Annotated in this window: 94 protein-coding genes; 51 read left to right on the plus strand and 43 right to left on the minus strand. The window is 60.2% G+C overall.

Features of this window, described 5'->3' with window-relative positions; all coding sequences use genetic code 11:
- Positions 1–327: transposase (locus QEH57_RS18715; RefSeq protein ID WP_309008305.1), on the plus strand; the 327-nt coding region annotated here is incomplete at its 5' end.
- Between the two features lie 26 nt (positions 328–353).
- Here QEH57_RS18715 and QEH57_RS18720 read toward each other — a convergent pair.
- On the minus strand, positions 354–3566 hold the full coding sequence (locus QEH57_RS18720; RefSeq protein ID WP_309008306.1) for a DEAD/DEAH box helicase: 3213 nt from the start codon (positions 3564–3566) through the stop codon (positions 354–356).
- Between the two features lie 141 nt (positions 3567–3707).
- On the opposite strand from QEH57_RS18720, the gene QEH57_RS18725 reads away from it, so the two are divergent.
- Positions 3708–6959 carry an FG-GAP-like repeat-containing protein gene (locus QEH57_RS18725; protein WP_309008307.1) on the plus strand — a complete coding sequence of 1084 codons (3252 nt, stop codon included), beginning with the start codon at positions 3708–3710 and terminating at the stop codon, positions 6957–6959.
- A 3-nt stretch (positions 6960–6962) separates the two neighbouring features.
- On the opposite strand, the gene QEH57_RS18730 is transcribed toward QEH57_RS18725, so the two are convergent.
- From QEH57_RS18730 to QEH57_RS18750, 5 genes are all read right to left on the minus strand, one after another.
- Positions 6963–8849, minus strand: a complete 1887-nt coding sequence (locus QEH57_RS18730) for an ATP-binding protein (RefSeq protein WP_309008308.1) — start codon at positions 8847–8849, stop codon at positions 6963–6965.
- A 157-nt stretch (positions 8850–9006) separates the two neighbouring features.
- Positions 9007–9708 (minus strand): hypothetical protein, encoded by a 702-nt coding sequence (locus QEH57_RS18735; RefSeq protein ID WP_309008309.1) that lies wholly within the window; start codon positions 9706–9708, stop codon positions 9007–9009.
- Between the two features lie 95 nt (positions 9709–9803).
- The gene (locus QEH57_RS18740) at positions 9804–10724 is read right to left on the minus strand and encodes an SDR family oxidoreductase (protein ID WP_309008310.1); all 921 of its coding nucleotides are present in this window, start codon (positions 10722–10724) and stop codon (positions 9804–9806) included.
- Between the two features lie 54 nt (positions 10725–10778).
- On the minus strand, positions 10779–11267 hold the full coding sequence (gene sixA, locus QEH57_RS18745; protein ID WP_309008311.1) for a phosphohistidine phosphatase SixA: 489 nt from the start codon (positions 11265–11267) through the stop codon (positions 10779–10781).
- Positions 11268–11339: 72 nt separating this feature from the next.
- On the minus strand, positions 11340–12362 hold the full coding sequence (locus tag QEH57_RS18750) for an NAD-dependent epimerase/dehydratase family protein (protein ID WP_309008312.1): 1023 nt from the start codon (positions 12360–12362) through the stop codon (positions 11340–11342).
- A 149-nt stretch (positions 12363–12511) separates the two neighbouring features.
- Between QEH57_RS18750 and QEH57_RS18755 the strand changes: the two genes are divergently transcribed.
- From QEH57_RS18755 to QEH57_RS18765, 3 genes are all read left to right on the plus strand, one after another.
- A complete protein-coding gene (locus tag QEH57_RS18755; protein WP_309008313.1) occupies positions 12512–13204 on the plus strand; it encodes a hypothetical protein in 693 nt (230 codons plus the stop codon).
- A gap of 19 nt (positions 13205–13223) precedes the next feature.
- A complete protein-coding gene (locus QEH57_RS18760; RefSeq protein ID WP_309008314.1) occupies positions 13224–13523 on the plus strand; it encodes a hypothetical protein in 300 nt (99 codons plus the stop codon).
- Between the two features lie 91 nt (positions 13524–13614).
- On the plus strand, positions 13615–16428 hold the full coding sequence (locus QEH57_RS18765; protein WP_309008315.1) for an insulinase family protein: 2814 nt from the start codon (positions 13615–13617) through the stop codon (positions 16426–16428).
- Between the two features lie 153 nt (positions 16429–16581).
- Here QEH57_RS18765 and QEH57_RS18770 read toward each other — a convergent pair whose 3' ends face one another.
- The gene (locus QEH57_RS18770) at positions 16582–18273 is read right to left on the minus strand and encodes a Na/Pi cotransporter family protein (RefSeq protein ID WP_309008316.1); all 1692 of its coding nucleotides are present in this window, start codon (positions 18271–18273) and stop codon (positions 16582–16584) included.
- Between the two features lie 208 nt (positions 18274–18481).
- On the opposite strand from QEH57_RS18770, the gene QEH57_RS18775 reads away from it, so the two are divergent.
- The 7 genes from QEH57_RS18775 (at position 18482) to QEH57_RS18805 (ending at position 29686) form a co-directional block, all read left to right on the plus strand.
- Positions 18482–20632 (plus strand): hypothetical protein, encoded by a 2151-nt coding sequence (locus tag QEH57_RS18775; protein ID WP_309008317.1) that lies wholly within the window; start codon positions 18482–18484, stop codon positions 20630–20632.
- A 167-nt stretch (positions 20633–20799) separates the two neighbouring features.
- On the plus strand, positions 20800–22629 hold the full coding sequence (locus tag QEH57_RS18780) for an assimilatory sulfite reductase (NADPH) flavoprotein subunit (RefSeq protein ID WP_309008318.1): 1830 nt from the start codon (positions 20800–20802) through the stop codon (positions 22627–22629).
- A gap of 290 nt (positions 22630–22919) precedes the next feature.
- Complete coding sequence (locus tag QEH57_RS18785) at positions 22920–25355, plus strand: VIT and VWA domain-containing protein (protein ID WP_309008319.1); 2436 nt, start codon at positions 22920–22922, stop codon at positions 25353–25355.
- A 60-nt stretch (positions 25356–25415) separates the two neighbouring features.
- Positions 25416–26027, plus strand: a complete 612-nt coding sequence (gene rrtA, locus QEH57_RS18790; RefSeq protein WP_309008320.1) for a rhombosortase — start codon at positions 25416–25418, stop codon at positions 26025–26027.
- 48 nt (positions 26028–26075) lie between these two features.
- Positions 26076–26930, plus strand: coding sequence for a hypothetical protein (locus tag QEH57_RS18795; RefSeq protein WP_309008321.1), 855 nt, complete (start codon positions 26076–26078; stop codon positions 26928–26930).
- Positions 26931–26940: 10 nt separating this feature from the next.
- Positions 26941–28053 (plus strand): HRDC domain-containing protein, encoded by a 1113-nt coding sequence (locus QEH57_RS18800; RefSeq protein WP_309008322.1) that lies wholly within the window; start codon positions 26941–26943, stop codon positions 28051–28053.
- Between the two features lie 10 nt (positions 28054–28063).
- Positions 28064–29686, plus strand: a complete 1623-nt coding sequence (locus QEH57_RS18805) for a fatty acid CoA ligase family protein (RefSeq protein WP_309008323.1) — start codon at positions 28064–28066, stop codon at positions 29684–29686.
- Positions 29687–29724: 38 nt separating this feature from the next.
- On the opposite strand, the gene QEH57_RS18810 is transcribed toward QEH57_RS18805, so the two are convergent.
- The 4 genes from QEH57_RS18810 to QEH57_RS18825 form a co-directional block, all read right to left on the minus strand.
- Positions 29725–30924: a GAF domain-containing sensor histidine kinase gene (locus QEH57_RS18810; RefSeq protein ID WP_309008324.1), complete on the minus strand. Its 1200-nt coding sequence runs from the start codon at positions 30922–30924 to the stop codon at positions 29725–29727.
- Positions 30925–31022: 98 nt separating this feature from the next.
- A complete protein-coding gene (gene vsr, locus QEH57_RS18815; RefSeq protein ID WP_309008325.1) occupies positions 31023–31523 on the minus strand; it encodes a DNA mismatch endonuclease Vsr in 501 nt (166 codons plus the stop codon).
- An 85-nt stretch (positions 31524–31608) separates the two neighbouring features.
- Positions 31609–32745: a hypothetical protein gene (locus QEH57_RS18820; protein WP_309008326.1), complete on the minus strand. Its 1137-nt coding sequence runs from the start codon at positions 32743–32745 to the stop codon at positions 31609–31611.
- A 140-nt stretch (positions 32746–32885) separates the two neighbouring features.
- Positions 32886–33080 (minus strand): hypothetical protein, encoded by a 195-nt coding sequence (locus tag QEH57_RS18825; RefSeq protein ID WP_309008327.1) that lies wholly within the window; start codon positions 33078–33080, stop codon positions 32886–32888.
- A gap of 209 nt (positions 33081–33289) precedes the next feature.
- On the opposite strand from QEH57_RS18825, the gene QEH57_RS18830 reads away from it, so the two are divergent.
- From QEH57_RS18830 to gmk, 7 genes are all read left to right on the plus strand, one after another.
- The gene (locus QEH57_RS18830; protein WP_309008328.1) at positions 33290–34222 is read left to right on the plus strand and encodes an HDOD domain-containing protein; all 933 of its coding nucleotides are present in this window, start codon (positions 33290–33292) and stop codon (positions 34220–34222) included.
- A gap of 70 nt (positions 34223–34292) precedes the next feature.
- A complete protein-coding gene (locus QEH57_RS18835; protein ID WP_309008329.1) occupies positions 34293–34670 on the plus strand; it encodes an Hpt domain-containing protein in 378 nt (125 codons plus the stop codon).
- A 175-nt stretch (positions 34671–34845) separates the two neighbouring features.
- Positions 34846–35976 (plus strand): hypothetical protein, encoded by a 1131-nt coding sequence (locus tag QEH57_RS18840; RefSeq protein WP_309008330.1) that lies wholly within the window; start codon positions 34846–34848, stop codon positions 35974–35976.
- Positions 35977–36020: 44 nt separating this feature from the next.
- Positions 36021–36185 carry a hypothetical protein gene (locus QEH57_RS18845; protein ID WP_309008331.1) on the plus strand — a complete coding sequence of 55 codons (165 nt, stop codon included), beginning with the start codon at positions 36021–36023 and terminating at the stop codon, positions 36183–36185.
- Positions 36186–36296: 111 nt separating this feature from the next.
- Positions 36297–37658, plus strand: coding sequence for a tRNA (N6-isopentenyl adenosine(37)-C2)-methylthiotransferase MiaB (gene miaB, locus QEH57_RS18850; protein WP_309008332.1), 1362 nt, complete (start codon positions 36297–36299; stop codon positions 37656–37658).
- 18 nt (positions 37659–37676) lie between these two features.
- On the plus strand, positions 37677–38222 hold the full coding sequence (locus QEH57_RS18855) for a hypothetical protein (RefSeq protein ID WP_309008333.1): 546 nt from the start codon (positions 37677–37679) through the stop codon (positions 38220–38222).
- 4 nt (positions 38223–38226) lie between these two features.
- Complete coding sequence (gene gmk, locus QEH57_RS18860; protein ID WP_309008334.1) at positions 38227–38841, plus strand: guanylate kinase; 615 nt, start codon at positions 38227–38229, stop codon at positions 38839–38841.
- A 175-nt stretch (positions 38842–39016) separates the two neighbouring features.
- Here gmk and QEH57_RS18865 read toward each other — a convergent pair whose 3' ends face one another.
- The 4 genes from QEH57_RS18865 to QEH57_RS18880 form a co-directional block, all read right to left on the minus strand.
- The gene (locus QEH57_RS18865; protein ID WP_309008335.1) at positions 39017–40768 is read right to left on the minus strand and encodes a DEAD/DEAH box helicase; all 1752 of its coding nucleotides are present in this window, start codon (positions 40766–40768) and stop codon (positions 39017–39019) included.
- 121 nt (positions 40769–40889) lie between these two features.
- Positions 40890–42014 (minus strand): ATP-binding protein, encoded by a 1125-nt coding sequence (locus tag QEH57_RS18870; protein WP_309008336.1) that lies wholly within the window; start codon positions 42012–42014, stop codon positions 40890–40892.
- A gap of 1 nt (position 42015) precedes the next feature.
- Positions 42016–42867: an HDOD domain-containing protein gene (locus tag QEH57_RS18875; protein ID WP_309008337.1), complete on the minus strand. Its 852-nt coding sequence runs from the start codon at positions 42865–42867 to the stop codon at positions 42016–42018.
- A 91-nt stretch (positions 42868–42958) separates the two neighbouring features.
- Positions 42959–43498, minus strand: a complete 540-nt coding sequence (locus QEH57_RS18880; RefSeq protein WP_309008338.1) for a hypothetical protein — start codon at positions 43496–43498, stop codon at positions 42959–42961.
- 242 nt (positions 43499–43740) lie between these two features.
- Between QEH57_RS18880 and QEH57_RS18885 the strand changes: the two genes are divergently transcribed.
- The 5 genes from QEH57_RS18885 (at position 43741) to QEH57_RS18905 (ending at position 48836) form a co-directional block, all read left to right on the plus strand.
- Positions 43741–44280, plus strand: a complete 540-nt coding sequence (locus QEH57_RS18885) for a YfiR family protein (RefSeq protein ID WP_309008339.1) — start codon at positions 43741–43743, stop codon at positions 44278–44280.
- Positions 44281–44303: 23 nt separating this feature from the next.
- Positions 44304–46637 carry an ATP-binding protein gene (locus tag QEH57_RS18890; RefSeq protein ID WP_309008340.1) on the plus strand — a complete coding sequence of 778 codons (2334 nt, stop codon included), beginning with the start codon at positions 44304–44306 and terminating at the stop codon, positions 46635–46637.
- A gap of 185 nt (positions 46638–46822) precedes the next feature.
- Positions 46823–47314, plus strand: coding sequence for an RNA polymerase sigma factor (locus QEH57_RS18895; RefSeq protein ID WP_309008341.1), 492 nt, complete (start codon positions 46823–46825; stop codon positions 47312–47314).
- Between the two features lie 21 nt (positions 47315–47335).
- Entirely contained in the window at positions 47336–47926 is a 591-nt protein-coding gene (locus QEH57_RS18900; protein WP_309008342.1) for a hypothetical protein, read from the plus strand.
- Between the two features lie 136 nt (positions 47927–48062).
- Complete coding sequence (locus QEH57_RS18905) at positions 48063–48836, plus strand: type 1 glutamine amidotransferase (RefSeq protein WP_309008343.1); 774 nt, start codon at positions 48063–48065, stop codon at positions 48834–48836.
- 29 nt (positions 48837–48865) lie between these two features.
- On the opposite strand, the gene QEH57_RS18910 is transcribed toward QEH57_RS18905, so the two are convergent.
- Positions 48866–50158, minus strand: coding sequence for a UDP-N-acetylglucosamine 1-carboxyvinyltransferase (locus QEH57_RS18910; RefSeq protein WP_309008344.1), 1293 nt, complete (start codon positions 50156–50158; stop codon positions 48866–48868).
- A gap of 220 nt (positions 50159–50378) precedes the next feature.
- Between QEH57_RS18910 and panB the strand changes: the two genes are divergently transcribed.
- The 9 genes from panB to QEH57_RS18955 all read left to right on the plus strand — a co-directional run bounded on the left by panB (position 50379) and on the right by QEH57_RS18955 (position 58814).
- Positions 50379–51191, plus strand: coding sequence for a 3-methyl-2-oxobutanoate hydroxymethyltransferase (gene panB, locus QEH57_RS18915; protein ID WP_309008345.1), 813 nt, complete (start codon positions 50379–50381; stop codon positions 51189–51191).
- A gap of 4 nt (positions 51192–51195) precedes the next feature.
- Positions 51196–51969 carry a pantoate--beta-alanine ligase gene (gene panC, locus QEH57_RS18920; RefSeq protein ID WP_309008346.1) on the plus strand — a complete coding sequence of 258 codons (774 nt, stop codon included), beginning with the start codon at positions 51196–51198 and terminating at the stop codon, positions 51967–51969.
- On the plus strand, positions 51966–52763 hold the full coding sequence (locus QEH57_RS18925; protein WP_309008347.1) for a type III pantothenate kinase: 798 nt from the start codon (positions 51966–51968) through the stop codon (positions 52761–52763). Before panC ends, QEH57_RS18925 begins: the two co-directional genes overlap by 4 nt.
- A gap of 18 nt (positions 52764–52781) precedes the next feature.
- Positions 52782–53153, plus strand: a complete 372-nt coding sequence (gene panD / locus QEH57_RS18930; protein WP_343224815.1) for an aspartate 1-decarboxylase — start codon at positions 52782–52784, stop codon at positions 53151–53153.
- 303 nt (positions 53154–53456) lie between these two features.
- On the plus strand, positions 53457–54539 hold the full coding sequence (gene ribB / locus QEH57_RS18935) for a 3,4-dihydroxy-2-butanone-4-phosphate synthase (RefSeq protein WP_309008349.1): 1083 nt from the start codon (positions 53457–53459) through the stop codon (positions 54537–54539).
- Between the two features lie 130 nt (positions 54540–54669).
- Positions 54670–55140 (plus strand): 6,7-dimethyl-8-ribityllumazine synthase, encoded by a 471-nt coding sequence (gene ribH / locus QEH57_RS18940; RefSeq protein WP_309008350.1) that lies wholly within the window; start codon positions 54670–54672, stop codon positions 55138–55140.
- A gap of 3 nt (positions 55141–55143) precedes the next feature.
- Complete coding sequence (nusB, locus tag QEH57_RS18945; RefSeq protein ID WP_309008351.1) at positions 55144–55593, plus strand: transcription antitermination factor NusB; 450 nt, start codon at positions 55144–55146, stop codon at positions 55591–55593.
- A 43-nt stretch (positions 55594–55636) separates the two neighbouring features.
- Entirely contained in the window at positions 55637–56563 is a 927-nt protein-coding gene (gene ftsY / locus QEH57_RS18950) for a signal recognition particle-docking protein FtsY (RefSeq protein WP_309008352.1), read from the plus strand.
- 331 nt (positions 56564–56894) lie between these two features.
- Complete coding sequence (locus QEH57_RS18955; protein ID WP_309008353.1) at positions 56895–58814, plus strand: TRAP transporter large permease subunit; 1920 nt, start codon at positions 56895–56897, stop codon at positions 58812–58814.
- 12 nt (positions 58815–58826) lie between these two features.
- Here QEH57_RS18955 and QEH57_RS18960 read toward each other — a convergent pair whose 3' ends face one another.
- From QEH57_RS18960 to QEH57_RS18975, 4 genes are all read right to left on the minus strand, one after another.
- On the minus strand, positions 58827–59669 hold the full coding sequence (locus QEH57_RS18960) for a carbohydrate ABC transporter permease (RefSeq protein WP_309008354.1): 843 nt from the start codon (positions 59667–59669) through the stop codon (positions 58827–58829).
- Positions 59670–59807: 138 nt separating this feature from the next.
- Entirely contained in the window at positions 59808–60737 is a 930-nt protein-coding gene (locus QEH57_RS18965; protein ID WP_309008355.1) for a sugar ABC transporter permease, read from the minus strand.
- A gap of 90 nt (positions 60738–60827) precedes the next feature.
- A complete protein-coding gene (locus QEH57_RS18970) occupies positions 60828–62183 on the minus strand; it encodes an extracellular solute-binding protein (protein ID WP_309008356.1) in 1356 nt (451 codons plus the stop codon).
- Positions 62184–62245: 62 nt separating this feature from the next.
- Positions 62246–64435 (minus strand): hypothetical protein, encoded by a 2190-nt coding sequence (locus QEH57_RS18975; RefSeq protein ID WP_309008357.1) that lies wholly within the window; start codon positions 64433–64435, stop codon positions 62246–62248.
- Positions 64436–64606: 171 nt separating this feature from the next.
- Here QEH57_RS18975 and QEH57_RS18980 point away from each other — a divergent pair, with 171 nt between their 5' ends.
- The 3 genes from QEH57_RS18980 (at position 64607) to QEH57_RS18990 (ending at position 67192) form a co-directional block, all read left to right on the plus strand.
- On the plus strand, positions 64607–65566 hold the full coding sequence (locus tag QEH57_RS18980; RefSeq protein ID WP_309008358.1) for an ABC transporter ATP-binding protein: 960 nt from the start codon (positions 64607–64609) through the stop codon (positions 65564–65566).
- Complete coding sequence (locus QEH57_RS18985; RefSeq protein WP_309008359.1) at positions 65563–66390, plus strand: ABC transporter permease; 828 nt, start codon at positions 65563–65565, stop codon at positions 66388–66390. Before QEH57_RS18980 ends, QEH57_RS18985 begins: the two co-directional genes overlap by 4 nt.
- 85 nt (positions 66391–66475) lie before the next feature.
- A complete protein-coding gene (locus tag QEH57_RS18990; protein WP_309008360.1) occupies positions 66476–67192 on the plus strand; it encodes an RsmE family RNA methyltransferase in 717 nt (238 codons plus the stop codon).
- On the opposite strand, the gene QEH57_RS18995 is transcribed toward QEH57_RS18990, so the two are convergent.
- From QEH57_RS18995 to QEH57_RS19040, 10 genes are all read right to left on the minus strand, one after another.
- Entirely contained in the window at positions 67189–67566 is a 378-nt protein-coding gene (locus QEH57_RS18995) for a hypothetical protein (protein WP_309008361.1), read from the minus strand. The genes QEH57_RS18990 and QEH57_RS18995 overlap by 4 nt on opposite strands.
- A gap of 62 nt (positions 67567–67628) precedes the next feature.
- The gene (fusA, locus tag QEH57_RS19000; protein ID WP_309008362.1) at positions 67629–69704 is read right to left on the minus strand and encodes an elongation factor G; all 2076 of its coding nucleotides are present in this window, start codon (positions 69702–69704) and stop codon (positions 67629–67631) included.
- 250 nt (positions 69705–69954) lie between these two features.
- Positions 69955–70512: an RsmD family RNA methyltransferase gene (locus QEH57_RS19005; RefSeq protein WP_309008363.1), complete on the minus strand. Its 558-nt coding sequence runs from the start codon at positions 70510–70512 to the stop codon at positions 69955–69957.
- A 145-nt stretch (positions 70513–70657) separates the two neighbouring features.
- Entirely contained in the window at positions 70658–74362 is a 3705-nt protein-coding gene (locus tag QEH57_RS19010; protein ID WP_309008364.1) for a TonB-dependent receptor plug domain-containing protein, read from the minus strand.
- 430 nt (positions 74363–74792) lie between these two features.
- A complete protein-coding gene (locus QEH57_RS19015) occupies positions 74793–75509 on the minus strand; it encodes a MotA/TolQ/ExbB proton channel family protein (RefSeq protein WP_309008365.1) in 717 nt (238 codons plus the stop codon).
- 58 nt (positions 75510–75567) lie between these two features.
- Positions 75568–76305 (minus strand): hypothetical protein, encoded by a 738-nt coding sequence (locus QEH57_RS19020; RefSeq protein ID WP_309008366.1) that lies wholly within the window; start codon positions 76303–76305, stop codon positions 75568–75570.
- A complete protein-coding gene (locus QEH57_RS19025; protein WP_309008367.1) occupies positions 76302–79082 on the minus strand; it encodes a tetratricopeptide repeat protein in 2781 nt (926 codons plus the stop codon). The genes QEH57_RS19020 and QEH57_RS19025 overlap by 4 nt, the downstream gene beginning before the upstream one ends.
- Positions 79048–79914, minus strand: coding sequence for an HDOD domain-containing protein (locus QEH57_RS19030; RefSeq protein ID WP_309008368.1), 867 nt, complete (start codon positions 79912–79914; stop codon positions 79048–79050). The genes QEH57_RS19025 and QEH57_RS19030 overlap by 35 nt, the downstream gene beginning before the upstream one ends.
- Before the next feature lie 170 nt (positions 79915–80084).
- A complete protein-coding gene (locus QEH57_RS19035; protein ID WP_309008369.1) occupies positions 80085–81821 on the minus strand; it encodes a sodium/solute symporter in 1737 nt (578 codons plus the stop codon).
- Between the two features lie 209 nt (positions 81822–82030).
- Positions 82031–82816 carry an AAA family ATPase gene (locus QEH57_RS19040; protein WP_309008370.1) on the minus strand — a complete coding sequence of 262 codons (786 nt, stop codon included), beginning with the start codon at positions 82814–82816 and terminating at the stop codon, positions 82031–82033.
- Between the two features lie 142 nt (positions 82817–82958).
- Between QEH57_RS19040 and QEH57_RS19045 the strand changes: the two genes are divergently transcribed.
- The 8 genes from QEH57_RS19045 (at position 82959) to QEH57_RS19080 (ending at position 91463) form a co-directional block, all read left to right on the plus strand.
- Complete coding sequence (locus QEH57_RS19045; RefSeq protein ID WP_309008371.1) at positions 82959–85022, plus strand: M3 family metallopeptidase; 2064 nt, start codon at positions 82959–82961, stop codon at positions 85020–85022.
- 96 nt (positions 85023–85118) lie between these two features.
- Positions 85119–86480: an adenosylmethionine--8-amino-7-oxononanoate transaminase gene (gene bioA / locus QEH57_RS19050; RefSeq protein ID WP_309008372.1), complete on the plus strand. Its 1362-nt coding sequence runs from the start codon at positions 85119–85121 to the stop codon at positions 86478–86480.
- Entirely contained in the window at positions 86477–87430 is a 954-nt protein-coding gene (gene bioB, locus QEH57_RS19055; RefSeq protein ID WP_309008373.1) for a biotin synthase BioB, read from the plus strand. The genes bioA and bioB overlap by 4 nt, the downstream gene beginning before the upstream one ends.
- Positions 87431–87448: 18 nt before the next feature.
- Complete coding sequence (gene bioD / locus QEH57_RS19060; RefSeq protein ID WP_309008374.1) at positions 87449–88081, plus strand: dethiobiotin synthase; 633 nt, start codon at positions 87449–87451, stop codon at positions 88079–88081.
- Positions 88078–89220, plus strand: coding sequence for an aminotransferase class I/II-fold pyridoxal phosphate-dependent enzyme (locus tag QEH57_RS19065; protein ID WP_309008375.1), 1143 nt, complete (start codon positions 88078–88080; stop codon positions 89218–89220). Before bioD ends, QEH57_RS19065 begins: the two co-directional genes overlap by 4 nt.
- Positions 89213–89821: a hypothetical protein gene (locus QEH57_RS19070; RefSeq protein ID WP_309008376.1), complete on the plus strand. Its 609-nt coding sequence runs from the start codon at positions 89213–89215 to the stop codon at positions 89819–89821. The genes QEH57_RS19065 and QEH57_RS19070 overlap by 8 nt, the downstream gene beginning before the upstream one ends.
- Positions 89815–90552 carry a methyltransferase domain-containing protein gene (locus tag QEH57_RS19075; protein WP_309008377.1) on the plus strand — a complete coding sequence of 246 codons (738 nt, stop codon included), beginning with the start codon at positions 89815–89817 and terminating at the stop codon, positions 90550–90552. Before QEH57_RS19070 ends, QEH57_RS19075 begins: the two co-directional genes overlap by 7 nt.
- Positions 90553–90776: 224 nt before the next feature.
- A complete protein-coding gene (locus QEH57_RS19080; protein ID WP_343224818.1) occupies positions 90777–91463 on the plus strand; it encodes a zinc metallopeptidase in 687 nt (228 codons plus the stop codon).
- Positions 91464–91594: 131 nt separating this feature from the next.
- Here QEH57_RS19080 and QEH57_RS19085 read toward each other — a convergent pair whose 3' ends face one another.
- Positions 91595–92431: a BadF/BadG/BcrA/BcrD ATPase family protein gene (locus QEH57_RS19085; protein ID WP_309008379.1), complete on the minus strand. Its 837-nt coding sequence runs from the start codon at positions 92429–92431 to the stop codon at positions 91595–91597.
- Positions 92432–92690: 259 nt separating this feature from the next.
- Here QEH57_RS19085 and QEH57_RS19090 point away from each other — a divergent pair, with 259 nt between their 5' ends.
- Positions 92691–93365 (plus strand): hypothetical protein, encoded by a 675-nt coding sequence (locus QEH57_RS19090; protein ID WP_309008380.1) that lies wholly within the window; start codon positions 92691–92693, stop codon positions 93363–93365.
- 105 nt (positions 93366–93470) lie between these two features.
- Here the strand turns inward: QEH57_RS19090 and ispG are convergent, their stop codons facing one another.
- The 5 genes from ispG to QEH57_RS19115 form a co-directional block, all read right to left on the minus strand.
- Entirely contained in the window at positions 93471–95516 is a 2046-nt protein-coding gene (ispG, locus tag QEH57_RS19095; RefSeq protein ID WP_309008381.1) for a (E)-4-hydroxy-3-methylbut-2-enyl-diphosphate synthase, read from the minus strand.
- A 56-nt stretch (positions 95517–95572) separates the two neighbouring features.
- Complete coding sequence (gene rseP / locus QEH57_RS19100; protein ID WP_309008382.1) at positions 95573–97042, minus strand: RIP metalloprotease RseP; 1470 nt, start codon at positions 97040–97042, stop codon at positions 95573–95575.
- Positions 97043–97140: 98 nt separating this feature from the next.
- Positions 97141–98325, minus strand: coding sequence for a 1-deoxy-D-xylulose-5-phosphate reductoisomerase (gene dxr / locus QEH57_RS19105; RefSeq protein ID WP_309008383.1), 1185 nt, complete (start codon positions 98323–98325; stop codon positions 97141–97143).
- Positions 98326–98432: 107 nt separating this feature from the next.
- A complete protein-coding gene (locus QEH57_RS19110; protein ID WP_309008384.1) occupies positions 98433–99266 on the minus strand; it encodes a phosphatidate cytidylyltransferase in 834 nt (277 codons plus the stop codon).
- Positions 99267–99283: 17 nt separating this feature from the next.
- Positions 99284–100042, minus strand: coding sequence for an isoprenyl transferase (locus tag QEH57_RS19115; RefSeq protein WP_309008385.1), 759 nt, complete (start codon positions 100040–100042; stop codon positions 99284–99286).
- 178 nt (positions 100043–100220) lie between these two features.
- Between QEH57_RS19115 and QEH57_RS19120 the strand changes: the two genes are divergently transcribed.
- Positions 100221–101237, plus strand: coding sequence for a hypothetical protein (locus QEH57_RS19120; RefSeq protein WP_309008386.1), 1017 nt, complete (start codon positions 100221–100223; stop codon positions 101235–101237).
- Positions 101238–101367: 130 nt separating this feature from the next.
- Here QEH57_RS19120 and QEH57_RS19125 read toward each other — a convergent pair whose 3' ends face one another.
- The 7 genes from QEH57_RS19125 to QEH57_RS19155 all read right to left on the minus strand — a co-directional run bounded on the left by QEH57_RS19125 (position 101368) and on the right by QEH57_RS19155 (position 106678).
- Positions 101368–102054 carry a VPDSG-CTERM sorting domain-containing protein gene (locus tag QEH57_RS19125; RefSeq protein WP_309008387.1) on the minus strand — a complete coding sequence of 229 codons (687 nt, stop codon included), beginning with the start codon at positions 102052–102054 and terminating at the stop codon, positions 101368–101370.
- Positions 102055–102272: 218 nt separating this feature from the next.
- Positions 102273–103571, minus strand: coding sequence for a dihydroorotase (locus QEH57_RS19130; RefSeq protein WP_309008388.1), 1299 nt, complete (start codon positions 103569–103571; stop codon positions 102273–102275).
- A 46-nt stretch (positions 103572–103617) separates the two neighbouring features.
- A complete protein-coding gene (locus tag QEH57_RS19135) occupies positions 103618–104556 on the minus strand; it encodes an aspartate carbamoyltransferase catalytic subunit (protein ID WP_309008389.1) in 939 nt (312 codons plus the stop codon).
- 49 nt (positions 104557–104605) lie between these two features.
- A complete protein-coding gene (gene pyrR / locus QEH57_RS19140; protein WP_309008390.1) occupies positions 104606–105142 on the minus strand; it encodes a bifunctional pyr operon transcriptional regulator/uracil phosphoribosyltransferase PyrR in 537 nt (178 codons plus the stop codon).
- Positions 105143–105277: 135 nt separating this feature from the next.
- Complete coding sequence (locus QEH57_RS19145) at positions 105278–105703, minus strand: BLUF domain-containing protein (protein WP_309008391.1); 426 nt, start codon at positions 105701–105703, stop codon at positions 105278–105280.
- A 70-nt stretch (positions 105704–105773) separates the two neighbouring features.
- Positions 105774–106250 carry a GNAT family N-acetyltransferase gene (locus tag QEH57_RS19150; protein ID WP_309008392.1) on the minus strand — a complete coding sequence of 159 codons (477 nt, stop codon included), beginning with the start codon at positions 106248–106250 and terminating at the stop codon, positions 105774–105776.
- An 11-nt stretch (positions 106251–106261) separates the two neighbouring features.
- A complete protein-coding gene (locus QEH57_RS19155; RefSeq protein WP_309008393.1) occupies positions 106262–106678 on the minus strand; it encodes a GNAT family N-acetyltransferase in 417 nt (138 codons plus the stop codon).
- A gap of 329 nt (positions 106679–107007) precedes the next feature.
- Between QEH57_RS19155 and QEH57_RS19160 the strand changes: the two genes are divergently transcribed.
- The 5 genes from QEH57_RS19160 (at position 107008) to ahcY (ending at position 115154) form a co-directional block, all read left to right on the plus strand.
- Positions 107008–109881, plus strand: coding sequence for a TonB-dependent receptor (locus QEH57_RS19160; RefSeq protein ID WP_309008394.1), 2874 nt, complete (start codon positions 107008–107010; stop codon positions 109879–109881).
- Positions 109882–109917: 36 nt separating this feature from the next.
- A complete protein-coding gene (locus tag QEH57_RS19165) occupies positions 109918–111762 on the plus strand; it encodes a hypothetical protein (protein ID WP_309008396.1) in 1845 nt (614 codons plus the stop codon).
- Between the two features lie 99 nt (positions 111763–111861).
- Positions 111862–112323 carry a hypothetical protein gene (locus tag QEH57_RS19170; RefSeq protein ID WP_309008397.1) on the plus strand — a complete coding sequence of 154 codons (462 nt, stop codon included), beginning with the start codon at positions 111862–111864 and terminating at the stop codon, positions 112321–112323.
- Between the two features lie 189 nt (positions 112324–112512).
- Positions 112513–113691 carry a methionine adenosyltransferase gene (gene metK / locus QEH57_RS19175; RefSeq protein ID WP_309008398.1) on the plus strand — a complete coding sequence of 393 codons (1179 nt, stop codon included), beginning with the start codon at positions 112513–112515 and terminating at the stop codon, positions 113689–113691.
- A 20-nt stretch (positions 113692–113711) separates the two neighbouring features.
- On the plus strand, positions 113712–115154 hold the full coding sequence (gene ahcY / locus QEH57_RS19180; RefSeq protein WP_309008399.1) for an adenosylhomocysteinase: 1443 nt from the start codon (positions 113712–113714) through the stop codon (positions 115152–115154).
- Positions 115155–115343: the final 189 nt, after the last annotated feature.

The following is a 115343-nucleotide window of genomic DNA, read 5'->3' on the forward strand; positions in this document are numbered from 1 at the left end:
GAGGACCCCTACGAGGTGCACCTGGTGATGGACAACTACGTCACCCACAAGTCGGCGAAGGTGAACGCTTGGCTGGCCAAGCGCCCAAGCTGGCACGTCCACTTCACCCCCACCTACAGTTCCTGGCTCAACCAGGTCGAACGTTTCTTCGGAATCATAACCGAAAAGCGGATACGCCGCGAATCCTTCACCAGCCTGAAGTCGCTGAGGGAAGCGATCCGGGACTTCATCGACGCCTACAACCAGAGCCCGCGCCCGTTCAAGTGGACCGCCGACGCAGACCTGATCCTAGGAAAGGTCCATAAAATATGTAAGGAACTTGGCTGACACCACACTAGCGATTTGGGTTGCAGCTATTGGCTGAGGACGCGCTTGAGGTTGTCGAGGTCGAGGATGTCGGAGAGGGCTTCTTCGCGCACGATTTCGTTGGCGAGGTTTTCCTTCTTAACCTGCAGGCTTTGGATCTTTTGCTCGACGGAGTCCTTGGCGATGAGGCGGTAGGCGTTTACTGTATTCTTTTGGCCGATACGGTGGGTTCGGTCGATGGCCTGGGCTTCCACGGCGGGGTTCCACCAGGGGTCGTAGAGCACGACGTAGCTGGCGGCGGTGAGGTTGAGGCCGGAACCGGCGGCCCGCAGGGAGAGCAGGAAGGCGGTGATGGAGTCGTCGTTTTGGAATTGGTCGACGAGCTCTTCGCGGTTCTTGGTTTGGCCGGTTAGGGTGAGGTGTTTGCAGCCGATGCCGTTGAGGGCTTCCGCGATGATCTTGAGCATTTCCACGAACTGGGAGAAGATGAGGACCTTGTGCCCTTCTTCCTGCAGTTCGGAAACGAGGTCGATGAGGCCTTCCAGCTTGGCGCTTTTGACGGACTTGTATTCGGGACTGACGAGGGCGGGGTGGCAGCAGATCTGTCGCAGGCGCAGGAGGGAGGCGAGGATGTTGAAGCGTTCCTTGGCGAAGGCGGACTGGCTGTCGATGCCGAGGACTTTTTGTTGGGTGAGCTTGAGCTCGGCGAGGTAGAGGTCCTTTTGCTCGCCTTCCATTTGGCAGACGAGGGATTCCTCGATGCGGTCGGGCAGGTCGGTGGCGACTTGTTTCTTGCTGCGGCGTATCATGAAATGGGATACGCGATTGGAGAGGCGGGCTGGGGTTTGCGGATCGTTCTCCTTGTAGTGCTTGGTGAAGGAGGTCTTGCTGCCGAGCAGGCCGGGCATGGCGTAGGAGAAGATGGACCAGAGGTCGGTGGCCTTGTTTTCGACGGGGGTACCGGTAAGGGCGACGCGGTGCTCGGACTTGAGCTCGCGGGCGGCTTTGGCGGTTTGGGAAGTGGGGTTTTTGATGTACTGGGCTTCGTCGAGGATGGTGACGGTCCACTTGACTTGATGGAAGAGGTCTTTGCGGATGCGCAGCTGGGAGTAGTTGGCGACGAGGATGTCGGTCCCGTCGAGCTGCCAGGTGGCGGCGTGGTGGACCTCGGGGTCGAAGATGGCGATCTTGAGGGCGCTGGAGTGGATTTCCACTTCCTTGTGCCAGACGTGCATGACGGACTTGGGGCAGACCACGAGGCAGGAGAAGGGCGGCTCGTCGGTGGGGCGGTTGAGCTTGAGCCAAGTGAGCCAGGTTAGGGTTTGCAGCGTTTTACCCAGACCCATGTCGTCGGCGAGCACGCCGCCGAAATTGTTATGGGCGAGGTAGGCGAGGAACTTGAAGCCTTCGACCTGGTAGGGGCGGAGCTCGGACTTGATGCCTTTGGGGACGGCCGCCGCGGTTTTGGCGGTGAGTTCCTTGGAGCGTTTGCGGATGGCTTCGCGTTGTTCTTCGAAGGCGGTTTCTTCGAGTTTGGCTTCGGCGAGCTGGAGGGTGTGCAGGGAGTGGGATCCGGTGCCGGCTTCGTCGAAGTGGACGCCGAGCTGGTCGAGCAGTTGCTTGTCGGTATCGACCACTTCGGCTTCGAAGCGTTTCCAGCCTTTTCCGGGGAGGTAGGTGTATTCGCCGCGGGCTCGCATGACGAGCTGCTTTTCCTCTTCGGAGAGGTTCGTATCCACGAATTGGGGATCGAGCTTGAGGTTGAACCAGTCGGCGTTGTCGTCGGGGGAGACGGTGAGGGCGTAGCGTCCGGCGGGGCGTCCGTCGACGAGGGTGTCGAGCTCTTCGTCGGGGATGAGTTGGATGTCGTCGGGGATTTCTTGTATCCAATCGATAAATTCGCGAGCGAACCCTTGCTCGATCGTCCGGCTCCAGACGCCTTCGTCCTCTTCTTCTTCGAGGTCGAAGGCTTCGAGGACTTCGGGCACGTAGTCGCTGGGCGGCTGTTCGAAGAGGGTACGCTCGGGGGCGTTGGCGATGGAACCTGGCTCTTCGGGGTTGGCGCAGGGCTTCCAGCCGTCGCTGCCGAGCAGGAACCAGAATTCTTGGTCGGGGGAAACTGAATACAGGCGGCAGTCGAGCCAGGTCTTCTTAGCCCACTTTTCTTCGTTCTTTCGGATCTGGCAGTAGAGGCGGGCCTGCATGGGGATGCAGACGAGGTCGTCGCCTACGGATTCGGGCAGGGGCAGCTTTTGGTTGCGCAGGAAGAGGAGGCCTTCCGGGGCTTCGATGGCGGCGGCGGGGATGGTGAAGAGTTTGTTGGGCCGCTCGTTGGGGCGCAGTAGGGGCGGGCCGTGGTAGAGGGTGTCGCTGCAGAGGTAGAGGGGCGTTTCGCCGGCGAGGTAGATGAGGGGGAAGGGAGCGGCGGTGCCGTCTTCGAGCTCGAGTTGGAGCACGTAGCAGCCGTCGTCGCCGATGCCGTTTTGGATACCGGTCCAGCGTAGGGCGGTTTCGGATACGGCGAAGGGTTGGTCGTTGGTGCCGACGATTTGCTCCTTGGTGATGGGGTGGTGGAGCAGCTTGTTGAGAAAGGCGCAGTCTTCGGGCTTGTCGAGGTCGATGCGGGCTCGCTGGGTGGACTTGTAGTATTCTTGGAAGAGGGCGCAGAGGGTGAGGCTATGGGGGGCGAAGCGTTCCAGGAAGCCGTAGTCTTTGGAGAGCCATTGGCCGAAGTCCTTGGCGGTGATGTTGAAGTAGCTGTCTTCCGCGGAGTGGCGTCCTTCCCACTTGAGGGTTTTGCCGTAGAGCTTGAGGCGGATCTCGAGGGTGGAGACGGGGGTGACGTACTTGCGTTGGGAGAGGTTGCCGAGGCGGTTGCGCCAGAGGCGGGTTTCCTTGACGCGGGCGCGTTCGATGAGGGACTGCTCGATGTGGGTGGTATCGATGAGGGAGCCGAGGAAGGCGGGAACGGGGGAGTCGAAGCGTTGGAGGAGGAAGGCGACGTACTGGAGGAGCTCCAGCTCGGTTTGCGGCTTTTCGACCCAGATGCCGTCGCTGATGGGTTTGCTGGGGTCGGGGACCTTGATCTTGATTTCGGGATCGAAGGGTTCGAGGTCCTTGGCGTAGAGCGCTTCGCGCCAGTCGAATTCGTCGGCGAGGTCGCTGATGACTTGCAGCTGTTGCCGTTCGCTCGTGGTGAAGGAGCGACCGAGTTTGTCTTCGAGTTCAGCTTTCCAGTTGTTTGGTTCTTCGCCAGGCATAGGTCTTAGGAAAAAGGGGACTCCTAAAGGTTGCCGATAATGGGCAGGAGTCGAGCCCAGCTTGCCGAAGGAGGGACGTTTTTTCGCTGACGTGGGGGAGGAAGGAGGGAATGATACGGGCTCACGATGAGGAATTGCCGAATGAGAACGTTGGTCGCGACCCTATTGCTAGGGTTGGGTACGGGGAGTTTCGCTGCCGAGGAGTCCGTTGTTACGTGGAAGGCTTTGGAAGAACCGTCGGCCCGGAGGGGGGCGCCGCTCTTCGAGGAGGTGACTGCTGCGGATTCGGGAATTCACTTCGAGAACCGCTACGACCATCCGCAACGGTGGACGCAGCTGTGGCATCAGTATTTTTTGGGTACGTTTGGTAGCGGCTTGTCGCTGGGCGACGTGAACGGGGACGGGTTGCCGGATATTTTCGCGGTGGGGAAGGATTCGCCGAACGCGTTGTATCTGAATCGTGGAGACTTCCGCTTCGAGGATGTTACGGAGAGGGCGGGGTTGGCTGGGAAAGCGGGGATTGGAGCGGGGAGTTCGATGCTGGATATCGATAACGATGGGGATCTGGATATTTACGTGACCTATACGGGTTTCGCGAACGAGCTTTACCTCAACGAGGGGCAGGGCGTTTTTCGGGAATGCGCGGAGGAGTGGGGGCTGGCGATTGACACCGGCTCGAACGCGCCGTCTTTCGCCGACTACGACCGGGACGGGGACTTGGACCTGTACCTGCAGTGCAACTTTCTGCAGCGGTCCGGGATCCCGGAGGGCATGCCCGACTTGTTGTTCGAGAATCGGGACGGTCGTTTCGTGGAGGTGACGGAGCGGGCGGGCATTTCGGGAGCCGGGCAGGGGCATGCGGCGATTTGGTGGGATTATAACGAGGACGGTTGGCCTGATATCTACGTTGCCAACGATTTCGAGCCAGCGGACAAGCTGTATCGAAATAATCAGGACGGTACCTTTACGAACGTGATCGATGAGGTGATGGTGAGCGCTCCGTATTCGGCGATGGGCGCGGATATCGGGGATTTCAACAACGACGGGCACAGCGACTTTATGGTGTCTGAAATGGCGACCCGCGATCATGTGAAGCATCACAAGACGATCGGGTCCATTTCTACGAAGCTGCTGTATGCGGATACGAAAACGGTGAGCCAGTACATGAAGAACATGGTATCGCTGAAGATTGGTCCGGATCAGTTTGCGGAGGTTTCCTACCTGCTGGGCTTGGATGCGACGGATTGGACCTGGGCCACGCGGTTCGTGGATTTCGACAACGATGGTTTGCTGGACGCGTATTTCGCGAACGGGATGGCGCGGGCCTTCCACGATGGCGATATCGGAAAGCGTTCGACGCGGGCCAAGACGGGGTGGCAGCGCATGGCGTATTTCAAGAATAGTCCGCAGTACGACGAACAGAATTTGGCGTATCGAAATCTTGGTGACTATCGCTTTGAGGACGTAAGCCAGGCTTGGGGTCTTGATTTGCTAGGGGTGAGCTTCGCGGCGGCTTGCGCGGACTTCGATGGGGATGGGGATTTGGACATGGCTCTTAGCAACATGGAGAGCAACTTGACGCTTTATCGAAACAACAGCGACAAGGGGGATCGCCTCTTGGTGGAGCTGGAAGGGGTGGAGAGCAATCGCGGAGGAGTGGGAGCGGTTTTGCGTTTGTTTGTGGGTGACGAGGTGATGACGCGCGAGGTGTCGTTGACGCGTGGATACTTGTCCAATGACGAGGCGGTGGCGCATTTTGGTTTGGGCGAGGGTCGGAGGGTCGATCGTTTGGAAATCCAGTGGCCGAGCGGGGCGCGGCAGACGGTGCGGGATTTGGAGCCCGGCAGGCGGTATCGGATCCGGGAAAGCGACGAGGGAGGGCTGCTTTGGAAGGACGAGGAAACGTTGTTTGTCCGTTCGGATATCGAGGTTTCGGAGGAGTCCGTGAGCAGGGAGGATGCCTACCAGATGTTTCCGATGCAGCTCTTGATTCCTGCGGTGGAGATTCGGGATGGCCCGGAGCTGGCGGTAGGCGACGTGAATGGGGATGGTTTCGCGGATGTCGTCCTAGGGGGAGCGACGGGGCAAGGGACGCGCTTGTTTTTGAATCGCTCCGGCAAGGGCTTGCAGTGGGCGGAGCAGGACGACTTCGAGGACGACTTCGACAGCGAGGACAAGAGCTTGCGGCTTTGGGACTGCGACGGGGACGGGGATTTGGACTTGTTCGTTTCGTCTGGCGGGATCGAGCTCGAGCGGGAGGACGACTTCTACGAGGATCGGCTTTACCTCAACGATGGCACGGGGCTGTTCGAGCGAGCGAGTCGGCGGGCGTTGCGGTCTGAACCGGTGGCCTCCGGGGCGAGCGCGGTGATCGACTACGATGGGGACGGCGATCTGGATTTGCTGGTTGCTGGTGGATCGGTGAAGGGGATGTATCCGCAGTACGAGGACAATCTCGTTTGGCGTCGCGAGGCGGACGGTTTTGTCTTGGACGAGGAAAGTTCCTTCGCGCAGGCGTTTCGACGTTCCGGTAACACGAGCGAGTTGTTGGCGGTGGATTGGGATGGCGATGGCAGGGATGACTTGGTCCAAGCGGTGCTTTGGGACGCTCCGCTGCTTTGGCGTGCGGACGAGGGGACTTTGTCGCGGGTGGAGGACGCTTTTGAAACGGAAGGCATGCGGGGCGTTTGGCGATCGGTGGCGGCTGGAGATTTCGACGGGGACGGGCGTTTAGACCTTGTTTTCGGTAATTATGGATTGAATACGAAGTATCGGGCGAGCGAGTCGGAGCCGGTGCGGCTATTCGCTCCGGACAATCCGTATTTGGAGAATACCTATATCGAAGCGTACGTGCGCGAGGGGAGGGTTTTGCCGATGGAGAATCGGGAGCTGCACGATATCCAGTTTCCCGGTTTGATGGATAAGACGAGCGAGACGATTTCCGCGTTTGCGGAGATGGAGGTGGAGGCGATCTTTACGCCGGAGCTTTTGTCCAAGTATCGGGCCTACGACATGACGGAAACGCGCAGCGTGGTTTTGATGCAAGGGGAGGCGGGGCGCTTCGGAAAGCGGGCTTTGCCGCGATGGGCCCAGAGCGGGGTGGGGATCGACCTGTTGGCTGCGGACGTGGACGCGGATGGGGACTTGGATTTGGTGATGGCTCACGAGATGCATCCGCCGGAGTTGTGGGCGGAGCGTTTCTTGCGCGGGCATGTGAGTCTGTTGCTCAACGACGGCCGCGGGAGTTTCGAGGCCATGCTGCCGTGGAAGAGCGGCTTGAGCGCTTATGGCTATCCGCGCCGCTTGCAGTGGGCGGACTTGGACGGGGACGGCAAGGGGGAGCTGCTCGTTTCGATGAACGAGGGGTCCTTGCTGGTCTTCAGGCTACGCTAGGGCTTAGTCGAAGGCGATGGCCTGCAGCAGGGGGGCGATTTCGTCTACTCCGGCGGGCTTCACGAGGTGGTGGTCGAAGCCTGCGTCGATCGCTTTTTGGCGGTCGGCGTCGCGACCCCAACCGGTGAGGGCGATGAGGGTGGTTTTCTTTCCCCAGGGTTGCTGGCGGATGGCTGCGGCGGTCTCGTAGCCGTTGAGGAGCGGCATGCCGATATCCATGACGATGGCGTGGGGCAGGAAGGTTGCGGCGAGCTCGAGGGTTTCTTCGCCGTTGCCGGCGACTTGGGTTTCGATGCCCAGCAGCTTGATGCTCAGGGCCAGGAGCTTCGCGGTGGCGGGGTTGTCGTCGGCGATGAGAACGCGGCCTTGCTTAGAGAGGCTGGGCGCGGTCTTGGTTGCGGAAAGGGTGGTTTCGCTGGGGGCTTGGGGGGCGATGGGGAGCCGTACGGAGAGGGTCGTCCCCTTGCCGAGGCCGTCGCTTTGGATTTGCACTTCGCCGTCGTGCAGCTCGACCAGCTTCTTGACGAGGTGGAGTCCGACTCCGAGGCCTTGGTGCCCGTCGACCTGGGCGTTGCCGATTTGGGTGAACAGTTCGAAGATCTTCGGTTGGTCCTCGGGGGCGATGCCGATGCCGTCGTCGGCGACTTGGATGTTGGCGAAGGCGCCGTCGGTCTCGACCGAAACGGTTATTCTGCCGCGGGGCGGGGTGTACTTGGCGGCGTTGTTTAGGAGGTTGGAGAAGATTTGGGTGAGGCGGTGGGGGTCGCCGTCGAGCGGTATGCTTTGGGAGGAGGTTTCGAAGACGAACTCGTGCTGGGTGGACTGGAAGAGGGGCTGCGTCGCTACGAGGGCGCAGTTGATGGAGTGGATGAGGTTGGTACGTTCCTTTCGGAGGGTGATCTTTCCGGTGGTGATGCGGGAGACGTCGAGCAGGTCGTTGATGAGGCGGGTGAGCTGGTTGGATTGCTGCTCGAGGGTTTGGCTGAGCTCGGCGATGAATTCGGGGTTGTGGGCCTGGGACTTGAGGAGTGTGATGCCGGAGCAGATGGGGGCGAGTGGGTTGCGCAGCTCGTGGGCGAGGGTGGCGAGGAACTGGTCCTTGCGTCGGTCGGCTTCGCGGAGTTCGGCGTTGGCTCGTTCCACTTCCTTGAGGAGCTGGTGCTCGCGGCGGAGCATGCTGAGCTCGCTTTGCAGGACTTGGGCAACCTGGGCGGAATCGTTTTCCGGATGGCTCAGGATGCAGGTGGCGAGCTCGCTGTTGACATCGATGAGTTCGGAGATGTCGGCTTCGAATTCGAGCTCGGGGTGGGTTTGGGTCCAGTAGTGGGCGGATCGGACGAAAGTGAGGAAGGCGAGCAGGTATTCGAGGTCCGCGGGGGAGAAGTGGGCTTGGAGAGCGGCGAGGCTCTCGACTGCTTCCTGGTTTTGCAGGAAGACGTGGGTGGCGCAGGCGAAGAGGCTTTTTTCGTGGTCCGATTCGGGGAGCGGCGGCGTTTGGTTGGACCACTTCAGGTCAGCCAGCCGCTGGTAGTGCTCCTGCATGGCTTCGCCGCGAGGGAGGGCGCGGGAGATAAGGGTGACGACTTCGTCGACGGTTTGGGTTTTGGATTCTGGGTCGCCGGAGGGGTGTCCGAGGCCGAGCAGGAAGCCGACGTGCCGAGCGATGCAGTAGCGGGCTTGGCAGAATTTCGAGACGTAGACGAAAAGCCTCTCTTTGAAGAGCGAGGGGAGGGGGTTGTCGAGGTAGCCGAGCTGGGCGAAGCCCCAGAGCCGCTCGATGATTTCCGGAGCTTTGCGGGAGAGCTGGAAGAAGTTGGGGAGCAGGCCGAAGCGGTTTTGGATATCTTGGTGCAAGGCGCTGGGTTCCTCGTCATTCGGTTGGTTTTTCATGGTGTCGATCGTTCCGAATGCGGGGGCCCGTTTCGGGCTGGGGCTGGCGGGTGCCAGAGGGTGGGCGTCGGGTCGTAGCCCAAGTTGGATTGTTGAAAGGGTCGCTCTTTAATTTAAATGGGGTTGGCGTTCTGTATTCGTACCTAGGATACGGGCGCTAGCGGCGTTGGTTCCACTCTTCGGAGTCGAACTGGTCCGTGAGGGCGACTTCTTCCTCGGGGCGCCAGGAGGGGGCGCTGACGTATTCGATTTCCGCGTCGAGGAGGGTGGCGAGGCCCATGGAGAAGTCGTTGTAGAACTGTTCCCAGCTGACTTTGCTGGCGAGGGGCTTCCAGATGGAGCCTTGCAGCATGTAGCCGTTCTTGGTGCGCTTTTGGGCGGCGCCGGCGAGTTTGCTGGGAAGGTCTTTGAGGATGACGTCGTAGAGCTCGGCTTTGTTGAAGCAGACGCTAGGGGTGATCGTGTCGGGGGCGGAGAGGTTGAGCTCGCACTGCAGGTCCTGCTTTTCCATGGCGTCGATGATGCATTGGTGGACGGCGCGGTAGGAATCGACGGGTTGGCCTTTGGCGAAGGGGTGGGTGCTGGGGATGACGAGGGTGTAGGTCCAGTCGTTGGTATGGTCGACGAGGCCGCCGCCGGTGGGGCGTCGCACGATCTCGGCGCTGAGGTCGGGCACCTCGGAGGTGATGTAGGAGTAGTGTTGGCTGAGGCCGAAGGTGTAGGCGGTGCGGTTCCACTCGTAGTGGCGGAGGCGGATGGCGTCTTTGGGCTCGTAGCGCTGCAGCAGGAGGGCGTCGAAGGCCATGTGCTGTGCGGCTGATCCAGTGATGTCGGGGATGAGGTGGAGAGAGTGCGCCATGTGTCGGTTGCTACAGTTAGAGAAAGGGCGTCGAGGTCAATTGAAGAGTGACGGGGGCGGTGGTCGGAGGGAGGCCTTGGTTTTGGGGCGCTGGCTTACTGGGAGTGGTACCAGGTCCGGACTGGCTTGGGGACGACGAGGGCGTCGAGCTGGTCGGCGAAGGCTTGGGGGCGGGTCTTGAGCTTGCTGGCCAGGGGGGTGAGGTCGAAGGCGAGCTTGGCTTGGCGGTGGGCGAAGCGGGGATCGTCGCCGCGTTGGGCGGCTTGGACGAGTTGTTCGGCGGGGAGGCCGAAGTGTTGGGCGATGCGCTGGCCCATCTCGTAGCGGGAGAGGATCTTTTCGCCGGCCCAGTGGTAGACGCCTTTGAGGTCGGAGCGTTCGCAGAGCTCGAGCATGGCGGCGGCGGCGTTTTCGACGAGGCAGGGCTGGCGGTATTCGTCGGTGAAGAGGGGGGTGGGCTTGTTTTGGGACCAGCTGAGCAGGAGGCGTTCGTGCAGGCTGCGGGTGCCGGTGAGGCTGTTGCCCATGAGGAGGGGGAGGCGGAGGGTGGTGGTGAATTCGGCGGCGAGCTCGTTGACGCGGTGTTCGGATTCGAGCTTTTGGCGGGCGTATTCGTTGGGTGGGGACGGCGGGGTGTCGCGGTAGTAGAGGTCGGCGGCGCCGTCGAAGACTTGTTCGGAGGAGATGTGGATGAAGGTGGCGAAGAGGTGGCGGGCGAGCAGGGCCAGCTTTTCGGGGAGGGCGACATTGATGAGGCGGGAGGCGGCGGGGTCGGCCTCGCAGGCGCTGGGTTCGGAGATGGCGGCGCAGTTGACGATGGCGTCGGGGAATTGCTCGAGGACGTAGGCTTCGAGGGCGTTGAGGTCGGCGAGGTCGAGCTGCTTGCGTTCGTTGGGGCCGGGCAGGGTGCCGGAGTAGTTTCCGGTGATGCCTAGGACGTGGTGGCCGCGGCGGCGGGCGGCTTGGGCGAAGGCGGATCCGAGGAGGCCGGAGGCTCCGGTGAGGAGGATTTTCATTGGTTGGGTTCTGGGTTCCGGGTGGCAGGGGGTGAATCGCGACCGTTGTAGCGTCTACTTGAAGTGCTTGTGGGAGAGGTGCCAGACGATTTGCCAGGGGGTGGACTGGGGGCCGACTTTCATGCGGCTGAGGCAGAGGATGGAGGCTTTGGGGAAGACGATGCGTTGGAAGCTGTCGTCGCCGGCGAGCAGGAGGGACGCGAGGTAGGAGAGGTTGGGCTCGTGGCCGACGACGAGGCAGTTGTGGTCGAGGGCGTTGAGCTTCGCGGCGACGGGGGTGGGGTCGTCGCAGGGGGCGAGGCCGTCGCGCTGCTGGAGGGGGACTTCGAGCTCGAGGCCGAGGGCTATGTTTTCGGCGGTTTCGTAGGAGCGGACCAGGCCGCTTTGCCAGATGGCGGCGGTTTGCAGCATTTGGTTGCTGGCGAAGGCTTTGGCGAGGCGGGCACACTGGCGGTGCCCTTTGGGGCTGAGGGGGCGAAGGGCGTCGCTGGGGGCGTCGGATTCGGCGTGGGCGTGGCGGAGAAGGTAGAGGTGTTGAATCATGTTGGTGAAAGGTTGAGGGTGGAGGTATGAAGGGGTTGATCCTGCAGCGCGGTCGCGGGCTGAAGCTCCGCGCTAGGAGAGGAGGCGTTTCATGCCTTCTGACATGGAGATGCGGGGTTGGTAGCCGAGGTCGCGGCGGGCGGCCGAGATGTCGAACCAGTGGTCTTTGGCGAGTTCGGAGGCGACGAAGCGGGTCATGGGGGGCTCGCCTTGGAGGCGGAGGAGTTTCCAGGCGGCTTCGAGCGCGGCTCCGAGGCGGCGGGCGGTGGGCAGGCTGACGCGCCGGTGGACGGGCGGGATGTCGTGGTTTTGCAGGAGCTCGTTGATCCAGTCCCAGAGCTTTACGGGTTCGCCGTTGGAGATGAAGTAGGCTTTGCCGCCGGGGTTGTTGTCGCTGCGGTCGAGGGCGATTTCGGCGAGCAGGTGGGCGTCGACGACGTTGTCGACGTGGGTGAGGTCGACGCGGTTGTCGCCGTCGCCGACGATGCGGAGCTTGCCGGCGCGGGCCCGTTCGAGGACGCGGGGGACGAGGTTGGGGTCGTCGTTGCCCCAGATGAGGTGGGGGCGCAGGGCGACGGTCTTGAGGTGGCCGGGCGGCTGGTCGTGGGCGGCGAGCACGGCTTTTTCGGCGATGACCTTGGTGGTGGGGTAGGGACAGGGGATGTTTTCGCCGTAGGGGAGGGATTCGTCTTGGCCGGCGATGCTGCGGCCGTTGAAGACGACGGAGGGGGTGGAGGTGTAGACGAGCTTCTTGACGGCGAAGTCGCGGCAGCCGTTGACGATGGCTTGGGTGCCTTCGACGTTGGTGGCGTGGAAGTCGGCGAAGTTTCCCCAGATGCCGACCTTGGCGGCGACGTGGAAGACGGTGTGCATGCCTTGGCAGGCGGCTCGGATGGCGGGGGTGTCGGCGAGGTCGGCGTAGATGATCTTGATGCCGAGCTGCTCGATGTCGGGGCGCGGCTTGCGGCAGATGCCGGTGACTTGGCAGCCTTGGGCGAGGAGTCGCTTGGCGAGCTGGAGGCCGACGAATCCGCTGACTCCGGTGACGAGCACGGGGCGGGGCGGAAGGGCGGTGGGTTCGGGAATGGAAGGCATGGGGCGGGATGTTGGAGGTTGAGAGGGGAAGGGTGAAGGATGAAGTTTTGGGTTCTGAGGGTGGGGCGGATGGGACGAGGGATTGGGATGCGGTTTGGGAATTGGGTTGCGTGGGGAGGGTGGATTCTTAGCTAGGCGGAACGGTTTCGATGAAGGAAGTGGATGCGAAAGGTTTGGTGAGCTCGCTGGCGATTGTGGGCAGGATGCAGGGAGAGGTGCGGCGCTTGGCGGCCTTCGACAAGAAGCGTCACACGGTGCCGGATCGGGTTTGCGGAGCGACGCAGGCGTTTTTGGAGAAGCTGTGCGAGGAGGAGCTGACGGAGGAGGCGGAGGCGCTTTTTCAGGCGGCTCGGGAGCAGTTTGGCTACAAGCGGAAGGAGATTTCGCTGGAGGTGGGGGCGGGCTTTGCCCGTCTGGAGACGAAGGATTTCGTCTTGGAGTTGCGCTACGAATTGCTGGAGGAGGAACCGAGCGACTATGTGGTGGAGACTTGCGTGAAGGATGTGGCGAGTCGGGACTTGTTGGAGTCGGCCCCGTTTAACGCTGCGGTGGGGCGGAGGTTTGACCGTTTGCGCTGCGGCCTGGCGGGCCGGGTCTCGGTGGAGTCGGTGATCGACGCGGTGGAGGAGGACGAGAGCGGGGAGCGGCGGGTGGACTACCCGTCGGATTGCTCGAGCTGCACGGTGACGATCGAGGGAATCGCGGGGGAGATCTTCGTGGACGGAGCGGTCTTGGAGGTGCGCTACGGGAAGCTGACGACGGCGGGGGAGCTGATGGAGACCTTCGAGCGGATCGGGTCCGCGTTTTTGGCGGCGGCGGGGCTGGAGATTTTTTTGAAGTAAGCAGATGGACGACGAGCAAGTGAAGAGGACGAAAGCTTGGGTGGGGGACGCGGTTTTGGCGTTGTTTGCCCGGGAGTGGATTTTGCGCCAGACGGATATTCCGTTGGGCGAGCGGGCGGCGGTTTTCAAGGCGATGACCTGCAACCAGTTCTTGTCGAGCTTCGGCCAGCCGACCCAGGTGGAAGCGGACATCGGGGTGGTGTACGAGACGCGGGGCTTGCAGGCGGCTTTTGAGTACATGGAGGAGCGATTGCTGCCTGTATTCAAGAAGCAGCGACGCAAGCCGAAGCCCCCGGGCAACTGGAAGCAGCGTCGCTAGTCGGCCCTCGCTGAGGGAACCGGAGCGGATTGGGGATTGTCTTCTCGGGACGATGGACAAGTGTGTCCTTATTAATCCCTTACCCTTTTCCATGCTAAAACGACTTTTTGCTGCACTTCCTCTTTCGGTTTTTCTCTTGGCCCTGTCTCCGCTGGCGAGCGCGGCCAATGTATTCGAGGGGCAGTGGCCTCTGTTGCCGGAGGGGAGCGCTGCGGAAGAGGGCGAAATCTGGGGCGAGCTGCCCAATGGACTGCGCTATGTGGTGGTGCCGATGGATTCGCCTTCGGAGGCGGTGAGCTTGCGGCTGATGGTTGCGGCGGGCCGGGCCCAGGAAGCGAAGGGCAAGGCGGGCGTGTCGGAACTGCTGGCAGCTTTGTCGAGCTTTGGCACGGGAAGCGTTTCTCGGGAGCAGCTGGTGCAGTTCAAGCTTGCGAATGGGATGGATCCTCAGTCGCGGTCCGCTTCGGAGGTCGACGTGAACCACACGGTCTATCGCTTGGACTTGGAGGAACCGAAGGCGGGGGCGGTTGACGTTTCCTTGGGGCTTTTGCGGGAGTTCGCGGGGGCGCCTTTGTTCGACGAGGCGTTTTTTAGGGAGGCGAAGGCCCGTTTGAAGCATCTTGCGGAATTGGGAATTTCAGGGATCGAGCCGAAGCAAGCGGTGGTGGAGCGGGTGCTGTTGCGCTCGAGTCCGTATTCAAAGATGGGTGACGCGGAAATCAGCTCTTCCTTGGAGGGAGTGGCTTTGAGCGATGTCGAGGCGTATTGGTCGAACTGGTACAAGGCGAACCGCATGGTTTTGGTGGTGACGGGAGTCGTCGATTCGGCCGCGGTCGAAGCGGCGATCGAGAGTCGCTTCGCGGACTTGGAAGCGAGCGGGGAGGCGAAGCCTTTGCCGCGCAAGGAAGGCAAGTTCCGCTCGGGCGGCGACCTTGAAATCGTGGATTCGCCTTCGAGCTCGGCGGGCTTGTGGATTACGAAGGTTTCGGAGGTGGGCAACCTCTTCAAGCGGTCTGCGGAGCGCGAGTACTACACCTTGGACTTTATCGGGCGCATTGCCCAATCCTACGCGACGGATAGCGAACGGCTGCCGAGCAGCGTCTTGGAGGTGTACGGAGATCACGTGGCTTTGAGCGTGAACCGGAGAGGCTCGGTGATGGGCTTGCTGGAGCAATTGCTGAGCGCGGACAAGGCGATCCACCGGCTCGCGGAGCATGGGGTGCGGGCTGAGGATTTCGAGTTGGCGAAGAGCGAGTATCTAAATTTGCGATACGGCTACGATATGGAAGTGAGCGCTCGCGAGTGGGCGCCGTTGGTGGCTGATCGTTTGGTACGCTGCGTGACGCAGCAGATTCCGTTTCGCTACGGGGAGAAGCTTTCTGGCTACGTCCAGAGCTTGGTGGCGAGCTTGAGCATCGATAGCGTGCGGGATCGGAGCAAGCAGCTGTTTCGCGAAAAGGATTTGAGCTATTACTTGGAGTTGCCGAAGGGCGTGCCGCTGGGAAACAAGGCGATCAGCAAGCGTTTGAAGGCGATGCGTAAGACCTATGACTTCACGTGGGAGCAGGCGGGCGACGCGAAGCAAAACTGGAATTTCGGTTCCGGGTTCGAGTCGGGCGGCATGGTCAATTCGACCGAGATTATCCAGTTCGAGGAGTATCCAGTTTTGAAGTACGAGTTTTCGAACAGCTTGCGTATGAACTTGGTTCGCAGCGACGCTTTCCAAGGTCGGGTGCAGGTCATGGTTTCCTTTGGCAATGGCACTTCCGATTTGGAGAACGTGAATCCAGCCTTCGACTCGCTGGTGCGGTCCTTGCTGCTGAAGACCAAGATCGGCAACGGGGTGGAGGCGCCTACGGTCAGCGACGTTTTGGAAGCGAAGGGTATCGAGAACGTGGAAGCGGGCGTGAACAAGGACCACCTCTACTGGAGCGGAGTGGGGCGCGACGCCTCGGACGTGGAGGAGTTTCTCTCCGTGGTTTTGCTTTGGATGATTACCGGCAACTTGAATGAGGAGGGCTTCGACGATGAGATCGAGAACCTGGAGTCGGTGGTCGAGCGCAGCATGGAGAAGAACAGTTCGGTGCGTTTGGATACGCTGCTGTACCAAGCGGACAATCGCCTGCAGAGCTACTTTTCGAAGGAGGACGTGGAGGCCTTGGACTTCAAGACGACCCAGGCGTGGCTCGGTTCGGTGCGGGAGAAGGCTTACATCGAGGTGACGGTGGTCGGCGATGTGGCGCCGCGCACGGTTTTGCGGGATGTGAGAAAAACTTTTGGTTCGGCTCCGAACCGTACGGGCAAGGTGTTGCAGCCGCGCCATGGCAAGAAGGTTAAGTGGATCGAGCCGGGCATCGTGCGCGATACGTTCAAGATGTCCGGGGACATGGGCAACGTGACCTTGCTGTTTCCGCAGGTGGTGGACAAGAGCTGCTCGGGCGATCGTTTGGGCTCGGTGTTCTTGCCCTTGTTCGAGGAGCACCTGAAGCGGGCCTTGTCGGAGCATCCGGTTTTGGCGAGCAATCTTTCGGTCGAGACGACGGGGCATCAGATGATTCCGATGTCGAACGCGATCAAGGTGCGGGTCTTTTGTCCGGAGAAGGACGCGGCCTTGGCGGAATCGCTCCTGCTGGAGGCGGCTGCCAGTTTCGAGGCGTCGCTGACGGTCGATTCGGTCGCGGCGGCGGAGCGGAGCGCGATCTTGGGGCTGAAGCGTATCGCCCGTTCGCAGTCCGCCTTGCTGAGCTTGTTCAAGCAGTCGCAGGGCAAGCCTAAGACGCTGGGCTGCGTGTTGGACCTACTGCAGAACGGCTTCGGCGTATCGTTCGACGAATACAAGGATATCGCGAAGCGGCAGTTTTCCGAGGAGAACGTGCGGGGCGTATCCTTGATGCCGGCCAAGTAGGAAGCGCCTTAGGTTATTTCGGTGAAGCTCGTCCGGTTGGGCGGGCTTTTTTGTTGTTGGCGAGTTTGCGCGGCACGTTGCGTGGGGGCATGAAAAAGCCGCCCGGGGTTAGGGGGCGGCTTGTGATTGAAAGTTCGATACGCTGCGCGGGGCCTAGTCGTGTGACTTGGGCAAGCTTTGCATGATGTTGCGGGCGTGGTTGGCGATGCGCTCGCAGGTGTTGACGATATCGATGTAGAGTAGCTCCGGCTTTACGTTTTCCGGCGACTCGATCATGCGGTTGACGGAGCGCTTGCGCAGCTCCTTGCGCTTTTCGTTGATGGCCTTCTCGAAGTCGATGGTGAGCTCCATGTCGGCGGCGGATACCTCGGAGGAGAGCTTGGAGCTGTAGAGGTCGATGAAGCGCTCGACGAGCTTGCCGAACTGGACGACTTCCTTTTCGGCGAGGGAGGTGACGAGGCGGTTCTTCTTGTAGCGGCGCACGGCGCGGTTGGTCATGCGGTGGCAGCAGTCGCCGATTTCCTCGAGCTCGGCCGCGACGCGCAGGTAGGAGTAGGCGGTCTGGCGGGTCTCTTCGGATACTTCGTCAGAGGTACAGCGGATGAGGTATTCGGTGAGCTCGTCGGTGAGGATGTTGCTTTCCTTTTCGAGGGCGTCGATTTCCTTGACCTGCTTGGACATGTCCTGGTCGGGGTGCTCGTAGATCTCGATGAACTTCTGGAACATGGTCTTGGTGAGGTCGCCGAGGCGCTGGAAGGCGTTGGTGGCTTCGCGGAAGTTGAGCTCGCCGGTGCCGAGGGTGAAGGTGCGCAGGTAGCGGAAGGTGGTTTGGCGGGTGGCGTCGGGCCGGTCCTTGACCATCTTGGTGACCAGCTTGGCGATTTGGCCGGTGAAGCCGACGAGCAAGCAGATGTTGAAGAGGTTGAAGAGGGTGTGGAAGAGGGCGAGCTTGGTGGTGAGTTCGTTGCCCTCGAGGATGAGGCCGGGCACGCTTCCGGACACGGTGTCGTAAACGGAGAGGACCAGATTGCTGAAGGGGGTGATGAGGAAGAGCATCCAGGTCACGCCGATGATGTTGAACATGAAGTGGGCGCGGGCGGCTCGCTTGGCGGCGACGTTGGCCGGCAGGGAGGCGAGGAAGGCGGTGATGGTGGTGCCGATGTTTTCGCCGAGGATGATGGCGGCGCTTTGCTCGAAGTTGAGCCAGCCCAGGGAGGCCATGGTGAGGGTGATGGCCATGGCGGCGGAGGAGGACTGCACGATGACGGTGAGGATGGTCCCGAGCAGGATAAAGATGATCAGGGAGAAGAAGCCGTAGTTGGAGAGGTTGGTGATCCACTCCAGCATTTCGACGTTGTTTTTGACGTCGGGAACGGAGCCCTTGAGTTCTCCGAGGCCTAGGAAGAGCAGGCCGAAGCCGGTGAGGAAGTTGCCGAAGTGGCGGGTCTTCTGCCCTTTGAGGAAGGCGAGCACCACGCCGATGCCGATGATGGGGATGGCCACGGAGGCGAGGCTGAACTTGAAGCCGGCGGCTACGATCCAAGCGGTGATGGTGGTGCCGAGGTTCGCTCCCATGATCACGCCGATGGACTGCACGAGGGTGAGCAGTTGGGCGTGCACGAAGCTGACGACCATGACGGTGGTGGCGGAGGAGGACTGTACGAGGCTGGTAATGAAAAGCCCGGTCAGGATCCCCATGAAGCGGTTGGTGGTCATCGAGCTCATGATCGCACGGAGCCTTTCTCCGGCGAACTTGAGGATGGACTCGCTCATCAGCTTCATGCCGAAGATAAAAATACCCAAGGCGCCGAGGACCTGGAGGAGGAGCATCAGTGTGTCGTACATGGTGTGACTTTGTGTTTACGGGAAGTGCGCGAGCCAGAAAGGGGAGGCTCGGTGGGCGAGAGGAGAAGAAAGCTGAGGGCGGGGGGCAACGAGAAATGTTACAAATTCGGCGGAGGCAGGGGGGCGGCTGCGGAGTTGTCCGCATCGGCCTCACGCAACTGTGCTTGCTCTGCCCACGGGTTTGCGCGATGCACCTCCTTTTTCTTGTATGGAAAAGCCAGCTCAGAAATTTGGTACCTTCGGCGGGGTGTTCGTGCCCAACGTGCTTACCATCCTCGGCGTCATCCTCTTCTTGCGTTCCGGTTGGGTCGTGGGGAACGCGGGTTTGGTGGGAGCGATCGTGATGCTGTGTATCGCGAACTTGGTGACGTTTATCTCGGCGCTCTCTCTTTCCGCGATCGCGACCAACACCAAGGCCCAGGGAGGCGGAGCCTACTTCCTGGTTTCGCGTAGCCTGGGCTTGGAGTTTGGCGGGGCGATCGGCCTGCCCTTGTACTTGGCCCAAGCGATCTCGGTGGCGTTTTACGTGGTCGGCTTTACGGAGTCGGTGCAGTATCTCTTTCCGGATTTGGACGCTCGAACCTTTTCCTTGATCACGCTGGGGGCGATTACGGCGGTGGCCTGGATCGGGGCCAGCGTGGCGGTGAAGACGCAGTACATCATCCTAGCCACCTTGGCGGTGTCCTTGATTTCGTTTTTCGTGGGCTTCCAGATCAGCGACGGCTGGGAGGCGCGGTCGGAGCCCGCTTATATAGAAGGGCAGTCCTTCTGGAGCGTTTTCGCGATCTTCTTCCCGGCGGTGACCGGCATCATGTCGGGGGTGAGCATGTCGGGCGACTTGAAGGACCCTACCAAGTCGATCCCGCGGGGAACGCTTTGGGCGGTGGGGTTCACTTTCGTGGTCTACTTGCTGCAGCTGGTTTGGCTGAGCTTGGGGGCGAGCCGGGAGGAACTGATCGGCAACGCCTTGGTGATGCAGGGCATTTCCGTGGCGCCGCCCTTGATCATCGCGGGGCTTTGGGCGGCGACCTTGTCTTCGGCGCTTGCCAGCTTGGTGGCGGCTCCTCGCACCTTGCAGGCTTTGGCCAAGGACCGGGTGATGCCGCGGGTGCTGTCGAAAGGCCACGGTGCCGCCAAGGAACCGCGCATCGCCTTGGTGATCAGCGCCGCCATCAGCGTGGTTTGCGTTTGGGTGGGGGACCTGAACTTGATCGCTCCCCTGATTTCGATGTTTTTCCTAGCGACTTATGGAGCGGTGAACCTGGTGGCGGCCTTGGAGAGCTGGACCAGCAATCCGACCTATCGCCCGACCTTCAAGGTGCACTGGCTGGTCTCCTTGGTCGGGGCGATCGCCTGTTTCGGCATCATGCTGCTGCTCAATCCGCTGGCGACCTTCGCTGCGGTGGTGTTGATCGTGACGGCTTACACGGTGCTGGCGCGTCGCTCCTACCGCACTGCTTGGGGCGATATGCGTAGCGGGTTTTGGTTCGCGGTGGCGCGGATGGGCTTGCTCAAGCTCTACTCCTCGCGGCAGCACCAGCGCAACTGGCGGCCGGCCATCCTAGTGCTCATGAGCAACCTCAAGGAAAACAGCCAGCTACTGCGCTTCGGCCGCTACCTGGAGGCCAACAAGGGAGTGCTTTTCCTTTCCCACATCATCATCGGCGACTGGAAAAACTCCATCGACCGGCAGAAGGCCCTGACGCGGCAGATCGACGACCGGATTCGCGAGGAACGCATGTCCGCCTTTTCCAAAGTGGTGGTGGCCAAGGACTTCGAGCAAGGCGTGACCTCGCTGCTGCAAGGCTCCGGCCTCGGCAACCTACAGCCCAACACCCTCATGATCGAGTGGGGCAGCGGTTGGCTGCGCGACCACGACTTTCCCAGCACCGTGCACCAGGCCCTCGAGATGGAGACCAACTTGCTCGTCTACTCAAAGGCCAAGGAGCCCGATTCGCACCTGTATTCGGTGATCGACGTTTGGTGGTCGGCTCGAGCCAACGGGTCGATGATGATCACGCTGGCTCACTTGATGCAGAGCAATCGCGCCTGGCAGGAGGCTCGCATCCGTATCCTGCGCATCATTCGCGACGAAGACGGCCGCGAGGCGGCGGAGGCCGGCATGGCGGAGCTGCTCAAGGATTCGCGCATCGAGGCGGAGTCGGTCATCGTGGTTTCGCAGGATTCGCCGCTGGAGTCGATCGCCCGCGAGAGCGCTCGCTCGGCGGTGACCTTCGTAGGCGTTTCGGTGCGTACCTTGGAGGAAGAGGCGGGGCCGCTCTCCAGCTACGCTCCTTTGGTGGACGGCATCCAAGGGCACCTCTTTTTGACCAAGAACTGGCACGACTTGGAGTTGTAGGGACTGCTCTCTATTAGAGGCTTGCCAAAAAAGGGCCTCTGGCTTTCTTACTGCCCTCCCTGTCGGTCGATTTTGCCGTTAGAGCCTACACTTGGTAAGGCACCTGCTGATGGGATTTTCCAGTGGCGTCCTTGGCGTCACCGATCTTGACGGACTATTTTACGCTTATGAGCAACACGCCCAATCAATTCATTCCTGCCGACGCTCCTTTTGCTCCGGAGCAAGCAGCTGCGCTGAACGCTGTTCTCGGCTCGGCCAATGCCCAGCAAGCCACATGGCTCAAGGGCTTCTTCGCAGGTCTCGTAGCCGGCGAGCAAGGTTTCGGCCATGGCGCGGGCGCTCCCGCAGCCGCTGCCGGCGGTTCTGCTCCCTTGACCATCCTCTTCGGGTCCGAGTCGGGCAATGCCGAGGGGCTCGCCGATCGCGTGAAGGACTCCGCTTCCGCGGAAGGCTTCAAGTGCAAGGTCGTCGACATGGCGGACGCCAAGCTGGCCGACCTGGCCAAGGCGGAGAACCTGCTCGTGCTCGTGAGCACCTGGGGCGAAGGCGAGCCGCCGTCGCGGGCTAGCGATTTCTACGACGCGATCATGGCCGAAAAGGCGGTCAAGCTCGATGGCGTCAACTTTTCGGTGCTCGGCCTGGGCGACAGCTCCTACACGCAGTTCAACCAGATGGCCAAGGAGTTCGACAAGCGCCTCGAAGACCTCGGCGGTACCCGCATCTACGATCGCGTGGAGTGCGACGTCGATTTCGAAGGTCCCTACGTGGGCTGGGCCAACGGCGCCATCGCCAAGCTCAAGGAGATCGCCAAGCCGGCAGCCGCGGCCGCTCCGGTGGTCGGTTTCGGTTCCGGTCCCGCTATCCTGACTCCGGTCGCTCCGGCCTACAGCAAGGCGAATCCCTTCCAGGCGGAGATGCTGAAGAGCATCAACCTCAACGGAACCGGTTCCGCTAAGGAAACCATCCACGCGGAAATTTCCCTCGAAGGTTCCGGCCTCACCTACGAGCCCGGCGACGCGCTTGGCGTCATTCCCGAAAACGCTCCCGATCTCGTGGAAGCCTTCCTCGAAGCCGCCAAGCTCGACGGCCGCGAGAACGTCTCCTTCAAGGACGAGCTCTCGGTGCCATTCGGCGATTTGCTGCGCAAGCAGCTCGACCTGCGTACCATCAATTCGGTGATCCTCAAGAAGTACGCCAAGGCCTGCGACCACAAGGAGCTGCTCAAGATGTCGGAAGATCGTGAGAAGGTGAAGGACTGGGCTTGGGGCCGCGATATCGTGGACCTCGTCAAGGAGTATCCTTCCTCGCTGCGTGCCGGCGATTGGGTGTCCTTGCTCCGTCCGCTTTCGCCACGTCTCTACTCGATCGCTTCTGCGATTTCGGCTCACCCGAACGAGGTTCACCTCACGGTAGGAGCGGTTCGCTACGAAGCCTTCGGCCGCCAGAAGAAGGGCGTTTGCTCGACTTTCATCGCCGACGCTTGGAAGGAAGGCACCAAGGCAGGCGTCTATTTCCACAGCAACAAGAACTTCAAGCTGCCCGCCGACCCTGCGACTCCCATTATCATGGTCGGTCCCGGCACCGGTATCGCTCCGTTCCGCGCTTTCGTGGAAGAGCGGGCTGCAACGGGCGCGAAGGGCGAGAACTGGCTCTTCTTCGGAGACCAGCGCTACACCTACGACTTCCTCTACCAGACCGAATGGCAGGACTACCTCAAGAAGGGAGTGCTCACCAAGCTCGATCTGGCTTTCAGCCGTGACCAACCCGAGAAGATCTACGTCCAGGATCGCATGCGCGAAAATGGGGCGGAACTCTGGGAGTGGCTCGACAAGGGCGCCTACTTCTACGTTTGCGGCGATGCGACCCGCATGGCCAAGGACGTCAACCAAGCCCTCATCGACATCGTGCAGGAGCACGGCAAGAAGAGCGAGGAAGACGCCATCGCCTACGTGAAGCAGATGACCAAGGAGCGTCGCTACGGACGCGACGTCTACTAGTCGGCTTCAGCTCGAATCCAGAAAACGGATACTATTTCCTCAGAGCCCGTCGCCCGAAATGGCGGCGGGCTTTTTCGTGGGCGGCCGACGAGTTGGGGTGAGCTTGTCTGCCTGAGGTTTGGAGACGTATCCAAAGGTGAGTGCGTTTAATGTAGAGCGTGGGTGGGCGCTAAATGCCCATGGAGCAGCTTTATGCTGCTTTCTATTTTTGTAAGTCGCTGATGGTCAATGTCTGGAAGCGCGATGGCGCTGGCTGTGCGAATAGGTGGGCCATGAAACCTTCATCTATTATGAAAATTAAGACGTACCGCATCGGTCGGGCTCTGGTCGCGGGGCTTGGCATCGTTTTCAGTTCAGCCGCTTTGCAGGCGGCCGGTTTGCTGACTCCAGTCTCGCAGGGAGACCAGCTGCTCGACTTGGAGAGCCACCATGTGCGGGTGGTGATCAACAATGGCTTTGCCCGTACCGAGGTGGAGCAGGTTTTTTCCAATCCGAACGCACATGAGCTGGAGGCCGTTTATACGGCTCCGGTTCCCAAGGCGGGCGCCTTGTCGGAGCTGACCATCTATGCGGGAGAGCGGGTCCTGCAGGGCGAGGTCGTGGCGAAGGCGGAAGCGGAACGCATTTACCAGGAAGAAAAGGAGCAAGGCAACGAAGTGGGGAAGGCGGACAAAAATTCGTATCAGAATTTTGAATTCACCGTTTATCCGGTGCCGGCAAAGGGGAGCGTGCGCATGACCTATGTCTATTACGAGCCTTTGAAGATCGATACTGGGGTGGGGCGCTACCACTATCCGCTCGAGGAAGGGGGAACCGACGATGGGGCAAATTCGTTTTGGACGCAGAACGACGTGGTGAGTTCTCAGTTCAGCGTGGAGGTTAGGCTGAAGTCGAACTATCCGTTGGCTCGCACGCGTATTCCGAACTTCGGCGGATCGGCCCAAGCTCAGGAAGATGGAAGTCTGCTGTACCGATACGAGAGCGAAGGAGCGATCCTGGATCAGGACTTTGTTTTCTACTACATGCTGGAGGAGAACTTGCCGGGTCGCTTGGAGATGCTGACGTATCGAGAAAACGAGGACAAGGCTGGATCGTTCATGATGGTGATGACGCCTGGAGTGGACTTAAAGCCCTTGGCAGGTGGGGCTGACTACGTTTTCGCGATCGACGTTTCCGGCAGCATGCAAGGGAAGCTGCACACTTTGGTTTCGGGCGTAAAGAAGGCGATCGGCCAGCTGAAGCCCGAAGACCGGTTTCGCATCGTTGGCTTTAACGATCGGGCTTTTGAAGTGAATCAAGGTTGGGTGAACGCGTCGGAGCAAGGCGTACGCGACAGTTTGAGTCGCTTGGACCAATTGGTTTCCAACGGGGGAACCAACGTGTACGCGGGGGTGAAGTTGGCGATGGAGAAGCTCGATGCGGATCGAGTGGCGACTCTGATCCTAGTGACGGACGGAGTCACTAATCGCGGGATCGTGGATCCGAAGGAGTTTTATAAGATCATGCACAAGCAAGACCTTCGCTTCTATGGTTTCCTTTTGGGGAACAGCAGCAATTGGCCTTTGATGGAAGTGATGTGCGAAGCGAGTGGCGGAAGCTACCGGGCGGTTTCGAATAGCGATGACATCATTGGAGAAGTATTGATCGCCAAGAACAAGATTGCCTTCGAGAGCATGAGGCAGGCGAGCTTGAGTATTAAGGGAGTGAATACGTTTGACGTAAGCGATTTTAAGATCGGGAAAATCCACTTCGGCGACCAGCTGGTGCTCTTTGGCCGCTACGAAAAAGGGGGCAAGGCGACGGTGACGCTTACTGCTCGCGTCAATGGAGAGGATCGCAGCTACCGTACGGAGGTCGTTTTTCCGGAGCGCGATGTTGCTCACCCCGAGCTGGAGCGGATGTGGGCCATGGACCAGGTGCGGAAGATCGAAGTGAACCAGCTCGCTGGATTCGTCGAAGAAGGGGAGGCGAAGGTCGCGATCCGGGATATCGGTGTCGCCTACCAGATCGTGACCGATGAGACGTCGATGATTGCCTTGGACGACGCCGGCTTCGCTCGCCATGGAGTGGAGCGTCGCAACCAGGAGCGGGTGGCTCGCGAGTTGCAGGCTCGCGTGGCCAACCCAGCGTCGAGCGGGGCTCAGCGAGTCGATGCCCAGCAGCCGATGTATCAACAGCGTTCCCATTCGACGGGCGGTGGCGCGGGGGCGATCGAGCCTTGGTTCGTTCTGCTCGTAGCTGCGGGGGGTGGCGCCCTTGCGTGGCGAAAGTGGCGACGCTCGGGGGCTTCCTTGAGCGCCTTGGCCATAGGCGTGATCGCTGTGGGTGCGGTCGCGGGGTCGAAGCTCGAAGCTTCCGATGGCGAGCGGCCGGGTTGGACGGAGCGTTCAGGAAAGCTTGCTGCAGGAAAGAGCTCGATCGATCACTCGATCGCCAGCTTTTGGGACGTCAGCGAGGAGGAAGCTGCGGTTCCCGTTCGATCCGGCTCACCTGTAGTCGACACGGATGCGGATCGGGGCGATAGGCAATGTGTCGCGACCGTGAATTTACGAAATGGATACGCATCTGAATCGGATTCGCATCAGGTTAAGCAGCGGAGGGATCGAGGGAGTCGTCGCGGTCATTTCGGGCTTAATCTATTTAATGCGATTCCTGTTTTCGATTTCGTGTGGGGAGACGACAACGAAAGGGAGTCGGATGCCTACGAAGGAAAGGTGAGGCGCTAGAATTGGTTTGGGAGGGGCCGCGAGGCGAGCAGCGCTTCGCGGCCCTTTGAGGATAAGGATATGACGTCTAAAATTGGCAGGATTCCGTGGATTAGCCTTTCGGTCGGCGTATTGGCCTTGTTGATACATGCTGGAGGACCGGCGTGCTTCGAGCTTTTCGTTTGGAGAGCGGACTGGCCCGCAAGCGGTGCTTTTTGGCGGATTGCGAGCGGGCATTTGGTCCATGTGGACGGTGGCCATTTGCTTTGGGACCTGTCGGCGTTTCTGCTGTTGGGGTGCTACCTGGAGCGACGGGACCGGAGGGGGCTGGTTTGGACGCTGGCTTTAAGCGTTTTGTTGGCGGAAGCCTTTTTAAGGGCGTCGGGGCGTTTCGAGCTCTACTGCGGTCTGTCGGGAGTCGCGATGGGTTTGTTCGTGGCGGTGGGTTGGCGCTTCGTTGGCCGGGGGCGCCTTTCCAGCGATCCTTGGCTGGTCGGGATGGGGGCGGCTGCTTTGGCGGCGGCGGTGGGGAAGCTTGCTTGGGAGCTGCTTGCGTCGGAGGCCGTGTTTGTGGGGACGCTTGCGGATGGCTATCGCGTGGCGGTGGAGGCCCATGCGGCAGGTTTGCTGGCGGCGACGCTGAGCGGGTGGCGCTGGCGTTGGGTTGGGGCGCCGCGGTCGGCGGTCGGCTAGGGGTGAGCGACCGTTGCAATTGCGGGGATTTTGCACAGGTTTGCTGCCATGCTGATTTTTTCCGACGAGCGTTGCCTAGGGTACGAGTCGCCGGGGCACCCGGAGCGGGCGGCCCGGGTGGCGGAGACGGTTGAGCTTTTGCGGTTGCGGCATGCGGATTGGCAGTGGCCCGCTTTCGAGGCCGCGGTGGAGGCTGACTTGCTGCGGGCCCATTCGGTGGCTCATCTGGAGCGATTGCAGGTGGCGGAGCATTTCGACGCCGACACGGCGTTTCACGAGGGGATCTACGGGATCGCGAGCCTGGCTTGCGGGGCCTCGCTGGCGGCTATGGGCGCGGCCTTGGCAGGGCAAAAGGCGTTTTCCTTGATGCGTCCGCCGGGGCATCATGCGGAGCGGGAGCGGGCGATGGGCTTTTGTTACCTGAACCACGCGGCGGTTTGCGCCTTGGCGGCCTTGGCGAAGGGGGTGTCGCGAGTGGCGGTTTGGGATTTCGACGCGCATCACGGCAACGGGACGGAAGCGATCTTGGCGGGAGTGCCGGGAGCCTTGTACGTTTCGGCCCATCAGGTGCCGTGTTATCCGGGCACGGGCACGGTTTCGCGGGGCAATTGCCAAAATTTTCCGGTGCCTCCGGACTGCGATCCGGAGCGGCATCTCGCAATCCTGGAGGAATCGTGGCGGGTGGTGTTGGGATTTGAGCCAGAACTCGTACTTGTATCTGCGGGCTTCGATGCCTATGAACACGACCCTATTACCCAGATGAGTTTGCGCATGAACGATTTCAGGACAATTGGCCAATGGATGGCGGCGACGAAAACGCCGGCCATGGCCTTGCTTGAAGGCGGTTACAGCGAAGATCTGCCGGAGTTGGTGGACGCGTTTCTCGTGGGTTGGAGCGACTGACTATTCCCCTATGGACGAAAACGGATATATCTACGTAGACAAGCAGATCGACTTGGAAAAGCTATGCGACCACCTCGCTGGCGAAACGGAAGTCGCCCTCGATAGCGAGGCGGACAACCTGCACCACTTCGAGACGAAGCTTTGCCTGTTGCAGCTGCGTTTCGACGAGACGATCTACTTGCTCGACGTGACGGCGGATCTCGATCTGGACCGCTTTTGGAAGATCCTTTCCGGGCTGCACCTGATCATGCACGGCAGCGATTTCGACCTGCGCCTGTTCGAGGAGTTTTGCCAGTTCGAGGCCAAGAGCTTGTTCGACTCCATGCTCGCCTCCCAGTTGCTCGGCATCAAGCGCATCGGCTTGGCGGCGCTTTTGGAGGAGAATTTTGGGGTGAAGATTCCCAAGGACAGCCAGAAGAGCGACTGGTCCCAGCGGCCTTTGACGCCGAAGATGCTCAAGTACGCGGCGACCGATGTGCTCTACTTGCACGAGCTGCGCGACAAGCTGATGGCTCGCATCAACGAGCTGGGCCGCGCGTCATGGTTGGAGCAGCGTTGCAACAACCAGATCCGCATCGCCAAGTCCGGCTTTCCGCGCAACGACGAGAATTCGTGGCGCATTTCCCGTTCCGACCGTCTCGACGAGCGCGGCCAGGCGGCGGTCTATGAGCTGTGGCATTGGCGTCAGAACTTGGCCAAGCGCTTGGATCGACCGCCGTTCAAGGTTTTGGGCAACGACTATATCATCGCTTTGGCGGAAGGCGTTTCCGAGGGGAACTGGGAGTTCGTCTTCGAGGGCTTGCCGCAGGGGATCCAGCGTCGAGCTCGCCAAGGGCTCAAGGATGCGCTCAAGGAAGGGGCTTCGCGCGATGTGAACACTCTGCCGCAGCGGCCTCCGCGTTCGGAGCGTCGGGCTCCGCTATCGCAGCAGGAACTGGATCGGCAGGATACGGTGAAGGCTTTTCGCGACAAGCTCTCCAAGGAGCTAGAGATCGACCCCACCTTGATCGCGACTCGTAGCCAAGTGGCCCAGGTCGCCCGCGATCCGGATGACTTGAGCGGATTTTTGCCGTGGCAGCAGGAGTTGCTGGGGCCTTGCCTCGAGGACTTGAAGGCTCAGTAGTTGAATTCCAATGACGATCGCCAACGTCTCCCGCTTTCTCGACGAGAAGGCGCAGTCTCAGCCTGAGTTTGCGGCGTTGATGGTCCCGCGCGGTCGCACGGCGGAAGGGGCGATCGACTACTTGCGGCTGAGTTTCCGGGAGCTGGCGGCGGAGCAAAACGAATGGGCGCGGCGCCTGCGGGCGAAGGGAATCGGCAAGGGATCGCGGGTTTTGCTGATGGTTAAGCCCGGCTTGCCCTTGATCGCGATTTGTTTCGCCCTGTTCAAGATTGGGGCCGTGCCGGTGGTGATCGATCCCGGCATGGGGTTGAAGAGTTTCCTAAACTGCGTGCGTCGGTCCCGGCCTGAGTTTTTGGTAGGCATTTCGTTGGCGGTTTGGGTTTCGCGTGTATTCAGAAAGTCATTTCGCAGCGTACGGGCCAAGGTGAAGGTGGGCGGGCCTCTGGACCGCGTGGCGAAGGGGTTCCAGGAGGAGGCGGCAGAGGCGACGCGGAGCGACGACTTGGCGGCAGTGCTTTTCACCTCGGGCTCGACGGGAGCTCCGAAGGGGGTCTGCTACGAGCATGGCATGTTCGAGGCGCAGGTGGAGGCTATCCGCTCGCAGTACGGGATCCAGCCGGGGGAGGTGGACCTGCCGATGTTGCCGATTTTCGCGCTTTTCAATCCGGCCCTTGGCATGACGACGGTGGTGCCAGAGATCAATCCCAGCAAGCCGGCGACCGTCGATCCCATGAAGATCGTGCAGGCTATCCAGCAATGCGGAGTGACGAATTCCTTTGGCTCGCCAGCGCTTTGGGCGAAGATCGGTGTGTATTGCGATTCCCGTGACATCGCGTTTCCGAGCTTGAAGCGGATCTTGATGGCGGGCGCTCCAGTTCCGCCTACGATGATGCGGCAGTACAAGCGGATTTTGCCCAATGGCCATGTACATTCGCCCTATGGGGCGACGGAGGTCTTGCCGGTTTCGTCGGTGATCGATGACGAAGTGCTGGATGTGGCAGCGGAGCGCTCGGCTCGTGGCGAAGGGACTTGCGTGGGCAAGGTCTTGCCGGGCGTCGAGGTTCGGATCTTGCCGCTCAAGGAGGAGGCGATGGTCGCTGCTGACCTGGAGCAGGCGCTCCCTGTTGGCGAGATTGGAGAAATCGTGGTGACGGGGCCGAGCGTGACGAAGGCGTACGACCAGTTGCCGGAGGCGACGCGGCTTTCGAAGGTTTTGGATGGCGACCGGGTTTGGCACCGTATAGGAGATCTTGGATACATCGATGCGGAAGGCCGCTTGTGGTTTTGCGGCCGCAAGGTGGAGCGGGTAGAAACGGCGGCTGGCGTTTATTATACGGACCGCTGCGAGGGGGTGGTGAACGTGCACGCGAAGATCTTTCGCTCTGCCTTGATTCGCTACGAGCGAAATGGGGTGGTGATGCCGGCTTTGGTTCTGGAGCCTTTCGCGGAAGCGTATCCGAATACCAAGGACGAAGAGGCCCAGCTCATTTCAGAGGTTCGTGCTTTGGCGGCGGCCTGCGAGGTGACGGCTGGGATCGAGCATTTCTTTTTGCACAAAGGCTTTCCGGTGGACGTGCGGCACAATGCGAAGATCCATCGGCTGAGCTTAGCGAAGGAATTTGCGGGACGATAGGGCAGGCGTATACCAGCATGGTGGCCGCCGAGAGGCTCTTAGCCTTTGGTGGGAACCGTGAGGATGGCGGTGGTTCCTTTTCCGTATTCGGATTCCAATACGAGGTCGCCTCCGAGACGTTGGGCGAACTGCTTGCAGAGGGTGAGGCCCAGTCCGCAACCCTGTTCGCCAGCAGTTCCGCTCGTGCTGTAATGGGAGTTGAGGTCGAAAATGTTGTATAGCGCCTTTTCTTTGATGCCCTGCCCGAAGTCTTGCACGCGGATGCTCACGATTTGGTCTGCTGATTCGGCGCTGAGCATGATTTTTCCCGAGAGGGGGGAGAATTTCAGGGCGTTGGAAAGGAGGTTTTGCAGGATAGACTGCAAAAGTCGCGGGTCGGCCCGGATCACGAGCTCGGGTGGACAGGTGGTCAGGATTTGAATCTTTTTTGTTTCGCAGGTGCCGGAGAGCAGGCTTTCGCAGGAGAGCAAGGATTCGCGTAGCAGGAGGTCGCGGGGATCGAAGGAGAAGTTTCCTTGCTCGAACTGGATAAGTTGAAGCAGGTTTTCCGCGGTTTGGGAGGTGACGCGAGCGTTGGTGAGAAGGTGGCGTTTAAATTCGTCTTGTTCCTGCTCGCTGAAGCCGGAGTCGGGGTCGGCCAGCATTTCCGCGAGGGAGAGCACGGAGTTGATGGGGGAGCGCAGGTCGTGGGAAAGGACGGAGAAGAGCTTGTTTTTCGCTTGGTTGAGTTGCTCGAGCTTCTTGTGGGCGAGCCGCAGCTCGAGGTTGGCGCACACTTGTTTGGAGAGGTGGCGCAAGGCTTCGGCTTGTTTGGCTGAGAGCTCGCGGGTCTTGGTATCGATGACGCAAAGGGTGCCGAGGGCATGGTTGTCGTGGGTTACGAGGGGCGAGCCGGCGTAGAAGCGGATGTCGGGCGCTCCGGTTACTAGCGGATTGTCGCGGAAGCGGGGATCCTTGCTGGTGTCGCTCACGACGAGTAGGTTTTCGGGATCGAGAATGGCGTGGGCGCAGAACGCGTAATCGCGGGAGGTTTCGGATGCGTCGAGACCGACCTTGGCCTTGAACCACTGGCGGTCGTCGTCGATCAGGCTAACGAGGGCGATAGGGGTGTCGCAGATGGTGGCGGCAATCTTCGCGATGCTGTCGAACAGTTCTTCCGCCTCGGTATCGAGAATGTTGTATCGTTTAAGGGCGGCGATGCGGTCGGACTCGTCGTCGGGTTTGCTTGCGATTATCATGCGTTCTAGGGGTGGGACGAGTCGGTTGCCTTAGTGGATACTAGGCGGCTAGTTTCGCAAACGGGATGGCGGGATTAGCGCAAGTTTGATAGGTCGGGCTAGGGCTTTGAGGCGTAGGCGGCTTGGGTTTCGGCGACGAGCTGCTGGTCGTCCAGGTCGTCGGGGAGGTTGAGGGAAGGGAGGCGCGGGAGGGTGTTGATGAGGCGGGCGGCCAGTTCGTCGAGCTGCTTGAGCTCGCATTCCCAGACGGTGACGACTTGCCAGCCTCTTTGGATGAGGGCGGCTTCGGTTTCGCGGTCGCGCTCGATGTTGCGGGCGAACTTGGCGTTCCAGTAGGCGGTGTTGCTTTTGGGGGTGGTGGCGGTTTTGCAGCCGGGATGGCGGTGCCAGAAGCAGCCGTGCACGAAGAGGGCGACTTGGCGGGAGGGGAGGACGATGTCGGGCCGGCCGGGCAGGTTCTTGTTTTTGGGACCGTTGACGGTGAAGCGGTAGCCGAGGCGGTGGAGCAGGCTGCGCACGAGCCGTTCGGGCTTGGTGTGCTTGCTGGCCACGCGGGACATGAGCCAGGAGCGTTTTGCCTTTGTGAGTTTGTCCGCCATGTTCGGGTGGTCCAAGAGGGAGGTTCCGAGGCGGGAGTCTGGGAGTTGGGGGCTCGCCTGACAAGCCCGCGCTCCGGGCCGCCGGTTAAAGCCAGCGTACGATGGCGTGGATGGCGGTGAGGTTGCTGAGGATGAGGGCGGACCAGAAGAAGGGCTTGCTGCGGGAGCTCAGGAGGACGTTGAAGGCGATGGTGAGTGGGAGGGCGATACGGCATCCGGCCCAGTACCCGCGCCAGACGGCGTCGCCGAGGGTGAGAAAGAGGCAGCCGTAGAGGATGCCGAGGGCCCAGAGTCGGTTTCGGGGTTGGGGGCGAGCCAGCAGGTAGGCGAATTGGAAGAGCAGGGCTGGGATGGCGAGCAGGCGGAAGAAGTAGCGGTCGGAGAAGCCGTGGGCGGCGAGCTGCTGGAGGGAGTCGAGGAGGCCGCGGTAGAGGCCGGCGAAGGGGAGGCCGATGTTGTCGGAGGAGTTGACGGTGAGGGGAAAGGCGGAGGAGACGTAGAGCATCCAGAGGCCGAGGCTGCCGAGGGCGAGGGCTCCGGCGAGGTTGGCCTGCAGGAGGCGGCGCCGGAGCGGGGCGGGATTTGGGCTTTCACCGGGGGAGAGGAAGGTGGCGGCGTTGACGAGGGAGGTTTCCTTGCTGAGGGCGGCGAGGGTGTTGGTGAGCAGGGCGAGCTTGTTGCGGCGGTTTTCGAGCAAAGCGAGGGTGGCGAGGGCGAGGGTGAGGGCGGGCAGGTCGGCTAGCGAGTAGCGTACGCTTTCGAGGGCGCCCATGGAGAAGAGGCAGGCAGCCCAGCGGGCGGAGTTCTCCCAGCTGCCGGCAGGGAGCCAGCGCAGGAGGAGGAGGCCGCAGGCGACGAGGCAGGCTACGTTGAGCAGGGAGTGGATTTGCAGGACGAGCTTCGGCTGGCCGAAGCCGAGCGCGTAGGCGAGGGCTGGCTGCAGGATGCGGCGGGCCCGGTAGGAGGGGTGGTCGATGGCCGCGGCGAAGGCGGGGTCGGACAGGGTGGGGTCGAGGGCAATCTGGACGTAGAATTGTCCGTCGTAGCCGGTGGAGTTTGGCTTTTCGTAGACGCTTAGCTCCTCGAGGGCGGCGACTTGGGGGCGCTCGTAGTCTTGGCCGAAGCCGGCGAGTTCGCTGAAGCCGTACTCTGCGTCGTACTTGTTGGCGAGGAGGGCGAGAAAGAGGGCGGTCGCTAGGAAATGGGGAAGGTATCGTTTCACTCCTGTCGGGCTGAGGAGGCGAAACTTTTTACAGGAGGGCTCGCTTGGCGAGTCCAAAGGACGGGCAAATGCGGTCGCGACCTCGCGAAGCGGGGTTTTGGAAGGCGCTGGGCTTTTCGCGACGGATGCCGGGTGGCGGGTCAGTTGAGGGAAAATGCGTGTCCCACGAGGCCGCGGGTGCTGTCGCAAATCTCGTCGTCGACCGACATTACCATGCAGCGTTGCATCAAGGAGATGCGCGCTAGCTCCTCGGGGGAGGATTGGATGCTGTCGGCCGCGGCGTTCAACATGGACCACTCGTCTTCGTCTAACTGGATTTCTATTCGTGCTTTCACGTTTTCAGTAATCGGTAGCTGGGTAGGCGAGTTTAGGCATTGGCCCGTTTTCGGTGAGTATTTTACTCTAGGTTCACATGCGAGCGGGGGCCACGGTAGGATCGCGGGGGAGCTTGTTCTCTTAGAGGGGGTGGAGAAATCCTCGGGGGAATCTCTCAACTTTGGGGGCGAGGGGTCGATGTCACACTACGAACAATTTTCGGCCTACTATGATCAACTACCCTTTAAATGTAGAAGAGCTCGTATGCGACCTCGAGGAGATGTCGGTCGCGCCACAGATTTTGCCTCAGTTGCAGGCGATGGTCTCGGACTGCAATACGAACCCAGACGAAATCCGCGAGATGATCCGCCTCGATGCGGCGCTTAGCTCTATGATCTTGAAGACGGCCAACAGCGCTTACTTCAACCCGGGCTACCACATCGACTCCATCGACGACGCGATCATGCAGCTCGGTTTCAACGACGTGTACCAGATCCTTACGATGCTGGCGTTTTCCGACATCATGGCCAAGCCGCTGGAGACTTACGCTCTCGGGCCGGGGCAGTTCTGGCGTCGCTCGGTCGCTTGCGCCTTGGCGATGGAGCGGCTCGCCCGCAAGTACGGGGAAGATCCAGGGGTGGCCTACACGATCGGCCTCCTGCACGGCATCGGCATGATCTTTATAGAGAAGGAGCTTTCCGAGCGCGGCCAGGAGATCGCCTTCCAGAACGCGCTTCCGGAAGACGTAGCGATCGCAGCGGAGGAAATGGAAATCTTTGGCTTGAACCACGCGAAGGTAGGCGCCGCGGTGATGCGTCGCTGGGGCTTCTCCGACGAGATCGTGGTTCCGGTTTTTAACCAATTCGAGCCCTCGGAAGCGGGCAACCACGAGCGCATGGCTTGCTTGATCTCTTTCGCCAAGCGCATGATCGGCACCATCATCGACGATGGGCTGGGCGGCGTGGCGATGCCGGGGCCGGATCCCTTGCTGATCGCCTTGCTGCACTTGAGCAAGGAGGAGTATCAGAAGGTAGTACTGGCCCTGCGCGAAAATTTCATGAAGGCCCAAGGTCTGGTCGGCGACGTAACGCCCGGCAAGCAAGGGGTGAAGAAAGCGGTGGAGAACAAGCTTGGCTACGGCAATCGCCGCATCGGCAGCTAGCGGTTTCTTGGCCGGCAGCATCCCGCAATTGTGTACTAAAATCCCAACAGCAAATTAGGAAAATAGAGAAATGAGCGACTCAGAACTTATCGACTGGGAACAGTTGGAAATGATCTTTGGCGAAGAGGAAGACGAATTCGACGAGGACATGGCGGAGCTCTTCCACGAGTTCGTGGAAGACGGAAACGGCCAGTTCGGCAAGATCGACGCGGCGGAATTCAGCTCGGACCGGGCGGTCATCGCCAAGGAGTCGCACAAGCTCAAGGGCTCGGCCAGCAACTTTGGGTTTACCCGCGTGGCGAACCTGCTCGCTCACATCGAGGACGACATCGAGACGCTTACCTTCGAGGATTTCACGCAGAGCCTGCAAGCGGCCCGCGCCGACTTCGAGAAGAGCATCGAGACGGTGATGGCTCGCTACCCCGGATTGACCGCGGGCGCGAACTGATCGCCTCGATCTTGGAAGGTTAATCAATTTTTGGAACGGCGAACCGCTTTTCGGGCGGTACGCCGTTTTTTTGCGTGGGCGGGGCGAGGCGTCGCTCCGGCTTGACCCGAAGGTGCGGGAACCGCGAGGGCAGGGAGCTGGACAAAGGGGAGCGGTATCTCTCTTGTTTTTCCTTATGTTTCGGTTTCTAGGCTTGTTGTTGCTGTGGGTCCTCGCGTGCTGCGGGGCGTTGCGGGCGGAGCCGGGCTTGTTTTTGGAGGTGGAGCGATGGCGCATCGAGCGGATCATGGAGATGGGCTACTCCATGGACCCGGGGACGGAAGCGGAGATCGAGGCCTTGGCGGCAGTCTTTCCGGAGTCGCCGGTGCCGGGCGTGCTGGAAGCGGGCTATTTGTATTGGATGCAGAACTACCAGGCTTGGGACGAGGAGCTGAAGACGGAGTTCGAGCAGCGCTCGGAGGAGGCTCTGGAGCGGGCCAAGGAATATTTGAAGGAACGGCCGGAGGATCCGGATGCTCGTTTCGCGGTGGCGATGGTAGAGCTGATGCAAGTGATCTACTACGTGGACCATCATCGTTGGTGGCCGGCGTTTTGGAAGTCGCGCTCCAGCTTGAAGACGATGCGTAAGCTGTTGGCGGAGTATCCGGATTACCACGACGCGAAGCTGCCGTTAGGGATGCAGCACTGCTACTTGTCGCGTACGCCGGCTTACTTGAAGCCGCTGGCGTTCCTAATGCGGTTCAAGGGGGATTGGGAAACGGGCCTGCTTTACATGAAGGAAGCGGGCGAAGGAGGGCTCTTCTGCAAGGTGGACGCGGGGTACTATTTGGCAGCGATTCGCATGGAGTTGGAGGGCGATGCCCAAGCTTCGCGGGACGAGATGGCGAAGCTGGCGGAGCGTTTTCCGGGAAACCTGAAGTTTGCGGCGATGTTGGCGGAGCTGGAGCGGGGGCTGGGCAAGCAGGCGGTGGCGAAGGCCGGAGCCTTGGCGGTGTTGGCTGACGAGCGGGCCGCGGCCTTCGCGGGGATCCGGGGGCGGACCTTGGTGACCTTGCTTTGGAGTTCCTTGGGGGACGGGGATTTCGAGCAGGCCTTGGAAGCGGCGGAAGCGCTGCGGCTTTTGGCGGCGGAGCACGAGGGGTTCGACTACGACTTGGCATGGGTGGACTTCGTGGAGGCGGAGGCGCTTTGGGGACTCGGGAAACGGGACGCGGCCCGCGAAGGGTGGGAGCGGGTGGAAGGCGGTTCGCATGAGGCCGCTGCAGCAGCGGCGCGAAAGCGGCTTTCGCAAGAGGCGGAGCAATAGTTTTCGGTTGAAACCGAGGGGGCTCTGGGCTCTATCCGTTTTGCATGGCGAACAAGAAAAACGGGAAATGGGTGGTTGCAGCGGTGTTGGGCAGCGTCTTGCTGGCGAGCGGAATCGCCTTCGCGGTGCAGCAGATGATCAACGCCAACCAAGGCAAGCCGCCGCGTTCGCTTCCTTACCAGCCGGAGCCGGTCGAGCAGAAGGGCTGATCGAGCCAAGCCGGAGGCGGCTCCGGGAAGATTCGAGGGAGCTGGGCGCCGGATGGGTCTAGGATTGACCTGAATCCCAAGGGCTCTATGGCGTTTGGGTTCTTTTCCACCATGAATCGCGTATACATCAAGACCTACGGCTGCCAGATGAACGAACGGGACAGCGAGCAAGTCGCTTCGGACCTTCGTAATCGCGGGTACAGCATCGTTGATACTGAACATGATGCAGATGTCGTGCTGCTCAACACTTGCAGCGTGCGTGATCAGGCGGAGCAGAAGGCCATCGGCAAGGCCGGCTACCTGAAAAAGAAGAAGAAGGAGAACCCGAACTTCGTGCTCGGAGTGATGGGCTGCATGGCCCAGAACCACGGCTCGACCTTGGTGGACCGTCTCCCGGACCTCGATTTGGTGGTGGGAACCCAGAAGTTTCACCGCGTGCCGGACCATTTGGACAACTTGATCCAGAGCTTGAACGGGCAGGGCCCGCGTCCCAGCTCCATCGTGGATCTCGACGCGGAGGAAGGTTCGCAGAACACCATTCGCGACCACATCGGCAAGGAGGGGCAGGTCAGCGCCTTCGTTTCCATCATGCAGGGCTGCAACATGAACTGCGCCTTTTGCATCGTGCCCAAGACCCGCGGGCGCGAGCGGGCCCGTCCCATCGAGGAGATCGTGGACGAGGTGACGCGGCTGGCGGAGAGCGGCGTGAAGGAAGTGACTTTGCTCGGCCAGATCGTGACCAGCTACGGTCGGCGTGAGTTTCCAGTGGTGGGCGGCAAGTCGCCGTTCGTGCAGCTGCTGGAGCGGATTCAGGACGTGAAGGGGATCGAGCGGATCCGTTTTACATCGCCTCACCCCCGCGGCTTCAAGCAGGACTTGGTGGAGGCGTATCGCGACCTGTCCAAGCTGTGCGAGTACATCCACCTGCCGCTGCAGTCAGGTTGCGACAAGACCTTGCGGGCGATGAACCGTCCCTACACCAAGGACCGCTACCGCGAGATCGTCGACTCGTTGCGCAAGGTGGTGCCGAGCATGTATTTCTCGACCGATATCATCGTAGGCTTTCCTGGGGAAACGGAGGAGGACTTCAACGAGACAGCTGCCTTCTTCGACGAGATCGCCTACGACATGGCCTATATTTTCAAGTACAGCATCCGCACCGGGACGCCGGCCGAAACCATGCCGGACCAGATTCCGCAGGAGGAGAAGGAGCGCCGCAACCAGGTCTTGCTCGACCTCTTGCACAAGCATTCGCTCGCCCGCAACGAAGGATTGGTTGGCACCACGGAGCAGGTGCTGGTGGAGGGGCCCGCCAAGAAGGGCGACAAGTACGTGGGCCACACGCGCGGTTGGCGCAACGCGATTTTCGACGCGAATCCGCGTCTCGTGGGGCAGCTGGTGGATCTCAAGATCAACCGGGCTACTGCGAGCACTGTCTACGGCGACTTGGTGCTTGCCGGGGTGGACGCCTAAACCTTTTCTCATCTCACCGTGCAACTCAGCCTCACCCAATCGTCCCTCTTTTTCGGGCTCATCCTGCTCGCCGCCGGCGCCAGCTTGTTGCTCAAGTATAGCTCCGCTTCCGCGGTGGCTCGCCACTTTCCCCGTTCGGAGCAGGCAGGCAAGGTCCTGATGATCCTGGCTATGGCTTGGACGGGCTGGAAGGTTTGGCATTTGGGCTCCATGGACTATGGGGACTACAAGCAGTATATCTTGATCGGCTTCGGGGTGCTGGGCGCCTTGAGCTTCAAGTACGCGGCAGACTTCCTGTCGGTGCGAGCCAGCACGATCCTGTATTTGTTTTTTGCGGACATGTTGGTGGACAGCGCGTGGATGCGCTACGAGGAGCCGCTGCGTCTGCTGATGGTCGTGCCGGTTTATATCGGTATCGCCTTTTCGCTCTACCTCGCGTACGCGCCCTATCGTCTGCGGGACTTTTTCAATTGGGCCTTCGCTCAGGAATCGCGCGGCAAGACGCTCGCGATGGTTGCCGCGATCTATGGATTGTTGCTCTCGGCGGTCGCGTTCACCTTCTAGGAACATGATTGCTCCGAAGGAAGACGTTTCCCTTTTGTTGGTGCTCGCCGGTCCGGCCGGCAGCGGAAAAACCACTCTCTGCGAGCGCATGGTGGAGGAGCTGGAGAATGTGGAGCGCGTGGTCACGTGCACGACTCGCCAGCCCCGCGAAGGCGAACAGGATGGCGTGGACTACCACTTCCTGGACAATGGCCAGTTCGATCGGGCGATCGAGACCGGCGCCTTTTTGGAGTGGGCGAAGGTTCACACGAATCGCTATGGCGTACTGAAGAAGTCGATACAGGAAAAGCTCGACCAGCACATCGATATCGTGATGAACGTCGACGTGCAAGGGGTGGCGAACATCAAGGCCGCAGCGGAGCAGGACGAGTTGCTCTCGAAGCGTTTGGTGACGGTCTTTATCTTGCCTCCGGACTTGGAGGTCGTGCGCGAGCGTTTGCGCGGTCGCGGCAAGGACGACGAGGCGGAGATCGAGCGCCGCGTGCAAACGGCGAAGGGCGAGGTTAAGCTCTGGCCGGAGTTCGACTATGTGATCACGACCAAGACCAAGGACGAGGACTACGGCTCCTTGCTCAATATTTGGCGGGCCGAAAAGCTGCGCTCGATGCGCCTCGGCTAGGGAGGGAGAAATTGTGCACCAGCACAAAGGGGCGCGATAAAAACCGTGTCCTGGTAGGGCGGACTGGCCCAGTCCGCCGCGGAGAAATGATCTTGCAACGCTGCTGTCTGGGCCAGACAGCCCTACCCTAGCGAATACAGGACACAGTTTTAATCGTTCCCACGAGTCGGTTGTTTCAACACTTCGCGGATCCTAGTTCCTCGCTGAAGATCTTTTCGGTGATCTTCCAGAACTTCCCTTGTTTGCGGCCGATGACGAAGGCGGGCATGCGGAGCTGGGGCTGCATTTGCACGATTTCGTCTACGGAGCTTATATTGAGTTTTAGTTCGGGGCGTTTCAGGTGCGACCTGAGGAAGTTGATATTGAACTTTTTGAGGCTCGTTTGGTTGTTGAGGTAATGGATCTCGGCGAGGAAGCGGGCATCGTAGTCGTAGTATTTGACTTGTAGATACGGGTTGCCGTTCTTGTCGAAGCGTTCTTGCATTTCGATAGAGTCTGGCTTGAGCACGTGAGCGTCCTTGGAAAGCTTTGCTTGCTTGAGCTTTGTGTCCGGATCGATGAGCACGTTTCCGCAGCTGCTGCATTCGCGAGCGGTAATGTCGTTCTGGGCTGAGCATTGTTCGCAGACCTTGAAGCGAAAGCGAAATCCGCAAGGAATGAATTGGTAGGTATCCGGATTTTGCTTACCGCCGCGGCACTTGCGGCCGAAGTGTTCGATTATGTTTCCGTCGTCGTCGACGATGCCCCAGAAGTCGTTTATGAATCCGCATTCGGGGCAGGGAACCTGGACCGCCACGGATTCGGCGGCGGGTTTCTTCTCCCCGATCTCCGGGCTGAAGATGCTGTGCCCCATGCCGGTGTAGTCTAGGACCAGGCAATCCTTTTTGTCTGTATCCAGACGAAGGCCGCGTCCGATGATTTGTTGGTAGAGGCTGATGGATTCGGTGGGGCGCAGGATGGCAATGACGTCGACGTGAGCCGCGTCGAATCCGGTGGTGAGGACCGATACGTTGACTAGGTACTTGAATTCTTTTCGCTTGAAGGACTCGATGATGAGGTCGCGCTCGCTGTCTTCGGTTTCGCCGATTACGAGTCGGGCTTGGCCGGCGGGAAGGCATTCCACGATCTCCTGGGCGTGCTTGACGGTGGAGCTGAAGATCATGACGCCTTGGCGGTGGTAGCTTTCCGTTATATCGACGATGTTTTTGATGATGAGCGGAGTGAGTCGGCGCTGTTGCTGCAGGACTTCCTCCAGTTGGGCCATGGTGTAGTTTTGGCCGCCTTCGGTGAGCTCGGAGAAGTCGTAGGAGGTGACGGGAATGTCGACCTTGACCGGAGGCGTCAGGTAGCGGTTGCGGATCATGTACTCCAGCGGGAGCTCGTAGATGCAGTGCTTGAAGAAGCGCAGCTCGGTGGTCTTCACCTCGCCGCGGAGGGCTATGTTGTAGATCCAGCCCAGTCCAAGTCGGTAGGGCGTGGCGGTGAGGCCTAGGATGCAGATGCGGCTGTTGTTGAGCTTGAGCTGCTTGATGACTTTCGCGTATTGGCTGTCCGGCTCGAGGCCGACGCGATGGCATTCGTCGATGACGAGCAGGGTGAAGTCTTTGAAGAAGGCGTCGTCCGCGTTGGCGACGGATTGGATGCTGCCGAAGATTACCTTCCGATCGCTGTCCTTTTGGTTCAGGCCTGCGGAGTAGATGCCTGCCTGCAGGCCGTAGCTTTCGTACTTGAGGTGGTTTTGCTCTACGAGTTCCTTGACGTGGGCCAGGACGAGCACGCGACCTTTGGCGATCTTGGCCAGCTCGGCGATGACGAGGCTCTTGCCCGCTCCGGTGGGTAGGACGATGACCGCTGGGGTTCGCTTCCTCCTGAAGTGGTTAAGGGTGCTGTCGACAGCTTGCTGCTGGTACGTCCGGAGCTTGTACATAGGACGGGCAAGCTATTTGAAGCGCCGAGCGAAGTATAGGAAATTTGCGAGCTTCTATGCGCCGAGCTTTTGGCTCGCGTCTGTATCCACGAAACAAGCGCAGGACTGCCGGCGGGCAGGCCTATAGTGGAAAGGTGAGCTTGATGGTGGTGCCTTGCTCGGAGGGGTCGCTGGCTGCGGAGGCTTCGGTGGAGCTGATGCTGATGGCTCCGCCGCTTTTCTCGACGTAGCGTTTGACGAGGGGCATGCCGAAGCCGGTGCCGGCCTCGTCGCCGGTTCCCTTGCGGGAGGTTTTGGCTGCGTCCTTGAAAACGTTTTGCAGGATCTCCGGAGGCATGCCGATGCCGTAGTCGCGGACTTCGATGTGGCAGTACTCTTCGCTTTCGTCCTTGCGGGCGGTGATTTCGATGGCGCTGCCTTCGTGGGAGAACTTGATGGCGTTGGTGAGCAGGTTGTTGAGGATGTTGTGCACGAGCACGACGCGCTTGATCTCGACCTGGAGGCTTTCGTCGGCGTCGATTTTTAGAGTGAGCTTTTTCTTGGCGAGTCGTTCGCTAAGGGTGCTGCGGGCTTCTTCGAAGGCTTCGGCGAGCACGACGGTCTCGCTCTTGAATTGCTTGTTGGTTTTGACGAGGCTGTGCTCCTCGCGGACGTGGGTGACGATGTCGAGGGCGCTTTGGCAGCACTTGAGCACGCTTTTGAGGGTAGGTTCCTCGACGGGTTTGCCGAGGCTGAGCTTGAGGTCGAGCAGGCTGTGGGCGGCGAAGATGGGGTTTACCAAGTCGTGGCAGAGGACGCGTAGCAGGGCTTTTTGCTCTGCGATCTGGGCGACGTTTTCCACGCGAAGGCGGTGCATTTGGATGTGTATCCGAACTCTGGTGACGAGTTCCTCTGGGTAGAAGGGTTTGAGGAGGAAGTCGACGCCGCCGGCTTTGAGGGCGGCGACCCTTTTGGTCGGGTCTTTCTTGGCGGATAGGAAGAAGACGGGGATGTTTTTGGAGGCGGGATCCTTCTTGAGCGTTTCGCAGGCGGAAATGCCAAGGTCGTCTTCGGCGTTGTCTTCGAGGAGGATGAGGTCGGGCCTCGCTTGCGGAACCTTGCGGAGCAGCAGGTTCAGGTCGGGGAACAGCTCGACGGAGCAAGGCAGGTTTTGCTCCAAGCTATATTTCGCAATGTTTCGCGTGGATGCGCTGTCATCCAGTATGAAAATATTGAATACGCCTTTCTTTGGATTCGCTTCGCTCATTTTAGCAGTCTTTCAAGCTGGCGTAGACTTCTTCCACGTGGGCTGCTATTTCGTTTACCTCCTTGAGGAGCTGGGCGGCGGGCAGCCTGAGCTTCTTTTGGACGGGGTGGGTGTCCGGCCGGCAAAGCGCTCTGAGGCGCGGCGGGTCGATGAGGTGGTTGGCGAGGGCGCGAGCGTAGTCTAGCAGGGAGACGAGCAAGTCGCTGTTGGCGGACGCGGAAGCGTTTTGGTTTTCCACTCGCTTGCAGAGTTCGGGTGGGAACTCCCAGAGGCGGAGCAGGAGGGCGCCGGCTTTTTGGTTGGTGAAGCCGATCATCATCATTTCCCATTCCTTTTCGGGGATGAAGCGGTCCCAGAATACCTCGACTTGGCGGGTGTAGAGGATCTCGTTGATGACGACGCGTCCGATGCTGTGCAGGAGGCCGAAGAGGTAGGCTTCGTCGCTGTTGAGCCCGAGGGCCTTGGCTTGGCGTTCGAGGAAGACGGCGGTGAAGTAGCTGTAGCGCCAATAGCTGTCGGCGGTGATCCCGTAGGATTCGAGGTCCCGCATGAAGACTTGCTTGGAGAGGGCCATGCCGACGAGCTTGAGGGCTTGGTTGTAGCCCACTTTTTGCAAGGCGGTGGCGATGCTGTCGCTCTTTTCGGTGAAGCCGTAGAGGGGGCTGTTGCTGATCTGCACGATGGTGCCGGAGATGGCGCCGTCCGACTGGATGAGGCGTTCCGGCTCGGAGATGTCTGTATTCAGATCCTTGAGCACGGCGTCGAGCTTGGAGAGCACGGCCATGTTGCCATGCAGGTCCCCGATGCTTTTGACGGTCTCTTCGAAGTCGTGATCGTTTGTGGTGCTGCCCATTTTGTCGCTAGCTTATGGTAACGGCGGTATCTGGTGGGATCCGAAGCTGCTTGTGGAGATTTTATGTTTCGATGGCTGCGGCTGGTGGCCTTCAGTTGTGGGAGGGGGATAGGCCGATGGGCGGCTTGGGCAAGGGGTGTTGCGGCGCTTTCTCGAGTCGGGTGATTTTCAGGCAGTCGGTGGCCGCTCCGAGATAGCGTTCGATGGCGAAGGGGTGTGGGCCGGTGGCGAAGAGAGCGGTTAAGGTTTTTTCGATATGGAGGGCGGTGTGGAAGGAGGCGTTGAATTCGATGTAGTAGGACTGGGCCGAGTCTTGGCGGAAGCTTTGCAGGGTGACGCTTTGCTTGGAGGAGCGGTCGAGGAAGCTCGCCAGCAGGGCTTGCAGGTACTGGAGCGTTTCGGCGTTGGCCTGGGGTGCGGGAGTCTGTTCTTCGTGCTGCACGAAACGGGATATGAGGGCGTGGCCGAGCTCGATGAGGGCTCGGTCCTGTTGGCTGAGTTCGGTTTCGTTTGTCTGCTTCATGTACATGTAAGAGTTGGAAGGGTGAGGGCGGCAGCGCTGTCGCGGCGTATCGAGGGATTCCGAGTCCAAGGAACGACGCTTGGGGCGGCGGTCAATTAGGGGAGGCAAGTTTCGTCTATATTTTAAAGTTGGCGTGCTCGGGGGCGAGGTAGGGTCGCGAAAGGGAGGGGAGCGTTTTTCGGAAGTGGCGGTTTGCTCGCTAAAATTTTGTAAAACCATTCGTTGTGGAATTGCTGGTCGGGGTTGCGGTGTTGTATTAGCTTCGCTCTCGCCTAAGATTCGGTTTTTCCCCGGGCTCTTGTTGCTTGCCCTCTTAATGTCTTTTTTCTGCTACCTTGTTTAAGTCAGTGATGCCTGCCTGCTTTGCGGTCCTGCCGCTCATGTTTGTCGCCTTGTGCACTGCGCAGGGGGCGTCGAGCGATGGGGTGGACGAGCATGAGATGTTTCCGACGCTGGCTTTGAAGGTGCTGAAGTATGTGGAGTGGAATGGAGAGGCGAAGGTGGAGCTGGGGCAGAAAATTCGGGTGGGGGTCTACGATCGGACGCGGGGCCAGGCTTATTTGAAGGTGTTCGCCTCGCTCTGCGAAAAGTATCCGCAGGCCTACGAGCTGGTGGATTTGACGGAAGCGGAGGTATCGGATTTTAATTTCGACATGGTGTACATCGCGGGGAAGTTGAAACTGCCCTTGGATTTGCTGGATTCGCTCGCGGGCAAGCCGGTCTTGATCGTGGGCGAGCACGCCAAGATTTTGGAGAAGGGCGGGATTATCCGCTTGCAGGTTTCTTCCCTGAGGAAGCCTGAGTACGGTATCAATCTGAAGCAGGCGAAGTCTTTGGGAATCAAGATCGAGTCTAGGCTATCGAGGGGAGCGGTGGAGTTGATTCGCTAATGCAGGGGCGCTTTTCAGGAACGTTGGCAGGGGTCGGTCGTCGTATCAGCGACTATCCGCTCAATCGTAAGATCGCTTTGATCTTGGGGCTGTCGGTGGTGGGCTTGGTGCTGGTCACGGTCTTGCTGCTGGCGGTTTTCGATTGGGCGTTTTCGCGGCGGGCGATCACGGCGCAGTACGAGTCCTTGGCCGCGGTTATGGCTTTGGACGCGACGCCGCATCTCGACTTCGAGGACGAAGCGGGGGCGGAGAAGATGTTGAGGGCCTTCTTCAAGAACGAAGGCCTGATCTATGGGGCGGTCTATGACCGGTACAACCTGAAGCTGGCGAGCCACGGCGTCCTCCCGGAGGGCTTCGAACCGCGTTTTTCGTCCGAGAGTTACGTGAAGCTTTCCTACTGGAAGAGCAGGATCGAAGCGCTCGAGCCGGTGGGCTCCCTGGAGACGGGAGAGCAGTTTGGGGTCGGCAGCGAGGAGGGGGAGCTGGGGGCGGATCCGGGTGGCTACATTTATCTGGTGGGCGACTTGGGACCGATTTACCAGGCGTTCGTTGTCAAGTCCTTGCTGTTTGTGCTCTTGCTCGGGGTCGGTGGGGTGTTCGTCATTTGGATCGCCTCGCGTATGAGTCGTTTGATCACGGTTCCGATCCTGGAGTTGGCGGAAACGGCCCACAGGATTTCTTTGGATCGAGACTTCTCGCATCGCCAGACGAAGGTGTTCGACGACGAAACGGGTGTGCTGGTGGACGCCTTCAACGAGATGATGGAGCAGATCGAGGAGCGCGGCGCCATCATCCAGTCCAAGGACGAGCGCTTTCGTGAGTATTTCGAGTTGGGGGTCGCGGGGATGGCGATCCTGGGAGGCGACGGCAGGTTCGTGGAGGCGAACAAGCGTTTGGGCGAGCTTTTGGAGACGGACGAGAAGGCGTTGCTGTCGACGAAGTTCGACGATTGGGTGGTGGCTTCGCCGGAGGACGGGGAGGAAGGTCCTTTCGGTTTGGTGCGCAAGCGTTGCCAGCCCGGTTTCAGCGAGGAGCGCTGGTTGACGGGCAAGGGCGGAAGGCGGATCTACGCGATCATTTCGGTGCGGCGTTTGGCGAAGGTTTTGGGCGAGAGCGACTCGCTCTACTTGACGTTGGTCCAGGACATTTCCGACCGAAAGCGGGCGGAGGAGGAGTTGCTGGCTTCCAAGCAAGCTGCGGAGGAGGCGAACCGATCCAAGGACGAGTTTCTATCGGTGATGAGCCATGAGTTGCGTACGCCGCTCAATCCGATCATCGGATTCGTGGACCTTCTGATGTATTCGGACCAGAGCGAGGAGCAGATGGGGATGCTGCGCTCGATTCGCCGCTCCAGCGAGCACTTGCTTACCTTGATCACGGATATCCTTGAGTTTACGCGGGCTCAAGGGGGACGTCTGGAGTCCGCTCCGGAAGCGTTCGATTTGCCGGATCTATGCCGCAACGCTCTGGATATTACGGAGCGAAGCGGGGTGGCAAACGGAGTGAGCGTGGGCCTGAGGACGCTCGACGACGATTGCGTGCCGGAAGGAGTCCGCCTCTATTCCGATGCGGGAAAGATCAGGCAGGTCGTCATCAATTTGCTCTCGAACGCGGTCAAGTACAACAAGGACGGCGGCAAGGTTTGGCTGGATGCGGAAGTAGTCGAGCTGAGCGAGGGCAAGGTGGAGGTGCGTATTCGCGTGGAAGATACCGGGGTGGGGATCAGCCCGGAGAAGCAGGAATTCATCTTCGAGCCCTTCACCCAGCTCGACATGTCCTTGCAGCGCAAGCACGAGGGAGTCGGCTTGGGCTTGTCCATCTGCCGGCGCATCGCCGAGTGCCTCGGCGGGTCGATTTCGGTAGCGAGCCGAGTGGGCGAGGGCTCTGTCTTTTCGCTGTCGGTTCCCGTTTCCTACGTCCACGACGAACGCGCGGAACCCGCTCCGGCGGAGCAGGAGCTGAAGCTGGTGCCGGGCGAGTTTTCTCTGAACCGCGTCCTGCTGGTGGAGGATGACTTCGAGAATATGAGGGTGGTGGAGGCGAAGCTTCGCAAGCTGGGGGTGGATTTCGAGTGGGCCCGCAATGGGCTCGACGCGACAGAGAAGATTCGCGACAGCCACTATGACTTGGTGCTGATGGATATCCGCATGCCCATGATGGACGGTCTGGAGGCGACGCGGGTGATTCGCAGCTCGGAAGCGGGGAAGTCGGATCGGGTTCCGATCGTGGCGATGACGGCCCATGCTACGGAGCAGATGCAGGACGAGTGCGCTCGGGTGGGGATGGATGGCTACCTGTCCAAGCCGATCCAGTTCGAGCAGCTCGAGAGCTTTCTCAAGCGCTACCTTGCCAGCTAGGCATTTCCGCGGCCGCGGTTGATTTTGGCAATCAGGGGCATTTTCGGGGCGTTTCTCGAGGGTGGGCCGCCGTGCATTGGCCCGCATTTCACTCTTCCACCTGCGAATTTGGCGAATCGAATATCAGAACCCAGTTGAATATGAGCGCCGAAACAGTTAGCTTTTCCGACATATCTAGCGAAACGATGACCTCCTCTAACACTGCTCGTAAGCCCCTCACGGAGACCGAGCTCGTGCAGGCGGGCTATCGCTATGCGCTCTCGATCGCCCGCCACCATCAGGACGCGGAAGATTTGGTGCAGCAGGCGTGGCTCAAACTGATGCGAGCCTACGGTCGCGTAGAAGGCACTCCCGTCCTCTTCAGGACGATCCGCAACCTTTTCTACGACATCAAGCGTCGCGACAAGATCGTGCAGTTCGAGCCGCTGGAAAAGTCGCCCGAACCCGGCAAAGGGGAGTCCAACGGAGTATCCCTCGACATGGAAGTCGTGTTGGAAAAGCTCCGTCCGGAGGAGAGGGAAGCAATTTATCTCAATGTGGTCGAAGGTTTTACGGCTACGGAAATATCAGAACAGACAGGTTCCCCACGGGGAACCATTCTCAGTCACATCCACCGGGCCCGCCAAAAGTTGGCCAAGGCGTTCGGGGGAGAGTTTCGTGACGCGCAAAAGAAGTAAGCGACTTCTCACTTATTTAAGATGACTACTGACGATCAACAGTTAGACCAGAAGATCCGCGAGTGTTTCATGGCGGAGAGCCTTACGGCTGCTTCGGTCCAGACCATACTTGCTCGCGGGAAAAAGGCGAAGGAAGTTCATGACAGAGCGTGGTGGCGGCCTTGGCTGCCGGTGGCGGCTGCGGCTGCTTTCGTGATGCTCGTGTCCTTCCAAATCGGCAAGAACTACGACGTGTCCAAGTTCGCGACCAAGGTAGCGGGCGAAATTGCCATGCGGCACAACGGGGTGCGTCCCTTCGACGTGGAGGCCCATTCCTTCGACGAAGTGCAGAGCAGCTTGAAGGACCTAGCCTTTTCGGTGACGCCGCACGTGAAGCAGGGCTTGCTCTCGGCGTACGAGGTCGTAGGGGCCCGCTACTGTTTCCTGGAAGGCCAGCAAGGCGTCCACATGAGGGTCCGCAACCGCACTACGGGAGTGCTTTGTACCCTGTACGTCGCATCCTTGAACGGTTCCTTGAAGGAGCTGAAGGCCTCGGATCGCGAAGTGCATCTCGCCGCGAACGAGGTGACGATGTGGGAGGATAGCGATCGGTTGTTCGCCTTAGTGGAATGACCCTAGCTGGTCCTAGGTGATTTAAAAGAGTGTGAAAGGGCGATCTGAGCGTTAAGCTAGGTCGCCTTTTTTGTGCCGGTGCGCGTAATGGGTTTCCAGCATAGCGATCCCCTCTGATGCCTACCCCTTTTTCCAGATGGCCAAAATTCTTATCGTAGACCCGCTCGATCTGTTCCTGAAGTCGGAGGACGGCTCTGTTATTTGGAGTTCTCGCTCTTGTTTCGAGGCCTGCCTGCGCGAGGTGGAGGGCTTGGTGTTCGAGTATACGACCCCGAAGGACGGGGACCTTTGCCGTCGCGCCTTGCGAGCGGATGGGGTGATTTTGGGCGGTTCGGAGGCCTCGGCCTGGGAGGACACGGTTTTCAACGACAACCTTCTAGACCTGATCGCGATTTGTAAGAACAACGAGATCCCCTTGTTCGCCATTTGTTACGGGGCGCAGCTATTGGGGCGGGCCTTGGGCGCCCATGTTTCGCGGCATCCGGACGGCATCGAGCTGGGAGCTCCGGCGATTCGGATTTCGGAGAAGGGGAAGCAGCACTTCGCTTTCGACGGCGTGGAAGGCGGTTGTATCTGGTCGGTGGAGACGCACAGCGATGCGGTGATGACCTTGCCGCCGGATTGCGAGTTGCTTGCGTCCACGGCCCACACGCCGGTGCAAGCCTACGCGTACAAGGATTTGCTGACGGGGGTGCAGTTTCACCCCGAGATGAACAGCGACGACTTGCGTTACTTGTGGCAGGCCTTCGAGGGAAGCGGCTATGTGGACGAGGTTCCTTTGTCCTACCGGCAGCGTATCCACGCCTGCGAGTGCGAGCGGCTGGGCTTGATGCTGCAGAACTTTGCCAAACGAGTGCGGGCTGGGAGCCGGCTGAAAAGCCGCTCGAGCTTGGGCTTAGGTCGGAGCTAGGGAGCGTCGCCGCGAGCGTGGCGGCGTTTCTAGCCGTCCCATTCGATCTCGGCCCCGAGCTTGCGCAGGTTTTCCGCGAAGTGCGGATGGGCGCGGCGGATGGGGTCGGCGTTTTTGACGATGCTGCGGCCTTCGATGCTGGCGGCGGTCATGTAGAGGGCCACGGCGGCGCGGATGATGTAGGGCGCTTCGACCTCGGCGGGTCGCATGGGGCGTTGGCCGAAGATAATGACGCGGTGCGGGTCGCTCACGACGGCGTGGGCCCCGAACTTTACCAGCTCGGGTAGCCAGGCGAAGCCGCCTTCGTAGACCTTGTTCCAGAAATGCATGACGCCTTCCGCTCGCGTGGCGAGGGCTACCATGGGCGGAAGCAGGTCGACGGGAAAGTAGGGCCACGGCGCGGCTTCGATCTTGGGCAGCAGGTTGGAGGTGTAGGGCTGCTGGATGCGAAGAGGCTGGTTGGGGCCGCAGATGGCGGTGTCGCCTTCGTAGGTGATATTGACTCCGAGCTTGGCGAAGCTGCGGTTGATCAGGTCGAAGTGCTGCGGAACGGAGTTGCTGGTGCGCACGTCGCCGCCGGTGATGGCTCCCAAGGCGAGGAAGGTGGCGACCTCGTGGTGGTCGGACGAGATGGCGGCGTCGGCTCCGGAGAGGGAATCGACTCCGGTGACGGTGATGACGCTGGTGCCGATGCCTTCGATCTTGGCTCCCATGCTCTGCAGGAAGCGGCAGAGGTCCTGCACGTGCGGCTCGCTGGCGGCGTTGGTGAGGGTGGAAACGCCGCTGCCGGTGGAGGCGGCCATGACGAACGTTTCGGTGGTGGTGACCGACATGTAGTCGGCCCAGTGGGAGGCGGCTTTGAAGCGGTCCGCGATGGTGAGCTTCAGTTCGCCGTTGTGGGCGACCTTGGCTCCGAGGCAGGTGAGGATTTCGAGGTGGGGGTCGAGTTCGCGGATGCCGAGGGCGCAGCCCTTGGGGTTGGAGTCGAGGTGGATTTCCTTGAAGCGCTGGAGGAGGGGGGCGAAGAGCAGGACGGCCGAGCGCATGCCTTGGGGCAAGGTTTGCGGGTCGAAGTCGGACCCGAGGTCGGAGTGGTCCAACCGCATGGTTTTGGCTTCGCGATCCCAATCGATGCGGGAGCCCAGTTCGCGGAAGAAGCTGACCAGCTTTTCGATGTCGGTGATGGCGGGAACGTTGCTCAGGGTGACCGGTTCGTCGGTCAGTAGGGTGGCGCACAAGATCGGCAGGACCGCGTTTTTGTTGCCCGATGGGGTGATGGTTCCAGAGAGGGGTTTGCCGCCGTGTACGATGAGATTAGCCATGAGGGAAGAGTCGTTGCGGAGCTTCGCGGTCCCTTTCGCGCATTTCAACCGGAAATGGGAGTGGAATGTGAATCATTCTATTTTGCATTGAAAAGGGCGGCTTCGTTCGTTTTGTACTTCGCTCTCGAGCGTTGAGACTTTTGCTCCAGCGACCCGAGGCACCAAGAATTCAGTATTAACTCAAATTAGGATCCTGATCCCTGCGACAGGCACCCGAAACATGAAAAGCATACCTGACTTCCAAAAATGGAAGGCGGACGGCAAAGCGATCACCATGGTGACTTGCTACGATGCCGCGACCGCGAAAATCGTTAACGCCACGAGCGTTGACTCGATCCTGATCGGCGATTCCTGCGCCATGGTGGTGCATGGATTTGACAGCACCGTTCACGCAACGGTCGAAATGATTGCCACCCACACCGCTGCCGTGCGTCGCGGCGCTCCGGACAAGGTGATCGTGGCCGACCTCCCCTTCCTTTCCAATCGCAAGGGAATCGACAGCGCCATGGACGCGGTGGACCAGCTCATGAAGGCCGGGGCTAATGCGGTGAAGCTCGAACGTCGCAAGGGTAACATCCAGCTCATCGAGCACATCGTGGACAGCGGCGTACCGGTGATGGGTCACTTGGGTTTGACGCCGCAGTCGGTTAATGAATTTGGCGGTTTCAAGATGCAGGGCAAAAGCGAGGCGGCTGCTCGGGCCTTGATCGAGGATGCCCAGATGCTGGAGCAGGCAGGGTGCTTTTCGGTCGTGCTGGAGTGCATTCCAGGCGATGTCGCCGCCCAGGTGACGCATGCGGTTTCCATCCCAACGATCGGGATCGGCTGCGGCCCGGAGGTTTCGGGCCAAGTGCTGGTGATCAACGACCTGCTCGGCATGGATGCCCATTTCCAACCACGTTTTGCTCGCAAGTACGACAGCTTGAGCGATCGCATCGGCCAGGCCGTAGATCGTTATTGCGCGGATGTGCAGAGCGGGGCGTTCCCAGCGGTGGGCGAATATTCGTCCCGCTTGGCGAAGCTTGGAAACTAGGGCTATGACTCAAGTATTGCGAACGGTAGGGGCCTATCGCTCCTGGCGTAAGGAAAGTGTGGGTACGGCGTCGCTCGGATTCATTCCCACCATGGGCGGCTTGCACGCGGGACATCTCGATCTCGTGAAGCGCGCCCTAGCGGAAAACGAGCGCGTGGCGGTGAGCATTTTTCTCAACCGTACCCAGTTCAACAAGCAGGAGGATTTCGACAAGTATCCAGCTGTATTCGCCGAAGACCTACAAGCCCTGGAAGCCCTAGGGGTGGATGCAGTCTTCGCCCCCGAGTACGATGACATGTATCCGGACGATTATCGCTACAAGGTGAGCGAGTCCCAGCTTTCGGCCGAACTGGAAGGGGAGCACCGTCCGGGACATTTCGATGGAGTGCTGACGGTGGTGATGAAGCTGCTGGTGGTGGGCGACGCGACGCGGGCTTACTTCGGCGAGAAGGATTGGCAGCAGCTCCAGTTGGTGAAGGGGATGGTGAATGCCTTCTTCCTGCCGGTGGAGATCGTGGCATGCCCGACCATTCGCGAAGCGAGCGGGCTGGCTATGAGCTCGCGCAATCGACGTTTGTCGCCGGAAGGTTTGCAGCAAGCGGCCCGCTTTAACCAGATTTTGAATACGGCGGAAAACGAAGCGGCTGCCATGGCTGAACTGAAGGCAGCTGGGTTCGAGCCCGAGTACGTGGCCGACCGCGGTGATCGCCGCCTCGGAGCCGTGGTGCTCGAAGGGGTACGTTTAATTGACAATGTAGAAAGAAAGGTGGCTCGATGAATCTTTGTATCGATGTCGGAAATACGCAAATGCACGGCGCTGTCTACGATGGCGACCGTTTGGTAACGCAGTTTCGTAAGGAAAGCGCCCACTCTTCGCGAGACGAGATCGGGCTGTTCTTGGTCGCGGTACTGCGGGAGCACGGGGTGGACCCCGCTCGCGTGGAGCGCATCGGCATCAGCTGCGTGGTGCCGGACGAGGTGCACTCGCTGCGCAACGCCTGCCGGATCTATTTCGAGCTGGAGCCGCTTTTCCTCGAAGCGGGCGTGAAGACGAAGCTGAAGATCAAGACCCGCAATCCTTTGGAAGTGGGGGCGGACCGTATTGCCAATGCGATCGCGGTGGCTGAAATGTATCCAGAAACGAACGTCGTGGTGGTAGACTTCGGTACCGCTATCACCTTGGACGCGGTGAGCGGTAAGCGCGAGTACTTGGGCGGCTCCATTTGCGCGGGGCTGGGCTTGGCCATGGAAGCCTTGGGCTCGAAGACGGCGAAGCTCCCGTTCGTGGAGATCTACGCGCCGAAGCGGGCTCTGGGGCGTTCGACAACGGAGGCGATCCAGAGTGGCTTGTACTACGGCTATTTGGGAATGGTGCGCCATCTGGTGGAGCGGATTCGCGAGGAGGCCTTTGGCGACGAGCCGACGCGCGTCATCGCGACAGGCGGGTTTTCCCAGCTCTATCGCGATGCCGGCTTGTTCGACGAGATCGTGCCCGATCTCGTATTGCGCGGCGTCAATGCGGTGCTCGCGTGGAACCCGGTCGAGCCGGAAAAGGAAGAGGCGGAAGCCTAAGCGAAGGAATATTTTGTTATGAAGCGACACATGTTAAAGTCGAAGATCCACCGGGCTACGGTCACGGACGCGGATTTGAACTACGAAGGCTCGATCAGCATCGACCCTGTCCTGTGCAAGGCGGCGGATCTGGTAGAGTTTGAAAAGGTGGATGTCTACGACATCGACAACGGAAACCGTCTCACGACCTACGTGATTTGGGGCAAGCCCGGTGAGATTTGCCTCAATGGCGCCGCGGCCCGCTTGGTGCACCGGGGGGACAAGGTGATCATCTGCAGCTTCCAGGAAGTGGAGGACACGGATATCGACGCGTTCAAACCGAAGCTCGTCATGGTGAACGCAGACAATTCCATCAAGCACGTCGGCGAGCCGCCGATTCGCCGTCCGTAGAGAATAGGCTTCTTTGGCTCACCGCCTGATTCGTTTTGAGATGGCCGCCGTGAGCCAGGCCAGCGGCACAGCGAATGCCGCCGGCGAGATCTCATAGTCTCGCAGAACCCGAGGCATGCGAAGAAACCAATGCGGCCCGAGGAAACCGAGGCGGTGCTGGGGCGCGCAAAAAGTATATCAACGTTGATATACTTTTTGCACAGGCGGCGGTGAGGGGGAGCTGCGGGTTGGTGAGGTGGAGCTGTCGATCGCTGCGTTTATCGGGTTGTCAGGATAGGTGGGCGGGGTTTTGCTGGCGGGATTATGGCGGAAAGCGCAGAAGAAGTTGTTTTTGATTCGGTTGAAGATGCGATCGCGGACATCGCGGCGGGCAAGCCGGTGATCGTGACGGATGACGAGGATCGCGAGAACGAGGGCGACCTGGTTTTTGCCGCTTCGAAGGCGTCGGTGGAGAACGTCAACTTGATGATCCAGCATGCTCGCGGGCTTATTTGCGTTCCGTGCACGCCGCACCATTTGCATCGTTTGGGGATCAGCCCCATGGTGCAGGAAAATCGGGAGTCGCATAAGACGGACTTCACGGTTTCGGTGGACGCGGCGGAGGGGATCACTACGGGGATCAGCGCCTACGATCGCTACCACACTATCAAGTTGCTGGCCAATCCGGACACGCGGCCGGACGAGCTGGTGCAGCCGGGGCACGTGTTTCCCTTGAAGGCCAAGTCGGGCGGCGTGCTCGAGCGGGCTGGCCATACGGAAGCGGCGGTGGATTTGGCGTCGCTGGCGGGGCAGTTTCCCTGCGCGGTGATTTGCGAGGTGCTCAACGACGACGGCACCATGGCCCGTACGCCTCAGCTCTTCGAATTTAAGAAGCGCTTCGGGTTGAAGATGATCTCCATCGCTTCCCTGATCGAATACCGCCACGAGCGGGAGAACTTGGTGGAGCTGGTCAGCGAGAAGCCTTATGCGAGCCGCTACGGCCACTTTACCATGAAGGTGTTCCGCAGCTTGCTGGACGGACGGGAGCACGTGGCCTTGGTGGCGGGAGAGATTACTGGCGAACCGACCTTGGTGAGGGTGCATGCGGAGAACGTGATCAAGGACATTTTCCATCCGGAGGGAAGCGTGGCGGATGACTCTATCGGCTTGGCCATGAAGCGGATCGCCGCGGAAGGCAGCGGCGCGATCGTGTACATTCGCCGTCCCGGCGGGGGCTTGGTAGAGACGCCGGAGGACAAGACCATGAGCTTGCGCGAGTACGGGATCGGGGCCCAGATCTTGTCGGCTATCGGCTTGCAGAAGATTCGTTTGCTCTCCCATTCCAGCCGCAACGTGATCGCGCTCGACGGCTACGGCCTGGAGATCGTGGAAACGGTCGGCCTGTAGGAATTGTGTAAGGTGAAGGTGGAGGGGAGGAATCGGAGTTGGATTCGGATTCGCCTTTTGCCTTTACAAGCCTAGGGAGGGAGGCAAGTTGCCCTTCCTCTCACGTAGCTGTTCTTAAATCGTTCTTATCATGAGCCAACTATCGCCATCCGCGCTGAAAATCGACGGGTCCGACTTCCGGATCGGTGTCGTTGCAGCCCGATTCAACGAGGAATACGTCGCGGGCTTGCTCGACGGAGCCCTTGCAACCCTCAAGCAGGCGGGAGTCGCGGACGATGCGATCGTCGTGGAGCGGGTACCGGGCGCCAACGAGCTGCCGGTAGCGGCCAAGTTCTTGGTGGATTCCGGTTCGTTCGACGCGGTGATCGCTCTTGGGGTGGTGATCGCGGGCGGCACGCGCCACTACGAGATGGTTTCCGACTCGGCCAACCATGGTCTGCAACAGGTGGCGGTTTCCTCCGGCATGCCGGTGGTGGCGGGCTTGATCGTAGGGGAGAACGAGGAGCAAGTGCGGGAGCGTTGCATCGGTTCGATTCCCAAGGGATCGGAGTTTGGGCAGTGCGCCCTGGAAATGGCGAAGCTGCGCCGCAAATATTCTTAAGACATGTCCGAGGGAAAAAAATCTCAACGCCGTCAGTGTCGCGTCGCCGCGATGCAGTACATCTACGCCTGGTCGATCAATCGGCCCACCAACCTCGTCGACGACCTGAGCGTTTTCTTCGAAGGCCTCGAGGAGGAGCGCGACTACTACAACTTCGCGGAGGAGCTCGTGCACGGCGTCATCGAATACTCTGCTGAGATCGACGACAAGATCATGGAGTTGGCCAAGAACTGGGACTTCGAGCGTATCGCAAAGATCGACTTGGCAATCCTGCGCCTGGCCGCCTACGAGCTGCTGTATCGCAAGGACATCCCGCCGGTCGTGACCATCAACGAAGCGATCGACTTGAGCAAGGAGTTCTCCACTGCCGAGTCGCGCCGTTTCGTGAACGGGATTTTGGACAAGCTCAAAGGCGGGCTGGATCGACCATCTCGCACGGCGAGCTGGGAGTAGTTGGATAGCGAATACGGTTAGCTTATAAGAGAGGGACGCTCGAATGCTTTCGATTTTCAAGAAATTCAAGGACGGTCTCGCCAAGTCGGCCAAGAGCATCGCTGAAAAGACGGGTGGCATCTTCGGTCGCAAGAAGCTGGACGCTTCCACGATCGAGGAGCTCGAGGAAGCGCTTTTCGCTTCGGACTTCGGCTACGAGACGACGGAGGAGATCGTCGAGGAAACGCAGAAGGCGTACAAGAAGGACAAGGACCTGCGCGGCAAGGACGTGGCGGCGATCGGCTCTTCGGTCTTGAAGCGCGTGCTGGAGGGTTCTGAAGGCCGTATCCAGTTCGTGGAGGGATCGCCAACGGTGATCTGCCTGATCGGAGTCAATGGTTCGGGCAAGACCACGACCACGGCCAAGCTTGGCTACCAGTACAAGCAAGACGGCCGCAACCCGATGGTGGCTGCCTGCGACACCTTTCGCGCGGCCGCGATCGAGCAGCTCAAGGAGTGGTCTTCCCGGCTGGGCTTGGACATCATCGCCGGGCAGCACGGGGCGGATTCGGCAGCGGTCGCTTTCGACGCCTACCAAGCGGCCAAGGCCCGCGGCCACGATACCTTGATCATCGATACGGCGGGCCGCTTGCATACCAAGAGCAATTTGATGGACGAGCTGGCGAAGATTCGCCGCGTGCTGCAGAAGCACGACGAGGCGGCGCCACACTACAGCCTTTTGGTGGTGGACGGTAGCCTCGGTTCTAACTCGATCGAGCAAGCCCGCGTCTTCAACGAAAAGTTTGGCCTCGACGGTTTGGTTGTGACCAAGCTCGACGGGACCAGTCGCGGAGGAGCCTTAGTAGGCATCTATCGCGAGCTCAAGCTGCCCATCTTCTTCCTCGGCTTCGGCGAAAAGCCCGAAGATCTGCAGGAGTATCGAGTCGACAACTACGTGGACGCGATCTTCGGGGCAGACGAGGAAGAGTAGCCCCCGTAGCGCGGAGCTTTAGCCCGCGACCGCAGAGAGTGGATCCCGCAATATTTTGTAGGTCTGTCGCTTGCGGCACGCTGCACTGAAGGTTTGATCCGTTTGATGCGGTGCTAACAAGCGCCGACCTTACTATCGCTCTTGCAATGTGGTCGCGGGCTAAAGCACCGCGCTACGGGGTTACCCCTGCCTGCCGCTGGGACAGCGGGTATTACCTCAGAGTCCTCTCCGAGCTGCGGTGAAGTCTTTTCATCTGGAATGTCACCTTTCCGAGGGACGCGGGCGAAGAATTCACCTTGCTTCGCGGGGGTGGCTGGCTTGCATGGTGGGCGTGTCTGAAGAAAGTGGATCATACGGTTCTGAGGTGAATTCCCGCAAGTGGTGGGATCCTGTTTTGGCGGTGTTCCATCGCTTGGAGAATTGGTCCATCGCGATTGCCTTGGGCGCCATGATGTTGCTGCCGCTTTTCGAGATCGTGATGCGCCAGTTCGACGCCGGGATTTCAGGCAACTCCGCGATCCAGCAGCATTTGGTACTTTTCGTGGCGATGGTGGGCGGAGTGATCGCTGCCCGCGAGGCGCGCCTGCTTTCGCTTTCGACCTTTACCGCGTATTTGAAATCTGGGTATGCGGCGGCTGCCAAGAACATTAGCGGAACGGTTGCGGCATTCGTTTCGGCGTCGCTGTTCGCGGGTAGCTACCGGTATATCTTCAACGACTTTAGCGACATGGAGTCGGAGTTGTTTCCGGGCTTTCCGCTTTGGTGGGCGAAGCTGATTTTGCCGCTCGGGTTCTTGGTGCTGACCTTGCGGCTGATCTGGCAGTCGGGGGATCGCTGGTGGTTGCGCTTGATCCCGATCGTGGTGGGTGCGGGCTTGTTTTACTTTGGATTCTACGAGTTCGACGAGGTGGAAGGCTTCGTTTGGCCGCTGTTGACGGTGGTGCTGATCGCAACGGTTTTGGGCGCTCCGATTTTCGTGACTTTGGCGGGAGCGGCATTGGTGTTGTTTTGGGGTTGGGGCGGCTACTATCCGGAAGAGGTGGGGCCGATCTTGGCCTTGAATCTGTACGACTTGGTAAAGAGTCCGATGCTGGTGACGCTGCCTTTGTTCACCTTGGCCGGTTACCTGTTGGCGCAGGGGGAATCGTCGCAGCGCTTGATTCGCTTGATCAACGCGGTCTTCGGGCGGGTGCGAGGCGGGCCGGCGATTGTTACGGTTTTGGTATGCACGTTTTTCACGGTGTTCACGGGCGCGAGCGGGGTGACTATTTTAGCGCTGGGCGGTTTGTTGATGCCGGTGCTGTTGGCCGCGGGTTACGACGATCGCAGGAGTATCGGATTGTTGACGGGAGCGGGGTCGCTGGGAGTCTTGTTTCCGCCCTGTTTGCCGTTGATTCTTTATAGCGTGGTGGCGTCGTCGGCGCGGGTGAGCATCTCGCTGGAGCAGATCTTTCTCGGAGGCTTGTTGCCGGGTGCTTTGTTGCTTGTATTGACAATTGGATACGGAGTAATGCGGCAGCCGAAGCGGGTGGCCGCTCCGGACGAAGCTCCGTTTGACTTAGGCCTTTGGGTCAAGGAATTGGGCAAGGCAGCGTGGGGCGCGACCGGCGAGATGTTGCTGCCGGTGGTGGCTCTTTTTGCATTGTTTAGTGGATACGCGACTCCGGTGGAGGCGGCAGCGGTATCGGCCTTTTATGCGATGATCCTTTACATCGTTGACGCGAAGCTGGTGCGCAAGGTTTCCATGCTGAGGGAGTTGCCGGGCGTGATGGCGGAGTGCGGACTGCTGGTAGGTGGCGTGCTCTTGATCCTCGGCGTAGCCATGGGCTTCACCAACTACTTGGTAACGGAGATGATTCCTGATCAGCTGGTGATGTGGGCGACGGAGAATATCGAATCGCCTCTCGTGTTCCTGCTGCTGCTGAATCTGTTCCTGATCGTGGTGGGTTGCTTGATGGATATCTTCTCGGCCATCATCGTGATCGTGCCTTTGATCGTGCCGTTGGGGGCGGCGTTCGGGATCGATCCGGTGCACTTGGGCATCATCTTTTTGGCGAACTTGCAGCTTGGATACATCACGCCGCCGATTGGCATGAACCTGTTCCTCGCCAGCTACCGTTTCGAGAAGCCGATGAGCATGGTGATCCGAGCGGCCCTGCCGATGCTGGTCGTTTTCGTGGTCGGCGTGCTGCTGATCACTTATTGGCCGGCCTTGACGACTTGGTTGCCGAGCGTAGTGCTGGGGCGTTAGGGGTTCTTTTTCCTACCCTTTCGAGCCGGTGGCGGTGATGCCTTGGATGAAGGTTTTTTGGGTAAAGAAGAAGAGTACGATCAAGGGTAGGATAATGAGAGTGCTGGCGGCCATGAGGTAGTGCCATTCGGTGCCGCCTTGTCTCGACTGGAAGGCTTGGAGGCCGAGGGCCAGGGTGTAGTTCTCTTGGTCGTTGATGAAGATGAAGGGGGCGAAGAAGTCGTTCCAGCTGTGCATGAAGGTGAAGAGGGCGATCACCAGCAGGGCCGACTTGGAGAGCGGGAGGATGATTTGCCAGAAGATGCGGAGCTCGCTGCAGCCGTCGATGCGGGCGGCTTCTGTAATGGTTTTGGGGATACCGAGGAAGAACTGGCGCAGCAGGAAGATGTTGAAGGCGTTGCCGAGGAAGAAGGGGACGTAGAGGGTCTTGAAGGTGCCGATCCACTCGAGTTCGCGGAAGAGGGCGTAGGTGGGGACCATGATGACGGGGAAGGGGATCATCATGGTGGCGATGCAGAGGTAGAAGACTTTGTCGCGGCCGGGCCAGTCGATGCGGGAGAAGCCGTAGGCGGCGAGGGAACTGGAGAGCACGGAGCCGAGGACGGATAGCAGGGCGACGTAGAGGGTGTTGGCGGCGTAGCGCCAGAAGTTGCCCATGGAGGCGATGGCTTCGCTGAAGTTTTGCCACATGAGCTCGGAGGGAATCCAGACGGGGGGCAGGGCCATGGTTTCCTCGAGCGGCTTGAAGGCGGTGGAGATCATCCAGGCGAAGGGGGCTGCGAACTGGATGGCGAAGAGGACCAGCAGCGCGTAGAGGAGGATCTTTCCGAGGAGGCTGAGTTTGTGGGTAGGCACTGTGTTAAATGAAGAATTAAGAAGTGGGGAGAGGATCGGCTTGTGTCTTTTTTGCCCACTAAGGGCACTAAGGGACACGAAGGTATTTGGGGGATGTGTTTTTTGGTGAACTTCGTGTCCTTAGTGGGAAAACATATTTTACTTGCCGGCGTAGTAGACGCGGCGTTCGGAGAGTTTCATGAGGGTGATGGTGAGGGTGACGACGAGCACGAAGAAGATGAGGGCCATGGCGCAGGCGTAGCCCATCTCCCAGTCTTGGAAGGCCTTGAGGTAGATGTAGGTGGCGGCGAAGAGCATGGAGCCGCCGGGGCCGCCGGGCGGCTCGTTGACGCCGTCCATCATGACGAAGGGGACGGCGAAGACTTGGAAGGCGGCGATGAAGCCCATGATCATGTTGAAGAGGATGTAGGGGGAGACCATGGGGAGGGTGACGTGGGCGAGCTTCCCCCAGAAGCCGGCTCCGTCGAGTTCGGCGGCTTCGTAGAGTTCGACGGGGGCTTCTTGCAGGCCGGCGAGGAAGATGACCATGGCGTGGCCGAGCCCCCAGACGCTGGCGACGACGAGGCCGAGCTTGGTGAAGGCGGGGTCCTCGAGCCAGGCGGGGGTGTCGAAGTGGGTGCCGAGCAGGGCATTGGCGAAGTCGGCGAAGGGGCCGATGGCTTGGTTGATGAGGCCGACTTCACCGTTGAGCAGCCAGCGCCAGATGACGCCGAGACAGACCATGGGGACGAGGGAGGGGAGGAAGAAGGCGGTGCGGAAGAAGCTTTTGCCGAGAACGTTGAAGTTGAGCAGGATGGCGAGGAAGCAGGCCAGGGCGGTGTTGAGGGGGACGGAGAGTGCGGCGAAGAAGACGGTGTTGAAGACGGCCTTCATGAAGTTGCTGTCTTGGGCGAGCTCGGCGTAGTTCTCGGTGCCGATGGGCACGGGCGGGGCGAGTACGGAGTAGTCGGTGAAGGAGAAGTAGAGGGTCGCGACGAGGGGGTAGAGGGCGAAGGCGAGGAAGCCTAGTATCCATGGGGAGATGAATAGGAGGCCTTTGATTGTATTGGTGCGTTGGGTACGAGTCATGTGTTTTTTTGCCCACGAAGGTCACTAAGTTTCACGAAGTAAGAACTAAGATAAGTCTTCGTGTATATTCGTGTCCTTAGTGGGCGAAAATTATTCGATGGTTTCGTCGATCTGCTTTTGCCAGAGGGCTTGGTAGGATTCTTCGACCCGGGACCAGCGGAGCTGCTTTTTGTCGAGGGCCTTTTGTTGGCGTTCTTGGAGTTGGGCGAGGCCTTCTGCGGGGGTGACGAGGCCGTAGAGGAGGGAGTTGGCGGCTTCGTTGACGTCGGTGAAGTAGTTTTGGTATTGGGCGAGCTGGGGGCGGGCTTTGGCGTAGCCGGAGTTGGCGATGTCGAGGTGGACCTGCAGGTAGGGGTGGTCGTGCTTGTCGTAGAAATCTGGAGACACGGCTTTGAGGGAGGTGAGCTTGCCGTGGGCGAGGGCGAGCTTTTCGAGTCCGCCCTGTTCGATTAGGTAGCGCATGAAGGCGAAGGCTTCGGGGACGTGGTCGGCGCCCTTGGGGATGACGGCTTGGTCGACGTCGGCGATGGCGTAGTAGGGGATGCCGGCGTCTTGGGAGGCGGGGAAGGGGGCGCAGCCGTATTCGAAGTCGTCGGGGGCGAAGGTTTCGATGAAGCGGTTCATCCAGATGCCTTGCAGGACCATGGCAACCTTTCCGTCGAAGAAGGGGTTTTGCGGGGAGGAGAAGCGTCCGAAGCCGGAGCGTAGCTTGATGAGCTCGTCTTTGCCGAAGCGTTGGTGGTAGGAGGCGAGCCAGGCGGCGGCTTTTTGCCAGCCCGAGTCGAGGAAGAGCATGCGGTCTTGGCCGTCGTAGGAGCCTAGGCCTAACCAGTTGCTCCACTCGGGTCGCCACCAGCCGGGCTCGAGGGGGAAGTGGCCGATGCGGGAGATGGAGCCGTCGTCGCGTTTTTGCGTAATGAGATCGTTGATACGCTCGAGCTCTTCGAGCGTTTCGGGAGGGCGGTCGTAGCCGACTTCGCGGAAGATCTTCTTGTTGTAATGCAGGGTGGTGACGGAGCAGGTGAGGGGGATGGCCCAGGTGCGTCCGCGGTAGGTGGCGGTTTCCCAGAAGGTTTCGACGAAGCGTTCGGGGGTGATGTCGGCGGTGGAGCAGAGTCCGTCGAGGGGGGTGAGGGCGTTGTTTTCGGCGTAGGGGGCGATGAACTGGTTGTTCATGATGGCGATGTCGGGGGGATTGCCTCCGGCGGTGGCCAGCATGATCTTGGTCTGCGGGTCGGTGATGTTGAGGGTGCGGACGAAGATCTCGCTTTGGGAGCCGTTGAAGTCCTCGACGACGGCGTCGATGCCGGCGCGTTCGGTGCCGGCCCAGCTGGTCCAGAGGGTGACGATGGTGCGGCCGTCTTCGGTGCGGGTACGGTCTCTGGGGGAACAGGAAGCGAGGAGAAGGGCGAGCGCTGCTAAGGGTAGGGAGGCTAATCTGAGCACGCTGCTATTTGTCCACAGATCGCGGGGATTGGCACGGATTTTTTTTGGCAAAGAGCGCTGTCCTAACGAGTGGGATCGGCCATCGTTTCCTCGACGACGGTCTTTTCCTTCCAGGCGGGGGTCCACTTTCCGCTCTGGTAGAGGTAGGCAGCCAGGAAAGTGGCGGCCAGGGCGGCGGTGATGATTACGAACAGGAAAAGGCCGCCCTTGTGTCCGTTTTGGCTAGACAGCTTGGTCGAGCGTTTGGAGTTCTTGGGAAGTTTTCGGATCGTGGTAAGGGTGCGGGCAAGGTGGGTATTGATGCTGATCTGCCCGTTTACGGCCCAGCCGTTGGCGTCGAGGATCGGTCCGAGGGTTCGCTGTCGCAGACGGATCCATGCTAGGAACATGGAGGGCAGCGATATCATGAGAACCACCGCGAGCAGGGCTAGGGGGAGCCAAGGGCCAAGCGAGATTGCTCGTATTAACAGCATGGATACGAATGTGCCGATACTGCCGACGGCGACGCCGATGGCTGCGACGGTACCGACGTTGATTTGCGCGCTTTTCTTCTCCGGGGCCTTCTTGTCGGCTTGGGCGACGGCGCTCGAGGTGGTGGCGAGGCGTTCGGTAACAGCGTTTTCGGCTGCTTCGGCTCGCTTCGATATTTGCGTATCCAAAAACTTGGCGAACTTTTTATAGGGAGACCAGAATGCTTGCCGGATGCTGATCGGGTTTTCGACGATTTTGACAACGCGTGCGTGCCAGTCCTTGCCGTCTCTGTCGTAGAAGACTCCGTTGCGGCCGACCATGAGGTGGTCTGAGCCGCCGTTGCTGAGGACGGCGGCGATATGGATAGGGGTCTCGCCCGCGCGGGCGCACTCGCAGTAGATGAGGTAGCAGCGGCTGAGGGAGGCTAGGGTGGAGTGCGCGATGGGATTGGCGACTCGCACGCAGAGGTTGCAGCCGCGACTGTCGATGTAGAGGGTTCCTGCCTGGAAGATAGCGGATCGCTCGAAGGAGAAAAAGTCTGCGAAGTTGACGAAGTTTCGGGCGATCTGGTGGAGGTCTCGCTGGTAACGGACGAGGCGGTCCAGGTCGTCCACGGCGGCAACTTCGTCGGCGAGTTCTCGGTCCTGGGCGATGAGGGCTTCGAGGCGCGGTCGGTAGTCTTGCTCGAGCAGCTCCTGGATTCGGGTGGCGGGGAGCTGGCGGACGCTGAAGTCGTGAAGTTCTTTGTGGCGGGCTTCCACGGTGGAGAATCGCTCGGAAATCTCTCGCCAACGTTGAAAGCTGAGTCGGGAGCGGTCGGCGTAGTCTAGTTTCTCTAGCACCACGGCTCTGAATCCAGCTAGGTCTTGGCTCCAGGCTGGGTTGATGGGACCGTCTAGGTCGAGCTGGAGATCGGCGGTGGGTGGGGCGAGCGGAAGGGCTCGCAGGGATTCGGGGAGGGAGGATAGGTCATCTTCGCCGATGGCTGCGAATTCGTCGGTATTGTGGTTGAGCGGCTCGGCGGCGCGCGGGTCGTAGGCGACCAGTTGGCAACGCGAGAAGTAGTCGTCTATCTTGTCCTTTATCTTTCGATAGGCTTCGAATCCGACGGGAGTTTCTTCGGGGGAGTCGGTTTGCGACCACTGGGAGTAGCGTTCCAGTTCGTCGTAGAAGGTGGCGAGCGTGGCGTTATCGACGCCCATTTCACCGCCGCGGTCTCGCTTCCCGCCGGTGCAGGCGACGATGTCGGCGATCGCTTGTGAGAGTTTCGGATCTGGAGCGGAGCTTGCGGGTACGATTCCGTCGCCGTTGAAAGCGGCTTTGCTGAAGATCTCGGTGCGTTGGCTGGTTTCGGCGACGCTGATGGTGGTCGAGTCGGCCTTGCCGAGGTTTTGCAAGATGGCCTTGGCGGCGTTGAGGATCGATTTTCCTTGGGCGGTATCGGTGGCGATCTTGTCGAGAGCGAGGTTTTGGTTTCCGTCGACGAGGGCGTCCAGGTCGGTGAGCCGTTTGCTTGCCCAGTCGATGGCGGCGAGCAGTTCCGGGATGCGCACGGTGCCGTCTCGGTCGGTGTCGATGAGGGCGAGGGTGGCTTCGTCGAATTCGAGTCCTTTGACGGGGCAGCTGAGGGCGACCCACAGCTTTTGGTCGAGCTGCGAGAGGTTCTTGAGGTCTTCTCCGGATTGCAGAACGACTTGGTCGACATTGCCGGCGCGGAAAAAGGTCCAGCTCGGTTGGCGTTTGGTGGGGAGTGGTTGGGCTGGTCGGGGCGAGGCGGGCATGCTTGAAAGGTGTCTACGGTTCGGGTGGCGGAATGCAGCAATCCGGAGGGATATTTGCCGCAAGGTAACGTCTTCGCGGATACATGCAAATTGTGCGCCGACAGTTTCGAGAACTAGATTGGGGGTGCTTCGCGCTTGCAGCGGGCGAGTGGAATTCGGTAGCTGGTAGTGATGGCAATGGCAAATGTGGCGGCAGCGATTCGGTTCGAAGGGGTATCGAAGCGCTATGGGGGGCTTGCGGCGTTGGACGCGGTGGACTTGGAAGTGGAGCCGGGGGAGATCTTCGCTCTCTTGGGACCGAATGGGGCGGGCAAGACGACGGCGATCGGCTGTGCCTCCGGCTTGATCCAGGATTTCGAGGGAAGAATCGAGGTGGGGGGCTACGATGTGCGGAAGGACTATCGGGTGACGCGGCGGCTGGTGGGGCTGGTGCCGCAGGAACTGAATTTCGACGGCTTCTTTTGCGCTCGGGACGCGCTCTTTTTTCAGTCGGGGTATTTCGGAGTGAGGCCGGATCGAGCCAAGATCGAGGCCATGCTGCGGAAATTTGCCCTGTATGAGAAAGCGGATACGAATACGCGTCGTTTGTCCGGAGGCATGAAGCGTCGCCTGATGGTGTGCAAGGCGCTGATGCACGATCCGGCGGTGCTGTTCTTGGACGAGCCGACGGCGGGGGTCGACGTGGAGCTGCGGGAGGACTTGTGGAAGGTGGTTCGCGGCTTGCGCGACGAGGGGGTGACGATCGTATTGACGACCCATTATCTGGAGGAGGCGGAGCAGTTGGCGGATCGGATCGGCGTCATCGATGGCGGGAAAATTTTGCGAGTGCAGCCGCGGGAGGAGCTGATGCAGGAGCTGGGGAAGCGTTGGGTGGAGCTGAGCTTTTCGGTTGAGGTGGAGGCGAGCGTTTTTGCATCTTTGCAGGCGGACCGAGTGGAGCAAGTGAGCGGGCGCGTATTGAGAATTGAATACGATCCGGGTGGCGGGATGTCGGAGGAGGAGCATGCGATCGGTGCCATCTTGGATTTTGCTCGATCGCGAGGGCTGGTGGTCGTGGATATCCGAGCGGGGCGGAGTTCTTTGGAGGACATCTTCAAGGGTTTGCTGGCGCGGAAGGGAGGCGCGGCGTGAGCGCTCGATCGGATTTGGCGTTGGAGCGGTTGCGGCGCACGGCGGAAGCGGCGAAGCGGTCTTCGGGCTGGTATGCGGCGTGGATCCTGTTTCGCCGAGAGATCAAGCGGTTCATGATCATCCTCGGGCAGAGCGTGGTGAGTCCGGTGATCACGACCTTGCTCTATTTTTTGGTTTTCGGATTTTCGTTGGGAAGCCGCTTGGACGAGATGGGCGGCATTTCGTATATGGATTTCCTGACGCCGGGATTGATGATGATGTCGCTGATCAACAATTCGTTTATCAATTCTTCGTTTTCGTTCTTTTTGACCAAGGTGCATGGTTCGGTTGTGGATGTCTTGGCGTCGCCGCTTTCGAATCTGCAGATCATGGCGGCCTACACAGCGGCCTCGCTGGTGCGGGGGATGCTGACCTCGGTGATCATTTGGGGAATCGCGGCGGGGTTCGGGGCGAACACCTTGCACGATCCTTTGCTGACGGTTTGCTTCATGGTGCTGGTGTCCTGCGCCTTTAGCTTGTTTGGGCTGGCGACGGCGGTGGTATCGAAGGAGTTCGAGCACGTGAACTTGGTGCCGAATTTCGTGGTGGTGCCGTTCACGTTTTTGGGCGGGGTGTTTTATTCGATCTCCTTGTTGCCGGGCGCGTGGCAGACGGTGGCGTTGTTCAACCCGTTTTTGTACATGGTAAACGGTATCCGTTTGGGCATGACAGGCGTGGGCGATGTTTCGATCGGTAGTTGCTTTTTAGTGAGCGGGGTGTTTCTGGCAGTATCGTTTGCGGCGGCGTGGTACTTGTTGCGGTCGGGGAAGAACTTACGAAGTTGAGGGAGGGGGATGTGTTTTTAACCACAGATTTCTCGGATTTGTTTTTGATGGATCTTCTGAAGAGGGGGGAATGGAATTTTATTTGATGAATATTGTTTTGTTTGAAGAGGAGGAGTTGGAGCGAGAATTGCCTTTGGGCGATGAGCGGGCGGTGCATGTCTTGAAGGTTTTGCGGCGGCAGGTTGGCGACGATTTTGATGTGGGCTTGATTGATGGGCCTAGGGGTAGGGCGACCGTTAAGGAGATTTTGGATACGGGTTTGCTATTGGGTTTTGAATGGGGGGAGGAGGAGCCGGAGTTGTTGCCGATCGATTTGGTGGTGGGGTTGAGCCGTCCGCAGACGATGCGGAAGGTTTTGAATGAGGCGACGACTCTTGGGGTGAGGAGTATCCGATTTGTGGTGACGGATAGAGGGGAGCCGTCCTATGCGGAGTCGAAGCTTTGGTCGACGGGGGAGTGGCGTCGCCATGTGCTGGCAGGGGTGGCTCAGGCTTTTACGACGCGGGTGCCGCAGGTGAGCTGGGGGATGAGCCTGAAGGAAGCGGCTGCCGAGCTGGCGGGACGGGAGTGTCGCCTGGCTTTGGATAACTACGAGGGGACGGTGCGGCTGGCCGAGGCTTGCAGGGGAAGTGGCGATCTTGTCTTGGCGATCGGGAGCGAGCGAGGTTGGACCGCTGCGGAGCGAGATTTCCTGCGGAGCGAGGGGTGGACGCTAGCGGGAATGGGGGATCGGGTTTTGCGAACCGAAACGGCTGTCGTTGCGGCGGTGGCGGTGGCTCGGGAGCTGATGGGGAGGGCTTAGGGCGCGGCTTGTTCTTCAGGCGGTTCCGGAGCTTTGAGGTCCGACTTTTTGTCGAATGCGTTAAATGTTATTTTTGTATCGGGATCTAGGATACGGATCTTGAAGTCGATGCCAGGCTTTGGGGCGAGGGTGAGTATTTTGAAGTCTACGCCGGTCTTGGGAGGGACGATGCGGATCTTGTAGTCGATCCCGCTGGCATTGGCTTCTGTTGCGGCGGGGGCGATGAGGAAGGGCTCTGGCGAAGCAGGATTGAAGGCGTCGGCTTCTGGAGAGAGTGGAAAGCTCAAGTCTGGCGAGACCGGCTCGTCTTGGGCTTTGGCGAAGGGGGCGAGGGAGAGCAGGCTCGCGAGGGGTAGGAAGGAGCGGGAGTTCATCTTTTGGGCGACCGGATTGGATGGCGATTGTTCCTTGTTGGGGGCGCTACCGGATGTTGCGGTTAGTGGGTGGCGGCGAGCTCGGGTTGCTTGAGGACGCGGGTTTCGAGGTTGGAGGGTAGGGGGTCGTAGCGGGCGAAGGTTTCGCTGTGCAGGCCGACGCCGCCGGTGAGGGAGCGGAGGGTGGTGGCGTAGCGGTACATTTCCATTTGGGGAACTTCGGCTTTGATGGTGCGGTACTTGGTTTCGCCTTCGATGCCGTGGATGTGGCCGCGGCGGGCGGAGAGGTCGCTCATGACGTCGCCGAGGTATTGCTCGGGAACCTTGACTTCGATGGAGAGGATGGGCTCGAGGAGGATGGGGCGGGCGTTTTTGAAGGCTTCGGTGAAGGCTTCGCGGCCGGCGGTTTGGAAGGCGATGTCCTTGGAGTCGACGGTGTGCATTTTGCCGTCGTAGAAGTCGATGGCGACGTCGGTGATGGGGTAGCCGGCGTGGATGCCGGCTTCGCAGGCGGCGTGCACGCCTTTTTCGACGGAGGGGACGAAGACGCGGTCGACGTTGTTGCCGGTGAGGGAGTGGGAGAACTGGATGCCGGCGCCGGGTTCGGTGGGGCGGATGCGCAGCCAGACTTCGGCGAATTGGCCGGCGCCGCCGGATTGTTTTTTGTGGCGGTATTTGGCTTCGGCGGGGGATTGGATGGTTTCGCGGAAGGGGACGCGGGGCTCGACGATGTCGACCTCGACGTTGAAGCGGCGGGCGAGGCGGGATTTGATGACTTCGAGGTGGAGTTCGCCTTGGCCGGATACGACGAGTTCGTGAGTTTCGGCGTTGTATCCAAAAAGGAAGGTTGGGTCTTCTTCGTGCAGGGTGGCGAGTCCGGCGGCGAGCTTGTCTTCGTCGCCTTTGTGCAGGGCGACGAGGGCGCCGTGGATGTTGGGGTGTGGATATTGGACGGCGGGGAGTCGGACTTTGCGCTCGAGGGAGGTGAGGGTGTTGCCGGTATGGGTATCTTTGAGCTTGGCCATGACGCCGATGTCGCCGGGGCCGATTTCTGGGATGGCTTGGCGTTGGTGGCCTTGCAGGGTGAAGATTTGGCCGATCTTTTCGGTGGTGCCGTGGAAGGGGTTGAGGAGCTCCATGTTGGGGTGGATGGAGCCGGAGTACATGCGGCAGAAGGAGAGCTCGCCGACGTGGGGTTCGGAGATGGTTTTCCAGATGTAGCAGGCGGGGTTGGAGTCGGAGAGGGCGATGTCTCCGCGGTGGCCTTCTTCGTCGATGGCGGGCACGATTTTTCGGTCGAGGGGGGAGGAGCCGTATTTGGAGATGAGGTCCATGAGGCGGGCGACGCCGACGTTTGTGGTGGCGGAGGTGGCGAAGACGGGGATGAAGGTTTCGGCTTGGATGGCTTTGTGCACGCCGGAGCGGAGCTGCTCTTCGGTGAGGTCGCCTTGGTCGAAGAATTCTTCCATGAGGGTGTCGTCGGCTTCGGCGACGAGTTCGACGAGTTCGGCGTGGAGCTTGCGGACGCGCTCTTTCCAGGGGCCTTGGGCGGGGGTCTCGGTATATTTTCCGGAGGCGTCGCCGGCGTAGTCGACTTCTTCGGAGCGCAGCACGTCGAGGATGCGGCGGCAGCCGGGGCCGGGATCGATGGGCAGGGTCATGGGGAAGACTTTGCGGCCGTAGTGGGCGCGCAGCTCGGCGAGGGTGGCGTCGAAGTCGACGTTGTCCTTGTCGATGCCGTTGACGACGATGAGCTTGGGCAGCTGGAATTGGTTGGCGTAGTCCCAAACTTGGTCGGTGCCGATTTCGGGACCGGAGAGGGCGTTGACCACGACCATGGCGAAATCGCCGACGCGGAGGGCTCCGAGGCCTTCGGAGATGAAGTCGAGGTAGCCGGGGGTGTCGATGATGTTGTACTTGGTGCCTTGCCAGTCGCAGTGGAGGAGGGAGGCGTGCACGGAGATCTGGCGTTCCTTTTCGGTGGCGTGGTAGTCGCTGACGGTGTTGCCGGCCTCGACGGTGCCCATGCGGTCGATGGCTCCGGCGCAGGCGAGCATGGCTTCGGCGAGCGAGGTTTTGCCGGCGGACTGGTGGCCGACGAGGGCGAAGTTGCGGATGCGTTCTGGAGGATAGCTCATAGCGTCTTTTTTGGGTGAGGGGTTGGGCGAGCCGTTTTGGTTCGCTCGGCTTTCTTGGGGCAAAAGACGTATGTTGCTTGGGTGGCGAAGTCGCGTGCGTCTCCGCTGCAGGAAAAGTGGCGCGGCTTGGGGGGCGGGTCAAGAAGGGGAATGGGGAAGCTGGAAAGTCGCCCGCGGTGCGGTCGATCCGCCGGGGATGCGAATGAAGATCCTCCTGTTGGGGACGCGGGCTGAAGCTCCGCGCTACGGCTTAGGCGCGGCGGAGGAGGTTGGCGGTGGGCTGGTCGGTGCCTTTGCCGAGGCGTTTCTTGAGGGTCCAGCCTGGGGCCATGGGCTCGAAGTGGCCGGGGGTTTCGAAGACGACGAGGCCGTCGGAGGCGAGGACTTGCTCGAAGAGGGGGAAGAGCTTGGGGGTGAGGAGCTCGAGCTGGTCGTAGGGCGGGTCGACGAAGATGAGGTCGAAGGGGGCGGCGTCGGCGGGGGGCTGAAACTTGGTGGCGTCGCTGGTGGCGATGTGCGTATCCAGTTTTTGGCGCATGCTTTTGGCGACGATCTCGGCGTTGGCTTGGATCATGGCGGAGGCGCGGCGGTTTAGCTCGACGAAGGTGCAGTGGGCGGCTCCGCGGCTTAGGGCTTCGAGTCCGTAGGAGCCGGTGCCGGCGAAGAGGTCGAGCACGCGGGCGTCTGGGACCCAGGCGGAGGCGGAGGAGAAGATGCTTTGGCGCAGCTTGTCCATGGCAGGGCGGTGCACGGCTTTTTGGTCGACGCGCAGGGTGACGCCGCGGGCTTTTCCTCCGGAGATTCGCATGGGTGGGAGAGTGGAAAGCGAATGGCGAAAAGTGAAGGGGGAAAGCTGGGGGCTTGGGTGGAAAACGGAAAACGCCTCGGCTGGGGGGCCGAGGCGTTTGCTTTGCATCCAGTCCGGATATTTCCGGCCTACTACTGGAAAGCGGTTACATGTCGAAGGAGACGTTGAGGATGAACTGGCGTGGGTCGACGATGCGGTAGGCGTTGGGCGACCCGTCGTAGTTGACGCCGACGGTTTGCAGTCCGCCGTTTTCGAAGGCGTTTACGATGTTGAGCTGCACCTTCATGTTGACCTCGTCCTTCATGATCTTGCGGGTGTAGGAGGCCCAGAGGTCGTAGTAGGACTCGGCTGGGGTGTAGATGGGCCGCAAGGTGTTGGCGATGTCTATGTAGTTGGGGTCTGGATTCGCTCCGCTCGACTTGCCGTAGTAGCCGATGACGGCTTCGTCCTTCCAGCGGAGGCTGCCGCCGATCGCTACGCCCCTGAGCTTGTCGCCTAGGAACTTGTAGTTGGTGATCAAGGACGCGGTGTACTTGCTTTGGCCGGGAGAGACTTGTCCTTCGAGGTCTTTGGCGAGCGAGGCTTGCGGGGTGACGACGGAGTCGAAGTACTGCTGGGCGGAGTCGACGGGGTCGGCGTCTTGGAGGCGAATGTGGGTGACGTAGCCGTAGCTGGAGAGGAAGTTGGTCAGGTTGACTTGGGCTCCTCCTGGCGTGGTGTAGGTGGCTAGGTCTTGGTATTGCGGAAGCAGGTAGTCTGCGGCGCGGGCTGCTTGCCAGACGGGGAGGCGGTGGGCGAGCCAGGCGTCGTATTCCTTGAGCACGTTGTAGTAGCGTGTCTCGGACTTGGCGCCGGTGAGCTTGATGTTCCAGTTCTGGGTGGGGTTGTAGGTGAGCTGGAGTTCGGTACCTTCGGCCTTGGCGGAGCGGGTCGCTGCGATGGAGCCGGGGAGGGTATCGTAGTAGAGGTAGTCTTGTCCCCAGATGGGAGTGGTGGCGGCGCGGATGGATTCTTCCTCGGCGGGGGTGAGCCCTTCTCCGAAACCTTCGAGGCGTGGGTCGTGGCCAGCGTTGATGAGGGCGATGGTGCGACCCCAAGCGCGGAAGGTGTTGGTATCCACGTTTCCGGTGAGGCGACTGATGGGGGTGCCGCCGTTGGTGCGTTCGTTATCGTTGGTCGACTCGTACTTGCTGATGCGGGCGAAGAGCTTGTTCTCGAAGAGGGAGAACTGGATACCGTAGTCCTTGCCTTCGCCTTCGGGGAGGGGGAGGATGGTGCCGAACACGTCGATGTTGGTGGTGGTCGGTGGATTGAAGGTATCCGACTTGTTGTAGCTGAAGCCGAGCGAGTTGATGAACTGGTGGAAGAGGCTGCCGGACTGGGCCTTGTCCTTGATCTTGTCGAAGTTGCTGAGCGGCTTGACGACGACGCCGGTGGTGGCGGTGTCGGCTTCTTCTTCGCTCCATGCGGAGAGACGTTTGAAGACGGTATCCGTTTGGTAGATACCGTTGATCCAGCGCGCTGGGTTGGTCATGGATTCGTGAATGAGGTTTCCGTCGAGGTCCCGGATCTCGTTGGGGGAGGAGAAGCGGTTTTTGGCGACGTCGTTGCGGAAGCCGTAGGTGGCGATGATGCGATCGTTCCAGAAGTAGCTGGTGCCGCCTAGGTTGTAGGACTTGATCTCGGTCTGGGAGCGGTTGGTCGAGGCGGAGTGGTCCTTGAAGGCATGGGTCATGGAAATGTTTTCCCAGGTCTCGTTGCCGAGGTTGTAGGCGGTCAGCGGGCCGGTGTAGCTGGTGTAGTCGATGGCTCCGGCGGTGCTGGTAACGGTGCCGTAGGGGTCGCCGGGCTGGGCTAGGTAGTAGGTGCGGCGAGTGCTGGCTCCTTCGTTTCTCCAACCGGTGGGGGTGCCGTCCGCGTTGTTGTTTTCGTTGGCGAGGTAGCGGATGGTGCCGTTTGCCACTTCGTCGCCGCCGGTGAAGTTGAGGCGTTGGCGTATGAAGTCCCTGGATACGTCTTCCTTGGAAGCGTAGGCGAGGAGCTGGTGCTTGCCGAACCACTTGGTCCAGCCGTCCCGTTCGGTGAAGTCGGGGGTGTAGGCCAGGGCGGCGCGGTATTGGTCGCTGGTGATGCGGTTGACGAAGCGGTCTGGGTCGAAGTCTTCGACGTAGGGGAGACCGAAGTAGGGGTTGGCTTGTCCGTTGGGCAGGGTGAGGTTGGTGTCGACGAAGAGGGTGGCGACGTTGAGCTGCGAGACGGTGTAGCTGGAGTTCGAGTCGAAGTCTTGTCGGAACCAGCCAGCGGTGAGGAAGAGGTCGTCGGTGATCTTCTGTTCGAACTCGAGGTTGTAGGTTTGGTTTTCGTCCTCGCCGAAGTTCATGGAGAGGATGTTGACGGAGGTGTAGTCGTAGATGGAGGTGTCGGTGACTCCGGGGTAGCGATAGCTGCCGATGGATCCGCCGTTTTGGGAGTAGTTGGCGGAGTTGGTCCAGAACTGGTTGTAGGCGGCGGCGGTATCGAGGTCGGCCTGGATGCTGGCGACCGAGGGGATGAGGCTTTGGTTGGCTGCGGGGTTGCTAGCGGTGCCCCAGCCGGCTCGATATTGTCCGGGGGCGGCTTGGAACCAGTTTACGACTTGGCTGTTGGCTACCTGCATGGTGGGGCGGCTGTTGGCGACGCCTAGGCCGGGAACGTAGAGGGCGGAGTCGACGTTGGTCATGGCCTGGGAGCCGACGATGCTGACTCCGTTGTATGAGGTCATGGCGTTGGTACCGGTGGAGTTGGGGGTGTTCCACTTCGTCGCGTCGTAGTTGGGCAGGGCCATGATGTAGGCGCGTACCTCGTCGATATAGGGCGAGTCGGTGCGGCCGACGAAGGGGCCGACGACTTTGCCGCTGTCGAGGAAGGTGACGGTCTGGCTGCTCGGGTCGTAGGCGGGGCGTCCGGCGTCTACCCACTCGCTCACGTAGTCGCGTGGGGTGAGGGTGTTGGGACGGTTGTTCTTGTTGCGGTAGTTTTCGAAGCTGCCTTTGAAGCGGGTGTTTTCGAAGGGCTTGTAGGTGAGGGCGACGTACTCGCGACGGGTGTCGTCGTAGGAGGGCTGGCGCTCAAATTCCTTGTCGTCGTGGAGGGCGGCGAAGTAGATCGCGAGCTTGTCTTCTATCAGTGGTTGGTTTGTGGATACGCTGAAGCGCTTGGATCCGTTGTAGTCGACGCGGAACTTGAGCGAGGTCGACTTGGTGTCGAGCACTGCGGTGGAGCGGCTTTGGTTGACGAAGCCGGCGGGGCTGCCGATGCCGAAGAGCATGGAGCTGGGGCCTCGGCTGATCTCGACGGACTGGACGTTGTAGGTGTCCAGCGGGACGTTGCGGATGGCTCGGTAGAAGTTGATGGAGGCGTCCGGGGTGCCGATGCCGCGGACGCGGTTGGCGCCGGCGTTGGTTTGCGGTTGTCCGTCGCCTCCGTGGGTGTAGCCCGCGTTGACGTCGACGACGCCGTCGTTGCGCAGGGATTGCACGGAAGGGGTGTAGGTGCTGGATCCTTCGGTGTTTGCCTCGTAGCGGAAGAGGTCGTTCACGTCGAGGGAGGCGGTATCTTCCATCTGCTGTTTGGTGATGACGGAGATGGAGGCTCCGAGGTCGGCGACGTTGGTGCTTAGCCGCGAGCCCGCGAGGGTGTTTTGCTGGCGGTATCCGATGTCGTCCTTGGAGGCGGACACTTCGAAGGGCGAGAGTTCGAAGATTTCCTCGGAATCGTTTTGGGCCCAGAGGGCGGGGGCGGTTCCGGTGGCGAGAGCGATGGCGAGTAGCCACTTGGCTCGTTGGGTTTTGCTTTGATTATGGTGTTTCATATCCAGGTAGTGTGAAAGTTGGGGCGATGGGGAGGCCTTTGTATCTGTTATGCAAATACAGGGTTTCCAGGTAGAAGGCTGAGCGGTGGAGGGCTCGGGGTAGGGGCGACCTGTCACGCGGTTTGGGTACGCGTAGGCGCTGGGTGATGCTCTAATCGAGTCGCTCGCTCGCAGTCGTGATTCTCGTTAGCCGCAACCGTCTTTAAGGCGGACTTAACGTAATGAAATCGATTGTCTGTAGATAGTATCGGGTGTAACGAACGGGTACCGCCTCAAGCGATGAACCTGCGAGTTTTCATCCTTCGGCGCCGCGATCAGTTTTAGGGGGATCGCTATTTCGATCAATCGAATCGAAATCTGACAGTACGCAAAGCGGGGCGTGGAAGGAGTTGGGGGGAGGTCGTGGCCTCCTTTGCGGAGGGGAGTCCGCCTAGCTCTCCTGGGAGGGAAGGCTGTCGATGAGGGCGTTGGCCTGGCGTGCGGTTTCGGTGATGGCGTTTTGCAGGCGATTGCTAAAGACGGAGTGGGCGATCATGGCGGGGATGCCGATGCAGAGGCCGGTCGCGGTGGTGATGAGGGCTTCGCCGATGTCGCCGGCGAAGAGTTCCGGTCGGCCCATGCCGCCGGTGGCCATGGTTTGGAAGCCGCCGATCATGCCGCTGACGGTGCCGAGCAATCCGATCATGGGAGCGACGTTGGCGACGACGCTAAGGTAGTGGATCCACTGGGAGATGCTGTTTTCTTCGGAGGCGAGGGCGGCACTGATTTCGGTTTCGAAGGGTTCGAGGTCCTGGGGGGAGGATGCTGCTGAGGCGGGCTTGAGTTTCGGCAGGGCGGAGGCGAGGGAGCGGCCTAGGATGGTGGGGGAGCTCTTGGCTAGGGTTTCGGCTTGGGGAAGGTCGCCGCTGGCGAAGGGCGTCTTGAGGCTCGCGAGAAGGGATGGGGGCGCGAAGTTCAAGCTGCGAGTTTCGCGGTAGCAATGGATGGCGATGTAGAAGAAGGCGAGGGAGCAGGCGGCGAGCGGGTACATGGCCCAGCCGCCTTGCTGGATCATGGTCCAAAGCGAGGAGCTCGCTTGCGCTTGGGCTTGCAGCTTGGAGGTGAGCAGGAGGGCGGCAGCGATGAAGGCTAGGGTGCGGAGTAACATTTTGGGAGGAGTGGGAAAGAGTGGATGTTGTGGGATGGGCGAGGAGGTAATTGTGTTTTTAGGGGCTGCTTTGCGGGTCTAGGACCAAGGGGGACTTGGGAGCGGGATCGGGAGAGGCGTAGGCTTGGGCATGCTCGTCGTATCCTAAGCGTTGATACGCGTGGGAGGCGATTTGCTGGAGCGTTTGGCGATGGGGCGAGAGTTCGCGACTGGCATAGGCGAGCGGGGTGAGGCTGGTCCATAGGGCGGCTTCGAGGTTTTCCGTTTTCAGCTGGTGTTCGGCTTGGACGATCCAGGGAAGGGCGTGGTCGGTGGGAGCGGGAGATCGCTTGATCCAGTTTTGGGCGTGTACGAGGGCTTCTTCAGGTAGGCCAGCGGCGAGGGAGCTATTGATAAGTTGTTCTCGGTAGCTGGGGTCGAGCTGCGGGTAGTTGTTTTTTGGATGCCAGAGCTTGGCGTAGGCCAGAGCGGTGAGCGGGTGGCCTGCGGATTGGAGTTCGTCGAGGTAGTCGAGCAGGATGCGGGCGTCAGCTTCGGAGAGGAGGGATTGGAATTTCGCGCGTTTGAGAGCTTGTTGTTCGAGTGGCGCGTCAGTGTCGGAAAAGGAGAGGGTTTCGATTTGGAGGGGCGCGATGCGGCGAGTCGCTTCGCCTTCGGTTTCCGGGAGGCGCAGGAGGACGAAGTTCGCTTGGGTATCGACGAGTTCGCCTTGGAGCGATTCGCCGTTTTTCAAGGTGAGGCTGTCGGCGTGGCAGAGGGCGAAGCTTGCGAGGAAGGGCAGGAGGCGCGGGATCATTGGGGCTGGGGTGGAGGGGCGACTCGGTTTTGGATCCAGGTTTGCGCCTGTTGGTAGGCTGGCAGGCGCTGGAGATCGTTTTGGGCGAGGAATTCGTTGGCTACGCTTTGGGCGTCGCTTTTTCGATTCGATGAATCGAGGATTTGGATACAGTTGAGGTAGGCGTTGGCGACGTATTCGGTTTCGCCGCGATAGAGGGTGAAGATTCTTTGGTAGTAGGCGTAGGCCTTGTCCGCTTCTTTGTTTTGAATGGCGATGCCGCCGAGGGACTGGAGGGCTTGGGCCTTGTGGGCGGGCTTGGCGTTGCGGTCGGAGAGAATGAGTTCGGCGGTGCGGCGGGCGTTCTGGCTTTGTCCGAGTCGGGTCTCGAGGTCTAGCTTGAGGGCTAGGGTGTCGGTGTCGCGCCGCTCCCTTTGGAGAAGGTGGGCGAGAGCGGTTTCGGGCTTGTCTTGTTGGGAGTAGAAGCGAGCGAGGCCGATGTGGGCGGAGTCGAGCTCAGGAGCGCTGGGGTAGGTTTCGAGGATGCGTTGGAAGTAGGAAGGGGCTTCGAGGGAAGCGATTTCGGTGAGGGCCTTGCCAGCTTCGAGGAGGGCTACGGGCGGGAGCTCGGTCTTTTGGAAGCTGGAAGCGAGTTGCAGGGCTTTGAGCTTTGCTTGGGTTGTTTCGCCTTTCTGGCGGTGTATTTGAATTTCGGCTACGAGGAGCCGACTGGAGAGGGTGGTTTGCTCTTCGCTGGCTGGGGGAGGAGCGTCGAGAAGGTGGATGAGCGCCACGATGCCGGGAATTCCGGGGTCGTTTCCGTGCCGGGAAACGGTTGCTTGGATTTCGGATTGGGCACCATCCGGCGGGAGGCATTGGGAGAGGAGCTGGGTGAAGGAAGCGATCTGGTCTGGCGGGATGGGGCGCTGGCTGCGATGGGTCTGCAGGATGGCGGCGGCTTCTGCGGGCCGACCTGCGAGGAGGATGAGTTCGCAGCGTTTGGAGAGAGCGAGGAAGGCGAGCTGGGGATCCTCGGTTTCGACTAGCGCGTAGGCGTCGATGGCTTCAGGGGCGCGGTTCAGTTCGAGGAGGATGTCGCCTTGGAGGAGGTAGGCTTCGGCGCTGCGGGGGTGAAGTTGGTAGGTGTTTGTCCAGCTTTGGGAGCGGAGGAGGGATTGTTCGAGTTCGCCGAGGGCGTAGAGGCAGGTGGTTTCGCGAAAGGAGGCTTCGGGGTGCAGGAAGCGGGCGTTCTCGTTTTGTTGGATGGCTTGGAAGGTGGCGATGGCGGATTCGAGTTCGTTTGTAGTGAACTGGCAGATACCGATCCAGAGGAGGGCTTGCTGGGCGACGGGAGCGTTGGGGGCGATTTGGATGCAGCTCTGGAAGGCGTTGATCGCGGCGGGAGGGTTCGCTAGGTTGAAGAGGCTGAACCCGAGGTAGTAGTGGGCGGCGGCTGCGATGTGGGGAGGTGGCGACTTGTCGACGAGGGCTTGCAGGGAGGTGGCGGCTTCGGCGAAGTCTTTGCGTTCTATTTGGGAGAGGGCTATCCAGAGCAGGATTTGCGGTACGTCCTTGTCGTCTGGATACTTCTTGAGGAAGCTTTGCGCGATGCGGGCTGCAGCGTTCCAGGCCTGCATACTGCGGGCGGTGGAGATCCATTCGAGGTGGGCTTCGCGAGCGAGATCGCTGGGGATGGTGGCGATGGGTTTGAGGAGGATCCAGGCTTCGAGGGGGCGGTTGATTCGAGCGAAGCAGCGGGCTTTTCTCAGGTTGATGGCTGGGGTGTAGTCGGGGGCTAGGCGGAGGGTTTCGAGCTGCTGGCGGAGTTGGGTGATGGACTGGCGAAATTGGTCGCTCCACATGCTTTGCTCGGTGCGGAGTTCGGGGGCGAGTTCGCTGTACTGGAGCTGGAGCTGTTCGATGCGCTTTTGCTGGGCGGCGAGAAGTTGGTCTTTGGGAGGGACGAGCTGGTAGGCGTGTAGGGCGTCGCTGGGGCGGTCGGCTAGAAGCCGGTCGGCGGTTTGGGTTGCGAGCAGGGCGAGGGTGGCGAGCTCCGGCATAGTGGTTTGGGGCCAGGGCGTATCGAGAAGTTGGATGCGTGCTTGTTCTAGTTGCGCGTTTTCGAGGTGAAGCTGGATGAGGCGTAATCGGGCGAAGGTGGCGAGGCGGGGCGAGTGGGGCGACGCGATGAGGTTTTGCAGGATTTCGATGGCTCTGGGAGGGTCGGAGAGCTGGGCTTCGCGCAGGGAGGCGAGGTCGTGGAAAGGGGAGTTGCCGGCGATTTCTCGAAGCTTGGCGAAGGCGGCGCGTGCGGCGTCGGTTTGGCCGTCGAGCATGAGGCTGGAGGCGAGGGTATAGCGGGCGAAGGCTTCGGAGTCGGGGGAGTCGGCATAGTGGGCGAGGTAGTTCTCGAGGGCGAGAATGGCGTCGCCCTGGAGGTTTGCCTTGTGGGAGGCGAAGCCGGCGAGGGGGAGGATTTTGGCGGGGAGTTGGCCTTCCTGCCAGACAGGTTCCTCGGCGTAGTTTTCGCGGATGGCGTTGAAGGCGAGGGCGGCTTGGGGGAAGTCGCCTCGGACGAGGGCTTGGCTGCCGGCATCGATGAGTTCCGGGAGCGAGCGGTATTCGATTTGCTGAGACGCGGCTTGCGGCGGGGACAGGCAGAGGCAGGCGAAGGCTGTTCCCGCTAGGAAAAGGCGGTGACGGCGGTTCGTTTTTCGGGGCGCCCGAGGGCTAGGGTAACAGGTTAGGGGAGCGCGAGGCGGGTTAGAGGAGCATCGCGAGTTGGTTCTTGCGATCATTGATCTCGAAGCGTGAATCGTCGAGGAGTGAGGGAAGGTCGAGCACGTCGAGGCCGAGCTCCTTGCAGGCTCGCTTGATGTGGGCGGGCGTGGGGGCGTCGGGGTCGAAGCCGCCTAGCTGGTCGGCGAACCAGATGGCGAGGGAAAGGATGCTGGTGCCGCGCAGTTGGGATTGGGCGTGCACAGGGCTGTTCTGGTTTTTGATCGGCTGCCAGATGGCTTGTTCGAACTGCCAGTGGCTGAGCAGTTCGGCGCCGACGCGGTAGTGGGTCATGCCGAGGAGTTCTTGTTCGGCGGCGAGGAGGGTGCGGTCGGCGCAGTGTTCGGTGATGTCGAACAGCTTGTCCAGGCGCTCGAGGTAGAGGTTGATGGCGAGCTTTCCGACCTGGTGGAGGAGGCCGGAGATGTAGGGGGCGTTGGTGTCGAAGCCGCAGCGCTTGGCGATGGCTTCGGAGATGACGCCGACGTCGAGGGATCGGTCGGCGAAGGCGGTGGCGGTCTCGTCGTAGGCGGGGAGGGCTTGGTAGAAGGCTTCCTTGTCCACTACCATCTTGAGGATGCTGCGGAGTTCGTTGAAGCCGATGCGGCTGATGGCGGTGCCGATTTCGTTGACCTTGAGGGTGCCTGCGTAGGCGGCGCTGTTGGTGACGCGCAGGACTTGGGCGGAGAGGCCGGGGTCCATCCTTACGAGGGAGGAAATGTAGTCGAGCGACGCGTCCTCGTTGGCGAGGAGCTGGTCGAGCCGGGCGTAGATGCGGGGCGAGGTCGGCAGGCTCGCTGAGTACTCGATAAGGAGCTCTAGGTTGATCTTTTCGATGGAATTATTGGACATGCGAACGAGGCGTCTCCGTAGGACGTTTATCAGGAAAGCGAGGGAGGCAAGCCCGAGCGAGTAAAAACGAGACGGGGTTGGCGGGGCTTCAGGGCGCGCCGGTGGAAAAGAAAAGAGCTCAGTCCCGCGGGGGACTGAGCTCTCGGACTCGAAAGGTTGGGAGAAGGTTCCTACCAGAAGACGACGTAGAGGGCGATGGTGGCCGCGACTACGACGCAGCCCCAGAACTTGGCGACGGGGGAGGTCTCGAGGGCGATTTCCTTGTTCTCCGGCATGACGACCTTTTCCTTGAGCGGGCTCACTAGGGTGAGGATGGCTCCGGTGGCGATGACGATGAAGAAGCAAATGGCCATGCGGTCGAGGAAGGCCATTTCGCCCGAATACCACCAGCCGTTGTTCACAAGCCAGGGGCCGATCAGCCACTTGAAGGCGGCGTAGGCGATGGCGTTGGTGGCGATGCCGACGGCGCCGAAGTAGCGCGGGGTTCGTGGCGAGAAGAAGCCGAAGATGAAGACGGCTAGCAGGCCGGGGGAAATGAATCCTTGGAACTCCTGGATGTAGGAGAAGATGCTGCCGAGGTCGTTGAGGAAGGGGGCGGTGATGGCCGCCATGATGACGAAGAGTACCACGAACACGCGTCCGACCTTGACCAGCTTGGCGGGGTCCTTTTCGCCGGTGAACTTGGCGTACAGGTCCATGGTGGCGATGGTGGAGGCGGAGTTGAGCATGGAGGCCAGGGAGCTCACCACGGCGCCGCAGAGGGCGGCCAGCACGAACCAGGAAATCCAGGGCGTGGGGCGGACGAGGTTTCTGACGAGCACGGGGAAGGCCTTGTCGTAGTCGTATTCGCCGGTGGCGGGGTTGAGCAGGTCGCCGCTGAAGAGGTTGTAGGCGAGTATGCCCGGAATGACGACCACGAAGGGGATGATCAGCTTGAGGAAGGCGGCGAAGACGATGCCCTTTTGGCCTTCGGCCAGCGACTTGGATCCGAGGGTTCGCTGCACGATGTACTGGTTGAGCCCCCAGTAGAAGAAGTTAGGGATCCAGAGGCCGATGAGCAGGGCGGTCCAAGGGATGTCGGAGTCTTCCTTGGGGCGGATCATGTGGACCTTGCCGCCGCTGCCGTTGGGGCCGTTTTGGGCGACGGCTTCGCCGTCCACGCCGTCGTTGAGCAGCATGAAGCGCTCCCACCCGCTGGCGCCTTCCAGGTCCTGTACGGTGGCTTCGGAGTTCTGCACCTTGGTGAGGATCAGCTCTTCGGCCGGCTTTTCGGCGAGCAGGTTGAAGGCGAAGACCATGACGACCACGCCGCCGAGGACGAGGGCGACGCCCCAGACGAGATCGGTCCAGGCGCAGGCTTTCAGGCCGCCGATGAAGACGTAGACGGCGGCGAAGGCTGCGATGAGCCAGCACATGGCGGTGAGGCTGTTGATGACGGGAACGTCGTTGTAGTACTCGGAGACAAACTTGGCCCCGGAGAAGATGACGGAGGAGGTGGCGACGAAGACCATGGTCACGATGGCGGGGATGGCCATGGCGAGCCGGGCGACTCCATCGAAGCGGTACTCTAGGAATTCGGGGATGGTGTAGAGGCCGGCCTTGAGGAACTTGGGCAGGAACCAGAAAGCGACGACCACGAGGGTGAGGGCGGCCATCCACTCGTAGGAGGCAATGGCCATGCCGAGCCAATTGGCGGCCGATCCGGACATGCCGACGAACTGCTCGGTGGAGATGTTGGCGGCGATGAGGGAGAAGCCGACGAGCCACCAGGTGAGGCCGCGGCCGGCGAGGAAATAGTCGCTGGCGCTGCCGCTGCCTTCAGTGCCGGTGTCGCGGCTTTTCCAGATGCCGAGGGCGATGACGCCTACGACGGCGCCGATGAAGAGGAATACTTCGAGGAATAACATGGTTATAAGGTTTAATTTGGGTCAGTTTCAGGGTCGGGAGCTGAGAGGTGTATTGTCCGCATGTTGGTCGGTCAACCATTCGCTGAGCTCCAGCGGGCTAGGGATTGGAAACGGCTCCTTGGTTAGCTGTTACTCGTTGAATTTCAATTCGTTATTGCTCTATCCCTCTTTTAGGGGAGGGGCTAAATAGGGGCTTATGGGCTGTGGTCTCAGTCCTCTTGCGTGAGCTGTTGCCAGTAGCGTTGCGGAGCTTGGAGGAAGCTTTGGGTGAAGCTGACGTGCTCGAGCTCTTCGTAGCGGGCGCTTTCCAGTCCGCGCTCGTCGAACTTCCAGATCTCCGCGTCCGGCACGCTCAGGATGATGGGGGAGTGGCTGGCGACGATGAATTGGCAGTTTTGCTGGGCCATCTCGTGGAGGAAGAGGGCGAAGGCCAGCTGGCGTTGCGGCGAGAGGGCGGCTTCCGGCTCGTCGATGAGGTAGAGACCGCCCGGGTGGATGCGGGATTTGGCGAACTCGAGGAAGCCTTCCCCGTGGGAGAAGTCGTTCAGGTCGCGGCCGTAGCGGGCGTTGATGGCTCGCTTGTTGCCCTCCATGTAGCCGCGCACGCGAGGGTCGTCCTTGAAGCGCTCGATGTAGCCGTCGAAGGTTTCTTCCAGCTGCTTGTTGCGGCGGATGAAGTTGAAGAAGTCCTCGGCCCGCAGGAAGAATCCTTTGCCGGTGCGTCGGCTCCAGCTGAGGCGGAGTTGTAGGGCGAGGGGACGGATCTCGGCGAGGGTGGGGTCCTGGTCGAGGGAGGAGTCGCCTACGCTGATGCGTTTGGAGGCGATGGCGACCGACTCCAGCAAGCTCGATTTGCCGCTGCCGTTTTCGCCGACGAGGAACAGGATGTCAGAGTGGATCTCTCGTTCTTGCAGGCTGCCGATGAAGGGGAGGGAGAAAGGGAAGGCGGAGTCGTCGGCAGGAGTGGGGCAGTGGATACGCTTGAGGAAGGGCACGGCGGGGGAGAGTGAAGGGTGAGTAGGGAAGAGTGAAATCGATTTTTGGGCGGAGCCGGGGAAATTCGCTGGGAAGAGGGGGATGAACCTTTTGGCGATTCGCGGTTGAAACGCATGCGGTCGGCTCTAGCTTGCTCGGCACATGAATTCAAGCACTCACCCATTTCACAGCCCTGCCAAGTTGGTCGACTGGTCGACCTTGACCCCGGACCATATCGCCGCCGACATCGAAGCCGCCCTGGCTGAGGCCCAAGCCGAGATCGACGCGATCTGCGCGGTGGCGCCGGAGGACGCGACCTTCGAAAATACCTTCTTGGCCCTCGAGGCGGCGGGTGAAACCTTGTGCCGGGCCTGGGGCCGGGTGGATCATTTGACTTCGGTGAAGGACAGCGAAGCGCTGCGGGAGGCCCATCGGGCCATGCTGCCGAAGGTGACGGAGTACTCGTCCCGCATCCCGCTCAACGCCAAGCTTTGGGCGGCGCTCAAGAGCTTCGCGCAAAAGCCGGAAGCGGCGGCGCTCGAGGGCGTGCAGAAGCGTTTCTTCGAGGAGACCTTGGAGGATTTCAAGCAGGCGGGCGCGGACTTGCCGGAGGAAAAGAAAAAGCGTCTGGAAGCTCTCAACCAGGAGCTCGCGGAGAAGACCAAGAGCTTTTCCGACAACGTCTTGGATTCGACGAACGCGTACGAGCTATTGATCGACGACGAGAGTCGGCTCGCGGGTCTTCCCGATTCGGCGAAAGCGGCGGCCCGCCAGAGCGCCAAGAGCAAGGGGCATGGTACGGACGAGAAACCTGTATGGCGATTTACACTACAAGCGCCGTCCTGCATGCCGGTCCTCAAGTACGCGGATGACGCAGAGCTGCGCAAGACCATCTACCAAGAGTCGACTTCGATTGGATTCAAGGACAAGTGGGACAACAGCGACTTGATCCGGGACATCCTGAAGCTGCGCCAGGAGAAGGCGCAGTTGCTCGGCAAGAAGAACTTCGCCGACCAGGTCTTGCAGCGTCGCATGGCGAAGTCGGGCGACGATGCTTTGGCGTTCACCGATGACTTGTATCGGAAGTGCAAGGACGCGTTCGATGCGGAGTTTGACGAGCTGGAGGAATTCGTGGCTGAGCAAACGGGGCAGCCTAAGGATCGCCTCGAGCCTTGGGACGTCAGCTATTGGTCGGAGAAGCTGCGTCTCTCCAAGTACAATTTCGACGATGAGGCCTTACGCCCGTATTTTCCGATCGACGGGGTTCTTAACGGCATGTTCCGTATTGCGGAGCGTATATTCGGATTGCGGATACAGGATCACGAAGGTCCGGAGAATAGCTGGCATCCGGACGTGAAGCTCTACGACCTTTACGACGAAGGCGGGGAATTGCTGGGCTATTTCTACGCGGATTGGCATCCACGCGAGGAGAAGCGCGGCGGTGCTTGGATGAATTATTTGGATACGGGAGCGCCGCAGCCTGACGGCGGCCGCACCCCGCACGTGGGGCTGATCACCGGCAACATGACGGAGCCGGTCGACGGCAAGCCGGCCTTGCTCTTGCACTATGAAGTGGAGACGGTGTTTCACGAGTTCGGGCACCTGCTGCATCACTTGCTGGGCAAGGTCGATATCAAGTCGCTCAATGGGGTGAACGTGGCGTGGGACTTCGTGGAGCTGCCTTCGCAGATCATGGAGAACTGGTGCTGGAACCGCGAAAGCCTCAATGAATTCGCTCGCCACTACGAGACCGGCGAGCCGATCCCGCAGGATCTTTTCGACAAGATGGTGGCGGCCCGGAACTTCCAGAGCGCTTCGTTTATGATGAGGCAGCTCAGCCTTGGAAAGATGGACCTCGAGATGCACGTGCATCCGGAGCGCTACTTGGAGGGCGATTTGGATGCGACGATCCGCGAAGCGCTGGCCGGCTACCTCGCCAACTTGAAGACGACTCCCAAGAGCATGGCGCGGCGCTTCGGTCACCTGTTCTCCAGTCCGGTCGGCTACGCGGCCGGCTACTATTCCTATAAGTGGGCGGAGGTGCTGGACGCGGATGCGTTTACCCGGTTCGAGAAGGAGGGCATCTTCAACGAAGAGACCGGCCGTTCCTTCCGCGAGTGCATCCTCTCCAAGGGCAATTCCGAGGACCCGGCCAAGCTGTTTAAGGATTTCATGGGCCGCGATCCCGATCCGCAGGCTTTGCTGGTCCGCTGCGGTTTGGCGTAGGGCGACTCGGGGGCGGCAGGCCCTCTTCGCGAGGGTCGAGATAGTTTAGGGTTGTGTCGGATTCTTTTGTTAACCAACTAGTATTTTTGGTTAACAATGAGTCGTCGCACCACAGTGGAATCGCAAAAGGGCGTTCTCGATCAATGGGATAGGGAGCACTCGTGGCATCCCTTCGCCCAGATGAGCGAGTACTGCGCCCTGCCCCAGGTGCAAGTGGAGCGGGCCCAGGGCTGTTGGCTGTGGGACGTGGAGGGCAGGCGTTACTTGGACGGGAACGCCTCGATTTGGACGAACGTGCATGGGCACAACGACCCGGATTTGAATGCGGCTTTGCTGGAGCAGGCCTCCAAGGTGGCCCACTCTACCTACCTCGGCTTGAGTCATCCGGCGGGGGCGGAGTTGGGGCGGCGGCTGGTGGAGCTATCGCCGCCCGGCTTGCAGCGGGTGATGTTCAGCGACAACGGTTCGAACGCGATCGAGATCGCTTTGAAGCAGTCCTTCCAGTTCTGGCAGCTGCAGGGGGAGAGCGATCGCGTCTTGGCGGTGGGCATGGAGGACGCCTACCACGGCGATACCTTTGGGACGATGGCGGTGGGCGATTCGCCGGGCTTCCATGGGCGTTTTTCGCGGTGGTGTTTCGAGTCGCGGGTATTCGAGCGTCCGCGGGACGAGTCCGTGGCGGAAGCGCGGCGAAGTTTGCGGAGTTTGGAGGCGGTGCTCGAGGCGGAGCAAGGCAAGGTGGCCTGCGTGGTTTTGGAGCCATGGGTGCAAGGGGCGGCCGGGATGCGGCTGCAGGCGCGGGGCTTCGTGAAGTCGTTGGAGGCGCTGTGTCGCCGTTTTGGGGCGCATCTCATTCTCGACGAGGTATTCGTGGGCTTTGGGCGTATGGGCAACTTTTTCGTCTGCCGGCAGGAGGGGGTGGAGCCCGACTTTCTATGCTTGGCGAAGGGATTGTCGGCGGGGTATCTGCCGCTGGCGGCGACTTTGACGCGAGTCGAGATCTACGAAGCGTTTCTCGGGACCATGGATAGCGGGCGGGCGTTTATCCATGGGCATACCTTTACTGGAAACCCTTTGGCTGCTGCGGTGGCCTTGGCAAGTATCCAGAAATTGGAACGTTTGATCGAGTCCGGCGAACTGGAGCAGTGGATCGCCTCGTTTGGGAGGCAGGTGAGGGAGGCGTTCGAGGGGCATGCTAACGTGTCGGAGCTGCGGGTGCGCGGGATGGCGGCGGCGGTCGACCTGTGTCCAGCGGAGGGTGAAAGCGAGTGGTCGGTGAACGATCGCGTGGGGATGCAGGTTTGCGTGGCGGCTCGGTCGGAAGGGGTGCTTTTGCGGCCCTTGAGGGATAGTCTTTTGATTGTTCCTCCTTTGGTGATCTCCGAGGAGGAAATCGCGTTTCTGATCCGCGGAATTTTGTCCGCGATTGATCGAGTCATTAAAGAACGAATACGATGAGCTATACGAAGGAAGAAATCCGGGCGATCCATGATCTGCCGTTGACGACTCTGATCTATCGCGCCCAGCAGGCGCATCAAGAGCATCAGGATCCGGCGGGGGTACAGCTTTGCACGCTGAAGTCCATCAAGACGGGGGCCTGCCCGGAGGACTGCGCCTATTGTCCGCAATCGGCTCATCACGGCTCCGATTTGAAGCCGGAGCCCTTGCTGGATACGGATACGATCTTGAAGGACGCGAGAGCGGCCAAGGAAGGCGGGGCTTCGCGTTTTTGCATGGGGGCGGCGTGGCGTCGCGTGCCGCGCGGTAAGCAGTTCGACTCCTTGCTGGAAACGGTGAGCGAGGTGAGCGCGTTAGGTTTGGAGGTCTGCTGTACCTTGGGGACGATCGAGGAGGATCAGGCGACCGCCTTGAAGGATGCAGGTTGCTCGGTGTATAACCATAATATCGATACGTCGCGCGAATACTATGGGAAGATCATCACGACTCGTACCTTTGACGAGCGCTTGGACAATTTGCGGACGGTGCGGGAGGTGGGCCTGCAGGTTTGCAGCGGGGGAATTATTGGCATGGGCGAGACGAAGGAGGATCGTATCGCATTCCTGCACGAGCTGTCTAACATGGCACCTTATCCGGACTCGGTGCCGATCAACGCTTTGATTCCGTGCAAGGGGACTCCGCTGGAGGAGCAGAAGTTCGTGGATCCGATCGAGTTCGTGCGAGTGATCGCGACGGCGCGCATATTGATGCCTAAGAGCATGGTGCGGCTCTCGGCGGGTCGCGCGGAGATGAGCGAGGAGCTGCAAGCGATGTGCTTCGTGGCGGGAGCGAACAGTATTTTTCTGGGAGACAAGTTGTTGACGACCGAGAACCCGGATCGGGATGCGGATTTCAGGTTGCTGGAAAAGCTCGGGCTTCATGCCTGGGAGCCGGCGGGAGTAGAGGTCTAGCGCGAGGCTCTTGATTGTATGAGGATTTTGGTGACAGGGAGCGATACGGATGTGGGAAAGACGGAGCTTTGCCGCGTCTTGCTGGCACAGTGGAAGGCGCGGGGACGCTCTGTCTCTTACGTGAAGCCGGTGCAATGCGGGGTGGACGCCTTGGGGCGCGGGGATCGGGAGCGAGTCGGGGCGGGCGTGTGCTTGCAACATTTCGAGCGACCGATCGCTCCCTTGGCGGCCGCTCGAGCGGAAGGGAAGCGCTTGGATTGGGATGCATGGCTCGAGTCGCTGGAGGGAATTTCGGGGACCGGTGATATCGTGCTCGTGGAGGGAGCGGGGGGAATCGCGGTTCCGCTCGACGAAGCGGGTCGAGATTGGGCGGATTTTGCCCGAGCTTTTTCTGCGGACTGGGTTTTAGTGGTGGTGTCGCTCAAGTTGGGGGGAGTGAACCAGTCGCGGCTGGCGGAATCGTACGCACGTAGCCGAGGTTTGAATACGATTGTGATCTTTAGCGAATCGAAGCCTTGCGAGGAGGAGGTGGCGGCGAGCACGCTATCGGGGGCGAGGGAAAGCGGAGTACGGGTGGGCGCGGTCCTGGCTCAAGGGGCGGGGAGCTTGCGGGTTTTGGACAAGAGTTTGGAAAGGAGTTTGGGATTGTGAATTGGAAAACTCGGGTGGATCTGGCCTTGGAAGTGCGGCGTCGGGGCGGGCGCTTGCGCGAGCTTTCGGTGTCGACGGGAGAGGGAGCGAACTTTTGGGACAACGATTATCTAGGCTTGGCGACTCACCCGGAGGTGCTGGCTGCAGCGGCGAGGGCGTTGGCGCGAAGCGGGAGTTCGGCGTCGCCGTTGATCAGCGGTTATCAGCAGGAGCATGCGGAGCTGGAGGAGTGCTTGGCAGGGTTGTACGGGGATCGATCGGTACTGGTATGGAATAGTGGATACGCTGCGAATTCTGCGGTGTTGGGAGCATTGCCGGCTCGAGGGGACGTGGTCTTGGCGGATCGCTTGATACATCGCAGCATGATCGAGGGCATCTTGAGAAGCGGGGCCCGTCTGGTGCGATGGGACCACAACGATGCGGAGCATTTAGAGTCCTTGCTGAGTCGGTTCTGCGAACAGGATCGGGATGTTTTCGTGGTTTGCGAGAGCGTGTACAGCATGGATGGCGACTTGGCTCCGTTGAGGGAGATAGCGGAGCTGAAGCGGCGGTTTCCGTTCTTTTGGCTGGTCGACGAGGCGCATGCTCTGGGCTGGTACGGAGGGAGTGGCGAGGGGCTATGCGGGGAGCTGGGGGTGTTGGATGCGGTCGATTTGCTGGTGGGCACCTTGGGCAAGGCTTGGGCTGGGCTGGGAGCGTTTACGGTTTTTAGGGATGCGGTCTTGCGGGATTTTTTCGTGAACTTTGGTAGCGAGTTTATCTATTCGACTTACTTGCCTCCGGCGTGCGCGGCGGCGGCCCGGGAGGCGATTTCTGTTTCCCAAGGCATGAGGGAGGAGCTTGGAAATGCGCGGCGGCGGTCCCGATTTTTTCGAGATGCTCTTCGTCGCGAAGGTTTGGATACATGGGAGGGGGATTCGCCGATCGTGCCGATCGTGGTCGGAGAGGATCGGGTGGCGGTGGAGCTGGCTCGACGCTTGGCGTTGGCGGGGTTGCGAGTGGGCTGCGTGCGTCCGCCTACGGTGCCGGAGGGGGAGGCGCGCCTGAGGGTGTCGCTCAAGGTGAACTGGGACGAAGTATCTTTGTGGAAGGTAGCGTGCTTGATCGCGGCGACCTTAAGGGAGGTGCGTCGTGCCTAGGAGCGTGTGCTGGCTGGGAGGATGGGCGGTGCCGGCGGAGAGCTTGCGAGCGTTTGCTCAGTGGAGTTGGCCGGAGGTTTCGCATCGGATCGTATTGCCGAGAGCCGGCTGGGAGGCGGAGCTCGAGGCGGAGGACTGCGACGCGTTGGTGGCGTATTCGCTGGGGGCTCAGCTTTGGTTTTCCTGTCCGGACTTGTGGGGGCGCTTTGAGCGGGTGGTGTTGCTGGCGCCGTTTTGCGATTTTCGGAGGGAAGCGGGGCTGGGTGGAAAGGTGGGACAGGCTCAGTTGCTGTACTTGCGGCGTTGGCTGCAGCGGGATGCCTTGGGGGCGGTGCGGGACTTTTACGCGCGGGCGGATCTGCAGATGGAGGAGATGGATGCCTTGCCGTATGGGGAGGAGGACTTGCTTTGGGGAGTGGAGCGTCTGTTGGAAGGGAACGGCACGTTGGGGGCGGCTCCGTGGGAGTCGTGGGAGGCGAGAGTGGGGGGAGAGGATCGTTTGCTGGATGTGGAGGGGATTTCGAAATGGTGCCGCAGGCTGGAGGTGGTGCCCGGTCGCGGGCACGATTGGCGAGACTTGATGGAGGGATTGCGATGGTGAGGCCTTGCGAGCTGGGGTTCGGCGCCAAGGCGGAGCAGTACGACGCGCGAGCTCAAGTGCAGGCGAGGGTGGCGGGTTGGACGGCGGAGTGGCTCGATCCGGCTCTGGCGGGCCTGGATGCTCTGGAGTTCGGGGCGGGCACGGGCTTGTTTACGAGGTATGCGGCGCGGCTGCACGGAAGGCGCTTGTGGGCGACGGACGTGGCGGAGCCGATGTTGGAAGTGGGGCGTCGGGCGAGCCTTGGCTGTCGCTGGCTGGAGCAGGACGCTTGGAATCCGAGCTTGGAGGGGCCCTTTGGGGCTCTTTATACGACGAGCTTGCTGCAGTGGTGTCCGGACCCGCTGGATACGCTGAGGAAGTGGCGTGGTTTGGCGGAGGCAGGCTCCCGGCTGCTGGGAGCCGTATTCGTGGCGGGCACGATGCGGGAGTGGGAGTCTTGCGAGGGGGCGTTGGGTCAGGTCGCTTGGCGTGCGGAGGCGGATTGGCTGGTGGCTTTGGAAGGCAGTTGCTGGAGCTTGGTTCGAAGCGAGGTGGCCAGCTGGGTCGAGTATGCGGAGTCGGCTCGGGAAGCGGCTCGGAGCTGGCATGGGATCGGGGCGGTGGTTTCGGGGGGGGAGAGGCGAGTGGGGGAATTCCTTCGCTCGATGCGTCGCTACCAGCGGGAGTGGGGTGGCGGGCGTGGAGTGCCTTGCACTTGGCGGGTCTTGCGTTTCGAGGCGGAGGGACGCTGAGGGCGAAATGGGTCTCCGGGCGATGCGTGTCGCATCGTACTGTCCCAGAGCGCGACGCGGTGTCGCGCTTTATTTAGGTCATGGATTTCGCGAAAAGTTTTTCATGGATTGTAACTGCTTGGTTGGGAGCGTGTAGCATTCGGCTTGAGGGGAACGAGCATCGCATTCAGGAACTTGGAACGCTCGTTGCTATCATTGAACCCGAACACTACGAAAGAACTCAAATGTTTGCATTTCTCATTCTCATTATCCCGACCTTCATTCTCGCTTTCTGGGCGCAGAACAAGGTCCGCTCGGCTTACGGCAAGTATGTGCAGGTCCCGTCGCGGGGAAACATCACCGGTCGGGAAGCTGCGGCAGCTGTGATGCAAAAGGCTGGTATTTATGACGTGGAGATCGTGCAGGTGCGCGGCGAATTGACCGACCACTACGATCCGATCAACAAGCGCCTCGCCCTGAGCGAGCACAACTACAATGGCACGAGCCTTGCGGCGCTCGGCGTGGCGGCCCACGAAGCGGGTCACGCGGTGCAGCACAAGATCGGCTATTCGATGTTGAAGGCCCGCATGGCCATGATCCCGGTGACGAACATTGCGTCGAGCTTGATGCCGTTCGTGATGTTTGGCCCGATGATCCTTTTCGGAGCGGGCCTGGGCACGCTGTTCCTGAAGATCGGCGTCGGCTGTTACCTGGTGATGACCGCCTTCCATCTGGTGACCTTGCCGGTGGAGTTCGACGCGAGCCGTCGGGCGAAGCAGGAGCTGGTTTCCCTGGGAATTTTGGGGCAGGACGAGCTGGTTGGCGTAAATAAAACCTTGGATGCTGCAGCCTGGACGTACGTTGCTGCGTTTGTTTCATCGCTGGGCTATTTGATCTACCTGCTGATGATGCTCAGCGGTCGCCGCGACTAGGGTCGGCTGATCAGAAAAAACCAATTTGAATTTTTGCTATGCGACTCAGTCGCTTAGCAGGAGGGAAGAGAAACAGAGGAGGGAGCCGTCTCGGAAACGAGGCGGCTCTTTTGTGCTTCGGCGTCTCGAGCTCAAGCCAGCTGTTTGGCCATTGCGGCGGCTGCTTTTTCGGGGGGAGTATCGACGTCGACGAGCTTGACGCCCGGCAGGGTGGATTGGAGCTCGAAGCGGGCGGTGTAGCGATAGAGGGAGTCAGCGGTGAGGATGCTGCCGGCCAGGGCGAGGGTGGGAAAGGGCTCCGTCTGGGCGAAGTCGTGGTAGACCAGGAGGGCAAGCTTGGCGAGCTGTTCGGCTTCGATGCGGAGGATGTCGAGCGCCTTGAGGTCGCCCGCGGCGGCGAGCTCGATGACGCGGGGGGCGAGGGCGGCGATCGCTGGGCGGGAATCGGCGGCGGGCAGCAAGCGGGTGTCGATGGCCCGCTTTCCGATGGCGTATCCACTTCCTGGATCGTCGTAGGGGAAGTCGCGGCCGCTGGCGCGGTAGGTGGTGCCGTCATTGTCGCGGGCGAAGCAGGCGGATCCGGTGCCGGCGATGAGGACGATCCCGGGTTTGCCGCGGAAAGCGGCGAAGTGGGCGATGTCTAGGTCGTGGGTGAGGTGGAGCTTGGCTTTTGCGAGTTCGGGAAAGGCAGCGGTGAGGTGGTGGCGGAGCTTCTCGCGTTGCTCTTCGGTGGCCAGTCCGGCGATGCCCATGCAGAGGGAGCTGCGCTCGGTGAGGCTGACGCGAGTGGCTCTGATGGCGTCCAGGATGTTTTGGGCGGCTTGGGGGAAGCCGATGTTGTTGGGATTGCATCCGGCGGCGGAGCCGGTGCCGCGGACTTTGCCGGCTGTATCCAGGGCGATGGCGCGGGTATGGGTGCCTCCGCCGTCGACGCCGATTTGGAAGCTAGCTGGATTGGGTGAGGACATAGGAGAGGAGTGTCGAGAATGGCGTAGGAGGATAGGACTGGCGATTGGATTTTTTGCGCATCGTGGGAGCTGGTTGGAGTAGGCAGGCCCAGGGCGAATCGCGGTCTAAGGGGTTTGAGGGAAAGTCTGGCGGGCGAGTCGGAGAGTTACGTGTCTGGGCTTAGGTAGGGGGTCTTAGTCTGTACTTCTCGGCTATTTCGAGGCTTTGTGGATACGTTCGTAGGGCGGGACATTACTAATCCAACTAATAGATACGCTTATGAAAACGATACTTGGGGCATTGCTTGTTGTGGGAAGCAGCTGGACTGCTTTGGCAGAGGAAGAAGAGAAATCGCCGTTTTTCGCCGTGGGGCTGGAAGGCGGTACGACGGGGCTAGGAGCTTCGGTTTGGCTGACTGCGTCGAAGCAGTTCACGATCAATGGAGGGTTTGGTTCCTTCGATACGGACGAGGAGTACTCGACGGATGGAGTGGACTACGAGGGCAACGTTGATTTGTCCAATGGGTTCGCGACCTTGAACTGGCATCCGGGCGGGGGCAACTTTCACCTGTCGGCTGGGGTGGTCTTCACGGACAATGCGGTCCGGGTCGTGGGCAGTCCGCAAGAGGGTACGACTTACGAGTTGGATGGAACCGAGTATCCGGCATCGCTGGTGGGGACGATTACGGGAGACGTGACTTGGGAAAAGTCGACCGCGCCGTATTTTGGACTGGGGTTCTCGAAGCGCCCGCAGGGCAAGGGCTGGGGCGCTTACGTCAACGTCGGCGTGATGGAGTCGGGCTCGGCTGTCGCTCGCCTAGAGGCGACGGGAGCGATCGCGAGCCAGCCTTCCTTCCAGGAGGACTTGCGAGCGGAGGAGCAGGAGCTCAACGACGAGCTGGATGAGTTTGACTTGTATCCAGTGGTGCGCGTGGGAGTGATGTATCGGTTTTAAGGATACGGATGGTGTGCGGGAGTCGCGGGCTGGGTCGAGACGGCCCGGTCCGCTGGATTGCAGGACCTGTTGCGGCGCGCCACGGCGGTCCGGGCCCTACCTAACTTAGGTGGCGACGGGTTTGGGATCGACCCATTTGCCGTGTTCTTTGATGAGGTCGATGAGGCGATCGTCGGCCTCGGCTTGCGGGATATTGTATTTCACGCAGGTTTTGCCGACATAGAGATTGATCTTGGCGGGGGCGCCGCCGACGTATCCAAAATCCGCATCGGCCATTTCGCCGGGGCCGTTGACGATGCAGCCCATGATGGCGATTTTGACGCCTTTGAGGTGGCCGGTCTTTTCGCGGATGCGTTGGGTGGTGGTTTGCAGGTCGAAGAGGGTGCGGCCGCAGCTCGGGCAGGCGACGAATTCGGTTTTGGTGATGCGTGAGCCGGCGCCTTGCAGGACGTTGTAGGCGAGGCGGGTGGAGCGGACGAGGTCGTCGTCGGACTCGATGCTAACCATGTCGCCGATGCCGTCGCAGAGCAGTGAGCCGGTGAGGATGGAGGCGTGCAGGAGCTTGTCGAGGAAGGGCGAGGAAACGGAGGTCTTGGATTTGGCGGGCTTGGGGTTGCGGATCCAGAGGGGCGACTTGTTTTTCCAGTGCTTGAGGCGATCGGCGAGCTGTCGGTAGTAGCCAATGCGGTGGTAGGGGGCCGAAGGCGAGATGCCGGCGTGGAGGGTGATGATGCTATCGTCGGTGGGTTCCGAGAGGATGCCGTCGTCGGCGGTGGGGGAGAGGCCGATGATGGGGCGGATCTTGAACTGGGCGCAGAGGTGGACGAACTGTTTGTAGTCGTTGTAGTCGTCGTCGCCGAAGTCGCGCAGGACGGCGAGGCGCTGTTGCTGGGGAGGGAGGGCGAGGGAAACTTCGTCGAGGGGGAGTTCTGGGTTGAGCTCGACGACGATGAATTCGGCGGCGCCTTGGGTGGCCTCGCAGAGTTCGGTCAGCTTTTCGAGGTCCTGGATGGTGTTGGCCTTGAGGAGGAGGCCTTCGAGCTTGGAGTCGCCTAGGGCGGGCCGGGAGGTTTTGGCTTCGGCCGCGATGGTGACGTATTCGGAAATCGGATGCGCGACGGGAGTGATGACGGTAGGGGGCTCTTCGCTGCCGAGCTTGGCGGAGTTGCCGAGTTGGATTTCGGCGATCTCGCGGCGTTGGAAGTGGAAGGGATCGATGCTGTCGGGCTTTTGGGCGGCGGGGGACAGTTCTCGCTCGGGCCGCCATTGCTCCATGATCTTTTGGGCAAGGGCTTGGGCGACGGGGATTTCGTAAACGGGGTCTTCGGTGAGGGAGACGCGGATGGTGTCGCCGAGGCCGTCCATGAGAAGGGAGCCGATGCCAATGGCGGACTTGATGCGGCCGTCTTCGCCGTCGCCGGCTTCGGTGACTCCGAGGTGGAGGGGGTAGCTCATGCCTTCTTTGTCCATGTGCTGGACGAGGAGGCGGTAGGCTTCGATCATGACCTTGGGGTTGCTCGCCTTCATGGAGAGGATCATGTCGTAGTAGCCGTGGGACTGGGCGATGCGGAGGAACTCGAGGGCGGACTCGACCATGCCGAGGGGGGTGTCCCCGTAGCGGTTCATGATGCGGTCGGAAAGGGAGCCGTGGTTGGTGCCGATGCGCAGGGCGCGGCCCAGTTCCTTGGCGCGTTTGACGAGGGGGGAGAAGGAGTCGTAGAGGCGTTGGAGTTCGGCCTCGTATTCAGCATCTGTATACTCGAGGACGGCGAACTTCTTGTTGTCCGCGTAGTTGCCCGGGTTGACGCGAACTTTTTCGACGTGTTCGACCGCTTCCATGGCTGCGTTGGGCAGGAAGTGGATGTCGGCTACGAGGGGGATGTGCCCGAAGCCGGCGGCGGTGAAGTTGGCGCGGATGTCCTTGAGGGCGCGGGCGGCGGCTTTGTTGGGGGCGGTGACGCGGACGATTTCGCAGCCGGATTCGGCGAGGGCGATGGATTGCTTGACGGTGGCGTCGACGTCTTGGGTGAGCGTCGTCGTCATCGACTGGATACGGATGGGATTGTCGCCGCCGACTCCGACGGAGCCGACTTGGACCTCGCGGCTGAGGCGACGTTGGGTTGCGAAACGGGAGGAGCAGTAGGAGCTCATTTCTTAGCGGTGTAGGCGGTCGGTGGTTAAGCGGTGGATGGTCTGCCTGGGGCTAACTAGTTTGCGGGAGTCTTGGGGGCGTTGTCAGATTTTCCGAATACAGGGGTGATGGCTTTGGCCTTTGCTTCGGCGCTTTCGGAGGCGTCGGTGATCCAGCGGCTGACGTCAAAGAAGGTGACGTACATCATCATGCCGAAGAGCAGGATCATGAAGCTGCCTTGGAGGGAGGCGATGACGTTGGGGTTGATGGGCTTGCGGCGTAGCTTGTTGATGGTGGCGAAGGCGATGTGTCCGCCATCGAGCACGGGGATGGGCATCATGTTGAAGAAAGCGAGGCTGACGTTGATGAAGATGACGATCCAGAGGGTGTTGAGCATGTCGTACATGGCGGCGCTTTTGATGACGCGAATGATGCCGACGGGGCCGCTCATGTGGGAGATGCCGACGTCCGAGTTTCGGTGCAGGAGGGCACGCAGGTTGGTGTAGGTGGTGACGGCGACTTCCTTGAGCTGCTCGGTAGGCGTTTGGTAGAGCAGGCTGCGGTTGGTATCGAAACCGGCGATGCCGCTAAGGACGGCGGTGCGGCCGTCGGTGTCGACCACGACTTCCTCGGGAGTGATGGTGGCGGTCTTGACGGTGCCTTCCTGCTCGAAGGCGAGGGCGACAGGTTCGGTTCCTTTGGCTTTGAGGTACTCGGTGTAGAAGGCGATGCTGCGGACGGGGTGACCGTCGAGGGAGACGAGGGTGTCGCCGGGCTTGACGCCGGCTTTTTCAATGGGGGAGTTCGGGAATACGGCGCCGACCATGACGGTGAAGCCGGGGCGGAGGCCGACTTGGCGCAGCTTCATGCCTTCGGAGATGATGGGCTGGACTTGGAGGTGGACTTCTTGGCCGTCGCGTTCGACTACGAATTCGATTTGGCGGGCGCCGTCGGTGGTTTTTCCGGTGCTGAGGGCGATGGCTTGGTGGATGTCGTCCCAGTCGTGCACGGGGGATCCGTCGATGTAGCGGATGAGGTCGCCGATTTGCATGCCTGCGGCTTTGGCGGGGGCGGGGACTTCTTGGCCGGCGGCGTTGGGGAGGGTGTCGCTGAGGTAGCCGACTTCGACGGAGGCGCGGTCTTCGGAGGTGGGGCGGCCGGTGAAGAAGAGGATGGTGGCGAGCAGGAAGGCGAAGATGATGTTGAAGACGGCGCCGGCGACGGCGACGATGACTTTGTCGCGGTAGCCGATGGGGGGCATGGCGTGGGAGTCGATGGAGGAGTCGCCTTCGATGCCGCGCATGTCGGCGAGCTGGGGGAGGGCGACGTAGCCGCCGAGGGGGAGCCAGGAGAGGCGGTACTCGACGCCGCCGCGGGTCCAGGAGACGATCTTGGGGCCGAAACCGATGGAGAAGCGCTCGATGTGCAGGCCGCGCCATTTGGCGGCGAGGAAGTGTCCGAGTTCGTGGACGAAGATGGAGCCGCCGAAGAAGAGGGCGACCATGAGGAGGCCCCAGCCTTGGTTGAGTAGATCGGAAAAGTTCATTTGGACGCGGTAGATTGTTTTTTAACCACAAAAAGCGCAAAAGTCACTGAGGGTCGCAGGTGTTGCGGGAGCTTTGTGGCTGCTTTGGCTTTAGGTTCTCAAATTTTTTGGACGAAGTTGGCGGCGTTTTGCCGGGCGAGCTGGTCGTAGTGGAGGACTTCGTCGAGGGAGCTTGGTTCTACGTTTTCGATGGAATCGAGGGTTTTTTCGATGATGGCGGCGATTTCAACGAATTTTAGCTTCCCTGAGACGAAGGCTTCGACGGCGACTTCGTTCGCGGCGTTGAAGATGCCGTTGGCGACGCCGCAGGCTTCCATGGCCTGGCGGGCGAGGGCGAGGCAGGGGTAGCGTTGGAGGTCGGGGGCGTGGAAGTCGAGCTGCATGGCTTGGCTGAAGTCGAGGGGGGCGACGACGCCTGCACCGCGGTCGGGGTAGAGGAGGCAGTGCTGGATGGCGAAGGTCATGTCGGGGGGGCAGAGCTGGGCGAGGACGGAGCCGTCGACGTACTGGACCATGGAGTGCACGATGCTTTGGGGGTGGATGACGGCTTGCACTTGCTCGGCGCGCATGCCGAAGAGCCAGCGGGCTTCGATCATCTCGAGGCCTTTGTTGGCCATGGTGGCGGCGTCGATGGTGACCTTGGGGCCCATGTCCCAGTTGGGGTGCTGGAGGGCTTGCTCGAGGGTGACGTGCTTGAGTTGCTCGACGGGGAGGTCGCGGAAGGAGCCGCCGGAGGCGGTGAGGATGAGCTTGTCGACGTGCTGGGTGCTGCGCTGCGAGTCGCTGCGCTCGCTCGGCGGGTTGGGGTTGAGGCACTGGAAGATGGCGTTGTGCTCGGAGTCGACGGGGAGGATGAGGGAGCCGGACTTTTGGGCGGCTTGCATGATGAACTTGCCGGCCAGCACGAGGATTTCCTTGGAGGCGACGGCGAGGGTCTTGCCTGCCTCGATGGCGCGGAGAGCGGGCAGGAGGCCGTGGGTGCCGACCACGGCGACGAGGGTGGTGTCGGCTGCGGGGAGGGCGGCGAGCTCCTCGAGTCCGGCGAGTCCGCAGTGGAGCTGGGTGGTGACGGGGAAGGCGGTGCCGGCTTTGGCGGTGGCGTAGGCGCTTTCGTCGAAGATGCCGACATGGGGGACGCCGAATTCGTAGGCGATTTGGGCGAGCTTCTCGATGTTTTGGTTGGCGGCGATTCCGACGAGATTGAGGCGGTCGCGGTGTTTGCGGATGACTTTGAGAGTGCTCTCGCCGATGGATCCGGTGGCTCCGAGGAGGACGATGTTCATGAGGGAAATTGGAAACTTAAGATTGCAAGTTTAAGATCGGAATTTGCTCCGCCGCTGAGGGGATTTTCAATTTTCGATCTGCAATCTTCAATGGAGTGCGAGGCGCTTTACTGGAGCAGTCCGAAGAGTAGGAAGGCGGTGGGGGAGGTGAGGATGAGGGAGTCGGAGAGGTCGAAGGCTCCGCCGATGCCGGGGATGAAGCGGCCGGAGTCTTTCTCCTTGGCGGCGCGTTTCATCATGCTTTCGACGAGGTCGGAAACGATGGAAAGGGCTCCGATGGGGAGGGCGATGATCGCGGCCCACTGGGGCTTGAAGAAGTCGGGGAAGTAGTCGCCGGCGAAGTAGGCGAAGGCGAAGCCGATGCCGACGGAGGTGAGGCAGCCGCCGATGGCGCCTTCCCAGGTTTTGCCGGGGCTGGTGTTGGGGGACATCTTGTGGCGGCCGAAGGCTTTGCCGAAGAGCAGGGCCCCGACGTCGCAGAACTTGGCGGTGGCGATGAGCCAGAGGATGAGCATGAGGCCTTCGCCCATGTCGGGGGTGATGGTGAGCATGCGGGCCATGAAGGTGAGCATGAAGGGGACGTAGATGAGGCCGACGAGGGTGGAGCCGAGGGTCTCGATGCGTTCTTCGACTTCGCGGTGGACGAGGATGCGCAGGCAGATAGCGACGATGGTGACGGCGATGATGCTGGCTTGCAGGCCGGGGACGGGGTGGTCGAAGGCTTTCTCTATATAGAAGGGGCCTAGGATCATGAAGGTGCCGAGGCTGGAGCCGAGGGACTTGAAGGGGCGGCGGCCCATCTTTTCCATGAGGCCGTAGAGTTCCCACTGGGTGCCGAAGCTGATCATGGCGATGAGCCAGACGGCGGCTTCGGGGGTGTAGCTGACGGAGCCGATGATGATGGCCCAGAGGAGGATAGTGCTGAAAATGCGTTTTGCCACGTTTGGGGGTGTGGGGGTTATGCTGAAGGCTGGAGTGGGGTGGCGGCGATTTGTTCGCCGGTCTTGCCGAAGCGGCGCTCGCGGTTGCGGTAGCAGGCGAGGGCTTTCTGGAGCTGTTCCTTGCCGAAGTCGGGCCAGAGGGTTTCGGTGAAGTAGAATTCGGCGTAGGCGGATTGCATGAGCAGGAAGTTGCTGATGCGGGTTTCGCCGGAGGTGCGGATGATGAGGTCGGGGTCGGGCAGTTCCGCGGTGTAGAGGTGTTGGGAGAAGTCTTCCCAAGCGGTGGTGTCGGCGGCGACCTTCCCGGCGGCGACGGCTTGAGCGAAGGCTTTGGCGGCGTCGAGGACTTCGTTGCGCGAGGAGTAGTTGAGGGCGAGGGTGAGGTGCCAGTCGTCGAATTCCTTGGTGGCGTCGATGGCTTTTTGCAGGGCTTTGCGGGCGCTGGCGGGGAGCTCGTCGATGCGGCCGATGGCGTGGAGGCGGACCTTCTTTTTGACGAGGGTCTTGGTTTCGCGGGAGAGGAAGAGCTCGAGGAGCTCCATGAGGGCGCGGACCTCGAAGTCGGGGCGATTCCAGTTTTCGGCGGAGAAGGCGTAGAGGGTGAGGTAGCGGATGCCGAGCTCCTGGCAGGCGTCGATGATGGCGCGGGTGGCCTTGGCGCCTTCCTTGTGCCCGCGGGGACGGGAATGTCCGCGTTGCTTGGCCCAGCGGCCGTTGCCGTCCATGATGATGCCGATGTGCTGTGGATTTGGTTTTTCTGTGGATTCGCCGTTCATTCCTTAGCTGGTGGGAAGAATAGCGGCGAGGATCGAATGGGCCTTGTGCTTTGGCAAGGCGTTATTGGGCGGGGCGCGGAGGCCTGCGGATCGGCTTGGGGCGCGTTCCGGTGTAAATCGCGCCCGCTGTTGCATCTTACTAGCGGCTTGCTACGTATTTGGGGTAGTTCATTGCGCTATGAAGTCTTCGACGATTACCCTATCCGTCCTCCTTGCGGGGGCTTTGGCCTATGCTGGCTATTTGCAGTCTGAATTGAGCCGCCTGAAAGCGGCGTCTGAACTTGGCGAAGCCGAACCGCCGCAGACGGTAGCGAAAGCGGATCTCGGGGAGGAGGCGGAGCCGGACGTGGCTTTGAGCGCTGCGGCGGGTCGGACCGGGACGGTGGAAGCTCCGGTGGAAGCGGAGGGGGCTCCGCCGAGGGAGTCCCGGGAAGCGCGCCGGGCGGAGCGCTTGAAGCAGATGTTGTCGGCCTTCGAGGATCCGGAGATGCGGGTCGACATGATCGAGCGGCAGATGAATCGGGTGGACGCTCGCTACGCGGACTTTTTCAAGTCCTTGGATTTGAGTCCTGACGAATTGGATACCTTGAGGACGCTTATGGCCGAAGAGGGCGTGGTGGGCTGGGAGATGCGCATGCGGACCTTTGGGGCTGACTCGGAGGAAGCTCGGGCGGAAGCGGAGCAGGCCCGCGAGCTGCAGCGGGAGTTGATTCGGGACCAGATCGCGGCGCTTCTGGGCGAGGACAATGCGGCGGCCTTGCAGGACTATTCGGAAACCTTGCCGTATCGGGGAGAGGTGGAGTCGCTGGCTTCGAGCCTGAGCTTTACGGATTCGCCTTTGAGCGAGGGACAGAGCGAGGCTTTGGTGGTGGCGATCCGTGACGTGTCGAAGTCCTACGAATACTCGGTGGACCTTTCCGAGTTGCGCGGTCGGGAGGCGGCGAACCTGAAATCGTCCGATATCGAGACGTTTTTCAACGAGCGGGCCGAGCGCGACGAACTGGTTTTGCAGGCGGCCTCGGAGAGCTTGAACGATGCTCAATTGGCGGCCTACGCGGAGCGTCAGCTCGCGGAGCGGGAACGGGATCGGCGGCAGATGGAATTCATGCTGCAGAATCCGGGCAGCTTCGACCGGGGCGGTCCGCGAGGCGGGGGCCAACGCGGCGGCGGTCAACGGGGCGGCGGCTCGCGCTAGCTAGCGGGCAACGGCCCGGGGGCGGCGTCCCAGGTTTTGGGGCAACGCGACACTTTGAAACGAAAACAGCCGACTCCTGGAGGAGTCGGCTGTTTTTGTTGTGGGGTAAGTCCTTTGAAAGGGGAGCAGCTTAGTTCTTGCGGCGGCGGAGGGCGAGGAGTCCGGCGGTGGCGAATCCGAGCAGGGCGAGGGTCGATCCGGTGTCGGGCACGGGCATGTAGACGAGCTGGTCTTGGTGCTGGTTTTGGCCGTTGTTGCTGGTGAGGTTCATGACCTTGACGTTTTGGCCGGTGTAGTCGGACTTAACTTCGGACCAGTCGGTGGTGGAGAAGCCGAGGGTGCTGGCGGCGAGGCTGACGAGGTTTTGGGCGCTGGATCCGATGTCGCTCCAGTTGAGTTCGTCTTCGAGGAACCAGATGGCGTTTTGCAGGTTCAGGGGCGTGAAGCCGGAGGCGAAGAAGTTGCCGACTGCGTATTGCTCGTAGAGCCAGCCGGTGCCTTCGGAAATGATGTCCTTGCCGTTGACGGCTCCGTTGCGTCCGCCGGAGATGGCTCCGTCGTTGAGCACGACGTCGTAGGTGTGGCCTGGGTTGAAGTATTCGTTCTTCTCGATGCAGAAGGTGCCGAACCAGGTGCCGTCGGTGGACTTGCCGAGGGCGTAGTTGTCGAGCACGCTCTCGAAGGCTCCGCTAGGGTCGGCGCGGTAGTAGCCGATGTCGCTGCCGTTGGTGTTGCCCATCTTGATCTGGATGGCGGAGGCGCTGGCGGCGAAGGAGAGAATTGCGATAGAAGCGAGGAGTGTTTTTTTGATGCTCATGTTTGGACTTTTCCTGTTTGGGTTGAAGTCCGAGCATGCTAACAGATTCTTTACATTCGCGCTATCGGGCAGGGGGCGGATTGGCGGCTAGGGGCGAGGAGTGAGCTGGAGCGCGCCGCTCTTAGGGCGCAGCACTCATGGGGCGGTAGGCGCTTGCTATAGGCGCAGCGGCGTCCTCCGTTGCTCGCACGCGGGAGGGGAAGCCGCTTTGTTTGCGTTCAGTCGGCGAGGATTTTTTGGCCGTCGAAGACGAGCTTGCCGGCGACGAGGGTCTTTTTGACTTTGCCTTTGAGTTCGCGGCCGATCCAGGGGGAGTTGCTGGACTTGCTGAAGAATTTCTTGTTCTGCGGAGTCCACGTCTCTTCTGGGTCGAAGAGGGTGACGTCGGCGTCGGCGCCTTCGCTGAGGGTGCCTTTGTCGAGCTTGAGAATTTCGGCGGGGCGGCTGGTGAGGAGGCTGAGGGTGCCGAGCAGGGAGAGGCGTTCGCTGTGGTAGAGCTGGGCGAGGCTGACGGAGAGGGCGGTTTCGAGGCCGATGACGCCGAAGGGGGCGTAGTCGAATTCGACGTCTTTCTCGTAGTCGGTGTGGGGGGCGTGGCCGGTGGCGATGCAGTCGATGGTGCCGTCCTCGAGGGCTTCGAGGAGGGCGATGCGGTCTTCCTCCTCGCGCAGGGGCGGGTTCATCTTGAAGTTGGTGTTGAAGCTTTCCACTTCGGAGTCGGTGAGGGCGAGGTGGTGGGGGGTGACTTCGGCGGTGATGTTGATGCCGCGGGATTTGGCGCGGCGGATGATGTCGACGGCGGACTTGGAGCTGATGTGCTGCAGGTGGATATGGGCGCCGGTGTGGGTGGAGAGGCTGACGTCGCGGGCGACGATGATATCTTCGGCGGCTTTGTGAAGTCCACGTAGTCCTAGTTTCGTGGATACGAAGCCTTCGTTCATGACGCCGTCGGCGGAGAGTGAGTAGTCTTGGCAGTGGTCGATGACGGGGATGTCGAACATGTGGGCGTACTGGAGGGCGCGGCGCATGAGGCCGGCGTTTTGCACGCATTTGCCGCCGTCGGAGATGGCGACGATGCCCATGCGGGAGAGGGATCCGGTGGGGGCGAGGGCTTCGCCGGCGCGGCCGACGGTGATGGTGCCGGTGGGGAAGACGTTGACGACGCCTTCCTTGTCTACGATGTCCTTGATGAGCTGGACGGTGCCGGCGTTGTCGACGGCGGGGGAGGTATTGGGCATGCAGACGACGGAGGTGAAGCCGCCGGCGGCTGCGGCCGAGGTGCCGGAGCGGATGGTTTCCTTGTGCTTTTGGCCGGGCACGCGGAAGTGCACGTGCAGGTCTACGAGCCCGGGGCTGACGACCAGTCCGGTAGCGTCGATGGTGTCGGCCGTATCCAGGATTTCCTTACTGGGCTTGGCGGCGATTTTCCCGTCGACGATGTAGAGGTCTCCGATTTCGTCGCGCTTGTTCTTGGGGTCGATGATGCGGCCGTTTTTGATGATGGTGGCGGAAGGCATTTGGAAAGTGTGACTGTTGAGATCTAGGTCGTGAAGCGGCGGGGCGCTAGGCGATGGCGGCTTCGGCGGAGCCTCCGGAGCAGAGGTAGAGGGCGGCCATGCGGACGGCGAGGCCGTTGGTGACTTGTTCGAGGATGACGGATTGGGAGGAGTCGGCGAGGTCGGAGTCGATCTCGACGCCGCGGTTGATGGGGCCGGGGTGCATGATGATGGCGTCTTTCTTGAGCCAGGAGAAGCGGTCGGCGTTGAGGCCGAACATGCTGGTGTATTCGTTGAGAGAGGGGAAGGCGGAGGCGTTTTGGCGTTCGTGCTGTATCCGCAGGAGCATGACGGCATCCTTGTCGGCGAGGGCGGACTTGAGGTCGTGGGAGACCTTTACGCCGAGGCGCTCGAACTCGCGGGGGACGAGGGTGGAGGGGCCGACGAGGGTGACTTCGGCGCCGAGTTTGTTCAGGGCCCAGATGTTGGAGCGGGCGACGCGGGAGTAGAGGATGTCGCCGAGGATGGCGATTTTGCGGCCGCGTAGGTCTCCCCATTTTTCGCGTAGGGTGAAGCAGTCGAGCAGGGCTTGGGTGGGGTGCTCGTGGGCGCCATCGCCGGCGTTGAGGACGGGGATATCGAGGATTTTGGCGATGTATCCGGCGGAGCCGGGGGCGGAGTGGCGGATGATGATGATGTCGGCGGCGAGGGCGCGGATGTTTTCGACGGTGTCGCGCAGGGTTTCGCCTTTAGCGGTGCTGGAGGTCTTCATGTCCAGCGAGGTGACGTCGGCGGAGAGGCGCTTGGCGGCCATCTCGAAGGCGACGCGGGTGCGGGTGGAGTTTTCGAAGAAGAGGTTGACGACGTTCTTGCCGCGCAGGGCGGGGGTCTTGGCGGTTTTGCGGCCGAGGACTTTTTTGAAGGCGTCTGCGGTTTCGAAGAGGGTGTTGATCTCGCTGGCGGAGAGTTCTTCGATGGAGATGAGGTCTTTGCGGTTCCAGGACACGGGTGGAAGTGGTGAGTGGTGAGGCGTGAGTGGTGATGGAGCGAGGCGCTTAGGGTTCGATGATTTCGATCTTGGAGCTTCGCGGGTTTGCGGGGTCGAGGGTGACTTCGACCTTTTGCTCGGGGGTGGTGTCTTCGACGATGCCGGTGTAGTTGGCGGCTATGGGAAGACGGCGGTTTCCGCGGTCGACGAGGACGGCGAGCTCGACTTGGTAGGGGCGCCCGATGGTGAGGACCTCGGCGATGGCGGCTCGCACGGTGCGGCCGGAGAAGAGCACGTCGTCGACGAGGATGATGGTGGAGTCTTCGGGGTCGGTGGCCATCTGGGTGGCTTGGACGTCCTTGGTGATGGGGTGCTGGCCGATGTCGTCGCGGTGGAAGGAGATGTCGATGACGGCTTTGGGGATGGAGCTGCCGAGGCGTTGGGAGAGGGCGGTCTCGAGGAGGCTGCAGAGGGGGATGCCTCCGTTGGCGATGCCTGCGAGCACGAGGTTGTCGGGCTTGGGGTGGGCAGCTGCGATGGCGTCGGCCATGGAATCGATGGCCGCGGCTATTTCTGCGGATTCAATAGTCTTTTTGACGAGCACGCTGCCACTTAGGATAAGAGGCTTGGCGGGGTAAAGCGGGAAATGGGGGAATGTGCGGGAGAAGCTTTTCGGCGAGGCGGGCGGCGAGGCCGGGCAGGGGGCGATCGTGTTTTAGGAAGGAGGGGAGGGAGGAATCTAGCGCATGGCGCTGGCGAAGGTGCCGATGAGCTGCTCGACGTGCGAGCTGTCTTTTTGCAGGTCCTCGGGGTCGAAGGAGAGGTTGAGGAATTCGTTGTAGCCTGGGAGCTGGTCGGTTTCGGGGTCGTTGAGGTTGCGGAAGGCCATGGACCAGTCGGGGAACTCGCGTTCTTCGATGTTGCGCTTGAAGATGGTGAGGAAGCCGCGGTGGCGGGGGTCGAGCTCGATCTTCTGGAGAATGTTCCTGAGTGTGCTGCTTTCTCCTTCGAGGATTTGCAGGAAGTTGCCTGACTTGTAGAGCAGCAGTCCGGTGATGCCGAGGGCTTGGTTTTTGACGCGGCTCTTTTTCAGCAGTTCGAGGAGTTCTTCTTTGGTGAAAGGGTCTCTGGCGGAGCTGGCGTAGGCGATTTGGACGAGTGGCATGGGGCGGAAGTATGCTGGAGGCTTCGGCCTGATGGCAAGTGGAGGATTTCCGTTTCTGGGTAGTGCAGACTCAGGGGCGCTTGTTTTGTTTGGGGGCTAGGGTTGGGAGGGAGAGTTGGGGCAGCATTTTATCTTGCGCGGCGCTGTAGACCTCTCCGACGCGCGTCGCTCCATGGCGTAGGTAGAATGTTTCGGCGTGAGGGTCGGACAGCAGGAGGAGGTCTGTGATTTTGTTTTGGATACAGAGATCTTTGATCGTCGCGATGGCGCGACTGCCGTATCCATTGCCTATGTGACTTGGCAGTATCCAAAGGTGGTCGAGAAGGTCGGGACATCCTTTGACGATTGCGAAGAATCCGATGGTTTGCTTTTCCAGTCGGATGCTGCGGACGAGGTTTTTCTCGATGTAGGCCGGCTCGATGCGCAGTCCCTCTCTCCAGGAACCGAGCTGTTCGGCGGAGTAGCCCCAGTGTCCCTTGGATCGGATCGCAATTTCGCTGAGGATGGGAGCTTCGACGGGGAGGGAAGGTGTGAAGGTGAGGGGCATGATCGGAGGGGCTAGTGGTCGTTGCCGTCGTAGATCCACATGGGTTCGGTATTGCCGGCTCGCTGGAATCCCAGCTTTTGGTAGAAGGCGGTGGCTTTTCCGTCGGCGGTGAGCATGTGCATGTGGAACCCTGCGTAACGTGACAGGAGGCGGTTCATTATCTGGCGACCGATGCCTTGGCCTTGGTATTCCGGCATGACGAGGAGGTGCGGGTAGTAGACGACCAGGTGCCCATCCGAAATGGCGTTGCCAAGGCCGACCAGTTTGGGGCCGTCCCAAGCGCTAAGGACTGAGTGCGAGCCTTCGAGGGCGTTGCTCAGGGTGTCCGGGATTTTTGCGGAAGACCAATCGTTGGCGGCGTAGAGGGCTTGGACCTGATCGATGGGCAGGTACTTGTTCTGGCTGTAGCGTATGGGGGCGGTGGGCATGGTTTGTTTTGGATACAAGTTTCTCTACCTGTTCGAGGGAGCGGGGCGAGGGGAGCTTTGTGTAAGGAGGAGGTTCGAGGGGGGGCTAGAGGGGACAGCTACGTCACGTCGCGCGAAGTGGCTGATGTGTTCGAAGTTAAGGGGATTGTTGAGTTTATGTCTGCGCCAAAATAGCGCCGATTTGCTGCCGTATTTCAAGGTTACGTGACAGGAGTGTTACGCATTTTCGTAATGCGCAACGCTGGAGTGACAAGATGGTTACAGGCCCTCTTTCCCATTGAGATTTTCAGAAGCTTCGGAGTCTTTCTTGGCCTCAATCTATATTCAAAATGTTCTTAAATTCCCGTAATTCAAAGTCCGACTGGGGCCTCGCCAAACTGTTATTGGCATCAATAGCAGTGGTCCTATTCTCTAGCCAAGCTTCTGCTCAGGAATCAGCTGCTTCAGGTATTGTTTCTGGTACCGTTGTGGATGCGGAGTTCGGCGGTGGTGTGTCCGATGTTCGCGTCTCGATCATGGGATCTGCGCTCGCTGCAACGACAGATAAAGAGGGCCGATTCATTATTCTTAAGGTGCCAGTCGGTGAGCATTCTATTATTACTACAGCAAATTATTATAAACCCTCTCGCGTCGAGGAGTTGACTGTAGAAGCTGGTGGCGTTGCTCGCATTGACGTTCCAATATACGGTGACGAATCTGAAATCGTGGAACTGGACGGGTTTACCGTTAAGGCGAAGGCGTTGGAAGGTTCTAGTTTGGCGCTTCTTTCGGAGCGTCAGAGGTCGTCGTCGATTAGCGACGCGATTGGGGCGGAAAGCTTCAGCCGTCTTGGAATCGGAGATGCGGCTGAGGCGTTGGGAAAAGTTACCGGAACCTCAATCGTAGATGGGAAGTATGTCGTGGTCAGGGGTTTGTCTGATCGCTATAACAATACGACGCTCAACGGATCGACTGTTCCAAGCGCGGATCCAGACAAGCGCGCAGTACAGCTCGATCAGTTTCCTTCCGGGATTATAGAATCGATCGTTACTACCAAGACTTTTACCCCGGACAAGGCGGGGAGTTTTACGGGTGGATCTGTCAATGTTGTTACGAAGTCCATACCTCCCTCTGGTTTCCTGTCTTTCCAAGTTGGAATTGGTTATGATGAGAAAACCACTTTTGGTGACTATCTGACATACGATGGTGGCGCTGACGATTGGCTGGGGATGGATGATGGAACGCGGGCCATTCCTCAGGTAGTGTTGGAGGCTGAGTCTCTTCCTGTTTCACCATTTGGTCGTACTCCCGAAGAATTGGAGTTAATGGACGCTGCGGTTAAGGCCTTTGATTCTCAGCTGTCCCCTAAGGTCGAGACTGCGCCGCTGGACCATTCCTTTTCGGTGGCATTTGGAGACCGGTATCAATTGAAGGAAAGTGGAGACGGACCAGTATTGGGTATTATCGGGAGTTTTAACTACAGCCGTAGCTTCTCAGCTTACGATGACGGACAAATTGGTCGCTATGAAACGACAGGTACCGGAGTGGAGCTCTTTCCGAAGCATGAACTCGTTGAGGCAAAGGGTACCGATAGCGCTCAATGGGGCACTATCCTGAACGCGGCGTTGATTCTTGATGGAAATCATGAGTTTGGTGTTAAGACGATGTATAATCAAAGTGGTGAGGACGAAGCGATCTATCGCGTTGGTACGTTTCCCGAGGCGATTGCGAATGACATCTTTCGGGTAAATAATCTTCACTACACTGAGCGGTCTCTGTCTTCGAACCAAGTTTATGGAGAGCATTTGTTCGAGGCTCTGAATGATATTCGCATCGATTGGGAAGTTTCCAAGTCGAAGAGCACGCAAGATGAACCCGATTTTCGTTTGTTTTATGACGCGATACCATCGGGTGAAGGCGGCCGACCAACTGTAGGGGGTAATTTGGCTCCTGCTAGAAGGTACTGGCGTGCGCTGGAAGAAAATACTGAAGAATTGAAAGTGGACATTGTGGTGCCCTTTGGGGATCGCGGCGGGGAATTCAAGTTCGGAGTGTTAAGTTCCGATACTGAGCGAGACTTTTCGGAGCGTGGATTCCTTTACGACAACTTTCGGGCGCCTTCATACGATGGAATACCGGAAAACTATCTTCGACCTGAAGTGTTGGGGTTGAACGAAAATGGACAAATTCAACGTTTTATCAGGGAGTTTGTCGGATTCGTACCGAGCTATAGCGGAATGCAATCTATCGACGCAGTGTATGCGATGGCCGATTTCCGCACTTTGGAAAAGTGGAGGGTTATTGCCGGGGCACGACTGGAAGAGGCGGATGTCGTTGTGCAAAGCATCGGTACTAACGGTACCCCGTTGGAAAACGATGGCGACTTGAGCAATAGCGATTGGCTGCCCTCTCTACAGTTGGTTCGTGAATTTGAGAATAGCCGGAATCTCCGCTTAAGCTATTCGAGGACGCTTGCTCGTCCCAACTTTCGGGAGCTTTCGCCATTTGGAGCTTTCGACAACGTTGGCGGAGAAGTTTTTATAGGAAATCCAAATCTCGTTCGCTCGCGAATCGAGAATGTCGACCTGAGATACGAATGGTTCTTGGAAGGAGCGGATCTCGTTGCGGTCAGCCTTTTCGGCAAGAAATTGGAGAACCCAATCGAGCAGGCTTTTATCGAGGGCCAACAGACCTACGTAAACGTGGATGAGGGTGAGGTCTACGGTATCGAGCTCGAGGCTAGGAGGAGATTGGGCGCTCTCAGTAACGAGCGCAACGAAATCAGCCTCGGGGGGAATCTATCTTTTATTGAGTCTAGCGTAGATCGCTCAGAGCAGGAGCTTGCTGACAAGCGCCTTCGAGATCCGAATGTGTCAGAGCAGCGTGAACTCCAAGGACAGTCCGGCTTGATCGGTAACTTCGATATTTATTGGGAAAGGCCTGAGGAAGGAGCTGCTTTTAGTCTGGTATATAACCACACAGGAGAACGCCTCTATTCGGTTTCGCAGACGCGGTTGCCGGACGTTTATCAAGAGGCGTCTGATAGCTTGGATTTCATCTATTCTCAAAGCTTGCCCAAGGGATACAAAATGAAGCTCTCGTTGAAGAACCTTCTGGATGACGAAGACTCTCGAGTGTGGGCCGACTTCAACGAGGACTTGGTATACTCGAATGTATCCAAGGGCCGATCGATATCCCTAAGCTTTTCGAAACGATTCGAATAACTAAACCCAATCATAAAGTAATTCGCTAAATCCCTTATGAAACGTACATTATCACTACTAGCATCGATGGCTGTTGCCGCATCGATCAATGCGGCTGACATTCGTGTCGGCGCAAACATCACGGAGGATACCACTTGGACCTCGGACAACACTTATATCTTGGATGCTCAGGTATACGTCATTAACGATGCTTCGCTCACGATCGAACCAGGGACGGTCGTCAAGGGCGCGTCGTTGACGGGTGGGGCAGCGTCTCTGATTATCACGCGCGGAGCTAAGATCTTTGCCCTCGGTACTCCTTCCGACCCGATCGTTTTCACGTCTGAGCTCGATCCGATGGATGGGTCTTGGGGCCCAGAGGTAACTCAGCAATGGGGAGGTTTGATTGTTCTAGGAAACGCCCCGTTGAACTCGGTCAACTCCGGTACCAATGGTGATTTCACGGCGGATCCGCAGGTTGCGACTGTCGATAATATCGAAGGCTTGAACAATAGCGTCGATAACGACTGGACTGAATACGGCGGTCTCGATGAGGAAGATAGTTCAGGTATCATCCGCTACGTTTCCATTCGCCATGGTGGTGCCCTTCTGGGATCTAACAACGAAATTAACGGCCTCACTATGGGTGGTGTCGGAAGAGGAACGATTGTCGAATTCGTGGAAGTGTTCGCGAACAAGGACGACGGTTTCGAATGGTTCGGTGGAACGGTTGATGCTCGTTACCTTGTAGCTGCGTTTGGAAACGATGACAGCTTCGACTACGACCTCGGATGGCGCGGACGCGGTCAGTTTTGGTTCTCCATTGGTACAACGGGTGAAGTGACGGATGAAGAGCAAGACCACGCAGGCGAGCACGACGGCTTCAAGGATACGCTCGTAGCCGGCGCGGACCGTGGAATGGGCACCATCTACAATGCGACGTACATCGGCGCTGGCGCGACCCAGAATGAAGGCGCTTTCGAGATCTCCGACGACGCCGGCGTTCGCTACTACAATTCCATTTTCATGGATTTCGGCGGCCACGGTATGGAGGTCAAGGGCGATGCATTGGCAGGTCTAACAGACGTGGAAGACGGAGTTACTCGTGTCGATTTCCAGAACAATATTTGGTTCAATCTTGGTGACGGCACAGCTGCTGATCTCGCTGTCGTCTTCGATGGCGACAATGTCGATGCAACTGCATCGGCCAACGTGGTTTCGTTTCTCACGACAGATAAGAACAATACTATCGAGGATCCTATGTTGATGGGTGTTAGCCGCACGGCTGACATGGGTCTGGATCCACGTCCGATGGCGGGAAGCCCTGCCTTCTCGAATGCGACGGTGAATCCTCCTGCGGACGGTTGGTATCAAGATGTTGATTACCAGGGTGCGTTCGGCTCTAGGAATTGGATGATGGGTTGGACGAAACTCAGCCAAGATGGATACCTTGCGGCTCTAAACGGAGCCTCCGTCGGTGGGCCGTCTGCTATCTCTAGTGTTCTGACTACGCCAGTGGGTGGAGTCGCTCGTAGTGGCTTCGTGGTTGGCGGAGATGTTCCTCAGCTCTTCGTTATCCGAGCAAAGGGGCCGAAGCTTGTCGATGACGGCATCGCTGCGGGTGAGGTTTTGGCTGATCCGCAGATGCGAATCGTCGACCGCGTCGTTGGGGTTGATGTCGTGAACGTAACGGGTTGGTTGGATGTCAAAGATGCTGCCGATGCGATCGGCGCCTATTTGGGCCTCGCGACTCTTGGAGCGTCTGAGGGGCGTCCAACTGAAGACGCTACTTCAGCTGTAGCAATCGTGAGTCTTTCACCTGGCGTCTATTCTGCGGTTGTGTCCGGTGAAGACAACGGTGGCGGAACAGTGCAGGTCGAAATTTACTCTGCGGACCTATAGGTTCGTTTGAATTTCAAAGCCACTATGTCGGCTTTGTGATTACGGGGACCAGCCCTCTTGGCGGAGGGCTGGTTTTGCGTTTGCAACTACCTTTTCTCTATGGAAAAGCCACTTAGACTCTTGCTTTTGGTTATTATTTGCCAGTTTCGCTGGGAAGCTGTACGGGGAAGTGAAGACGCTACCGTTGGTGAAGTGATGTCCAATGAATGCAGTCTTGAGTTCGTAGGGCTGATGGTTTTGGGAGATCGCTCCCTCGTTTCTCTGCGCGAGCCTGCGGAAGGCTCTACGTTTTGGATAGAGTTGGGCAAAAGCAAATACGGTATTGCTGTCGAAGAGGTTGGAGGCGAAGGCGAGTGGGTTCGAGTCTCCACTGCGGGAGGTTCGGGCGTGATCGATTTTGCAAAGCCGAAAATCATAGATCCTTTGACTTTGAAGAGGATGAACACGCTGAGCGGCGTCTCTAAAATGAGCGTCCAAGATTTGATTAAGGAAGAGCAGCGAGCGGATCGTGTCGAAATGGACCTCTTGGTCAATTATCTGAAGAGGCGGGAGCGCCGGTGAGAAACGGATCGCGAGGTCGATGAGTTTTGGCCGATGGTAGGCTATTGAACTGCTAGCCGCAAGCGACCGTCCAAATTGTCGACGCTCTTAGCTTGATTTTTTGGGTGATTCATATCAACAAATCCGAATACGTTGATGGGAGGTGCTCGTTTCGCCTTCTGGAACTTTCGAAAAACCGTACGTACAATCATGCCAAAAAACTTCGTATTCTCCTCTGAGTCCGTTGCCGAGGGTCACCCCGACAAGGTCTCCGACTACATTTCTGACAGCGTTTTGGACGCTTGCCTCGAGCAGGACCCAAGCAGCCGTGTCGCCTGCGAGACTCTAGTGAAGAGCAACCAGGTCGTGCTGGCCGGCGAAATCACGACCCAGGCCAAGCTCAACTACGAGGAGATCGTGCGTTCGGCTATCCGCGAAATTGGCTACGTGAACGACGACGACGTTTTCCACGCGGACCAGGTTTTCATCACCAACAACCTAACGAGCCAGTCTCCGGACATCGCTCAGGGCGTGGACGCGAAGAAGGCCAAGGGCAAGGACACGGCGGAGCAGGGCGCCGGCGACCAGGGCATCATGTTCGGCTTCGCCTGCGACGAGACTCCTGAGCTCATGCCGGCTGCTCTCATGTTCTCCCACCGCATCGGCCGCGAGATCGCTCGCGTTCGCCATGGCGGGCGTCAGGCCAAGTGGCTTCGCCCCGACTGCAAGTCGCAGGTTTCGGTCCGTTACGAGGACGGCAAGATTGCGGAGATCACCGCTGTGGTTATCTCGACGCAGCACTCCGCGGACGTTTCGAAGAAGACCATCCAGGACTTCATGATCAACAAGGTCATCAAGAAGTGCCTGCCCAAGAAGCTGCTCACCAAGAACACTCAGTATCTCATCAACCCAACCGGTCGCTTCGTGATCGGCGGACCGCAGGGCGACGCTGGCTTGACCGGCCGTAAGATTATTGTGGATACCTACGGGGGAGCAGGCCGTCACGGCGGTGGCGCTTTCTCGGGCAAGGATCCGTCCAAGGTCGACCGTTCCGCGGCGTACATGTGCCGTTGGGTCGCCAAGAACATCGTCGCTGCTGGGCTCGCGTCCAAGGCTGAACTGCAGGTCGCTTATGCGATCGGCTATCCCGAGCCCGTGAGCGTGACGGTTGAAACCTTCGGCACGAGCTCCGTTTCCGAAGAGGCGATCGAGGCGGCGGTTTCGGAAGTTTTCAGCTTCAAGCCGGCCAACATCGTCAAGCAGCTCAACTTGCTGCGCCCGATCTACCGCGGCACGACCAACTACGGTCACTTCGGCAAGGACGACCTGCCTTGGGAGCAGACCGACAAGGTCGCTGCCCTCAAGAAGGCGATTAAGAAGTTTCAATAATAAGAGGAGGAATAATTAGTATGAGCACGACAACGACAGAAACGCTTCCCTACAAGGTAGCAGCCAGGACTCCCGAGGAGTTTGAGCAACAGGCCGAATTTGGCCGTAAGGAAATCACCATCGCGGAAGCGGAGATGCCCGGCCTGATGGGCGTCCGCGCGAAGTACGCTGCGGAAAAGCCGCTCAAGGGAGTTCGCATCATGGGCTCCTTGCACATGACCATCCAGACTGCGGTCCTCATCGAGACTCTCGTCGAGCTCGGCGCGGATGTGCGCTGGGTCTCGTGCAACATCTTCTCGACTCAGGACCATGCTGCGGCGGCGATCGCGGCGGCGGGCGTGCCGGTTTTCGCCTGGAAGGGCGAGACCCTCGAGGAATACTGGTGGTGCACGGACCAGGCTCTCAAGTTCCCTGGCGGCCTCGGGCCTCAGCTCATCGTCGACGACGGTGGCGACGCAACCCTGCTCATCCACAAGGGCTATGAGTTCGAGAATGGTAGTGATTGGGTGAATACGCCAGCAGGTTCCGAGGAAGAGCAGGTTATCAAGAACCTTCTCAAGAAGACCCATGCGGAAAACCCGACCCGTTGGCACGACGTGGTCAAGGAGTGGAAGGGCGTTTCGGAAGAGACCACCACTGGCGTGCACCGTCTCTACCACATGGAGAAGGCGGGACAGCTTTTGGTCCCTGCCATCAACGTGAACGACTCCGTCACCAAGTCGAAGTTCGACAACCTCTACGGTTGCCGCGAATCCCTCATCGACGGCATCAAGCGCGCGACGGACGTCATGACTGGCGGCAAGGTGGCAGTGGTTTGTGGATACGGCGATGTGGGCAAGGGCTGCGCCCAAGCTCTCGTGGGCATGGGAGCTCGCGTCATCGTGACCGAGATCGACCCGATCTGCGCCCTGCAGGCTGCGATGGAAGGCTTCGAGGTAACGACTGTCGAGGACACGCTCGGCCGCGCGGACATCTACGTGACTACCACGGGTAACAAGGACATCATCACCATCGATCATATGAAGGCGATGAAGGACCAGGCGATCGTTTGTAACATCGGCCACTTCGACAACGAGATCCAGGTCGACAAGCTGGTTAACTTCCCCGGCGTCAAGCACCTCAACATCAAGCCGCAGGTCGACCAGTATACCTTCCCGGATGGCAACTCCATCTTCTTGCTCGCGGAAGGCCGCCTCGTGAACCTCGGCTGCGCGACCGGACACCCCTCCTTCGTCATGTCGAATTCCTTCGCCAACCAGACGCTCGCCCAGATCGACCTCTGGAAGAAGAAGGACGAGTACAAGGTGGGCGTCTACCGTCTCGCCCAGGAGCTCGACGAGGAAGTCGCTCGTTTGCACCTGGAGAAGATCGGGGTCAAGCTGACCACGCTTACCAAGGACCAGGCTGACTATATCGGCGTGGACCAAGCTGGCCCGTATAAGCCAAGCCACTACCGCTACTAGCTCATCCTTTTCTAGCTATTTTCAGCCCCGTCCGCGCCTCGCGGTCGGGGCTTTTTTGCGTTCACGAAATGGGGCGGGGGGAGCTCGAGTCTTTGGTTGGAGCGAAACACCCTATCCTGGTGGCACTAGGCCGCTTGCGACGCGCCCATCCGATTCGGAACTCGGATTTTCATTAGTCGAGCCATGGAT

It is taken from the genome of Pelagicoccus sp. SDUM812005 (assembly GCF_031127875.1).
Taxonomy (GTDB): domain Bacteria; phylum Verrucomicrobiota; class Verrucomicrobiia; order Opitutales; family Opitutaceae; genus Pelagicoccus.

Excerpts from the sequence above, each read along its gene's own strand:
- QEH57_RS18720 (WP_309008306.1), bottom strand. The coding sequence starts at position 3,566 with ATGCCTGGCGAAGAACCAAACAACTGGAAAGCTGAACTCGAAGACAAA.
- QEH57_RS18725 (WP_309008307.1), top strand. The coding sequence starts at position 3,708 with ATGAGAACGTTGGTCGCGACCCTATTGCTAGGGTTGGGTACGGGGAGT.
- QEH57_RS18730 (WP_309008308.1), bottom strand. The coding sequence starts at position 8,849 with ATGAAAAACCAACCGAATGACGAGGAACCCAGCGCCTTGCACCAAGAT.
- QEH57_RS18735 (WP_309008309.1), bottom strand. The coding sequence starts at position 9,708 with ATGGCGCACTCTCTCCACCTCATCCCCGACATCACTGGATCAGCCGCA.
- QEH57_RS18740 (WP_309008310.1), bottom strand. The coding sequence starts at position 10,724 with ATGAAAATCCTCCTCACCGGAGCCTCCGGCCTCCTCGGATCCGCCTTC.
- sixA (WP_309008311.1), bottom strand. The coding sequence starts at position 11,267 with ATGATTCAACACCTCTACCTTCTCCGCCACGCCCACGCCGAATCCGAC.
- QEH57_RS18750 (WP_309008312.1), bottom strand. The coding sequence starts at position 12,362 with ATGCCTTCCATTCCCGAACCCACCGCCCTTCCGCCCCGCCCCGTGCTC.
- QEH57_RS18755 (WP_309008313.1), top strand. The coding sequence starts at position 12,512 with ATGAAGGAAGTGGATGCGAAAGGTTTGGTGAGCTCGCTGGCGATTGTG.
- QEH57_RS18765 (WP_309008315.1), top strand. The coding sequence starts at position 13,615 with ATGCTAAAACGACTTTTTGCTGCACTTCCTCTTTCGGTTTTTCTCTTG.
- QEH57_RS18770 (WP_309008316.1), bottom strand. The coding sequence starts at position 18,273 with ATGTACGACACACTGATGCTCCTCCTCCAGGTCCTCGGCGCCTTGGGT.
- QEH57_RS18775 (WP_309008317.1), top strand. The coding sequence starts at position 18,482 with ATGGAAAAGCCAGCTCAGAAATTTGGTACCTTCGGCGGGGTGTTCGTG.
- QEH57_RS18780 (WP_309008318.1), top strand. The coding sequence starts at position 20,800 with ATGAGCAACACGCCCAATCAATTCATTCCTGCCGACGCTCCTTTTGCT.
- QEH57_RS18785 (WP_309008319.1), top strand. The coding sequence starts at position 22,920 with ATGAAAATTAAGACGTACCGCATCGGTCGGGCTCTGGTCGCGGGGCTT.
- rrtA (WP_309008320.1), top strand. The coding sequence starts at position 25,416 with ATGACGTCTAAAATTGGCAGGATTCCGTGGATTAGCCTTTCGGTCGGC.
- QEH57_RS18795 (WP_309008321.1), top strand. The coding sequence starts at position 26,076 with ATGCTGATTTTTTCCGACGAGCGTTGCCTAGGGTACGAGTCGCCGGGG.
- QEH57_RS18800 (WP_309008322.1), top strand. The coding sequence starts at position 26,941 with ATGGACGAAAACGGATATATCTACGTAGACAAGCAGATCGACTTGGAA.
- QEH57_RS18805 (WP_309008323.1), top strand. The coding sequence starts at position 28,064 with ATGACGATCGCCAACGTCTCCCGCTTTCTCGACGAGAAGGCGCAGTCT.
- QEH57_RS18810 (WP_309008324.1), bottom strand. The coding sequence starts at position 30,924 with ATGATAATCGCAAGCAAACCCGACGACGAGTCCGACCGCATCGCCGCC.
- vsr (WP_309008325.1), bottom strand. The coding sequence starts at position 31,523 with ATGGCGGACAAACTCACAAAGGCAAAACGCTCCTGGCTCATGTCCCGC.
- QEH57_RS18830 (WP_309008328.1), top strand. The coding sequence starts at position 33,290 with ATGATCAACTACCCTTTAAATGTAGAAGAGCTCGTATGCGACCTCGAG.
- QEH57_RS18835 (WP_309008329.1), top strand. The coding sequence starts at position 34,293 with ATGAGCGACTCAGAACTTATCGACTGGGAACAGTTGGAAATGATCTTT.
- QEH57_RS18840 (WP_309008330.1), top strand. The coding sequence starts at position 34,846 with ATGTTTCGGTTTCTAGGCTTGTTGTTGCTGTGGGTCCTCGCGTGCTGC.
- QEH57_RS18845 (WP_309008331.1), top strand. The coding sequence starts at position 36,021 with ATGGCGAACAAGAAAAACGGGAAATGGGTGGTTGCAGCGGTGTTGGGC.
- miaB (WP_309008332.1), top strand. The coding sequence starts at position 36,297 with ATGAATCGCGTATACATCAAGACCTACGGCTGCCAGATGAACGAACGG.
- gmk (WP_309008334.1), top strand. The coding sequence starts at position 38,227 with ATGATTGCTCCGAAGGAAGACGTTTCCCTTTTGTTGGTGCTCGCCGGT.
- QEH57_RS18865 (WP_309008335.1), bottom strand. The coding sequence starts at position 40,768 with ATGTACAAGCTCCGGACGTACCAGCAGCAAGCTGTCGACAGCACCCTT.
- QEH57_RS18870 (WP_309008336.1), bottom strand. The coding sequence starts at position 42,014 with ATGAGCGAAGCGAATCCAAAGAAAGGCGTATTCAATATTTTCATACTG.
- QEH57_RS18875 (WP_309008337.1), bottom strand. The coding sequence starts at position 42,867 with ATGGGCAGCACCACAAACGATCACGACTTCGAAGAGACCGTCAAAAGC.
- QEH57_RS18885 (WP_309008339.1), top strand. The coding sequence starts at position 43,741 with ATGCCTGCCTGCTTTGCGGTCCTGCCGCTCATGTTTGTCGCCTTGTGC.
- QEH57_RS18895 (WP_309008341.1), top strand. The coding sequence starts at position 46,823 with ATGACCTCCTCTAACACTGCTCGTAAGCCCCTCACGGAGACCGAGCTC.
- QEH57_RS18900 (WP_309008342.1), top strand. The coding sequence starts at position 47,336 with ATGACTACTGACGATCAACAGTTAGACCAGAAGATCCGCGAGTGTTTC.
- QEH57_RS18905 (WP_309008343.1), top strand. The coding sequence starts at position 48,063 with ATGGCCAAAATTCTTATCGTAGACCCGCTCGATCTGTTCCTGAAGTCG.
- QEH57_RS18910 (WP_309008344.1), bottom strand. The coding sequence starts at position 50,158 with ATGGCTAATCTCATCGTACACGGCGGCAAACCCCTCTCTGGAACCATC.
- panB (WP_309008345.1), top strand. The coding sequence starts at position 50,379 with ATGAAAAGCATACCTGACTTCCAAAAATGGAAGGCGGACGGCAAAGCG.
- panC (WP_309008346.1), top strand. The coding sequence starts at position 51,196 with ATGACTCAAGTATTGCGAACGGTAGGGGCCTATCGCTCCTGGCGTAAG.
- QEH57_RS18925 (WP_309008347.1), top strand. The coding sequence starts at position 51,966 with ATGAATCTTTGTATCGATGTCGGAAATACGCAAATGCACGGCGCTGTC.
- panD (WP_343224815.1), top strand. The coding sequence starts at position 52,782 with ATGAAGCGACACATGTTAAAGTCGAAGATCCACCGGGCTACGGTCACG.
- ribB (WP_309008349.1), top strand. The coding sequence starts at position 53,457 with ATGGCGGAAAGCGCAGAAGAAGTTGTTTTTGATTCGGTTGAAGATGCG.
- ribH (WP_309008350.1), top strand. The coding sequence starts at position 54,670 with ATGAGCCAACTATCGCCATCCGCGCTGAAAATCGACGGGTCCGACTTC.
- nusB (WP_309008351.1), top strand. The coding sequence starts at position 55,144 with ATGTCCGAGGGAAAAAAATCTCAACGCCGTCAGTGTCGCGTCGCCGCG.
- ftsY (WP_309008352.1), top strand. The coding sequence starts at position 55,637 with ATGCTTTCGATTTTCAAGAAATTCAAGGACGGTCTCGCCAAGTCGGCC.
- QEH57_RS18965 (WP_309008355.1), bottom strand. The coding sequence starts at position 60,737 with ATGACTCGTACCCAACGCACCAATACAATCAAAGGCCTCCTATTCATC.
- QEH57_RS18975 (WP_309008357.1), bottom strand. The coding sequence starts at position 64,435 with ATGCCCGCCTCGCCCCGACCAGCCCAACCACTCCCCACCAAACGCCAA.
- QEH57_RS18980 (WP_309008358.1), top strand. The coding sequence starts at position 64,607 with ATGGCAATGGCAAATGTGGCGGCAGCGATTCGGTTCGAAGGGGTATCG.
- QEH57_RS18990 (WP_309008360.1), top strand. The coding sequence starts at position 66,476 with ATGAATATTGTTTTGTTTGAAGAGGAGGAGTTGGAGCGAGAATTGCCT.
- QEH57_RS18995 (WP_309008361.1), bottom strand. The coding sequence starts at position 67,566 with ATGAACTCCCGCTCCTTCCTACCCCTCGCGAGCCTGCTCTCCCTCGCC.
- fusA (WP_309008362.1), bottom strand. The coding sequence starts at position 69,704 with ATGAGCTATCCTCCAGAACGCATCCGCAACTTCGCCCTCGTCGGCCAC.
- QEH57_RS19005 (WP_309008363.1), bottom strand. The coding sequence starts at position 70,512 with ATGCGAATCTCCGGAGGAAAAGCCCGCGGCGTCACCCTGCGCGTCGAC.
- QEH57_RS19010 (WP_309008364.1), bottom strand. The coding sequence starts at position 74,362 with ATGAAACACCATAATCAAAGCAAAACCCAACGAGCCAAGTGGCTACTC.
- QEH57_RS19015 (WP_309008365.1), bottom strand. The coding sequence starts at position 75,509 with ATGTTACTCCGCACCCTAGCCTTCATCGCTGCCGCCCTCCTGCTCACC.
- QEH57_RS19020 (WP_309008366.1), bottom strand. The coding sequence starts at position 76,305 with ATGATCCCGCGCCTCCTGCCCTTCCTCGCAAGCTTCGCCCTCTGCCAC.
- QEH57_RS19025 (WP_309008367.1), bottom strand. The coding sequence starts at position 79,082 with ATGATCGCAAGAACCAACTCGCGATGCTCCTCTAACCCGCCTCGCGCT.
- QEH57_RS19030 (WP_309008368.1), bottom strand. The coding sequence starts at position 79,914 with ATGTCCAATAATTCCATCGAAAAGATCAACCTAGAGCTCCTTATCGAG.
- QEH57_RS19035 (WP_309008369.1), bottom strand. The coding sequence starts at position 81,821 with ATGTTATTCCTCGAAGTATTCCTCTTCATCGGCGCCGTCGTAGGCGTC.
- QEH57_RS19045 (WP_309008371.1), top strand. The coding sequence starts at position 82,959 with ATGAATTCAAGCACTCACCCATTTCACAGCCCTGCCAAGTTGGTCGAC.
- bioA (WP_309008372.1), top strand. The coding sequence starts at position 85,119 with ATGAGTCGTCGCACCACAGTGGAATCGCAAAAGGGCGTTCTCGATCAA.
- bioB (WP_309008373.1), top strand. The coding sequence starts at position 86,477 with ATGAGCTATACGAAGGAAGAAATCCGGGCGATCCATGATCTGCCGTTG.
- bioD (WP_309008374.1), top strand. The coding sequence starts at position 87,449 with ATGAGGATTTTGGTGACAGGGAGCGATACGGATGTGGGAAAGACGGAG.
- QEH57_RS19075 (WP_309008377.1), top strand. The coding sequence starts at position 89,815 with ATGGTGAGGCCTTGCGAGCTGGGGTTCGGCGCCAAGGCGGAGCAGTAC.
- QEH57_RS19080 (WP_343224818.1), top strand. The coding sequence starts at position 90,777 with ATGTTTGCATTTCTCATTCTCATTATCCCGACCTTCATTCTCGCTTTC.
- QEH57_RS19085 (WP_309008379.1), bottom strand. The coding sequence starts at position 92,431 with ATGTCCTCACCCAATCCAGCTAGCTTCCAAATCGGCGTCGACGGCGGA.
- QEH57_RS19090 (WP_309008380.1), top strand. The coding sequence starts at position 92,691 with ATGAAAACGATACTTGGGGCATTGCTTGTTGTGGGAAGCAGCTGGACT.
- ispG (WP_309008381.1), bottom strand. The coding sequence starts at position 95,516 with ATGAGCTCCTACTGCTCCTCCCGTTTCGCAACCCAACGTCGCCTCAGC.
- rseP (WP_309008382.1), bottom strand. The coding sequence starts at position 97,042 with ATGAACTTTTCCGATCTACTCAACCAAGGCTGGGGCCTCCTCATGGTC.
- dxr (WP_309008383.1), bottom strand. The coding sequence starts at position 98,325 with ATGAACATCGTCCTCCTCGGAGCCACCGGATCCATCGGCGAGAGCACT.
- QEH57_RS19115 (WP_309008385.1), bottom strand. The coding sequence starts at position 100,042 with ATGAACGGCGAATCCACAGAAAAACCAAATCCACAGCACATCGGCATC.
- QEH57_RS19120 (WP_309008386.1), top strand. The coding sequence starts at position 100,221 with ATGAAGTCTTCGACGATTACCCTATCCGTCCTCCTTGCGGGGGCTTTG.
- QEH57_RS19125 (WP_309008387.1), bottom strand. The coding sequence starts at position 102,054 with ATGAGCATCAAAAAAACACTCCTCGCTTCTATCGCAATTCTCTCCTTC.
- QEH57_RS19130 (WP_309008388.1), bottom strand. The coding sequence starts at position 103,571 with ATGCCTTCCGCCACCATCATCAAAAACGGCCGCATCATCGACCCCAAG.
- QEH57_RS19145 (WP_309008391.1), bottom strand. The coding sequence starts at position 105,703 with ATGCCACTCGTCCAAATCGCCTACGCCAGCTCCGCCAGAGACCCTTTC.
- QEH57_RS19150 (WP_309008392.1), bottom strand. The coding sequence starts at position 106,250 with ATGCCCCTCACCTTCACACCTTCCCTCCCCGTCGAAGCTCCCATCCTC.
- QEH57_RS19155 (WP_309008393.1), bottom strand. The coding sequence starts at position 106,678 with ATGCCCACCGCCCCCATACGCTACAGCCAGAACAAGTACCTGCCCATC.
- QEH57_RS19160 (WP_309008394.1), top strand. The coding sequence starts at position 107,008 with ATGTTCTTAAATTCCCGTAATTCAAAGTCCGACTGGGGCCTCGCCAAA.
- QEH57_RS19165 (WP_309008396.1), top strand. The coding sequence starts at position 109,918 with ATGAAACGTACATTATCACTACTAGCATCGATGGCTGTTGCCGCATCG.
- QEH57_RS19170 (WP_309008397.1), top strand. The coding sequence starts at position 111,862 with ATGGAAAAGCCACTTAGACTCTTGCTTTTGGTTATTATTTGCCAGTTT.
- metK (WP_309008398.1), top strand. The coding sequence starts at position 112,513 with ATGCCAAAAAACTTCGTATTCTCCTCTGAGTCCGTTGCCGAGGGTCAC.
- ahcY (WP_309008399.1), top strand. The coding sequence starts at position 113,712 with ATGAGCACGACAACGACAGAAACGCTTCCCTACAAGGTAGCAGCCAGG.